General features: G+C 60.2%; 117 protein-coding genes and 2 tRNA genes. 60 read left to right on the forward strand and 59 right to left on the reverse strand.

The window, feature by feature from the left end; all coding sequences use genetic code 11:
• The first annotated feature begins 203 nt into the window (after positions 1-203).
• Positions 204-749: a GNAT family N-acetyltransferase gene (locus ACQZ6F_RS13210; RefSeq protein ID WP_449095830.1), complete on the forward strand. Its 546-nt coding sequence runs from the start codon at positions 204-206 to the stop codon at positions 747-749.
• A gap of 79 nt (positions 750-828) precedes the next feature.
• Here the strand turns inward: ACQZ6F_RS13210 and ACQZ6F_RS13215 are convergent, their stop codons facing one another.
• Positions 829-1,290, reverse strand: coding sequence for an Lrp/AsnC family transcriptional regulator (locus tag ACQZ6F_RS13215; protein WP_449095829.1), 462 nt, complete (start codon positions 1,288-1,290; stop codon positions 829-831).
• Between the two features lie 137 nt (positions 1,291-1,427).
• On the opposite strand from ACQZ6F_RS13215, the gene ACQZ6F_RS13220 reads away from it, so the two are divergent.
• Positions 1,428-2,672: an argininosuccinate synthase gene (locus tag ACQZ6F_RS13220; protein ID WP_449095828.1), complete on the forward strand. Its 1,245-nt coding sequence runs from the start codon at positions 1,428-1,430 to the stop codon at positions 2,670-2,672.
• Positions 2,673-2,848: 176 nt separating this feature from the next.
• Here the strand turns inward: ACQZ6F_RS13220 and ribB are convergent, their stop codons facing one another.
• Together ribB and aroC are read right to left on the reverse strand one after the other, a co-directional pair.
• On the reverse strand, positions 2,849-3,952 hold the full coding sequence (gene ribB, locus ACQZ6F_RS13225) for a 3,4-dihydroxy-2-butanone-4-phosphate synthase (RefSeq protein ID WP_449095827.1): 1,104 nt from the start codon (positions 3,950-3,952) through the stop codon (positions 2,849-2,851).
• Positions 3,953-3,962: 10 nt separating this feature from the next.
• Positions 3,963-5,060 carry a chorismate synthase gene (gene aroC, locus ACQZ6F_RS13230; protein WP_449095826.1) on the reverse strand — a complete coding sequence of 366 codons (1,098 nt, stop codon included), beginning with the start codon at positions 5,058-5,060 and terminating at the stop codon, positions 3,963-3,965.
• Between the two features lie 372 nt (positions 5,061-5,432).
• Between aroC and ACQZ6F_RS13235 the strand changes: the two genes are divergently transcribed.
• Positions 5,433-5,693, forward strand: coding sequence for a DUF1344 domain-containing protein (locus tag ACQZ6F_RS13235; protein ID WP_068384882.1), 261 nt, complete (start codon positions 5,433-5,435; stop codon positions 5,691-5,693).
• 111 nt (positions 5,694-5,804) lie between these two features.
• On the opposite strand, the gene ACQZ6F_RS13240 is transcribed toward ACQZ6F_RS13235, so the two are convergent.
• The 4 genes from ACQZ6F_RS13240 to ACQZ6F_RS13255 all read right to left on the reverse strand — a co-directional run bounded on the left by ACQZ6F_RS13240 (position 5,805) and on the right by ACQZ6F_RS13255 (position 9,285).
• The gene (locus ACQZ6F_RS13240) at positions 5,805-6,401 is read right to left on the reverse strand and encodes a histidine phosphatase family protein (protein WP_449095825.1); all 597 of its coding nucleotides are present in this window, start codon (positions 6,399-6,401) and stop codon (positions 5,805-5,807) included.
• Between the two features lie 18 nt (positions 6,402-6,419).
• Positions 6,420-7,238, reverse strand: coding sequence for an enoyl-ACP reductase FabI (fabI, locus tag ACQZ6F_RS13245; protein WP_068384885.1), 819 nt, complete (start codon positions 7,236-7,238; stop codon positions 6,420-6,422).
• A gap of 122 nt (positions 7,239-7,360) precedes the next feature.
• Positions 7,361-8,536, reverse strand: coding sequence for a DnaJ domain-containing protein (locus ACQZ6F_RS13250; protein ID WP_234906164.1), 1,176 nt, complete (start codon positions 8,534-8,536; stop codon positions 7,361-7,363).
• Between the two features lie 290 nt (positions 8,537-8,826).
• On the reverse strand, positions 8,827-9,285 hold the full coding sequence (locus tag ACQZ6F_RS13255; RefSeq protein WP_077471290.1) for an RT0821/Lpp0805 family surface protein: 459 nt from the start codon (positions 9,283-9,285) through the stop codon (positions 8,827-8,829).
• Positions 9,286-9,349: 64 nt separating this feature from the next.
• Between ACQZ6F_RS13255 and pdxH the strand changes: the two genes are divergently transcribed.
• A complete protein-coding gene (pdxH, locus tag ACQZ6F_RS13260; protein WP_068384890.1) occupies positions 9,350-9,970 on the forward strand; it encodes a pyridoxamine 5'-phosphate oxidase in 621 nt (206 codons plus the stop codon).
• A gap of 22 nt (positions 9,971-9,992) precedes the next feature.
• Here the strand turns inward: pdxH and ACQZ6F_RS13265 are convergent, their stop codons facing one another.
• Positions 9,993-11,051: a polysaccharide deacetylase family protein gene (locus ACQZ6F_RS13265; protein ID WP_449095824.1), complete on the reverse strand. Its 1,059-nt coding sequence runs from the start codon at positions 11,049-11,051 to the stop codon at positions 9,993-9,995.
• A 230-nt stretch (positions 11,052-11,281) separates the two neighbouring features.
• On the opposite strand from ACQZ6F_RS13265, the gene ACQZ6F_RS13270 reads away from it, so the two are divergent.
• Together ACQZ6F_RS13270 and ACQZ6F_RS13275 are read left to right on the forward strand one after the other, a co-directional pair.
• Positions 11,282-12,571 carry a D-alanyl-D-alanine carboxypeptidase family protein gene (locus ACQZ6F_RS13270; protein ID WP_077471287.1) on the forward strand — a complete coding sequence of 430 codons (1,290 nt, stop codon included), beginning with the start codon at positions 11,282-11,284 and terminating at the stop codon, positions 12,569-12,571.
• 108 nt (positions 12,572-12,679) lie between these two features.
• Positions 12,680-12,985, forward strand: a complete 306-nt coding sequence (locus tag ACQZ6F_RS13275) for a pyrophosphatase (protein ID WP_449095823.1) — start codon at positions 12,680-12,682, stop codon at positions 12,983-12,985.
• 13 nt (positions 12,986-12,998) lie between these two features.
• Here ACQZ6F_RS13275 and tldD read toward each other — a convergent pair whose 3' ends face one another.
• The gene (tldD, locus tag ACQZ6F_RS13280; protein ID WP_449095822.1) at positions 12,999-14,414 is read right to left on the reverse strand and encodes a metalloprotease TldD; all 1,416 of its coding nucleotides are present in this window, start codon (positions 14,412-14,414) and stop codon (positions 12,999-13,001) included.
• A 63-nt stretch (positions 14,415-14,477) separates the two neighbouring features.
• Positions 14,478-15,098, reverse strand: coding sequence for an invasion associated locus B family protein (locus ACQZ6F_RS13285; protein ID WP_068387607.1), 621 nt, complete (start codon positions 15,096-15,098; stop codon positions 14,478-14,480).
• Between the two features lie 340 nt (positions 15,099-15,438).
• Here ACQZ6F_RS13285 and coxB point away from each other — a divergent pair, with 340 nt between their 5' ends.
• The 6 genes from coxB to ACQZ6F_RS13315 all read left to right on the forward strand — a co-directional run bounded on the left by coxB (position 15,439) and on the right by ACQZ6F_RS13315 (position 20,754).
• A complete protein-coding gene (coxB, locus tag ACQZ6F_RS13290; protein WP_077471285.1) occupies positions 15,439-16,329 on the forward strand; it encodes a cytochrome c oxidase subunit II in 891 nt (296 codons plus the stop codon).
• Positions 16,330-16,341: 12 nt separating this feature from the next.
• Entirely contained in the window at positions 16,342-18,036 is a 1,695-nt protein-coding gene (gene ctaD / locus ACQZ6F_RS13295) for a cytochrome c oxidase subunit I (RefSeq protein ID WP_449095821.1), read from the forward strand.
• 58 nt (positions 18,037-18,094) lie between these two features.
• Positions 18,095-19,054 (forward strand): heme o synthase, encoded by a 960-nt coding sequence (locus ACQZ6F_RS13300; RefSeq protein WP_449095820.1) that lies wholly within the window; start codon positions 18,095-18,097, stop codon positions 19,052-19,054.
• Entirely contained in the window at positions 19,051-19,191 is a 141-nt protein-coding gene (locus ACQZ6F_RS13305) for a hypothetical protein (protein WP_169055456.1), read from the forward strand. Before ACQZ6F_RS13300 ends, ACQZ6F_RS13305 begins: the two co-directional genes overlap by 4 nt.
• Positions 19,192-19,200: 9 nt before the next feature.
• Positions 19,201-19,812, forward strand: coding sequence for a cytochrome c oxidase assembly protein (locus ACQZ6F_RS13310; RefSeq protein ID WP_077471282.1), 612 nt, complete (start codon positions 19,201-19,203; stop codon positions 19,810-19,812).
• Positions 19,813-19,875: 63 nt separating this feature from the next.
• On the forward strand, positions 19,876-20,754 hold the full coding sequence (locus tag ACQZ6F_RS13315) for a cytochrome c oxidase subunit 3 (protein WP_068384911.1): 879 nt from the start codon (positions 19,876-19,878) through the stop codon (positions 20,752-20,754).
• Positions 20,755-20,814: 60 nt separating this feature from the next.
• On the opposite strand, the gene ACQZ6F_RS13320 is transcribed toward ACQZ6F_RS13315, so the two are convergent.
• Positions 20,815-21,468, reverse strand: a complete 654-nt coding sequence (locus ACQZ6F_RS13320; protein WP_449095819.1) for a chloramphenicol phosphotransferase CPT family protein — start codon at positions 21,466-21,468, stop codon at positions 20,815-20,817.
• 146 nt (positions 21,469-21,614) lie between these two features.
• On the opposite strand from ACQZ6F_RS13320, the gene ACQZ6F_RS13325 reads away from it, so the two are divergent.
• From ACQZ6F_RS13325 to ACQZ6F_RS13365, 9 genes are all read left to right on the forward strand, one after another.
• Positions 21,615-22,034, forward strand: a complete 420-nt coding sequence (locus ACQZ6F_RS13325; RefSeq protein WP_077471279.1) for a DUF983 domain-containing protein — start codon at positions 21,615-21,617, stop codon at positions 22,032-22,034.
• Positions 22,027-22,788 (forward strand): SURF1 family protein, encoded by a 762-nt coding sequence (locus ACQZ6F_RS13330; protein WP_449095818.1) that lies wholly within the window; start codon positions 22,027-22,029, stop codon positions 22,786-22,788. Before ACQZ6F_RS13325 ends, ACQZ6F_RS13330 begins: the two co-directional genes overlap by 8 nt.
• Positions 22,789-22,949: 161 nt before the next feature.
• Positions 22,950-23,957: a 4-hydroxy-3-methylbut-2-enyl diphosphate reductase gene (gene ispH / locus ACQZ6F_RS13335; RefSeq protein WP_068384923.1), complete on the forward strand. Its 1,008-nt coding sequence runs from the start codon at positions 22,950-22,952 to the stop codon at positions 23,955-23,957.
• Positions 23,958-24,152: 195 nt separating this feature from the next.
• Positions 24,153-25,118, forward strand: coding sequence for a homoserine kinase (locus ACQZ6F_RS13340; RefSeq protein WP_449095817.1), 966 nt, complete (start codon positions 24,153-24,155; stop codon positions 25,116-25,118).
• On the forward strand, positions 25,115-25,555 hold the full coding sequence (rnhA, locus tag ACQZ6F_RS13345) for a ribonuclease HI (RefSeq protein ID WP_068384929.1): 441 nt from the start codon (positions 25,115-25,117) through the stop codon (positions 25,553-25,555). Before ACQZ6F_RS13340 ends, rnhA begins: the two co-directional genes overlap by 4 nt.
• Positions 25,556-25,696: 141 nt before the next feature.
• Entirely contained in the window at positions 25,697-26,134 is a 438-nt protein-coding gene (locus ACQZ6F_RS13350; protein ID WP_449095816.1) for a GNAT family N-acetyltransferase, read from the forward strand.
• Positions 26,131-26,757, forward strand: coding sequence for an FMN-dependent NADH-azoreductase (locus ACQZ6F_RS13355; protein WP_449095815.1), 627 nt, complete (start codon positions 26,131-26,133; stop codon positions 26,755-26,757). Before ACQZ6F_RS13350 ends, ACQZ6F_RS13355 begins: the two co-directional genes overlap by 4 nt.
• Before the next feature lie 38 nt (positions 26,758-26,795).
• Positions 26,796-28,241, forward strand: a complete 1,446-nt coding sequence (pdxR, locus tag ACQZ6F_RS13360; protein ID WP_449095814.1) for a MocR-like pyridoxine biosynthesis transcription factor PdxR — start codon at positions 26,796-26,798, stop codon at positions 28,239-28,241.
• Positions 28,242-28,349: 108 nt separating this feature from the next.
• Positions 28,350-29,051, forward strand: a complete 702-nt coding sequence (locus ACQZ6F_RS13365) for an NAD-dependent epimerase/dehydratase family protein (protein WP_449095813.1) — start codon at positions 28,350-28,352, stop codon at positions 29,049-29,051.
• A gap of 47 nt (positions 29,052-29,098) precedes the next feature.
• Here the strand turns inward: ACQZ6F_RS13365 and ACQZ6F_RS13370 are convergent, their stop codons facing one another.
• A complete protein-coding gene (locus tag ACQZ6F_RS13370) occupies positions 29,099-30,094 on the reverse strand; it encodes an aldo/keto reductase (protein ID WP_449095812.1) in 996 nt (331 codons plus the stop codon).
• 142 nt (positions 30,095-30,236) lie between these two features.
• Between ACQZ6F_RS13370 and ACQZ6F_RS13375 the strand changes: the two genes are divergently transcribed.
• Positions 30,237-30,818 carry a TetR/AcrR family transcriptional regulator gene (locus ACQZ6F_RS13375; RefSeq protein WP_449095811.1) on the forward strand — a complete coding sequence of 194 codons (582 nt, stop codon included), beginning with the start codon at positions 30,237-30,239 and terminating at the stop codon, positions 30,816-30,818.
• Positions 30,819-30,912: 94 nt separating this feature from the next.
• On the opposite strand, the gene ACQZ6F_RS13380 is transcribed toward ACQZ6F_RS13375, so the two are convergent.
• The 5 genes from ACQZ6F_RS13380 to ACQZ6F_RS13400 form a co-directional block, all read right to left on the reverse strand.
• The gene (locus ACQZ6F_RS13380) at positions 30,913-32,124 is read right to left on the reverse strand and encodes an MFS transporter (RefSeq protein ID WP_449095810.1); all 1,212 of its coding nucleotides are present in this window, start codon (positions 32,122-32,124) and stop codon (positions 30,913-30,915) included.
• Positions 32,121-32,450, reverse strand: coding sequence for a hypothetical protein (locus ACQZ6F_RS13385; RefSeq protein ID WP_449095809.1), 330 nt, complete (start codon positions 32,448-32,450; stop codon positions 32,121-32,123). Before ACQZ6F_RS13385 ends, ACQZ6F_RS13380 begins: the two co-directional genes overlap by 4 nt.
• A 1-nt stretch (position 32,451) precedes the next feature.
• The gene (locus ACQZ6F_RS13390; protein ID WP_449095808.1) at positions 32,452-33,018 is read right to left on the reverse strand and encodes an isochorismatase family protein; all 567 of its coding nucleotides are present in this window, start codon (positions 33,016-33,018) and stop codon (positions 32,452-32,454) included.
• Positions 33,019-33,076: 58 nt separating this feature from the next.
• Positions 33,077-33,529, reverse strand: coding sequence for a MarR family winged helix-turn-helix transcriptional regulator (locus tag ACQZ6F_RS13395; protein ID WP_077471268.1), 453 nt, complete (start codon positions 33,527-33,529; stop codon positions 33,077-33,079).
• A gap of 85 nt (positions 33,530-33,614) precedes the next feature.
• Positions 33,615-34,535, reverse strand: a complete 921-nt coding sequence (locus ACQZ6F_RS13400) for an AraC family transcriptional regulator (RefSeq protein WP_449095807.1) — start codon at positions 34,533-34,535, stop codon at positions 33,615-33,617.
• A 93-nt stretch (positions 34,536-34,628) separates the two neighbouring features.
• On the opposite strand from ACQZ6F_RS13400, the gene ACQZ6F_RS13405 reads away from it, so the two are divergent.
• Both ACQZ6F_RS13405 and ACQZ6F_RS13410 read left to right on the forward strand, forming a co-directional pair.
• Positions 34,629-35,474 (forward strand): SDR family oxidoreductase, encoded by an 846-nt coding sequence (locus ACQZ6F_RS13405; protein ID WP_449095806.1) that lies wholly within the window; start codon positions 34,629-34,631, stop codon positions 35,472-35,474.
• 194 nt (positions 35,475-35,668) lie between these two features.
• Positions 35,669-35,977 carry a Dabb family protein gene (locus tag ACQZ6F_RS13410; RefSeq protein WP_068384970.1) on the forward strand — a complete coding sequence of 103 codons (309 nt, stop codon included), beginning with the start codon at positions 35,669-35,671 and terminating at the stop codon, positions 35,975-35,977.
• Positions 35,978-36,055: 78 nt separating this feature from the next.
• Here ACQZ6F_RS13410 and ACQZ6F_RS13415 read toward each other — a convergent pair whose 3' ends face one another.
• The 6 genes from ACQZ6F_RS13415 to ACQZ6F_RS13440 form a co-directional block, all read right to left on the reverse strand.
• Positions 36,056-36,958, reverse strand: coding sequence for a metal ABC transporter solute-binding protein, Zn/Mn family (locus tag ACQZ6F_RS13415; RefSeq protein WP_449095805.1), 903 nt, complete (start codon positions 36,956-36,958; stop codon positions 36,056-36,058).
• A 19-nt stretch (positions 36,959-36,977) separates the two neighbouring features.
• Entirely contained in the window at positions 36,978-37,850 is an 873-nt protein-coding gene (locus ACQZ6F_RS13420; protein WP_449095804.1) for a metal ABC transporter permease, read from the reverse strand.
• Complete coding sequence (locus ACQZ6F_RS13425) at positions 37,847-38,629, reverse strand: metal ABC transporter ATP-binding protein (protein WP_449095803.1); 783 nt, start codon at positions 38,627-38,629, stop codon at positions 37,847-37,849. Before ACQZ6F_RS13425 ends, ACQZ6F_RS13420 begins: the two co-directional genes overlap by 4 nt.
• A complete protein-coding gene (locus ACQZ6F_RS13430) occupies positions 38,626-38,754 on the reverse strand; it encodes a hypothetical protein (RefSeq protein ID WP_281406655.1) in 129 nt (42 codons plus the stop codon). Before ACQZ6F_RS13430 ends, ACQZ6F_RS13425 begins: the two co-directional genes overlap by 4 nt.
• A 225-nt stretch (positions 38,755-38,979) precedes the next feature.
• Positions 38,980-39,465: a redoxin family protein gene (locus ACQZ6F_RS13435; RefSeq protein ID WP_449095802.1), complete on the reverse strand. Its 486-nt coding sequence runs from the start codon at positions 39,463-39,465 to the stop codon at positions 38,980-38,982.
• An 82-nt stretch (positions 39,466-39,547) separates the two neighbouring features.
• Positions 39,548-40,387, reverse strand: coding sequence for a protein-disulfide reductase DsbD domain-containing protein (locus tag ACQZ6F_RS13440; protein ID WP_449095801.1), 840 nt, complete (start codon positions 40,385-40,387; stop codon positions 39,548-39,550).
• Positions 40,388-40,528: 141 nt separating this feature from the next.
• On the opposite strand from ACQZ6F_RS13440, the gene ACQZ6F_RS13445 reads away from it, so the two are divergent.
• From ACQZ6F_RS13445 to ACQZ6F_RS13455, 3 genes are all read left to right on the forward strand, one after another.
• On the forward strand, positions 40,529-41,134 hold the full coding sequence (locus ACQZ6F_RS13445) for a YqgE/AlgH family protein (protein ID WP_077471262.1): 606 nt from the start codon (positions 40,529-40,531) through the stop codon (positions 41,132-41,134).
• Between the two features lie 94 nt (positions 41,135-41,228).
• Complete coding sequence (locus ACQZ6F_RS13450) at positions 41,229-41,420, forward strand: CsbD family protein (RefSeq protein ID WP_068384996.1); 192 nt, start codon at positions 41,229-41,231, stop codon at positions 41,418-41,420.
• 143 nt (positions 41,421-41,563) lie between these two features.
• On the forward strand, positions 41,564-42,619 hold the full coding sequence (locus ACQZ6F_RS13455; protein WP_449095800.1) for a zinc-binding metallopeptidase family protein: 1,056 nt from the start codon (positions 41,564-41,566) through the stop codon (positions 42,617-42,619).
• Positions 42,620-42,648: 29 nt separating this feature from the next.
• Here the strand turns inward: ACQZ6F_RS13455 and ACQZ6F_RS13460 are convergent, their stop codons facing one another.
• The 4 genes from ACQZ6F_RS13460 to thrC are packed head-to-tail and all read right to left on the reverse strand — an operon-like array spanning position 42,649 to position 48,939.
• Positions 42,649-45,561 (reverse strand): EAL domain-containing protein, encoded by a 2,913-nt coding sequence (locus ACQZ6F_RS13460; protein WP_449096333.1) that lies wholly within the window; start codon positions 45,559-45,561, stop codon positions 42,649-42,651.
• Complete coding sequence (locus ACQZ6F_RS13465; RefSeq protein WP_034489725.1) at positions 45,558-46,172, reverse strand: GNAT family N-acetyltransferase; 615 nt, start codon at positions 46,170-46,172, stop codon at positions 45,558-45,560. The genes ACQZ6F_RS13460 and ACQZ6F_RS13465 overlap by 4 nt, the downstream gene beginning before the upstream one ends.
• A gap of 50 nt (positions 46,173-46,222) precedes the next feature.
• Positions 46,223-47,521: a M16 family metallopeptidase gene (locus ACQZ6F_RS13470; RefSeq protein ID WP_077471259.1), complete on the reverse strand. Its 1,299-nt coding sequence runs from the start codon at positions 47,519-47,521 to the stop codon at positions 46,223-46,225.
• Between the two features lie 20 nt (positions 47,522-47,541).
• Positions 47,542-48,939, reverse strand: coding sequence for a threonine synthase (thrC, locus tag ACQZ6F_RS13475; RefSeq protein ID WP_449093684.1), 1,398 nt, complete (start codon positions 48,937-48,939; stop codon positions 47,542-47,544).
• Between the two features lie 313 nt (positions 48,940-49,252).
• Here thrC and ACQZ6F_RS13480 point away from each other — a divergent pair, with 313 nt between their 5' ends.
• Positions 49,253-49,873: a hypothetical protein gene (locus ACQZ6F_RS13480; protein ID WP_077471257.1), complete on the forward strand. Its 621-nt coding sequence runs from the start codon at positions 49,253-49,255 to the stop codon at positions 49,871-49,873.
• Between the two features lie 172 nt (positions 49,874-50,045).
• Here the strand turns inward: ACQZ6F_RS13480 and ACQZ6F_RS13485 are convergent, their stop codons facing one another.
• The gene (locus ACQZ6F_RS13485; RefSeq protein ID WP_077471256.1) at positions 50,046-50,738 is read right to left on the reverse strand and encodes an HAD family hydrolase; all 693 of its coding nucleotides are present in this window, start codon (positions 50,736-50,738) and stop codon (positions 50,046-50,048) included.
• Positions 50,739-50,970: 232 nt separating this feature from the next.
• Here ACQZ6F_RS13485 and ACQZ6F_RS13490 point away from each other — a divergent pair, with 232 nt between their 5' ends.
• The 3 genes from ACQZ6F_RS13490 (at position 50,971) to ACQZ6F_RS13500 (ending at position 52,936) form a co-directional block, all read left to right on the forward strand.
• A complete protein-coding gene (locus ACQZ6F_RS13490) occupies positions 50,971-51,639 on the forward strand; it encodes a GntR family transcriptional regulator (RefSeq protein WP_077471255.1) in 669 nt (222 codons plus the stop codon).
• Positions 51,640-51,923: 284 nt separating this feature from the next.
• Entirely contained in the window at positions 51,924-52,514 is a 591-nt protein-coding gene (locus ACQZ6F_RS13495) for a biotin transporter BioY (RefSeq protein ID WP_449093683.1), read from the forward strand.
• Entirely contained in the window at positions 52,511-52,936 is a 426-nt protein-coding gene (locus ACQZ6F_RS13500; RefSeq protein WP_449093682.1) for a DUF1284 domain-containing protein, read from the forward strand. The genes ACQZ6F_RS13495 and ACQZ6F_RS13500 overlap by 4 nt, the downstream gene beginning before the upstream one ends.
• Here ACQZ6F_RS13500 and ACQZ6F_RS13505 read toward each other — a convergent pair.
• Positions 52,933-53,631, reverse strand: a complete 699-nt coding sequence (locus tag ACQZ6F_RS13505; RefSeq protein WP_449093681.1) for an ArsR/SmtB family transcription factor — start codon at positions 53,629-53,631, stop codon at positions 52,933-52,935. The genes ACQZ6F_RS13500 and ACQZ6F_RS13505 overlap by 4 nt on opposite strands.
• Positions 53,632-53,702: 71 nt before the next feature.
• Here ACQZ6F_RS13505 and ACQZ6F_RS13510 point away from each other — a divergent pair, with 71 nt between their 5' ends.
• The 3 genes from ACQZ6F_RS13510 (at position 53,703) to ACQZ6F_RS13520 (ending at position 55,664) form a co-directional block, all read left to right on the forward strand.
• On the forward strand, positions 53,703-54,032 hold the full coding sequence (locus ACQZ6F_RS13510; RefSeq protein ID WP_449093680.1) for an NIPSNAP family protein: 330 nt from the start codon (positions 53,703-53,705) through the stop codon (positions 54,030-54,032).
• Positions 54,029-54,394 carry an antibiotic biosynthesis monooxygenase family protein gene (locus ACQZ6F_RS13515; protein ID WP_449093679.1) on the forward strand — a complete coding sequence of 122 codons (366 nt, stop codon included), beginning with the start codon at positions 54,029-54,031 and terminating at the stop codon, positions 54,392-54,394. The genes ACQZ6F_RS13510 and ACQZ6F_RS13515 overlap by 4 nt, the downstream gene beginning before the upstream one ends.
• Positions 54,395-54,533: 139 nt before the next feature.
• Positions 54,534-55,664, forward strand: coding sequence for a site-specific DNA-methyltransferase (locus ACQZ6F_RS13520; RefSeq protein WP_077471250.1), 1,131 nt, complete (start codon positions 54,534-54,536; stop codon positions 55,662-55,664).
• A 290-nt stretch (positions 55,665-55,954) separates the two neighbouring features.
• Here ACQZ6F_RS13520 and ACQZ6F_RS13525 read toward each other — a convergent pair whose 3' ends face one another.
• The 3 genes from ACQZ6F_RS13525 to mutY are packed head-to-tail and all read right to left on the reverse strand — an operon-like array spanning position 55,955 to position 58,062.
• A complete protein-coding gene (locus tag ACQZ6F_RS13525; RefSeq protein WP_449093678.1) occupies positions 55,955-56,320 on the reverse strand; it encodes a nuclear transport factor 2 family protein in 366 nt (121 codons plus the stop codon).
• Between the two features lie 3 nt (positions 56,321-56,323).
• Positions 56,324-56,938 carry an HAD family hydrolase gene (locus ACQZ6F_RS13530; RefSeq protein ID WP_449093677.1) on the reverse strand — a complete coding sequence of 205 codons (615 nt, stop codon included), beginning with the start codon at positions 56,936-56,938 and terminating at the stop codon, positions 56,324-56,326.
• 17 nt (positions 56,939-56,955) lie between these two features.
• The gene (gene mutY, locus ACQZ6F_RS13535; RefSeq protein ID WP_449093676.1) at positions 56,956-58,062 is read right to left on the reverse strand and encodes an A/G-specific adenine glycosylase; all 1,107 of its coding nucleotides are present in this window, start codon (positions 58,060-58,062) and stop codon (positions 56,956-56,958) included.
• A 98-nt stretch (positions 58,063-58,160) separates the two neighbouring features.
• Here mutY and ACQZ6F_RS13540 point away from each other — a divergent pair, with 98 nt between their 5' ends.
• From ACQZ6F_RS13540 to ppdK, 5 genes are all read left to right on the forward strand, one after another.
• Positions 58,161-58,655, forward strand: a complete 495-nt coding sequence (locus tag ACQZ6F_RS13540) for a DUF721 domain-containing protein (RefSeq protein ID WP_449093675.1) — start codon at positions 58,161-58,163, stop codon at positions 58,653-58,655.
• Between the two features lie 168 nt (positions 58,656-58,823).
• A complete protein-coding gene (locus tag ACQZ6F_RS13545; protein ID WP_068385055.1) occupies positions 58,824-59,552 on the forward strand; it encodes a DsbA family protein in 729 nt (242 codons plus the stop codon).
• A 186-nt stretch (positions 59,553-59,738) separates the two neighbouring features.
• Positions 59,739-63,200: a chromosome segregation SMC family protein gene (locus ACQZ6F_RS13550; protein WP_449093674.1), complete on the forward strand. Its 3,462-nt coding sequence runs from the start codon at positions 59,739-59,741 to the stop codon at positions 63,198-63,200.
• A gap of 138 nt (positions 63,201-63,338) precedes the next feature.
• Positions 63,339-64,664 carry a hemolysin family protein gene (locus ACQZ6F_RS13555; RefSeq protein ID WP_449093673.1) on the forward strand — a complete coding sequence of 442 codons (1,326 nt, stop codon included), beginning with the start codon at positions 63,339-63,341 and terminating at the stop codon, positions 64,662-64,664.
• Positions 64,665-64,858: 194 nt separating this feature from the next.
• Entirely contained in the window at positions 64,859-67,525 is a 2,667-nt protein-coding gene (gene ppdK, locus ACQZ6F_RS13560) for a pyruvate, phosphate dikinase (RefSeq protein WP_449093672.1), read from the forward strand.
• A gap of 27 nt (positions 67,526-67,552) precedes the next feature.
• Here the strand turns inward: ppdK and ACQZ6F_RS13565 are convergent, their stop codons facing one another.
• Both ACQZ6F_RS13565 and ACQZ6F_RS13570 read right to left on the reverse strand, forming a co-directional pair.
• A complete protein-coding gene (locus ACQZ6F_RS13565) occupies positions 67,553-67,834 on the reverse strand; it encodes a hypothetical protein (protein WP_449093671.1) in 282 nt (93 codons plus the stop codon).
• A 91-nt stretch (positions 67,835-67,925) separates the two neighbouring features.
• A complete protein-coding gene (locus ACQZ6F_RS13570; RefSeq protein WP_136687235.1) occupies positions 67,926-68,339 on the reverse strand; it encodes a hypothetical protein in 414 nt (137 codons plus the stop codon).
• A 241-nt stretch (positions 68,340-68,580) separates the two neighbouring features.
• On the opposite strand from ACQZ6F_RS13570, the gene ACQZ6F_RS13575 reads away from it, so the two are divergent.
• Positions 68,581-69,513: a DUF1499 domain-containing protein gene (locus ACQZ6F_RS13575; RefSeq protein WP_449093670.1), complete on the forward strand. Its 933-nt coding sequence runs from the start codon at positions 68,581-68,583 to the stop codon at positions 69,511-69,513.
• 67 nt (positions 69,514-69,580) lie between these two features.
• On the opposite strand, the gene ACQZ6F_RS13580 is transcribed toward ACQZ6F_RS13575, so the two are convergent.
• Both ACQZ6F_RS13580 and ACQZ6F_RS13585 read right to left on the reverse strand, forming a co-directional pair.
• Entirely contained in the window at positions 69,581-70,489 is a 909-nt protein-coding gene (locus ACQZ6F_RS13580) for an MBL fold metallo-hydrolase (RefSeq protein WP_077471239.1), read from the reverse strand.
• The gene (locus ACQZ6F_RS13585) at positions 70,486-70,788 is read right to left on the reverse strand and encodes a cupin domain-containing protein (protein ID WP_449093669.1); all 303 of its coding nucleotides are present in this window, start codon (positions 70,786-70,788) and stop codon (positions 70,486-70,488) included. Before ACQZ6F_RS13585 ends, ACQZ6F_RS13580 begins: the two co-directional genes overlap by 4 nt.
• Before the next feature lie 156 nt (positions 70,789-70,944).
• Between ACQZ6F_RS13585 and ACQZ6F_RS13590 the strand changes: the two genes are divergently transcribed.
• Positions 70,945-71,019 (forward strand) — tRNA-Gln (locus tag ACQZ6F_RS13590).
• 89 nt (positions 71,020-71,108) lie between these two features.
• Here ACQZ6F_RS13590 and ACQZ6F_RS13595 read toward each other — a convergent pair.
• The 4 genes from ACQZ6F_RS13595 to ACQZ6F_RS13610 all read right to left on the reverse strand — a co-directional run bounded on the left by ACQZ6F_RS13595 (position 71,109) and on the right by ACQZ6F_RS13610 (position 74,206).
• Positions 71,109-71,831: an amino acid ABC transporter ATP-binding protein gene (locus tag ACQZ6F_RS13595; protein ID WP_077471238.1), complete on the reverse strand. Its 723-nt coding sequence runs from the start codon at positions 71,829-71,831 to the stop codon at positions 71,109-71,111.
• On the reverse strand, positions 71,818-72,486 hold the full coding sequence (locus tag ACQZ6F_RS13600) for an amino acid ABC transporter permease (protein WP_077471237.1): 669 nt from the start codon (positions 72,484-72,486) through the stop codon (positions 71,818-71,820). The genes ACQZ6F_RS13595 and ACQZ6F_RS13600 overlap by 14 nt, the downstream gene beginning before the upstream one ends.
• Positions 72,487-72,622: 136 nt before the next feature.
• Positions 72,623-73,441, reverse strand: a complete 819-nt coding sequence (locus ACQZ6F_RS13605) for a transporter substrate-binding domain-containing protein (RefSeq protein ID WP_449093668.1) — start codon at positions 73,439-73,441, stop codon at positions 72,623-72,625.
• A gap of 354 nt (positions 73,442-73,795) precedes the next feature.
• Positions 73,796-74,206, reverse strand: coding sequence for a hypothetical protein (locus ACQZ6F_RS13610; RefSeq protein ID WP_077471236.1), 411 nt, complete (start codon positions 74,204-74,206; stop codon positions 73,796-73,798).
• Positions 74,207-74,508: 302 nt separating this feature from the next.
• Between ACQZ6F_RS13610 and ACQZ6F_RS13615 the strand changes: the two genes are divergently transcribed.
• The 6 genes from ACQZ6F_RS13615 (at position 74,509) to ACQZ6F_RS13640 (ending at position 77,852) form a co-directional block, all read left to right on the forward strand.
• Positions 74,509-74,585: transfer RNA gene (locus ACQZ6F_RS13615), tRNA-Pro, on the forward strand.
• Between the two features lie 509 nt (positions 74,586-75,094).
• Entirely contained in the window at positions 75,095-75,748 is a 654-nt protein-coding gene (locus ACQZ6F_RS13620; RefSeq protein ID WP_449093667.1) for a pentapeptide repeat-containing protein, read from the forward strand.
• A 42-nt stretch (positions 75,749-75,790) separates the two neighbouring features.
• Positions 75,791-76,288 (forward strand): GAF domain-containing protein, encoded by a 498-nt coding sequence (locus tag ACQZ6F_RS13625; protein ID WP_449093666.1) that lies wholly within the window; start codon positions 75,791-75,793, stop codon positions 76,286-76,288.
• A 179-nt stretch (positions 76,289-76,467) separates the two neighbouring features.
• Positions 76,468-76,917, forward strand: a complete 450-nt coding sequence (msrB, locus tag ACQZ6F_RS13630) for a peptide-methionine (R)-S-oxide reductase MsrB (RefSeq protein WP_068385086.1) — start codon at positions 76,468-76,470, stop codon at positions 76,915-76,917.
• Positions 76,914-77,441 (forward strand): peptide-methionine (S)-S-oxide reductase MsrA, encoded by a 528-nt coding sequence (msrA, locus tag ACQZ6F_RS13635; protein WP_449093665.1) that lies wholly within the window; start codon positions 76,914-76,916, stop codon positions 77,439-77,441. The genes msrB and msrA overlap by 4 nt, the downstream gene beginning before the upstream one ends.
• A gap of 51 nt (positions 77,442-77,492) precedes the next feature.
• Positions 77,493-77,852 carry a DUF6314 family protein gene (locus ACQZ6F_RS13640; protein ID WP_449093664.1) on the forward strand — a complete coding sequence of 120 codons (360 nt, stop codon included), beginning with the start codon at positions 77,493-77,495 and terminating at the stop codon, positions 77,850-77,852.
• A 66-nt stretch (positions 77,853-77,918) separates the two neighbouring features.
• Here ACQZ6F_RS13640 and ACQZ6F_RS13645 read toward each other — a convergent pair whose 3' ends face one another.
• The 5 genes from ACQZ6F_RS13645 to ACQZ6F_RS13665 form a co-directional block, all read right to left on the reverse strand.
• Positions 77,919-78,344 carry a lipocalin-like domain-containing protein gene (locus ACQZ6F_RS13645; protein ID WP_449093663.1) on the reverse strand — a complete coding sequence of 142 codons (426 nt, stop codon included), beginning with the start codon at positions 78,342-78,344 and terminating at the stop codon, positions 77,919-77,921.
• Between the two features lie 365 nt (positions 78,345-78,709).
• Positions 78,710-79,771 (reverse strand): 3-deoxy-7-phosphoheptulonate synthase, encoded by a 1,062-nt coding sequence (locus tag ACQZ6F_RS13650; protein ID WP_449093662.1) that lies wholly within the window; start codon positions 79,769-79,771, stop codon positions 78,710-78,712.
• Between the two features lie 445 nt (positions 79,772-80,216).
• The gene (locus tag ACQZ6F_RS13655) at positions 80,217-81,278 is read right to left on the reverse strand and encodes a porin (protein WP_449093661.1); all 1,062 of its coding nucleotides are present in this window, start codon (positions 81,276-81,278) and stop codon (positions 80,217-80,219) included.
• A gap of 435 nt (positions 81,279-81,713) precedes the next feature.
• Positions 81,714-82,079 (reverse strand): hypothetical protein, encoded by a 366-nt coding sequence (locus tag ACQZ6F_RS13660; RefSeq protein WP_449093660.1) that lies wholly within the window; start codon positions 82,077-82,079, stop codon positions 81,714-81,716.
• Positions 82,080-82,304: 225 nt separating this feature from the next.
• Positions 82,305-83,867 carry an MFS transporter gene (locus ACQZ6F_RS13665; RefSeq protein WP_449093659.1) on the reverse strand — a complete coding sequence of 521 codons (1,563 nt, stop codon included), beginning with the start codon at positions 83,865-83,867 and terminating at the stop codon, positions 82,305-82,307.
• 178 nt (positions 83,868-84,045) lie between these two features.
• On the opposite strand from ACQZ6F_RS13665, the gene ACQZ6F_RS13670 reads away from it, so the two are divergent.
• The 3 genes from ACQZ6F_RS13670 to hisC all read left to right on the forward strand — a co-directional run bounded on the left by ACQZ6F_RS13670 (position 84,046) and on the right by hisC (position 86,904).
• Complete coding sequence (locus ACQZ6F_RS13670; RefSeq protein ID WP_449093658.1) at positions 84,046-84,969, forward strand: LysR family transcriptional regulator; 924 nt, start codon at positions 84,046-84,048, stop codon at positions 84,967-84,969.
• A 212-nt stretch (positions 84,970-85,181) separates the two neighbouring features.
• On the forward strand, positions 85,182-85,715 hold the full coding sequence (locus ACQZ6F_RS13675) for a hypothetical protein (RefSeq protein WP_449093657.1): 534 nt from the start codon (positions 85,182-85,184) through the stop codon (positions 85,713-85,715).
• Positions 85,716-85,845: 130 nt separating this feature from the next.
• Entirely contained in the window at positions 85,846-86,904 is a 1,059-nt protein-coding gene (gene hisC / locus ACQZ6F_RS13680) for a histidinol-phosphate transaminase (RefSeq protein WP_449093656.1), read from the forward strand.
• An 89-nt stretch (positions 86,905-86,993) separates the two neighbouring features.
• On the opposite strand, the gene cysN is transcribed toward hisC, so the two are convergent.
• The 3 genes from cysN to ACQZ6F_RS13695 all read right to left on the reverse strand — a co-directional run bounded on the left by cysN (position 86,994) and on the right by ACQZ6F_RS13695 (position 90,316).
• Positions 86,994-88,496, reverse strand: coding sequence for a sulfate adenylyltransferase subunit CysN (gene cysN / locus ACQZ6F_RS13685; RefSeq protein WP_449093655.1), 1,503 nt, complete (start codon positions 88,494-88,496; stop codon positions 86,994-86,996).
• A gap of 1 nt (position 88,497) precedes the next feature.
• Positions 88,498-89,451: a sulfate adenylyltransferase subunit CysD gene (gene cysD, locus ACQZ6F_RS13690; RefSeq protein ID WP_449093654.1), complete on the reverse strand. Its 954-nt coding sequence runs from the start codon at positions 89,449-89,451 to the stop codon at positions 88,498-88,500.
• A 127-nt stretch (positions 89,452-89,578) separates the two neighbouring features.
• Positions 89,579-90,316 (reverse strand): phosphoadenylyl-sulfate reductase, encoded by a 738-nt coding sequence (locus ACQZ6F_RS13695; protein WP_449093653.1) that lies wholly within the window; start codon positions 90,314-90,316, stop codon positions 89,579-89,581.
• A 490-nt stretch (positions 90,317-90,806) separates the two neighbouring features.
• Here ACQZ6F_RS13695 and ACQZ6F_RS13700 point away from each other — a divergent pair, with 490 nt between their 5' ends.
• A complete protein-coding gene (locus ACQZ6F_RS13700) occupies positions 90,807-91,253 on the forward strand; it encodes an RrF2 family transcriptional regulator (RefSeq protein WP_174070698.1) in 447 nt (148 codons plus the stop codon).
• A gap of 3 nt (positions 91,254-91,256) precedes the next feature.
• Here the strand turns inward: ACQZ6F_RS13700 and ACQZ6F_RS13705 are convergent, their stop codons facing one another.
• The 5 genes from ACQZ6F_RS13705 to betI all read right to left on the reverse strand — a co-directional run bounded on the left by ACQZ6F_RS13705 (position 91,257) and on the right by betI (position 97,313).
• Positions 91,257-92,618, reverse strand: coding sequence for a chloride channel protein (locus ACQZ6F_RS13705; protein WP_449093652.1), 1,362 nt, complete (start codon positions 92,616-92,618; stop codon positions 91,257-91,259).
• 178 nt (positions 92,619-92,796) lie between these two features.
• A complete protein-coding gene (betA, locus tag ACQZ6F_RS13710) occupies positions 92,797-94,446 on the reverse strand; it encodes a choline dehydrogenase (RefSeq protein WP_449093651.1) in 1,650 nt (549 codons plus the stop codon).
• A 171-nt stretch (positions 94,447-94,617) separates the two neighbouring features.
• Positions 94,618-96,081 carry a betaine-aldehyde dehydrogenase gene (betB, locus tag ACQZ6F_RS13715; RefSeq protein ID WP_449093650.1) on the reverse strand — a complete coding sequence of 488 codons (1,464 nt, stop codon included), beginning with the start codon at positions 96,079-96,081 and terminating at the stop codon, positions 94,618-94,620.
• On the reverse strand, positions 96,081-96,722 hold the full coding sequence (locus ACQZ6F_RS13720) for a glutathione S-transferase family protein (RefSeq protein ID WP_449093649.1): 642 nt from the start codon (positions 96,720-96,722) through the stop codon (positions 96,081-96,083). The genes betB and ACQZ6F_RS13720 overlap by 1 nt, the downstream gene beginning before the upstream one ends.
• 3 nt (positions 96,723-96,725) lie before the next feature.
• Positions 96,726-97,313, reverse strand: a complete 588-nt coding sequence (gene betI / locus ACQZ6F_RS13725) for a transcriptional regulator BetI (RefSeq protein WP_077471216.1) — start codon at positions 97,311-97,313, stop codon at positions 96,726-96,728.
• Between the two features lie 152 nt (positions 97,314-97,465).
• Here betI and ACQZ6F_RS13730 point away from each other — a divergent pair, with 152 nt between their 5' ends.
• From ACQZ6F_RS13730 to ACQZ6F_RS13745, 4 genes are all read left to right on the forward strand, one after another.
• Positions 97,466-98,014, forward strand: a complete 549-nt coding sequence (locus tag ACQZ6F_RS13730) for an HdeD family acid-resistance protein (protein WP_077471215.1) — start codon at positions 97,466-97,468, stop codon at positions 98,012-98,014.
• 224 nt (positions 98,015-98,238) lie between these two features.
• A complete protein-coding gene (locus tag ACQZ6F_RS13735; protein WP_077471214.1) occupies positions 98,239-98,490 on the forward strand; it encodes a ribbon-helix-helix domain-containing protein in 252 nt (83 codons plus the stop codon).
• Between the two features lie 209 nt (positions 98,491-98,699).
• The gene (locus ACQZ6F_RS13740) at positions 98,700-100,505 is read left to right on the forward strand and encodes a GGDEF domain-containing protein (protein ID WP_449093648.1); all 1,806 of its coding nucleotides are present in this window, start codon (positions 98,700-98,702) and stop codon (positions 100,503-100,505) included.
• 79 nt (positions 100,506-100,584) lie between these two features.
• Positions 100,585-101,583: an NAD(P)H-quinone oxidoreductase gene (locus ACQZ6F_RS13745; RefSeq protein ID WP_449093647.1), complete on the forward strand. Its 999-nt coding sequence runs from the start codon at positions 100,585-100,587 to the stop codon at positions 101,581-101,583.
• On the opposite strand, the gene ACQZ6F_RS13750 is transcribed toward ACQZ6F_RS13745, so the two are convergent.
• Positions 101,564-102,988 (reverse strand): MFS transporter, encoded by a 1,425-nt coding sequence (locus ACQZ6F_RS13750; protein WP_449093646.1) that lies wholly within the window; start codon positions 102,986-102,988, stop codon positions 101,564-101,566. The genes ACQZ6F_RS13745 and ACQZ6F_RS13750 overlap by 20 nt on opposite strands.
• A 100-nt stretch (positions 102,989-103,088) precedes the next feature.
• Between ACQZ6F_RS13750 and ACQZ6F_RS13755 the strand changes: the two genes are divergently transcribed.
• Together ACQZ6F_RS13755 and ACQZ6F_RS13760 are read left to right on the forward strand one after the other, a co-directional pair.
• Complete coding sequence (locus ACQZ6F_RS13755; protein ID WP_449093645.1) at positions 103,089-103,715, forward strand: helix-turn-helix transcriptional regulator; 627 nt, start codon at positions 103,089-103,091, stop codon at positions 103,713-103,715.
• A gap of 102 nt (positions 103,716-103,817) precedes the next feature.
• Positions 103,818-104,825 (forward strand): asparaginase, encoded by a 1,008-nt coding sequence (locus ACQZ6F_RS13760; RefSeq protein WP_449093644.1) that lies wholly within the window; start codon positions 103,818-103,820, stop codon positions 104,823-104,825.
• Positions 104,826-104,834: 9 nt separating this feature from the next.
• Here the strand turns inward: ACQZ6F_RS13760 and ACQZ6F_RS13765 are convergent, their stop codons facing one another.
• Together ACQZ6F_RS13765 and ACQZ6F_RS13770 are read right to left on the reverse strand one after the other, a co-directional pair.
• Positions 104,835-105,314 (reverse strand): DUF2127 domain-containing protein, encoded by a 480-nt coding sequence (locus ACQZ6F_RS13765; protein WP_449093643.1) that lies wholly within the window; start codon positions 105,312-105,314, stop codon positions 104,835-104,837.
• Between the two features lie 168 nt (positions 105,315-105,482).
• The gene (locus ACQZ6F_RS13770) at positions 105,483-106,238 is read right to left on the reverse strand and encodes a DeoR/GlpR family DNA-binding transcription regulator (RefSeq protein ID WP_449093642.1); all 756 of its coding nucleotides are present in this window, start codon (positions 106,236-106,238) and stop codon (positions 105,483-105,485) included.
• A gap of 125 nt (positions 106,239-106,363) precedes the next feature.
• On the opposite strand from ACQZ6F_RS13770, the gene ACQZ6F_RS13775 reads away from it, so the two are divergent.
• Positions 106,364-106,720 (forward strand): DUF4406 domain-containing protein, encoded by a 357-nt coding sequence (locus ACQZ6F_RS13775; RefSeq protein ID WP_449093641.1) that lies wholly within the window; start codon positions 106,364-106,366, stop codon positions 106,718-106,720.
• Positions 106,721-106,871: 151 nt separating this feature from the next.
• Complete coding sequence (locus ACQZ6F_RS13780; protein WP_449093640.1) at positions 106,872-107,492, forward strand: glutathione S-transferase family protein; 621 nt, start codon at positions 106,872-106,874, stop codon at positions 107,490-107,492.
• On the opposite strand, the gene ACQZ6F_RS13785 is transcribed toward ACQZ6F_RS13780, so the two are convergent.
• Complete coding sequence (locus tag ACQZ6F_RS13785) at positions 107,493-107,855, reverse strand: MmcQ/YjbR family DNA-binding protein (protein WP_174070731.1); 363 nt, start codon at positions 107,853-107,855, stop codon at positions 107,493-107,495.
• 27 nt (positions 107,856-107,882) lie between these two features.
• A complete protein-coding gene (locus tag ACQZ6F_RS13790; RefSeq protein WP_077471205.1) occupies positions 107,883-108,068 on the reverse strand; it encodes a hypothetical protein in 186 nt (61 codons plus the stop codon).
• A 148-nt stretch (positions 108,069-108,216) separates the two neighbouring features.
• On the opposite strand from ACQZ6F_RS13790, the gene ACQZ6F_RS13795 reads away from it, so the two are divergent.
• A complete protein-coding gene (locus tag ACQZ6F_RS13795; RefSeq protein WP_449093639.1) occupies positions 108,217-109,113 on the forward strand; it encodes a LysR substrate-binding domain-containing protein in 897 nt (298 codons plus the stop codon).
• An 8-nt stretch (positions 109,114-109,121) separates the two neighbouring features.
• Here ACQZ6F_RS13795 and ACQZ6F_RS13800 read toward each other — a convergent pair whose 3' ends face one another.
• Entirely contained in the window at positions 109,122-109,781 is a 660-nt protein-coding gene (locus ACQZ6F_RS13800) for a glutathione S-transferase family protein (RefSeq protein WP_449093638.1), read from the reverse strand.
• Positions 109,782-110,044 lie beyond the last annotated feature (263 nt).

Genomic DNA, 110,044 nt, shown 5'->3' on the forward strand with positions numbered 1-110,044 from the left:
GGGTGGCGAGGGGGGTGTTGCGCGGGGGGGGGGGGGGTAAAACCCCCCCCCCTTGGGGGGGGGGGGCGCGCGCCCCGGGGGGGGGGGGGGCACAATTGTTTGGCTCTGCAGGTGGCGGCGATCACCCCACCCCGGAGCTTCGCTCCGACCCTCCCCCTCAAGGGGAGGGTTAAGAAGAGACGCCTGTAAAAAGGGAGGGTTCATTGCCATCGCCAATTCTCGAAGGCCGCAATGTCAGGCTGCGCCCGCCAAGCGCCGCCGATGCCGATGTGCGTGTCGCTCTCGGCAATCATGCCGAGATAGCGGAGATGTACGGCGTAAACAAAGAGGACGTGAAGCCGATCACCCGGGAAGGCGCGACTGCATGGGTGCAGTGGCTTACCAATCATCCCCATGCCTGGGTTATCGAGATCAATGGCGTCTTCGCCGGTGAGATCAGATTGGACAACGTCAATCGCCAGGACAGGCGCGCGACGATGGCGCTCGGTATCAATAACCCCGCTTTGCTTGGCAAAGGCTTCGGCACCGAAGCCATCACGCTGCTGCTGAACCATGCCTTCGGCGATATGGGACTGCATCGCATCGGAATACGCGTGCTCGCCTATAACAAGCGTGCCATCCGCGCCTATGAAAAATGCGGGTTTGTGGTCGAAGGGCGGGAACGGGAGACGGCCTATGTCAACGGCAGCTGGCACGACGACATCATGATGGGCCTGCTGGACCACGAATTTTCGGCGAAAGGGCTTTGAAGCCTCAGCAAAGGCAAGCTCCTACTGCGGCCGGCCCAGAAGGCCGGAATGGTACAAGAGTGAATAGGAGCGCCTCTCCTTACCTCACCGGTAATTCGAAGCTGTGCTTGAGCGTCTCCATCGGCACGTCAGTCTTGACGTTCAGCACGCTGGGGATGCGTGTCAGATAGTCGGCCTGGAAACGCCAATAGCTGTGCAGATCGGCGGTGACGATCCGCAGGATGGCATCGCATTCGCCCGTCGTCAGGTGGCATTCGATCACCTCCGGAAACCGCCGGATCGCCTCGCCGAACTGCACCGTTATCTCGGCATCCTGCGTCTTGAACCAGACACGCGCAAAAACCGTGAGGCCGGCGCCGACCTTCGTTGGATCAAGCACGGCAACATAGCGGTCGATGACCCTGGCTTCCTCCAGCAATCGTACCCTGCGCAGGCAGGGCGATGGCGATAAGCCGACTTCCTTGGCTAGCTCCACATTGGAGATGCGCCCATTTCGCTGGAGTACGCGCAAGATACGGCGGTCGATGTCGTCCAAATTCATTGGCGTTATCTGCCTCATGGATCATTAATTTTGGCATTTTATGCCAAATATTGATCTCTTTTTGCTTTCTTCGCAAGGTCGTTGCGCGCAGCTTGGCCTAACATTCCATCCGTTCAACACGAGATGGGAACTTACTCATGCCGAAAACGCTCAAGAAAATCGTGCTCTCCTATTCGGGCGGCCTGGACACATCGATCATCCTGAAATGGCTGCAGGAGACCTATCAGTGCGAAGTCGTCACCTTTACTGCCGATCTGGGGCAGGGAGAGGAGTTGGAACCCGCACGCAAGAAAGCCGAAATGCTGGGGATCAAAGACATCCGGATCGTGGATGTCCGCGAGGAATTCGTGCGGGACTTTGTTTTCCCGATGTTTCGCGCCAATACGCTTTATGAGGGCCAGTATCTCCTCGGCACATCGATCGCTCGTCCGCTGATCGCCAAGCATCTTGTCGGCATTGCCCGGGACGTCGGCGCGGACGCCATTGCGCACGGGGCAACCGGCAAGGGCAACGACCAGGTCCGCTTCGAATTGACCGCCAATGCCCTCGATCCCTCGATCAAGATCATCGCCCCCTGGCGCGAGTGGGATATTCAGTCCCGGACCCAGCTCATCAGCTATGCCGAAAAGCATCAGATTCCCGTTCCCAAGGACAAGCGCGGCGAAGCGCCCTTCTCAGTCGATGCCAACCTGCTGCATACGTCCACCGAAGGCAAAGTGCTCGAGGATCCCGCCGATATCGCGCCGGATTATGTCTACCAGCGAACCGTCGATCCCGTACATGCGCCCGACATGCCCGAGATCATCACGATCGGTTTCGAGAGGGGTGACGCGGTATCTGTGAATGGCGAAAAACTATCTCCGGCGGCGCTTCTGACCGCGCTCAACGAATTGGGTGGCAAGCATGGAATCGGGCGGCTCGATCTGGTTGAAAACCGCTTTGTCGGCATGAAGTCGCGCGGAGTCTATGAAACACCCGGCGGCACGATCCTGCTCGCGGCTCATCGCGGGATCGAGTCAATCACGCTCGACCGTGCAGCCGCTCATCTGAAAGACGAGATCATGCCGCGCTATTCGGAGCTGATCTATAACGGCTTCTGGTATTCACCCGAGCGGGAAATGCTGCAGGCCCTGATCGATACGAGCCAGACTTACGTGACCGGCGAGGTGACGGTTCGGCTCTACAAGGGCTCGGCCAGTGTCATCGCGCGCAGCTCGCCCCACTCGCTGTATTCGACGGAACTGGTGACCTTCGAGGAAGGCACGGGCGTCTACGATCACCACGATGCAGAGGGCTTTATCAAGCTCAATGGGCTGCGCCTCAAGACCTGGGCGGCACGCAACAGGCAATCGGATAAGTCCGGCTCGCTGCAAAGCTTTTAAGCATAGCGGAGGAGCTTGGCCCTGGTGGATGGCTGCACCAATCACCTCCCCCTTGAGGGGGGAGGTCGCGCGGAACGCGCGGGTGGGGGTGACAATTGTTTGGCTCCGGTGGTCGCCGTGATCACCCCGCCCCGGAGCTTCGCTCCGACCCTCCCCCTCAAGGGGAGGGTGAAGAATCAGCAAATCTCGGTCTTGGCGATCTTGATGCCGAAGCCTTCGAGGCCGACATAGTGGCGCTCGCGGCTGGTGAGCAGCTTGATGGAGCTGACGCCGAGATCCTTGAGGATCTGCGCGCCGAGACCGATTTCCAGCCACTCGCTGTCGCGCGCCTGCGCCTCGCTATGGCTCTCGCGTTCGGCCTGGCGTGCCTTTCGGCCATTGTCGAAATGGCCGACGCCGACGGAGCCTTCGCGCAGATAGACGATGATGCCGCGGCCTTCTTCGGCGATCTTCTTCATGTAGAAATCGACGGGCCGGCGCTTGCCGAAAATATCCTCGGCGACACTTTCGGGATGCAGGCGCACCGGAATGTCGATACCATCACGGATGTCGCCGAAAACGACGGCGAGATGCTGCATCGTGTCCCAGGGCAGAGAGTAGGTGTGCGCGCGAGCCTTGCCGAACGCCGTATCGATATCGAAGCTGGTGCCGAGTTCGATCAGCGTTTCCTTGCGCTGGCGATAGGCGATGAGATCGGCGACCGAGACCATCTTCAGCCCGTGCTGCTCGGCGAAACCGGCCACCTGCGGGCCGCGCATCACCGTGCCGTCGTCATTGACGAGTTCGCTGATGACGCCGATCGGCGGCAGGTCGGCAAGCTTGCAGAGATCGACTGCGGCTTCGGTATGGCCCGAGCGCATCAGCACGCCGCCTTCGCGGGAAACCAGCGGGAAGATATGGCCCGGGCGGACGAAGTCCGTGGGGCCGACATTCGGATTGGCGAGATTGCGCACGGTCAGCGTGCGGTCGTCGGCGGAAATGCCCGTTGTCGTGCCGTGCTTGAAATCGACGGAGACAGTGAAGGCCGTCGTATGGGCGGAATCATTTTCCGCCACCATGGCATTGAGGTTAAGCCGCTTGGCTTCCTCGCGCGGCATGGGCGTGCAGACGATACCGGAGGTGTGACGAACGATGAAGGCCATCTTCTCGGGCGTGCAGTGAACGGCGGCAACGATCAGGTCGCCTTCGTTTTCGCGGTCATTGTCATCCATGACGACGACGATCTCGCCGGCCTCGAAGGCCCTGATCGCATCGACAACACGCTTCTGATCGTAAGGCATCTCGGAATTCCTATCTCTGCTGGCCCGTCTGGCCGCGATCCCTCAGATAATGGTCGGCAATGGCGCAGGCAACCATTGCTTCGCCGATCGGTACGGCGCGAATGCCGACGCATGGATCATGCCGGCCCTTTGTGCGCAGGTCGACATTGTTGCCGTCGGCATCGATCGACTGGCGTTCCGTCAGGATCGACGAGGTCGGCTTGATGGCGAAGCGGGCAACGACAGGCTCGCCCGTGGAAATACCGCCCAGAATGCCGCCGGCATGGTTGGAGAGGAAAATGCGCTTGCCGTCATTGCCCATACGCATCTCGTCGGCATTTTCCTCGCCGGTCAGCTCGGCCGATGCAAAGCCTTCGCCGATCTCGACGCCCTTGACGGCGTTGATCGACATCAAAAGCGAGGCGATATCCTGATCGAGCTTGCCGTAGATCGGTGCGCCGAGACCCTCAGGCACGCCTTCGGCCACGACTTCGACCACGGCGCCGATCGAGGAACCGGCCTTGCGGATACCGTCGAGATATTCTTCCCACACTGGCACGATCTCAGGATCGGGGGCGAAGAAGGGGTTCTGGTCCACCTGCGCCCAATCCCAGTTGGCGCGGTTGATCTTGTGCTTGCCGATCTGCACCAGCGCCCCGCGGATGGTCACGCCGGGTACGACGAGGCGGGCGATGCCGCCGGCGGCGACGCGTGCCGCGGTTTCGCGGGCCGACGAGCGGCCGCCGCCGCGATAGTCGCGAATTCCGTATTTGACGTCATAGGTATAGTCGGCATGGCCGGGGCGGTAGCGGCGGGCGATCTCGCCGTAGTCCTTCGAGCGCTGGTCGGTATTCTCGATCAGCATCGAGATCGGCGTCCCCGTCGAGATCATCGTCTCGCCGTCCTCGTCCATCATCACGCCCGACAGTACCTTGACGAGATCATCCTCGCGCCGCTGCGTCACGAAGCGTGACTGTCCAGGCTTGCGTTTGTCGAGCCAGACCTGAAGCTCCTCAAGCTTGAAACGAAGACCGGGAGGGCAGCCGTCGACGACGCAGCCGAGCGCCGGCCCGTGGCTTTCGCCCCAGGTGGTGACGCGGAAAAGATGACCGAATGTATTATGCGACATGGAAAACGACCGGATTGATGCGGCCTGCCGGCAGACCGCGTTTAGTCTCTTGCGATTGCGGCACACTCATAGAGCATGATGCCGAAAAGTGTAAGCGGTTTTCGGGTGACATCATGCGCTGCCTATTTGATCCCACAGCCGGATGCCGGCAAGGCAAAATCTTTCTTTCGGTGGTCGCTGAAACGGCACTCAGGCATTTTTTCTTGCGCCCATCGGCATGGTAAACAAAGATTAATCCGAATTGTGGATTGTGACGGCGCATTCACCAATTGGGCGAGCAAGGTCACTATTGGGGGCAACTTCCGCCATATTCGACGTGTTTTCTGCACCGCATAAGAAATCACAATCAAATTGACCTGAAGGGTAACGACGATGCGCTTTTTTGTAGCGACGCTTTTGGCCACGGCCAGCCTGCTTGCTCCCGTCGCAGCTTTTGCCGAAAGTGCTGACGTCGAGTCCACGATCAAGAAGGTCGACACGAAGAATTTCAGCATCACGCTGGATGACGGCAAGAACTATCAGGTGCCCGAGGATTTCGACTTCAACGGCCTGAAGGCTGGCGTCAAGGTTGTCGTCTTCTACACGGAAGTCGATGGCAAGCGTGTCGTCAACGATCTCGACATCGTCCAGTAAGCATCAATAGAGCCGCCCGGCCGGGGCGGCTTGTAAATGCGTCAGTGCTGCGCTGATGCGTGCCTTATGCAGATCCGGACAGACGCTGCTGCCAGCTTTTTCGGAATTGCCCTACATCCAGCCGATGATCTTCATCTGCGGATCGACCTTCAGAATCTGATCCTGATGGATCGGAATTTCCGCCGCCTCTTCCTTTGCGACATCGCCGACCAGCCGGAACAATGTCCGGATAACGCCGCCATGCGTGACGCAGACGGTGGGCCGCTCGACCGAGGTCAGCCAGGAGCCGACGCGCCAGGAGAGGATTTCATAGCTTTCAGCATCGTCGCCGGGCGGGATGAAGTCCCATTTGCCGGCCTTGCGCTCGGCAAGCCGCTCGGGTTCGGTTGCCTTCAAATCCTTGAGCGTGAAGCCTTCCCAGGCGCCGAAGGAGACCTCTACCAGTCGTTCATCGGTAGCATAGTCCTTTGGCGGCAGACCCATGGCCGTACGCGCGATTTCCATGGTCTCGCGCGTTCGCCGCAAGGGGCTTGCGACGAAATCGAACGGGCGGTTTTCGAATGCGAGGATTTCGGCCAGATCGACGCCGTTCTGCCGTGCTTGCTCGCGGCCGATGGCGTTGAGATCGATATCCTTCTGCCCCTGCAGACGGCGCTCGGCATTCCAGTCTGTCTGACCGTGACGTATCACATAAAGGATTGGCGACACGGTCAGCTTTCCTGTTGATCAGTCCTTCTGGACGGAAATGTCGGGCGCATCCACGGACTTCATGCCGATGGTGTGGTAACCGGAATCGACATGGTGGATTTCGCCAGTGACGGCCGTCGACAGGTCGGACAGAAGATAGAGGGCGGAGTTGCCGACTTCGTCGATCGTGACAGTCCGCTTCAGCGGTGCGTTATATTCGTTCCACTTCAGGATATAGCGGAAATCGCCGATACCGGAAGCGGCGAGCGTCTTGATCGGGCCCGCCGAAATCGCGTTGACGCGAATGCCGCGGCTGCCGAGATCGACGGCGAGATAGCGAACGCTTGCTTCCAGAGCAGCCTTTGCAACGCCCATGACGTTGTAGTGCGGCATGACCTTTTCCGCACCGTAATAGGTGAGGGTGATCATCGAGCCGCCGTCATTCATGATTCGCTCGGCGCGCTGTGCAACCGCCGTGAAGGAATAGACGGAGATGTCCATCGTCTTCGTGAAGTTGTCGCGGCTGGTATCGAGGTAACGGCCGGTCAGCTCGTCCTTGTCGGAAAAGGCGATGGCGTGCACGACGAAATCGATCTTGCCCCATTTCGCTTCAAGTGCATCGATGACCGCGTCGATCGTTGCCGGCTCGGTCACGTCGCAATGGCCAGCCATGAACGCACCGAGTTCCTGGGCGAGTGGCTCGACGCGCTTCTTCAAAGCGTCGCCCTGCCAAGTCAATGCGATCTCGGCTCCGGCTTCCGAACAGGCCTTGGCAATACCCCACGCTATCGAACGGTTGTTTGCTACGCCGAGGATGACGCCGCGCTTGCCTGTCATGAGGCCAGTGGATTGAGCCATATTCTGCTCCCTTGAACTTTCGAATGATCCTGCCTATGGCATAGGCCGTTCCCCTGTTCAAGCATCGTAAAGATCATCAACTGTTAGGGATCGTAACAAAGGGTGCTGTTGTCACCAAAATTTCACAGGAAAAGCCCTTCGCGCATGCTGCGCATCAAATCCGTAATCTTGTCATCGGGTTTTTCCCACAGCATCAGCCGCAATTCGACAATGAGATCACCTTTCCCGCCATTTCCGTCGGGTAATCCCTCGCCGGGAATGCGGACGATCTGATCCGAACCGGACCAGGCCGGCACGGTAAGCCTGACCGGACCATTCAGTCCCTCGACGGTGGTTTCGCAGCCAAGCACCGCATTTTCGATGGTGACGGGCAATGTCGTGCGGACATCGTGGCCTTCTGGCATGAAGCGGGCATCGGTGGAGAGATGGACGGTGATGGCGACGTCGCCGCGCAACATTCCCGGCAGTTTCAGCCCCTGGCCTTTCAGATGCAGCACCTGGCCGTTGCTGATATCCGTCGTCGCCTGGAAGCGCGCCTCGCGGCCATCGGAGAGAAGAACGGTAATCCAGCGGGCCTTCAGCATGTCGTCAAGGGTCACCGTCGCTTCGGCCGCGACTTCGGGTGTCTTTTCCGGCGGCTTCTCCTGAATGGTGCTGCCGGTGATGCGGCGCACCAGTGAGCTCAGAATGCCGAAACGAGGGCGGGAGCCCGCCGAAGCCGTGCCCGTCGCCAAAAGCTCTTCTTCCGCCTGCGTTTCTTCTGCGGCCGCGGCATTGGGCTCTTGCGCCTTCTCGGCCTGCTGCGCAACCGTTTCGGCTGCAGGCCTGCCCTGTTGCGCGGCAGCGGCTTTCACGCCGAAGATGCGTTCGACCATATCCTCGGGCGACTCGTTCGCCCCGGCCTGTTGGCTTGATGCGGCGGAGGCTGCCGCTTTGCGGGCGTTCGCCCGCGCAAGTTCCGCCATGACTTTTTCAGCATTGGCTCGTGCGACCTTGGCGCGTTCGGCCGCTTCACGCATAGCTTGGCGCTGCTGTATGATCGTCTGTTCGTGGCTCTGGCCCTTTGCTCTCGCCATGCCGGCGATCTGGTCGTAGCGGCTGCGCTTTGTCGGGTCCTTCAGCGTCTCATAGGCGCGGCCGATTTCGGCAAAGCGCTCGGTTGCCGTCGGATCGCCCATATTGTGATCGGGATGAGCCGACTTGGCGAGATTGCGCCATGCCGCCTTGATTTCATCGGCTCCCGCATCCTTGCTTACGCCCAAAACCTTGTAAGGATCGCGCATCTTTCCAGCCACCATTCCGGGGGTATCCGGCTCCGCTCGGAGCACCCCAAACAAAAACTCATGAACCACACTTCGCCGCCTTGCAGCCCTGGGAGAGGCAAGGTCGAAATGCGCATGGGCTGATCCTGCCGGACGAGTTGCTAATCAGGCGTTACGTCTGTTGGGGAGAGGCCTGCTCCATTTTCGCGGATGGTTAGCCGATCGCTAACGATGGATGCGAGAAATAGGAATGGGAGGTGCAGCGGATCCTTCCGCGCGTCGCCTGGGATCGCGTCAGCGGTGGGAAAATGGCCGGAAACCGGTGCTTAGCCCGCCTGTTGAAAACTCAGCAATTGCCAGATGCCCTGGCCGACGAGGCAAGTCCTGCCGGAGAAGTTGGCAATGCCTTCATAGGAGTGCCGGGTGGTGCGGAACTGGCGGCAGACCACGCCGGAAGCATTGCTTTCGACGATCGTATCGATGACGCCGGCGCTGCCGGTAGAGGCGTTGGCCCAGGGAATGGTTTGTCCGTTCAGCTTCTGAAGATCGGCTGATGTCACGGCATTGCGCACCGTGGTTTCGTCGGAAATGCTGTCGGTGGTGACAGGGGCCGTCGGCACGGTGCCCGTCGATACGCTGCGATCCACTTTTGCCGAGCTTAGATAGTCCATGCCGCCGCCGACGCAGCCGCCAAGGGTGAAAAGGGAGACAAGGGCGACAGCCGTCGTCACGCCTTTTGCAAGCTTGCGCTTTGTATGAACGGTCGACTTTGCTATGACTTCCACCTGAAGATCTTGGCCAGCCTGAGAGGCCGGCTGTTTCTAGGAATTGCGGAGTATTTAAACTAATATGTCGGAAAACGAGTTAACAAGCGGTGACTTCACCGAACAGAACGAACCCTTCACTCTTTTTGCATCGTGGCTGCGCGAAGCGGAGACCACAGAGCCGAATGATCCGAATGCGGTTGCCTTGGCAACGGTGGATAAAGATGGATTGCCAAATGTCCGCATGGTCCTTCTGAAGGGTTTCGATAGCGACGGATTCGTATTCTATACGAATTTCGAAAGCCAGAAAGGTAAAGAAATTCTTTCCCAGAAGAAAGCGGCCATGTGCTTCCACTGGAAGTCGCTGCGCCGGCAGGTGCGCCTGCGCGGACTGGTTGAAGTGGTGAGCGACAAGGAAGCTGACGAATATTATAAGACCAGGGCTCGCGGCAGCCGTATCGGCGCCTGGGCCTCGAAGCAGTCCCGCCCTCTCGAGGGCCGATTTGCGCTGGAAAAGGCGGTTGCCGAATATACTGCGCGCTACGCCATCGGCGATATTCCGCGGCCTCCCCATTGGTCCGGCTTCCGTATTCGCCCGCTGTCGATCGAATTCTGGCACGATCGCCAGTTTCGCCTGCACGACCGAATCGAATTTCGCCGCGATGTGCCGGAAGGCGCCTGGCAGAAGGTGCGGATGTACCCGTAAGGCCCAGGCTGTCTCTGGGGCGCTAGGTGGTTTCCCGGCGTCCCATCAGTCGCGTCGGTATGCCGGAGGCGAGCGCTGAGGCATAGCGCGCCTTCTGATAATGACCGTTCAGAGATAGTCTCGGCAAGAGGGTTAGGGCATCGCTGCTCGCTGCCGTGATCGTTCCAGGTCGCGTGGTGACGCCGACCTGGAAGCCAAGTTCCGTGGCAAGCCTGCCCTCGCGCGTCGAGACCGCTTGGGGTGTGCCATAGGGATAGGCGAATGTGGTCGGCCGCTTGCCGGTGATGCCGGCGATGTAATCGGACGAAAGTGCCATTTCGGCCGCAGCTTCTGCTTCGGGGAGGCGCGCCAAGGCCCGATGGCTGACCGTATGTGCGCCGAGCGAGACGAGCGAATGGCCGGCCAGCGCCTGCAATTCGGCCCGATCCATGATCGATGCGCTGACAATGTCGAGCGGTTCGAGACCGTGCCGTCTGGCAAGCTCGTCGATCCGGCTGACGGCATCGCTTTCGTCATTGCCATGAACGAATGCGGCGAAACGCGAAAATGCCGCCTGCTTCTGGCTGGCCTTGCCGAGCGGCAGGAATTCCTCGCCGCCACCGAAATCGAATGTCAGCCGATCCAGCCGATCCAGCAGCTCGGCCAGCGTTTCCCACCATAGGCTATGCGTCCGCTCGGAAAGGCCCTGGGCTACGAAGATCGTGAAGGGCGCTTCGTGGCGGGCAAAGACCGGCAGGGCATGGTCCCGATTGTCGCGGTTGCCGTCATCAAGCGTGAAGGCGACGAACGGCGGTTTTCCCTTGGCGTTTGCGATGCGCACCGGCAGTGCATCGAGCGAGATGAATTCATAGCCATCCTTGCGCAAGCGCGCGATCGCCTGGTCGAGAAAATCGGGCGAAACCTCCAGATGCGCGTTGGGAGCAAAGCGGCGGGGGAGGGCGGGGCGGACATGGTGGAGCGTAAATATGGCGCCCACGCCGGCGACATCTCGCATCAGCCCGGCGTCGTTGAGAATTGCGGCGGCCTCCAGCCCGCTGGAGATCACGCTACGTTTCAGGCGGGCCTTTATGCCCTGTTCCATACGGATCGATCCGGTTGACGACTGCCAACGCTCTACCGCATGTTGCGTTAAACCTTACTGAATCTTTGTCATAATTTCCAATGCGTTAATAGTTATTTTACCAGGAAGGGCAAAATTAGAGAACTATCGAGGCTGTTGCCTCAATATCGCACCGGTATCAGGTTTTTTTGTCGCAAAGTCGCACAGGGATTGATGCGGTGTGTTGGCATATGTTTCGGTTGGGGACGATTATGAAAAGACTATTGATGGCCCTGTCTGCGGCCGTCTTGCTCGTGAGCACACCTGTGGCGAGCTTCGCCGGCAGCGCCTATTTCATCATGGATGCCAAGACCGGCAAGGTTCTGGCGTCAAGCAATGCGGATGATCTCAACCATCCGGCATCGCTGACCAAGATGATGACGCTCTACCTGACCTTCGAAGCGATCCATCGCGGCAAGCTGAGCTGGAACACCCGCATCCCCGTGTCGAGCGCCGCTGCTGCCAAGCCCCCGACGAAATTGGGTCTGAAGCCCGGCGGCACGGTCACCGTGCGCGAAGCTGTCGACGGCATGATCATCAAGTCCGCCAATGATGCGGCCGCTGCCATGGGCGAAGCTCTCGGCGGCAGCGAAAGCGGCGTAGCCCGGCTGATGACGCAGAAGGCACGCGAACTCGGCATGCGTCGCACCGTTTTCATGAATGCGTCCGGCCTTCCGAACATGCAGCAGGTCACCACCGCTCGCGATATGTCGACGCTTGCGGTCGCCCTGATCAATAACTATCCCCAGGAATACCGGCTCTTCTCGCAGGCAAGCTTCAATTATCGCGGCCGGCCTGTGCGCGGCCATAACAACCTCATGTACCGCTATCAGGGCATGGACGGCATCAAGACCGGCTACACCAATGCTTCCGGCTTCAACATTGTCAGCGCCGTGCGCGACGGCAACCGTCGTGTCATCGGTGTTGTGATGGGCGGCGCAACCGCGCGCGGCCGTGATGCCCTCATGGCGTCGCTGCTTGATCGCAATGTGCCGAAGGCGAGCTCGGTTTCGACGTCGCGGCTTGTTGCGAGCATCGGCAATATCAGGACGAAGCAGGTCGAAGTGGCATCGGCTTCCGACGATGTCGCCGTGGATATCGACTCACAGACGACGGCCACGACACGCAAGCGCCCAGACGTCGCTCCGGTCGCTCCGCTGGCATATGCCGCCACGTCAAACGTCACTGTGCCGATGGACCGTCCCGTTGCGATGGATGAAATCATGAATGCCGGCAAGCCGGCTGCATCAGGTGGCTGGCAGGTACAGATCGCTGCCACCCCGACCGCGCAGGCTGCCAAGGATCTGCTGTCCGCGGCGAAGTCCAAGGCCGGCAACGCGCTTGCCAATGCTTCGCCCTATACGGAGGCCTTCGGCAAGGGCGGCAACACGGTCTATCGCGCCCGCTTCGTCGGCTTTTCCACCCGTGACGATGCAAGCTCCGCCTGCGCTGCGTTGAAGCGCAAGGATTTCGATTGCATGATGCTGCCGAACAAGGGCTGAGCATATCGAGAATTTGAAAAGTCGAGCCGGCGGAGACACAACTCCGCCGGCTCGACTTTTTGCAGGGAATCGTTCACTAATGCCCGGAACGTAAAGGGAACGATTTTGATGTTATCCGATCTGATGCAGCAGTTCGAAACGGCCTCGGCCACCTACGCCGCCGAAAACGGCCTGGAGCGTGACGACGATTGGTTCGTCCTCAAGCTTCAGGAGGAAATGGGTGAACTCACGCAGATCTGGAACAGGACGACCGGCCGGGGCCGTCGCAAGGGCATGACTGAGGAGCAACTGGGGACGGCGCTGGCGGATGAGACGGCCGATGTGCTCGGCCATATCCTCCTGTTCGCACAGCGAAACCATCTCGATCTCGCCGCTGCGATAGAGCGCAAGTGGCGCTTTCGTCCTGCAGATTAAACGAAGAAGCGGTTTAGGCCTTCGTGCCGCCCACCGTTACCTGATCCATCCTCAGATGCGGCTGGCCGACGCCGACGGGAACCCATTGGCCGGCCTTGCCGCAATTGCCAATGCCGGTATCGAGCTTCATGTCGTTGCCGATCATCGACACCCGCTTCATGGCCTCAGGCCCGTTGCCGATCAGCATGGCGCCCTTGATCGGCGCGCCAATCTTGCCGTTCTCGATGAGATAGGCCTCGGTGCAGCCGAAGACGAACTTGCCTGACGTGATGTCCACCTGGCCTCCGCCGAAGGAAACGGCGTACACGCCCTTCTTCACCGAGGCGATGATCTCCTCCGGCGTCTTGTCGCCGCCGAGCATGTAGGTGTTGGTCATGCGCGGCATCGGCGTATGGGCATAGCCCTGACGGCGGCCGTTTCCGGTGGCTTTCATGCCCATCAGGCGGGCATTCTGCCGGTCCTGCATATAGCCGACCAACTTGCCGTTTTCGATCAGCACATTATAGGCCGAAGGCGTGCCTTCATCGTCTACCGTGATTGAGCCGCGGCGGCTTTCGATAGTACCGTCGTCGACAACGGTGACGCCCGGTGCTGCAACCATCTGGCCCAGCAGGCCCGCGAAGGCTGAAGTCTTCTTGCGGTTGAAATCGCCTTCCAGCCCGTGTCCGACGGCCTCGTGCAGCATGACGCCTGGCCAGCCGGAGCCAAGTACGACATCCATCGTGCCGGCAGGAGCATCGATCGCCTCGAGATTGATGAGCGCTTGGCGCAAGGCCTCGTCGGCGCCGCGCCGCCAGTCTTCCTGCGTGATGAAATCGCCAAAACCGATACGTCCACCGGTGCCGAAGGAGCCGGATTCCTGTCGGTCACCGTCACCGACGACCACGGAAAGGTTGATGCGCGTCATCGGCCGGATATCGCGGACGCGATGGCCATCGGCACGAAGAATGTCGACCACCTGCCAGCTTGCGCCGATCGTCGCCGTCACCTGGCGCACCTTGTCGTCCTTGTCGCGCAGATAACTGTCGATCTGCTGGAGCAGCGTCGCCTTTTCCTCGAATGTTGGTGCGCCGATCGGGTTCTCGTCGCTGTAGAGCACCTTGTTCGTGCGCTGCGGCGCAGCTGCATAGGAGCCCGTGTAGCCTGCGGTCACAGCACGCACGGCATCGGCCGCCCGCTTCAATGCCGCTTCCGACAGATCGCCCGCATGCGCATAGCCCACAGCTTCGCCGGCAACTGCACGAAGACCGAAACCTTGCTCTGTGTTGAAGCTTCCGCCCTTCATCCGGCCATTGTCGAAGGTCAGCGATTCCGCCTGGACATGCTCGACGAACAGTTCGCCGTCATCGGCACCCGAAAGCGCCTCGGCGACGATGCTGCGCAGCTTGGCTTCGTCCGTGTCGAAAAGAGTAAGGAGATCGGTATTCATGGGTCAGGTGCTCCGTTCAGAGCCGATGTAGGATTCGCACGGCGCAAGAGCAAGCCCATTCCGTCAGGGAAGGGCGTCGTAGCCCTCGGCAAAGCCCTTCAAGTCCACAGGAATGCCGATGCCTTCTTCCGGCGACTGGAAGACGATGAAGGTGGCGCTGGCGCCGCTGCGCAGCGTCTTCAGCAACTCGTCCTCAAGAACCACCTCGGCGTAGCAGCCATCGGCGAAGCAGCGCACGAAATATGCGCGGCCAATATCCTTGCCGTCGATGTTAAGGCCGAGGCCGTTTGGCAGCAGCACGCCGAGCGGGGCGAGCACGCGCAGGATCTTCGACTTGCGGTCGGCAGTCTTCAATACGACGACGGAAAGGCCGATTTCCGGACGGTCCTCGGCGATGACATTCTGCATCAGCGCGCATTGTTCGCTCGAAGCGCCGGCCGGCTTGTCGCAGACGACGGACCATGCGCCGTGGCTGGAGCGCACCGTACCCGGCGGTTGTGGAACCTGGCTGGTGGGAACCTGCTGCGTATGAGGTTGCGGCTGGCCTTGCTGCTGCGGCTGTAGCTGTTGGGTCTGCTGCGCGGGCTGAGTCTGTTGCGCTTGTTGCGCCCATGCGGGTGCTGCGACCGAAGCAGCGATGCTGCCGGTAACAAGCCAAAGCCGGGCGAGGGAACGAAAACCCATGGAAACCTCTAGATTCGAATCAGTGCCGATATTGTTGAAGCCCAGGCCGGCAAATGAAAAGCCCCGCGTGCTGGATTCCAATCGACTACGGCGGAAATACGACGTGTACTCCATTTTGTCCGGCTGGCGCCATGGACCACGATGCAATTTTTCGTATGATGATGAAATGCTTGCCATGTCCGGCTGGCAAAAGGGGGGAATATATCAGCGCAAAAATGCCGCACTAACAAATGGCGGGAGTTGTTGCGGAGTACCCCAAACTGTGGTTTGAAGCGCAATGGAATGTAGGGATACTGCGTTTGAGGTTGATCTGGGATCAAACGCTGGAGGGAGAGACATCGTGATTAAGAGAGCTTACGCGGCTCTGACGGCTCTGATCTGTCTGCTTTTTGCGACAGGCAGCTATGCCGATCAGCCGAGACCTTGGGAAACCGGTATGCAGGAGGCGGCAACCGGCAATATGCATCAAATCCGTTGGTTTGAGGCATACACGCTTTGGTTTGTCATTCCGATCACGCTGCTTGTTCTCGTCCTCCTCCTGGTTGTCATGGTGAAGTTCCGCGCTTCCAAGAACCCGGTGCCATCAAAGACGAGCCACAACACGCTGATCGAAGTCATCTGGACCATCGGTCCGGTTCTGATTCTTCTGTTCCTGGCAATCCCTTCCTTCAACCTCCTCACAGCCCAGCTGACATTCCCGGAGCAGACGGACGTCACCGTCAAGGCAACGGCGACGCAATGGCAGTGGAACTACGAATATGAGGGTAGCGGCGCGACGCCGCTCGCTTTTGATTCGTTCATGCTGAAGGAGCCGGATCGCGCAGCAGCCGGCAAGGAAGACAAGTCCAAATATCCGCGGCTTCTCGCTGTCGATAACGAGATGGTGGTGCCTGTCGGCAAGAATGTCCGCGTTCTCGTTACGGCTGCACCGACTGACGTCATCCATTCCTTCGCCATGCCGTCCTTCGGCGTCAGGATCGACGCCATTCCCGGCCGTCTGAACGAGACCTGGTTCAAGGCTGACCGCGAGGGCCTGTTCTACGGGCAATGTTCCGAGCTTTGCGGCAAGGACCACTCGTTCATGCCGATCGCCATCCGTGTCGTCTCAGAGGATCAGTACAAGCAATGGCTGGCGACGGCTGCGACTGATCTCAACAAGGCGAACAAGTCTCTGATGGCCGCCGTCGACCAACCGGCAGCCGTCAAGGTCGCCGAAAACACGGCGAAGTAAGGGGTAGGAACAATGGCTGGATCCAAGGCACACGACGACCATTCGCACGATCTTCAAGACGCTCACGCGCATGAAGATCATCACGCCCACACGCCGAGCTTTGCCAATCGCTGGCTGTTTTCGACGAATCACAAGGACATCGGAACGCTGTATCTGATCTTCGCGATTTTCGCGGGTGTGATCGGCTTCCTTCTGTCCGTTGCCATCCGCATGGAATTGCAGGAGCCCGGCATTCAGATCTTCAGCGGTCTGGCGTCGATGGTTTATGGCTATTCGGGTGATGCTGCCATCGATGGCGGCAAGCAGATGTATAACGTCTTCGTCACCGCCCACGCACTGATCATGATCTTCTTCATGGTCATGCCGGCGATGATCGGCGGTTTCGCCAACTGGATGGTGCCGATCATGATCGGTGCGCCTGATATGGCGTTCCCGCGTCTGAACAATATTTCCTTCTGGCTCATCGTTCCCGCCTTCCTGCTGCTGATCCTCTCGATGTTCGTCGAAGGCCCTGCAGGTGCCTATGGTGCGGGTGCAGGCTGGACGATGTATGCGCCTTTGTCGGGGATCGCCGGCCATCCAGGCCCTGCGATCGATCTGGTGATCTTCGCGCTGCACCTTGCAGGCGCCTCCTCGATCCTGGGTGCTATCAACTTCATCACGACCATTCTCAACATGCGCGCTCCGGGCATGACGCTGCACAAGATGCCGCTTTTTGCCTGGTCGGTGCTGATCACCGCGTTCCTGCTGTTGCTGTCGCTGCCCGTTCTTGCCGGCGCGATCACCATGTTGCTCACCGACCGCAACTTCGGCACGACCTTCTTCTCGCCGGAAGGCGGCGGCGATCCGCTGCTCTACCAGCACCTGTTCTGGTTCTTCGGTCACCCGGAAGTCTACATCCTGATCCTGCCCGGCTTCGGCATGATCAGCCACATCATCTCCACCTTCTCGCGCAAGCCGATTTTCGGCTACCTCGGCATGGCCTACGCCATGGTGGCGATCGGTGCGGTCGGCTTCGTCGTCTGGGCTCACCACATGTACGTGACGGGCCTCTCGCTCGACACGCAGCGCTACTTCGTGTTCGCCACGATGGTTATCGCGGTGCCGACGGGTGTTAAGATCTTCTCGTGGATCGCGACGATGTGGGGCGGTTCCATCGAGTTCCGCACGCCGATGATCTGGGCACTCGGCTTCATCTTCCTGTTCACGCTCGGCGGCGTCACCGGCGTCCAGCTCGCCAATGCCGGCCTCGACCGTGAACTGCATGCGACCTACTTCGTGGTGGCACACTTCCACTACGTTCTGTCGCTCGGCGCCGTCTTCGCTATCTTCGCGGCCTGGTACTACTGGTTCCCGAAGATGACCGGCTACATGTACAGCGAGCGCCTCGGCAACTGGCACTTCTGGATCACCTTCATCGGTGTGAACATGGTGTTCTTCCCGCAGCACTTCCTCGGTCGTGCCGGCATGCCGCGCCGCTACATCGACTATCCGGACGCCTATGCGGGATGGAACTTCGTCTCCTCCATCGGCTCCTATGTCGCAGCCGTAGGCCTTTGCTTCTTCTTCTGGGGCGTTATAGATGCTTTCGCCAAGAAGCGCGTTGCAGGCAACAACCCCTGGGGTGAAGGCGCAACCACGCTGGAGTGGCAGCTGACTTCGCCGCCGCCGCACCACCAGTGGGAAGAGCTGCCGCGCATCAAGTAATCTGTTTCCGGACGCCGTGCTGAGCGGCGTCCGGCTTAACTGGTAATTGGAAGAAAGAATGACGGTCATCGACAATCACGAAGTGCTCGCGGAGCAAGGCGATACCGGCCTGTCGGAAGCGAGTGCACGCGATTATTTCGAGCTTCTGAAGCCGCGCGTAATGTCGCTGGTCGTCTTCACCGCCTTTACCGGCCTGGTGGTGGCTCCCGGTCACATCAATCCGGTTCTCGGTTTCATCGCCATTCTCTGCATTGCGGTGGGTGCCGGCGCATCGGGTGCCCTGAACATGTGGTACGACGCCGATATCGACGCAGTAATGAGCCGTACGGCGCGCCGGCCGATACCGTCGGGCCGCATCAATCCATCCGAGGCTCTGGCGTTCGGCCTGGTTCTGTCGGGCTTCTCGGTGGTGATCCTCGGACTTGCCATCAACTGGCTTTCCGCCGGCATTCTCGCCTTCACGATCTTCTTCTACGCCGTCATCTATACGATGTGGCTGAAGCGCTCGACGCCGCAGAACATCGTCATCGGCGGTGCCGCCGGCGCTTTCCCGCCGGTTATCGGCTGGGCCTGCGTCACCGGAAGCGTGTCGATCGAGAGCATCGTGCTCTTCCTCATCATCTTTCTCTGGACGCCGGCGCATTTCTGGGCGCTGGCGCTCTTCAAGATGCGCGACTACGAGGCCGTCGGAGTTCCGATGCTGCCGAACGTGTCGGGCATCCCGACGACGAAGAACCAAATCGTCGTCTATGCTGTGCTGACCGCCATCGTCGGCGTGGTGCCTGCCTTCATGGGCTTTGCCAGCCTGGGTTATGGTGCGGCTGCCGCGGCGCTGGGTATCATCTTCGTACACTGTTCCATCGCCGTCTGGCGGATGGCCGATGGCGACGAAAAGATGGTGCCGGCAAAGAAGCTTTTCGCCTATTCCATCTTCTATCTCTTTGCGATCTTCTCCGCGCTGCTTATCGACAGGCTGGTTGCCGTGCTGATGTCGGCTGGCGTTGGAGGCTGGCTATGATCGAGCTTGTCAAATTGACGGAAGCGCAGAAGAAATCGCGGCGAGGGCGTAATATCGCGCTCGGATTGGTGTTGGCCGGCCTGGTGGTCCTGTTTTACGCGATCACCATCATCAAGGTCGGCACCGGACACGTTTGAGGAGGCGTGATGGAGGAGGGGGCAGTGAAAAGCACAAGAACGGGCGGCCGTAACAACGGGCTGGTCGTCGCCATGTGCCTGAGCTTCGTCATTGGCATGAGCGCCATGTGCGCCGCTGCCGTGCCGCTCTACCGCATGTTCTGCCAGGTTACTGGCTACAACGGCACGACGCAGCGCGTCGAACAGGTGTCCAACGTCATTCTCGACAAGCCGATCCAGGTTTCCTTCGACGCCAATGTCGCGCCGGGTCTGCCCTGGGATTTCAAGCCGCTGCAGAAATCGGTGAGCCCCAAGATCGGCGAGACGGTCGAGGTGAAGTTCGAGATCGAGAACAGGTCCGACAAGACGGAGCGTGGCCAGGCGATCTTCAACGTCACGCCGCTGGAAGCTGGTGTCTATTTCAACAAGGTCCAGTGCTTCTGCTTCAACGAAACGGATCTCGGGCCTGGGGAAAAGCGCGAGATGTCGGTGGTTTTCTATGTCGATCCTGAGATCACCAAGGCTGTAGAAACCAAGACGATCAATGCGCTGACACTATCCTACACATTCTACCCGCGGGAAGGCGCAAAGCCCGTGGCGTCGAATGAAGGCACGGTGCAGGCCGTTGAAAAGAAACTTTGATGGAGAGTGCTTTTCGGTTTGACCGGGAGCAATATGGGAAAAAGTTATTCGGGGATTGCTGACATGGCCGAAGCGCATCAGAAGAAACACGACTATCACATTATCGATCCCAGCCCCTGGCCGATCGTCGCGGCCATCGGGGCCTTCGTGCTCACCTTCGGTGGTGTCGGATTCATGCGCTACCTGAATGGCAGCGCACTACATCTGTTCGGCGTGGATTGGGCGCATCCGTGGCTGTTCTTCATCGGCCTGGCTGTGGTCCTCTACGTCATGTATGGCTGGTGGTCGGATACGATCAAGGAAGCGCATGAGGGCGCGCATACCCGCGTGGTGTCGCTGCACCTGCGCTACGGCATGATCATGTTCATCGCCTCCGAGGTGATGTTCTTCGTCGCCTGGTTCTGGGCCTATTTCGACGTCAGCCTATTCCCGAACGAAGCGATCCAGGCCTCGCGCACGGCCTTCCTTGGCGGCCAGTTCCCGCCGAAGGGCGTCGAGGTTCTCGATCCCTGGCACCTGCCGATCTACAACACCATCATCCTGCTGCTCTCCGGCACGACGGTCACCTGGGCGCACCATGCGCTGCTGCATGGCGACCGCAAGGGCCTGATCCAGGGTCTGACGCTCACTGTCGTGCTTGGCGCCCTGTTCTCCTGCGTGCAGGCTTATGAGTATGCGCACGCGCCCTTCGCGTTCAAGAATTCGATCTACGGCGCGACCTTCTTCATGGCGACCGGTTTCCACGGTTTCCACGTGTTGATCGGTACGATCTTCCTTCTGGTCTGCCTCATTCGCGCTATCAAGGGCGATTTCACCCCGAAGCAGCATTTCGGCTTCGAGGCGGCGGCCTGGTACTGGCATTTCGTCGACGTCGTCTGGCTGTTCCTGTTCTTCGCCATCTACATCTGGGGAAGCTGGGGCGCGCCGCTCGCGGCGGGCTAAGGCTGATCGTCAATCATCCTCTTGCAATGAAAGGCGGGCACTTGTTGCCCGCTTTTTTGTTTAAGCGGTGTGGACCGCCAGCCGTTCAAATGCCGATGGGCTGGGAATGCCACGATCGAGAGCCTGCCTGATCTCTTCCGCGCATGCCTGCGGGCTATTCGCCGAGGTATCGACTTCCAGATCGTAAATCCCCGGCCGGTGCACCTGTTCCTGCCAGGCAAGCACCGGTGCTGGAACCGCCATGTCCGGGCTGACCGGGATATAAGTTCCTTGCCTCTCCGGGCCTTCTGCCAGCCGGCGCTGCATCACCACATCGAGCGAGCAGTGCACGCCGACAAAGAGTGCCGGCAATCCCGCTAACTGTCTGGCGCAATTAGAGAGAATGTTTAGCGGGCGCGAATAGGCATCGTGATGCCCGAACTCGGCGACGACGTTAAGGCCGAGGCGGCTATGTGCGGCGATCGAGGCATAGAGTGCGGCATAAAAGCGCGGAATCAGCGGCTCGAGATCGGGCCGTTCGCCGCCGGGGCGCAGGCCGATGCCCGGACGATAGCGCAGCGGCGTGGCATGGCGCACATAGACGTCGACACCGAGATTGACCCATACGCCGTCAAATCCAGCCTGAATCGCCTCGACGATGCTGCTCTTTCCGGATCGTGGCGCGCCGTTCAGGATGATGATACGGCCGGCGCCTACGCCTTGGCTTTGTTGCATGAGGCAGTTCCCTTTCGGATGTATTCGGACCTGAATGCGGTGTACGAGCTTTTCGATTGGACGGATTGGCGCATCGCGGCTACTGATTGTGACAGGGACGAGACCATCATGCTCGCCCGCAATGGCAGGCTGATCGAGACCGAATTTTGACCTCAGAGCAAGACAAGAACCCCAGCGAAACGCCCCATGACGACAGCGCCCTCTTTGCGCCCGTCGATCCGTTCAAGGTGGGCTTCCAGGGCTGTTGCCCGCGTTGCGGCCATGGCAAGCTCTTCGACGGACTATTGTCGATAAAGCCGCGCTGTTCCGCTTGCGATCTCGATTATGCCTTTGCCGATGCGGGCGATGGCCCGGCGGTCTTTGTCATCCTGATCGTCGGTTTCATCGTCATCGGCCTGGTCCTGTGGATGCAGATCAACTACGCGCCACCGGTCTGGGTCTACATAGTGCTGTTTGCGCCGCTGACCATCATCCTCTCACTGCTGTCTCTGCGCTGGTGCAAGGGCATTCTGATCGCGTTGCAATACCGCAACAAGGCCAGCGAAGGGCGGATCAGTCATGACTGAGGCTGCCTTGCCGGTTCGCCGCTCCAATCCTTTGTGGCAGGTCCTCAAGGTGCTGATCCTGCTCGCCGTGCTCGTGATCCTTGTGGGGTTGGGCACCTGGCAGGTGCAGCGGTTGCACTGGAAGGAAGGCCTGCTGGCCGACATTGCCGCGCGCAAGGATGCGCCCGCCGTGCCGCTATCGGCAATCGAGGCGATGGCCGCGTCCGGCGGAGACATCGAATATCGCGTGGTGACCGTCACCGGCCATTACCTCAACAACAAGGAACGCGATTTCCTCTCCACCTATGGAGAGGAGCCGGGCTTTCACATCTATACGCCCTTGCAGCTTGCCGATGGCCGCTTTGTCTTCGTCAACAGGGGCTTCGTGCCCTCCGAGGCCAAAGAGCCGGAAATGCGCAAACAGGGGCAGTTGACAGGCGAGCAGACGGTGACCGGCCTTGCGCGCGCCAAGCTCACCGAGCAGCCCCCGGGCATGCCGGATAATGATCTCGGCAAGAACATATTCTTCTGGAGGGATCTGGATGCGATGGCGTCCAGCGTCGGACTGCCGAAAGACAAGGTCCTGCCTTTCTTCATCGATGCCGACAAGGCGCCGAATCCCGCCGGCCTGCCGATCGGCGGCGTCACCATCATCGACCTGCCGAACAGCCACCTGCAATATGCCGTGACCTGGTACGGCCTCGCGGTAGCGCTTGTCGCCATCGTGGCGATCTCCTGGTGGCGCAAACATCATCCGGACGCGCCTCAACAATAGAGGCATGCAATAGAATTGCTTCATTTCGATGGAATATTCGGCTAGAGCATGATCCCGAAAGTGCGCAGCGATTTTCGGATAAGATCATGCGGACTCAATGGAGCAGGCGGCAGGGCATACCTATCGATGGCTGAGCCCCCGCCGCGCATTTCGGAAGAGACATGAACATAGCCGTTTCCAAACCTGACCTGACCATCCGGCTTTGCGGGCCGCGCGGCTTTTGCGCCGGCGTCGATCGTGCCATCCAGATCGTCGTGCTGGCGCTGAAGGCCTATGGCGCGCCTGTCTATGTCCGCCACGAGATCGTGCACAATCGCTACGTGGTCGAGGGGCTGGAGGCCAAGGGCGCCATCTTCGTGGAAGAGCTGGACGAAATCCCGGCCGAGCATCGTGCCCAGCCGGTGGTCTTTTCCGCCCATGGCGTACCGAAAGCGGTGCCGGCCGATGCCGATGCGCGCAATCTCTTTTATCTCGACGCTACCTGCCCGCTGGTCTCCAAGGTGCACAAGCAGGCCATGCGCCACAACCGGCTCGGTCGTCATGTCGTCCTCATCGGCCATGCCGGCCACCCGGAAGTGATCGGCACCATGGGGCAGTTGCCGGAAGGCGCCGTTTCGCTGATCGAGACGGTGGAAGATGCCGATGTCTACGAACCGGTCGATCCCGACAATCTCGGCTTCGTCACGCAGACGACGCTCTCGGTCGATGATACCGCCGGCGTTATCGCGCGGTTGCAGGAGCGCTTTCCGAACCTGACGGCGCCCGCCGCCGACTCGATCTGTTACGCGACGACCAATCGCCAGGAAGTCGTGAAGCAGGCAGCTCCCGGCTGCGATCTCTTCATCGTCGTCGGCGCGCCGAATTCCTCGAACTCCAAGCGGCTCGTCGAAGTGGCGCTAAGGGCGGGGGCGACGAAATCCGTGCTCGTTCAGCGCGCTTCGGAAATCGATTGGGACAATATCGGCGACATCAAGACGGTCGGTCTCTCGGCTGGTGCATCTGCGCCAGAAGTCATCGTCAACGAGATCATCGAAGCGTTCCGCGCTCGCTACAATGCCGTCGTGGAGCTCGCCGAAACGGTCAAGGAAACCGAGAATTTCCTCGTCAATCGCGAGCTGCGCAGCATCGAGTTGACGACGGCGGACATGGCTTTCGTCAACGGGGATTGAGGAAGGGCCACCTCGTCCTTCGACGCCTAGCCGCTTGCGCTGACGCTTAATCGGCAAGGCACCTCGGGGTGAGGCGGAGAGAGTTTCGTCGCCGGGCGCCCAAAGGTCAGCCCTCATGGTGAGGAGGCCCTAAGGGCCGTCTCGAACCACGAGGGCGGGTGGTTACGGCGCCAGCGTGTATCAAGGGAATGTTTCGTGGCTGTTTATACCGATATTACCGAAGACGATTTGAAGTGGTTTCTGACGGAATACGACGTTGGCGAACTTCTCTCCTACAAGGGCATTGCCGAGGGCGTCGAGAATTCGAACTTCCTGCTGCACACCACGCGCGATCCGCTGATCCTGACGCTCTATGAAAAGCGCGTCGACAAGGGCGACCTGCCGTTTTTCCTGGGGCTAATGCAGCACCTGTCGAGCCGGGGTCTGTCCTGCCCGCTGCCGCTGCCGCGCAAGGATGGCGAATTGCTCGGCCATCTCTCCGGTCGGCCGGCCGCGCTGATTTCCTTTCTCGAAGGCATGTGGCTGCGCAAGCCCGATGCCAATCATTGCCGCGAAGTCGGCAAGGCGCTGGCTGCCATGCATGTCGCCGGCGAAGGTTTCGAAATCCGCCGCCCGAACGCCTTGTCGCTCAATGGCTGGCAGGCGCTCTGGGAAAAGTCCGAGGCGCGCGCCGATGAAGTCGAGGCTGGCCTGCAGGACGAGATCCGCGGTGAGCTCGATTTCCTTGGGCAGCATTGGCCGAAGGGTCTGCCCGAGGGCGTCATCCACGCCGATCTCTTCCCGGACAATGTCTTCTTTCTCGGCGACACGCTATCCGGTCTGATCGATTTCTATTTCGCCTGCAACGATCAGCTCGCCTACGATGTTTCCATCTGCCTCAATGCCTGGTGCTTCGAGAAGGATCACGCCTACAACATCACCAAGGGCATGGCGCTGCTGGAGGGCTATCAGAGCGTGCGGCCGTTGAATGCAGCCGAGATCGCGGCGCTGCCGACGCTGGCGCGCGGGTCGGCGCTGCGCTTCTTCCTGACCCGCCTTTATGACTGGCTGACGACGCCGGCCGGCGCCATGGTCACCAAGAAGGACCCGATCGAATATCTGCGCAAACTGCGCTTCCACCGCCAGATCGCCTCATCAGCCGAATACGGGCTGAAGGCATGAAGCACGTCGATATCTTTACCGATGGCGCCTGCTCCGGCAATCCCGGCCCAGGCGGCTGGGGCGCGGTGCTTCGCTATGGCGATGTGGAAAAGGAACTGTCCGGCGGCGAGGCTGACACCACCAACAATCGCATGGAGCTGCTGGCGGCGATCTCCTCGCTCTCCGCCCTGAAAAGCCCCTGCGAAGTCGATCTCTATACTGACAGCGTCTACGTCAAGGACGGCATTACCAAGTGGATCTTCGGCTGGAAGAAGAACGGCTGGAAGACCGCGGACAAGAAACCGGTGAAGAATGCCGAGCTGTGGCAGGCGCTGGACGAAGCCTATAATCGCCACAAGGTGACGCTCCACTGGGTCAAGGGCCATGCGGGCCACCCGGAAAATGAGCGGGCGGACGAGCTGGCGCGCAAGGGCATGGAGCCTTTCAAGAAGAAGTAGGTCTCGGTTCTGAACGAGAGGAGGCATTGGCCGCGCTTGTAGAGGCTGCCAATGGCCCAGTCCATTTGTCGATTTTTGGTCCTGTTGAGCGGGTCATGGGCGGCGTAGATTCTGCCGGTCCCCATTCAGCGAGAGCCAAACATGAATTTCAGGCATATCGAAAACGCAGAGGATATTGCGGAGAGCTTCGCGGTCATGCGCGAACTGCGCCCGCATATCGAAGACCCCGACATTTATCGCCAACGCGTCCAGCGCCAGCAGCAGGATGGCTATCGGCTGCTGGGCGTCTGGCAGGATGGCGCGCTGTCGGGGCTGACAGGTTACCGTCATCTCGAAAACCTGATCTATGGGCGGTTCACCTATGTCGACGATCTCGTCGTGCGCCAATCCTGCCAGAGGTCCAGATTCGGTGCAGAGCTGATCGATCATGTCCGCGAGCTGGCCAAGGCCGACGGAAGAGCCATGCTGGTGCTCGACACCGGACTTGGCAATTCGCTGGCCCAGCGCTTCTATTTCCGCAATGGGCTCCTGGCGCGCGGTCTGCATTTCAGCCAGATATTGAAGGAAGCAAGCGCATGAAGACCATCTTGCTTCTGAACGCCAGCCCGCTTGGATCTGCTTCGCGCAGCTATGAGCTGGGGAGAAGGGCAGCTGACAATCTGCTTGATGCCGGGCCGGATATCAGGCTGGTCGAACGCGATCTCTCGGTGATGTGCCCGTCGCCGATCACCGAGCACTATGCCGATGCCATCGTCCAACGTGCGGAGCATCATCTGCCTGCCTTCGCGGAATCGGAAACACTGATTCAAGAAATCGAGGCCTGTGATTATTTGATCGTCGCGACGCCCGTGCACAATTTTTCGGTGCCGGCATCGCTGAAGCTCTGGATCGATTATGTGCTGCGCGCCGGCCGGACATTCACCTATCGGGATGGCTACAAGGTCGGCCTTCTTGAGGATCGCCCGACACTTGTCGTGGTTGGTTCCGGTGGCGCTCATGATGGCCCGCGTGCCCGGCAACCCGATTACCTCTCGCCCTATTTTGCCCATGTGCTGGCGACGATCGGCATCACAAACGTGCAGTTCATTCGCCTGCAGGGATTGGCGATGCCAGATCTAGCAACCGAGGCTCTCGCGCTCGGCAACCGGCAGCTTGCCGCCAATCCTGTCTTCGGGCTAACCTCTGCCGTCACGGGATCGTAGGCGTGGGCGCGAGCCCGCATAGGCAGGACATAGCCTTCATGGCACAGCAGGGCGTTTCGGGTCGGGCGGAAGACATGGCGCTTTCGCGGGAGGGCGACCATCCGATCTATCTGCAGATTTGTGCCCGGTTCAAAACCGCGATTGCCGAGGGGCGCCTGGCGCCGGGAGACCGGCTGCCGTCAGTGCGGACGCTCGCCAGCGAGCTTGGCCTCTCGCGCGGAACCGTCAATCTGGCTTATCAGATCCTCGCGGAAGAAGGTTATCTCGAATTTCGCGGCGCAGGGGGCACCTTCGTCGATTTGCGGCTGAAGAAGACAAGCGCGGACAGGCCATCGAGCTCCGCGCCGAGGACTGCACCGGCGGAACAGTCACCCAATGTCAGGCCGTTTCAGCTTGGTCTCCCCGCCCTAGATGCCTTTCCGCGCAAGACCTGGAACCGGCTCGTCAGCCGCCGCTCGCGAGAGCTCGGCGCAGAGCAGCTTGGCTATCCAGAGTCTGCTGGCCTCCCGGCGTTGCGAGAGCGTATTGCCGCCTATCTCGCCTTTTCACGGGGCATCGTCTGCCGGCCGGAGCAGGTATTCGTGACCTCGGGCCATCGCGCCAGCCTGGAGCTGATCATGCGGTCGCTCTATCGGCCCGGTGACGGCATATGGTTTGAGGATCCGGGCTACCCCGTCGCCCGGGAATTTCTACTGTCGATAAATGCCAAACTTCATCCGGTGCCGGTCGATCAGGATGGCCTTGTCGTCGAAGAGGGCAGGGAGCGTGCGCCAGATGCCCGCTTTGCCATCGTTACGCCCGCCAACCAAAGCCCACTCTGCGTGATGATGTCCAAGGACAGACGCGGCGAATTGCTCAAATGGGCCGAGGAGGGGCAGCGCTGGATCATCGAGGACGATTACGACAGCGAATATCGCTACAATCGCCGCCCACCATTGTCGCTCAAGGCCATGGATCGCGGCGAGCGCGTCCTCTTCACCGGCTCGTTCAGCAAGGTTCTCTATCCGGCGTTGCGGCTTGCCTATCTGGTCGTACCGCCGTCGGAGGTGGAGGTATTCGAGCGTGCCTGCCGGGTCGGGGGCGGTGGCAGCCCGATATTTCATCAGACCGTCATCGCCGATTTCATCGAACAGGGCTATTTCGTCCGTCATCTCAAGAAGATGCGTTCCTTGTACGCCGAGCGTCGCCAGCTGCTGGTCGACACGATGCATGATGTCTTCGGAGACAGCGCCAGGGCGATTTCTCCCGCCGCCGGGCTGCACCTCGTTATGCATTTCAACGGGTATCGGGCGTCTTCAGCCAATATCGCCGCATTGGCGCAAGCGGACGGCTTCGGCCTGCAGCCTCTGTCGCTCTGGCATATGGGGCCGCAATCGGTCGATGGTATGCTGCTGAGCTTTACCAATCTTGCCAGCAGGCATATGGCCGAATCTTTTGTGGTGCGTTTGAAAGCCATCTGCGCGGCGGCTGATCGCGACAACTGAGACCTGCTTTGGCCTAGTTGAATCATCGATTCTTGCATCTGTTTTCCAGGCCAAGCTCGTGGGAAAAAATATGCATCAGCCACGATGCAAACATCTCAGGAGTTTCCAATGAGCGAGACCATTTTCCTTGCTGGCGCAACCGGTGCGATCGGGCGCAAGCTCGCGCCCCTGCTGGTCGAGGCAGGCTTCACCGTCTACGGTTCCACCCGCAAGCCGGAACGTGGGGAAAGCCTGCGCCAGGCAGGCGCCACGCCTGTCGTCGTCGATGTCTTCGATGGCGAGGCCCTGAAGGCGGCGTTGCGGCAGATAAAGCCTGGCATCGTCATTCACCAGCTGACCGATCTGCCCTTTGGGCTTGATCCCGCGCAGATGGAAGAGGGGCGTGCCCGCAATGCCCATATCCGCGAAGTGGGAACAAAGAACCTCGTCGATGCCGCTGTCGCGGCCGGGGCGCAGCGGATGCTTTCGCAAAGCATCGCCTGGTCTTATCAGGTGGGTAGAGGGGAGATCACCGAGGAGACCCCGCTGCAGGAAAGTGCAACAGCGATCCGCACCCTCGAACGGCTCACGCTCACGACTGCTGGCATTGCCGGCACGGTCTTGCGATATGGCCTACTCTATGGGCCGGGCACCGGCTGCGATGCACCGAACGGACCCATATGTCTGCATGTGGATGATGCTGCCCGCGCCGCCCTGCTGGCGGTGCAAAGCTCGGTGATCGGCGTCTTCAATGTGGTCGATGATGGTGGCCCGGTTTCGAACGCCAAGGCAAAATCCATACTCGGCTGGCAGCCGCGCAAGCACGACTAGGCGATGGCAGGTCCTCCGGGATTGACCGGAGGGCCTTTTCGGCATGCTTATCGCGTTGCATCGCCCCGGCGGTACTCGAGGGTGAGATCATCGAGACTTGCCTTCAGTTCGGGCGCAAGGGTGTAATCGGAGGCCGCGAGCGTGTCGGTTAGTTGCCCGGTCCGGCTGGCACCCAGAATCACCGAGGTGATCGCCGGATTTGCCATAACCCAGGCGACGGCGAGTTTTGCCAGCGGTTCTCCGGCTTCCTGGGCTATCGCCCGCAACTTTTCGATTGTTTCGAATTCGCGCTGGTGCCAATAGCGCGCCATATACATGGCACCGAACTGACCGACTTCTGCTGAAAACCGCCCCGTTTCAGGCTTCTCATCCTGTTGGTATCGTCCGCTCAGAAGCCCGCCGGCGAGCGGATTGAACGGGATGACGGCCAGGTTTTCCTCCTGGGCGAGAGGCAGCAATTCGCGCTCTATCTCGCGAAACAGCAGATTGTAGCGCGGCTGCGCGGAGACGAAGCGCGCCAGCCTCAACGTGTCCTGGCGACCGATGGCGCGCGCCAGTCGATAGGCCAGGAAATTCGAGACGCCGATGTAGCGCGCCTTGCCCGAGCGGACGATCGCATCAAGCGCTTCCACGGTTTCGTCGAGCGGCGTCTCCGCATCGTCCATATGCACCTGATAGAGGTCCACATAATCCGTATTCAGGCGGCGAAGGGATGCGTCGATCGCATCGAGCAGGTGCTTGCGCGACGAGCCGCGATCCCATGGGGATGTTCCCATCGGGCCGCCGCCCTTGGTCCCGACGATGAACCGGTCGCGCTTGCCTTTCAGCCATCGGCCCGTGATCTCCTCTGAGCTGCCGACTTCGGACATGGTGCCGCCTCCGGGATAGATGTCGGCGGTGTCGATGAAATTCACGCCGGCATCGGCAGCCTTGTCAAACACCTGAAGCGATTCGGCTTCGTCGGTCTGCTTGCCGAAGGTTCCGGTCCCGAGGCAGAGGCCGGATACCATGAGGCCGGTACGGCTGAACTTTTTGAATTGCATGAGAATTTCCTTCAGGAGAGCCGCTTTTCGGTGGCGGCATCTAAATATAACGATCGCTATATTTGACGATTTGCCTGACCTGTCAAGAAGGATTATATAGTGCTCGCTATAGAAGGCGGTAACGAAGACAGGCAGCGAGCAGATGGCGCGACCAAGGGTGCTGGATACTGAAAAGGCGATCGACGTGGCGACGACGCTCTTCTGGCGAAATGGCTATGAGAGGACCTCGGTCGCCGATTTGACCAAGGCCATGGGCATAACCCCGCCGAGCTTCTACTTCGCGTTCCACAGCAAGGACGGCCTGTTTCTCCGGGTGCTCGAACATTATCTCGAGACGCGGTTGAGCTATGCCGAGGAAGCGCTGAACGAGCCGACCGCGCGCGGGGTTGCCGAGCTGATGCTGTATCGCATGGCCGATCTCTACACGGATGCCGCCCATCCGCCCGGCTGCCTCGCGGTCAATTGTGCACTGGCTTGCGCCGATGACCCAGGCCCGATCCGTGGCGAACTTTCAAAGCTTCGCGAGGCGCGGCGAATGCGGCTGTGCAATCGGCTTCAGGAGGCGAAAGCAGGAGGAGACCTGCCGCCCGATGCTGTCCCCGAAGAACTCGCGCGTTTCTTAATGACTGTCGGCTGGGGAATGGCCCTCGACGCCCAATCCGGCGCGAAAAGAGAACAGCTCTATGGCACGGTTGAAAGAGCGCTCAAGGCATGGCCGAGTTGATCGTGATGCAGGCCGGACCGTGCGGCAGGCTCGCGAGCGTATGGGAGCGCGTTCCTCGTCAACGCCTGGCCATATCCTGTTGCGCCCGCTTGCCTCATCCCTTTCGATACATCGCATAAAGGCCGACCACAGTGGCCGCGAAGCCCGAGGCCGCGCCGACACCGAGCGCCCAGGAGGGTCCGCAGTGATCAGCCACCCAGCCGACAATCGGCGCCCCAATGGGCGTGCCCCCGAGCGCAATCGCGACCCGCAGCGCCATGATCCGCCCACGCATGGCGGGCTCGGTCGAAAGCTGCATGAGGCTGTTTGTCAGATTGGTGAAGATCAGGCCGGCAGCGCCGATCACGACGAGCGCGGCGGCGAACGGCCAATAGCCCGGGACAAGGGCTGCCAGCAGGCAGCCACCGCCGAAGACGCTTGCGGCTAAGGGAAGGCCCCCAAAGCGGGCCTCATCGCGGCTTCCGCTCAACAGGGCACCTGCCATTGTGCCGATGGCCATGATCGAGGATAGAAGCCCGTAGCCGCCGGCATCGACGTGAAAGACGTCGACTGCCATGGTCGAAATGAAGATCGGAAAATTCAGGCCGAAAGTTCCGATCAGGAACAGCATGATCAATATGGCGAGAAGGTCGGGTCGCTTACGGACGTAGCGCAACCCTTCGATAAAACTTCCCTTCGCGCGTTTGGCCCTCGCGCTCGTGCGAAGTTCGCCGAGGCGCAGAAAGCCAAGCGAGAGCAGCACCGCCGCGAAGGACATTCCGTCGATCAGAAAGGCCCAACCAGTCCCCAGTCCCGCAATCACCATTCCGGACGCGGCAGGCCCGACCATCCGCGCAGCGTTGAAGGATGTCGAGTTCAGCGCAACCGCATTCGGCAGGTCCTCGTCGCCGACGAGTTCGGCGACAAAGGTCTGGCGCACAGGGGCATCAAACGCAGCCGCACAGCCGAACAGAAAAGTCAGGATATAGACATGCCAGAGCTGCACAATGCCAAGCAGCGTCAGGCACGCGAGAGCCAGCGACAGCAGCCCCATCGTCGCCTGTGTCACCATCAGGAGCTTGCGCTGGTTGAACTGATCGGCGGCAGACCCCGTCCAGGGCAAGAGCAAAAGCTGTGGGGCGAATTGCAGTCCCATCACGATGCCGACGGTGGAGGCATCGTGATGGGTCAGCTCGGTGAATACCAGCCAGTCCTGTGCCGTTCGCTGCACCCAGGTGCCGATGTTGGACACCAGCGCTCCCGCCGCCCAGATGCGGTAGTTGCGATGCCGCAGGGAGCGGAACGGATTGGCAAGCGTGCCGGTCACGAGCGTTCGGGGTCGTTGCCGCCGTGAAAGCGGCCGAAATGCCGCGCGCCAAACAGCGCGATCAACAACGCGCCCAGACCGAGTGACAAAATATCGGATGCGTCGTTCAACGAGAAATCACCGACCTCGCAGACCAGAAGATAGGCGATGACGAGATTGGCGAAGCCCCAAAGCACGTTGACGGTGGAGGAGGACAGGCCCTCTCCACGCGGCGTCGCGAAAGGCGTCTGGAACGGACGGCCCATGACGCCGCTGACCAGATGCGGCACGGTGTTCATGAGAAAAAGGCCGCCGAAGAAATAGGATAGAAGATGGTGCCATTGCATATCAGGCGGTCCTCGATGCGAGCAGGTTGATGATATCTCGGGCTGGGGCGGTCTCGCCAAGGCGCGGGAAGATGTTTTTGATGCTGTAGTCATGTGCCTCCGCCCGGCCATCCGTCATCGCGTCGATGGCGAGGGTCACGTTGAAACCCTGCTCATAGGCCTGGCGGGCCGTCGCCTCGACGCCGGTCCCGGTGGCAACACCGATGATGACGACCTGCGTGACATCGAGCGCTCTCAAGCGCTTCTCCAGGTCGGTGGTCGCGAATGCACCCCATGATCGCTTCGTCACGACCATATCCTCGGGCTGCTGGCCAAGCTCGGGAATGAAGTCGGTGAAGTCGGCGGGGAAAGCGCCGACATGGCGCGGAGGCTGCTCGGTGCGGCCGGGCGCTCCGCCCGCGACATTGACCAGCACGACAGGAAGATGCCGCGCGCGAAAGGTTTCGATCAGCGCGACCGCATTCGCGACAACCGGTCCGATGGGATGGGCGAAAGGCGATCCAATGATGCCCTTCTGAAGATCGACGACGATAAGCGCCGTCTTTGGATCAAGGGTGGTGAGGGCCATGAAGATTGCCTTCGTTGTTTGTTGGGAGTGATAGGCTCAGAGAGTGGACGATAGAACGTCAGTCGTCGGCGAGCCGTTGCAGCAGTTTGATTGCGGAGAGCAGTCGGTCCTGTTCCTCACTCGAGAGTCGCGCCTCGATCGTGCGGGAAAGCCAGTCTTGCCGCGCCGCGCGGCCCTCTTCGATGCGCTTGCGGCAGGCATCGGTGATTGAGAGGATCGTTTGGCGACCGTCATTCGGATCCGCAAACCCCTTTACAAGGTCTGCCCCTTCCAAGGCCGCGATGACGGCTCCCATGGACTGCGGCCGCATGCCCTCGGCTCTCGCCAGGCTGGACGTCGTCATCGGTCCGTCTTTCTCAAGACGCACAAGCACCGATATCTGCGTCGTCGTCAGGTCTCCCACGTCAGCCTGATCGCGCAGGCGGCGCTTGAGTTTGCTGACGACGCCGCGGAGGTCCTGCGCGATGGCGGCGGCGGTGGAGTGGAGTGGTTGGTCAGATTGAGTGTTCATATGGAGGGCTTAGCATATAGGAAGATAAACTGCAAAGGTAAACTTCATATATATGTTCAGCCCGCCGACTCCGGCCCGTTCTGGCTTAAGTCTGGGCGATTGCCGCGTATTCGCTCGGCGGGCAGCCGACCCTGTGACTGAAAGCGGTACTGAACGCACTTGTCGACTTGTAGCCGATCTGGAACGCAATCTCCTCCAACGTGCCGCTTCCGCGGCGCAATGCGTCCTTCGCGAGCGCCATCCGCCAATTCAGCAGATACTCCACTGGCGCCGCACCCACGGCCTCGGAAAACCGCCGCGCAAATGCGGCCCGCGACATGCCGGCCTGTCGCGCCAGCTCTTCGACGGTCCATCCCCTGGCGACATCGGCATGGATGTTGGCGAGCGCCTTGGCGAGCCTCGTATCGGCCAGTCCGCCCAGTACGCCGCGATGTGGCAGGGAGGACGCGACTTCACGGCGCAAGGTTTCGATGAGCATAACCTCGATCAGGCGGGAGAGAACTGCGTTGCGACCCGGGCGCGTTTCATCGGCCTCTTCACGGACGATGGAGACGAGCGTGTGCAGTCTGGCTGCCGCCTCATCTTCGGCACGCAGATGGATGCAACGGGGTAACAATTCGACAAGCAGGTGCGCATTTGCCGGATCGCAGACGATCAATCCACCGACGATCCGAGTTGCCGGTTCGTCCAGCGGATTGCCGAGCCGCACTTCGCCGTCGACGGAGTGAATGGCCTTGAAGGCCTCATCCGACAGTACCGTTTTTGCCGTTGGCTCGCTGAGAAACACGTCCGCCATCGGCCTGGAAGACAGGACATAATCTCCCACCCGCAGTTCCAAGAGGTCACCTCCGGCCACTTGAAACCAGCAATTGCCCTCCATCGCAAAATAGAAGACCGGGCCCGGTTGAGGTGGCACCTGCACGCCCCAGAGGCCAGACGCAGCCATTCTGCCGAGCAGCACGGTCTGTGGGCGAAGCAACTGAATGATGTCGGTTAAAGCGTCCATTGAGACGATCCGTAATGAAATCGAGATTAATCATTATAGATTATCATCTTTTGCTCGCTTAGCAATTCTCCAACACGAAATGGAGAACAACACATGACCAAGACCGTCCTTATCACCGGCTGCTCGTCAGGAGTGGGCAAATCCGCCGCGAGGTTCTTTGCGGCTCAGGGCTGGAACGTTGTCGCGACGATGCGAAATCCGCAGCCGGAGCTTGCGGATGAGAATCCCGAGCGAATCCTCGTTGTGGCACTCGACGTATCCGATCCGGCTAGCGTCAGCGCGGCCATTGAGGCCGGCATTGCGCGTTTCGGCAAGATCGACGTGGTCATCAACAATGCTGGCATCACGATGGTCTCGATCTTCGAGGCGACACCGCAAGAGGCCGCGCGCCAGATTTTCGAAACCAACGTCTTCGGGGTGATGAATGTCATTCGAGAGGCTATACCTCATCTCCGCAAGCAGGCTGGTGGCACCATCGTCAATGTCACCTCGGGCGTCGGCTTCATGGCAGTGCCACTGCTCTCCCTTTATGTCGCCTCCAAGCATGCCGTTGAAGGTCTGTCGGAATCGCTCTCCTATGAGCTGGAATCGCAAAATATCCGGATCAAGATGGTCGAGCCCGGCGCAATCCGCAGCACCAATTTTGCCGCGAGCGGAATGGCCCTGTCGCAGCAGATACCCGTTCCGGAGAACTACAAGGCCTATTTCGATCACGCGCTTCAGTCGATGATCGATTATCCCTTCGATTCAACGGAGGAGCAGGCGGTGGTGGAAACGATTTTCCAGGCGGCAACGGATGCCTCCAGTCGTCTCCGCTATGTCGTCGGGCCTGATGTGGAAGAATATGCCCGTCTCCGCTGGAGCACTTCCGAGGATGAATATCGTGCCGAAATGAGCCGCCTGACAGGGCAAAACGCCTGGCGCGAAAGAAGCGTCTGAACGTATCGCGATGATTTGCGCGGGAGCCGGCAGACCGGTTTCCCCGCATCTTCTAGCTGCTCCTCGCAAGGCTCAAGGCGAGACTGCGGCTGTCCTTTCCAACGGCTGATAGAAATACCGGGATTGCTGTGTAGCATCTTGCCCCATCCCCCTTTCCCTCTATGCTGCCCCCAACATCAAGGGAGGCTTTATCCATGATCCTGCACTGCGTTTTCCTGCGGCTGAAATCCGCCATGACACAGGATGAGAAGAAGGCGCTTTTTGAAGCCGTGGCCGCTTTGCAGCAGGTCATTCCGGGCATTGTCGATGTGAAATATGGGCCGAATGTCTCGCCGGAAGGGCTGCATGGCGGCTTTGTTGATGGGTTTGCGGTGACGTTTGAAAGCCCGGAAGCGCGGGATGCCTATCTGGTGCATCCGCAGCATGTGGCGGTCGGCGAGCGGATCGTCTCTTCGACCGATGGCGGCCTTGCCGGGCTGCTGGTCTTCGATCTCAATCTTTAACTCAGTCTTTAAGCAGAACGGGGCGCAGGTGAAATCCACCTGCGCCCCATTTTGTTCGTTGTTTGCTCAATCGGTAGTTCAGCTGGCCTTCGCCATCGCAGCGGCAAGCTGGTCAACGTTATAACGGAACATTTTCTCGTAAGTCGAAGCCGGTCCATTGGTCTTGGAAAGAGATTCGACATAGAGCTCGCCGCCGGGCTGGGCACCGGTCGCCTTGGCGACCTGCTTGACGAGGCGCGGATCGTTCGAGTTTTCGAAGAAATAGGTCTTCACATGCTCGGTCTTGATCTGCTCGATCAGCTGGGCGACCTTGGCGGCAGAGGCTTCGGTTTCCGTCGAGAAGCCGAGCGGGGCAAGGAAGTTCACCTTATACTCGCGGCCGAAATAGCCGAAAGCGTCGTGGCTGGTCAGCACCTTGCGGCGATCGTCAGGGATCTTGTCGAACTTGCTGTGCGCGTAAGCGTCAAGCTCGGTCAGCACCTTGGTGTAGCGTTCGGCATTGGCCTTGAAATCGGCCGCGTCGGCCGGATCGGCAGCAGACAGCGCCTTCTCGATATTGGCGACCCAGATCTTCACGTTGACCGGGCTGTTCCATACATGCGGATCGGTAACCGTCTTGCCGTCATCGACCATCGTGCGGGTATTGATGCCTTCGGAGACGACGACCGGCGTGCCCTTGTAGCCCGACGCCGTGATCAGCCGGTCCATCCAGCCTTCCAGGCCTTCGCCGCTGACGAAGGTGACCTTGGCGGCATTGAGCCGCTTGGCATCGGCCGGCGACGGTTCGAATTCATGGGGGTCGCCGTTCGGGCCGACAAGGCTCGATACCTTCACATGGTCGCCGCCGACCTGCTTGACGACATCGGCAAGCACGGTGAAGGAAGCGACGACATCAAGCGTCTCGGCCGAAGCCGGGCGGGCGACGCCGAAGGCGACGAAGGCCACCGCAGCGGCTGAGATAAGCAGTCTCTGTTTGTTCATGCGAGTCTCCTTGTTCGGATTAGCCCCGGAGATGGGGACGGGGGAAGAACCGCCGGGCAAGGCCCGAAGGCGCGAAGAGAATGGAGAAGCCGTAGATCACGCTTGCGGTGATGATGATGGTCGGGCCCGAAGCGAATTCGAGATGGTAGGAGGCAATGAGGCCGATATAGCCGGAAGCCGCCGCCGTGCCGGTCGCGATCGCCATCATGGCGGGCAGGCTGCGCGACCAGAGCTGCGCAATGGCGGCCGGCAGCATCATCAGCCCCACGGCCATCAGCGTGCCGAGTGCCTGGAAGCTGGCGACGAGATTGAGCACCACCAGCAGCAGGAAGAGGAAATGATAGACCGGCCCGCGCCCGCCAACCGCGCGCAGGAAGCCCGGATCGAAGCATTCCATGACCAGCGGTCGGTAGATAACGGCGAGCGCCAGCAGCGTCACGGTGGTGATCGCTCCGATCTGGTAGAGGGCCGGGGCGTCGATCGCCAGGATCGTGCCGAAAAGTACATGCAGGAGGTCGATATTCGACCCGCGCAGCGAGACGATGAGCACGCCAAGCGCCAAGGAGGTGAGATAGAAGCTGGCAAAACTCGCATCTTCCTGCAGCACCGTCATGCGGCTGACGAGGCCCGAGAGCAGCGCCACGGAAAGGCCGGCCACCAGACCGCCGAGGCCCATGGCCGTCAGCGACAGCGAGCCGGCGATAAGGTAGCCGATGGCGGCACCCGGCAGAACGGCATGGCTCATGGCGTCGCCCATCAGGCTCATGCGCCGGAGCATCAGGAAGACGCCGATCGGGCCGGAACCGAGGCCCAGGCACAGGCAGGCTATGAGCGCGCGCCGCATGAAGCCGTAATCAGCAAACGGCGCGAGGAAGATATCGTAGATCGTCATTCGGCCGGCTCCCGCCGTGCAATCTCGCCGGTGTGGGGCGCATGTTCAGGCAGGCATGCTTCCGCAGCCTCGTCCCAGCGCTCTGCCATGGCCCGCGCCTTGAGGAGATTGCTGGAACTCATGACCTCCTGTGTCCGGCCCCAGTCGACCAATTCACGGGCGATCAGCAGCGTTTCAGGGAAATGGGCGCGCACCTGATCGAAATCATGCAGCACGGCGATGACGGTGCGTCCTTCCTTGTTCCATCTGAGGACAAGGTCGAGCAGGTCGCGCGTCGTACGTTGGTCGATGGCGGTGAAAGGCTCGTCCAGCAGGATGACGCTGGCGTCCTGCAGCAGCAGCCGGGCGAAGAGTACGCGCTGGAACTGCCCGGCCGAGAGTGCGCCGATATGCCTGTTTTCGAAGCCCGAAAGCCCGACGAGCGAAAGCGCATCGCGAGCCCGATCCGCATCCTGGCGCGAGAAGCGACCGAAGGCGCCGGAGGTCTTCCAGGCGCCGAGCATCACCGTATCGGCAACCGAGATCGGAAAGCGGCGGTTGATATCGGCCGCCTGCGGCAGATAGCCGAAATCGTTCCGCGTCAATCTTCCGCGATCGATCGATCCTTCGACCGGGCGGAGCTCGCCGATGATCGCCTTCAAGAGCGTCGACTTGCCGGCGCCATTCGGCCCGGCGATTGCCGTCAGGCTGCCGGTCCGGAAGGCGCCGGAAACGTGATGCACGGCGGGGTGGCGTTCATAGGTCACGGTGAGATTGGTGAGGCGGATCAGATCACTCATGCCAGGGCTACCGCCCAGCCGATAGCAGCCCAAAGCACCGCGATACCCACGGCAACATAGGCAAGTCGCGTCAGAGCGGAGCGCCCTATCAGGGAGGACGCGAGGGGGTCGCGTTCAAATCGCATGCGGGCACTCTCTTTATGTAATAACGTTACGTGTAATAGCGGGGAGAATGCGGCAAAAAAGAGGCAAGAACCAGAATAGCTGTGACTGGCTATAGCAGGCAGCGGATTCGCTTGGGCAAGCGACTTGCATGCGTCAGGATCAGCCCGATTGATTGAGCACTCAAGCGTATTAAACAACAAAGGGCGCCATTGAGGCGCCCTTTCATTCTGCGTTGAATTTTGAAATCAGAGCTGCTCAATCATCGCCGCAGCGCCCGAAACCGTCGCCTGGCCGGGGCTTTCCTCGATGTTCAGCGTCTTTACCACGCCGTCTTCCACCAGCATGGAATAGCGCTTGGAGCGAACGCCGAGGCCGCCGGCGGAGAGGTCGATATCGAGGCCGAGTGCCTTGGCGAAGGAGCCGTCCCAGTCGGCGAGGAAATGGATCTTGCCCATGCCGCCGGAGGATTGTGCCCAGGCACCCATCACATGCCAGTCGTTGACCGAGATGACGGCGATGTCATCGACGCCCTTGGCGAGGATGGCGTCACGGTTTTCGAGGTAGCCGGGCAGATGGTTGAGCGAGCAAGTCGGCGTGAAAGCGCCGGGAACGGCGAAAAGCACGACGCGCTTGCCGGCAAAAAGCTGCTCGGTGCTGATCTCGACCGGACCGTCCGCGGTCTTTTCCTTGAAGGTGGCGGCGGGCAGTTTATCGTCGATAGCGATGGTCATGGGGTCTCTCCTTGGGGCGATATCGGGGCGTTTGAACCGCCGCCGATTGGATGAGGACTGGTGGTGAAACTATAGGTCAGGGCTATTTCAGCGCAAGCGTGGTTTCCATGGCGCGGTCACCGTCGACCACGAGGATGCCCCACGTCTTGCCCTTGGTGTCATAATTCTTGGGCAACTTGCCGATCGTGATATCGGCTGAATAGGCGTTGCCTTCCCGTTTCGCATTTGCCTGCTCAAAGAATGCGTAACCTGCCGGCCCGGTGACGTAGATCGTCGGCGCGTCGCCGCTCGCCTCAGGCAGCGTCAGGTGCAGCGCAAGCGTCTTGGCGTCTGCCGAGAGGCTATGGCTCTGGAGGGCGAAATCGGAAGATGGTGCCTGCGGCAGCGAAGCCTTGGCCGCATCCAGCAGCGCCAGCTCATGCGTCGTCGGCTGCTCGCCTGCCGGCAGCTCAAGCGAATACTCCGCCTGGAAGGGAATGCAGATATCCTTGCAGAGGCCGATGAAGGCGGTCAGGTCCAGTTTGGCCGGCGCTTTGCTTGTGGTCCGGAAATCGAGCGGCAATGTCACCGGTGCATCATAGCCGATCTCTTGTATGTTTCCGACCATGATCTGCTTCGGTGTCGGGTAGCTGGCCTTTTCGAGAGTGACGCCGCTTCCGGGCGCGAGGGTCACTTGCGGAGGGATGCCGCTCTGGCCCGGTTCGCGCCAATAGGTGATCCAGCCGGGCTGCGGTTCGATCTGCAGGGCGGCGCGGATATGCCCCTCTGCGTCCGGCGCCAGTGCCACTAACCGCATGCGGCCACCCTGATTGTCCACCCAGTCGCTCATCGCGGCATGGGCGGCGGTGCCGGCGCAAAGTGTGGCGGCAAATGTTCCGGCAAGGAGCGTCGACAAGCGGGCAAGGGTGGTCAATCCGATCATGGGATGAGGATTTAACGGATCGGGCGGCGCGGGGCCAGCGCGGCGGAAAAAAGAAATGATCATTTTCAGTTGATTGATTTATGACATTGCCCCATCTTGCTTTTTTAGCGGTGCAGTTATGGACTGCGGTCAGGAGGCACGATGTCCCTATCGACGCTGAAGAATAGACGCGAAAGAGGTTTTCTCGACGGTCAGTTCGTGATCGCCATGCCCGGCATGGAGGATCGGAACTTCAACCGGACGGTTATTTATATTTGCGCGCATTCCGATGCCGGCGCCATGGGCTTCGTCATCAACCGGGCTCAGAAGCTGACCTTCACCGACGTGCTTTTGCATCTTGAAATGGTCAAGGACGACGATGCCATCGTTCTCCCGGCTGCCGCGCGGGATTTTCCGATCCAGACCGGGGGACCCGTCGAAAGCGGCCGCGGATTCGTATTGCACTCGGACGACTATATCAGCGACAGCAGCATTCCGGTCAGCGATGATATCAGCCTGACGGCGACGCTCGATATCGTGCGGGCGATTTCCAAGGGAAGCGGCCCGAAACGCGCCACCATGCTGCTGGGCTATGCCGGCTGGGGTGCCGGCCAATTGGAGGCCGAAATCGGCAATAATGGTTGGCTGAATTGCCCTGCCGAAGAGGCGCTGATCTTCGACCGCTGCCTCGACGACAAGTACGAACGCGCCTTGGCGCTGATGGGCATCAACCCTGCGATGCTGTCGCCGCATGCGGGTCATGGCTGAAGCAATCTGCATTATATTGGAACGATATAGCACTCGTGACGTTTCCCTCCCAGAACAACGGCAATACCGCCGTGCAACCAAGGAGGCGCTCGATATGGGCAGCATGAGTGACAAGGTATCCGGCAAGGTAAACGAAGTGGCCGGCAAGGCCAAGCAGATGGCCGGCAAGGCCACCGACGACAAGGAATTGCGCGCAAAAGGCGCGGCCCAGGAAGCCAAGGGCAAGGTTCAAAGCGCCGTCGGCAAGGCCAAGGATAAGGTCAAGGGCGCAGTCGACCGGATGTAGTCCGGTTGCTCGTTGAGAGCCGATTTCAGGCCGCCGGCAATCTGAGATAGCATTGCCGTCAGCGGCCTGCCGGGAAGAGCCTGTCGCGGAGACGCGACGGGCTCTTTGATATCAAGCGAAGCGTCATTTCGAAGAGGGCTTCCATGCGGCTTTTCACTTGCGACCATTGCGGCCAGCCGGTGCATTTCGACAATAGGCAATGTGTTCGCTGTGGCCATCAGCTTGGTTTCGTCCCGGATCGTCTGGCGATATATGCGCTGGAAGGTGATGGCGGCACCAACTGGCATCTGGTCTCGGAGCCGGAGAGGCATGTCCGCTTCTGCGCCAATGCCGAACTTGATATCTGCAATTGGCTCATCGATGCCGAAGATCCGCAGCCCTATTGCGTTGCTTGCCGTCACAATCGCCTTGTGCCCAATACCGACACACAGCAGGGCATAGACCGGTGGCGTCGCATCGGCCAGGCGCAAAGACATCTGTTCTATTCATTGCTGCGCTGGAATCTGCCGCATCCGGATCGGCACGACGACCCCGAGGGTGGGTTGGTGTTCGATTTCCTTGAGGACGAAGTGCAGGGTGGCAGTGTTGTGCCCGCCAAGACTGGCCATGAAGAGGGCTTGATCGCCATTCGTGCCGCCGAGGCCGATGACGTCACGCGCGAACAGGCGCGCACCTCCATGAACGAGCCGTACCGCACGCTGCTCGGCCATTTCCGGCACGAGACAGGACATTTCATCTGGAACAAGCTTGTCCGCGACCGTGGCCAGTTTGATGCCTTTCGCGCTGTCTTCGGCGACGAGAGGGTGGATTACGGCATGGCGCTTCAGCATCACTACGACAATGGGCCACCGCCCAATTGGCAGGAAAATTTCATCAGTGCCTATGCCAGCGCACACCCATGGGAAGATTTTGCGGAATGCTTCGCGCACTATCTACACATCGTCGATACGTTGGAAACCGCGCGCTCATTCGGCCTGGCGGTCGATCCGAGGGGCTATCACGAGATGGCGGCGGAAGTGGATTTCAATCCCTACAGAGCCGAAAGCGCCGATCAGCTCGTCAGCGCCTGGATTCCCCTGAGCGTGGCGATCAACGCCATCCAGCGCAGCATGGGACAGCCGGATTCCTATCCCTTCATCCTGTCGCCGCCGGTGATTGCCAAGCTGGATTATATGCGCGGCCTTATCGAGAGCGCCTGATCTGCCGCTCTCGATAGATTGGCGCCGGTCTAGGCCCGCTTCGTCAGCGGAAAGCGTTCTTTCAGCAGCCGGATCACCGACTCTGATCCCATCGGCGGCCCGAAGATGAAGCTCTGCCCATAGGTGCAGCCGATCTTGGCGAGTTCCAGCGCATCCTCTTCGGATTCGATACCCTCGGCGACAACACGCATATTCAGTTCGCGCGCCATGGAAATGACGGAACGCAGGAGAATGGCCTTCTTGTCGCTCTCGTCGCGGACCATCGCCTTGTCGAGCTTGATCGTATCGAAGGGGAAGCGGGTGAGGTAGGCGAGCGAGGAATAACCGGTGCCGAAATCGTCAAGCGCCAGGCCGATGCCGGCTTCGCGGAGCTTGTCGAGCACCAGCCGGGCCTGCTCGGGGTTTTCCATCACCTGCGATTCCGTCAGCTCCAGCTTGATCCGGCTCGGATCGCAATGGGTCTTGGCGAGCAGGGCGCGGATATCGTCATAGAGTTCATTGTTGAGCAACTGCACACTGGAAAGGTTGATGGAGACGAACAGCGGCAGGTCGCCGGTCTGTCGCTGCCAGGCCTTCAGGTCGTTGGTCGCCTGCTCCAGGGCAAACATGCCGAGCGGGCCGATAATGTCCGAAGCTTCGGCAATGGGAATGAATTCCGTGGGCGGAATGTTGCCGCGTTTCGGATGCTCCCAACGCATCAGCGCCTCGAAGCCAGCCACTTCGGCATCCTCCAGCCGCACGATCGGCTGATAGACCAGCGAAAGTTCCTTGCGTTCAACGGCACGGCGCAGGTCGGTTTCGAGCTGTAGACGATCGGTGCCGAAGCTGCGGAAGGCGGGCTGGAACGGCTCAACGCGGTTGCCGCCGGCGCGCTTGGCCCGATACATGGCAAGTTCGGCGTCGCTGAGCATGCCGGACGCATTTTCCTGCTGATCGACCCATGAGGTCAATCCGACGGAGGCCGTCAGGATGATCTCGCGGTTGGCGAAATTGATCGGCACCATGATCGCCTTGCTGATCGCATCGGCAAAGTCGGCGACTTTTGCCGGATCGCGTTCGGACACGAGAATGAGGCCGAACTGGTCGCCGGAGAGGCGAGCCAGCGTGTCCTGGGGCTTCAACAGGCGACGAAGGCGTCGGGTGAGTGCGATCAGGATATTGTCGCCCGCCGCCACGCCAAGCGTATCGTTGACGAGCTTGTAACGGTCGATGTCGATGACCATCACGGTCGGCCGCAATTGGTTGCTATCCGATGCCAGCGTCAGCACGGCCTGCAGGCGATCGAGGAAGACCTGGCGGTTCGGCAGCCCTGTCAGATTGTCGTGCACGGCGTCGTGCAGCAGTCGTTCGATCGAATTCTTCTGCTCTGTGATATCGACGATGGTGCCAACGCAGCGAATGATTTCGCCGTTCGAACCGAGCACCGGCCGCGCGCGAATGGAGAGCCAGTGGAAATGGCCATCTTCGGCACGAATGCGGAATTCGTGGTTCAGCCGGCCGCGTCGATGTTCGAGAAGAACGTCGAGAGTCGCGCGGAAACGGTCGCGGTCGTCGGGATGCAGTCGTGGCAACCAGTTGCGGGCCGCGCCGTGCATGCTGCCGGGCGAAAGGCCGAGCTTCATGGAGATGTCTGGTGTCGTGACGACGCGGTCGCGCGCTACGTCCCAATCCCAGACGGTATCGCCCGAGCCGGTGAGTGCCAGGGACTGTCGTTCCAGGTCCGAGAACAAGCCCTGCTGGAAGGCGCCGCCAGCAAAGGCATGCTGCATGACCGTAAATCCGATCAGCAGGACGATAAGCACCAGGCCGCCGCCGAGTGCCGGCTGGATGATGTCGTTGTCGAGCTTGCCCATGATCGTCATCCAGGCGCCAAACAACCAGACGAGGATCAGCGCCCAGGCAGGCACGAGCAGGATGGCGCGATCATAGCGGTTGAAGCCGAGATAGATGATGAGCAGCAGACCCGCGGTCGCCGTCAGCGCCAGCGACAGCCGGGCGATGCCGGCCGCGATCGACGGATCGTAGATCGCCACGCCGAAGAGCAGGGCAAGCCCGAGCACCCAGGCCAGCGTCACATAGCCGAGATGCGCGTGCCAGCGATTGAGATTGAGATAGGTGAACAGGAAGATCACCAGACTCGACGCGAGCGCCACCTCCGCGCAGGCGCGCCATATTCGCTGATCGCTTGACGTGATGCTGATGAGCTTGCCGAGGAAGCCGAAATCCACGCAGATATAGCCGAGCACCGCCCAGGCGAGCGCCGCCGTCGCTGGCAGCATCGACGTGCCTTTGACCACGAAGAGAATGGTCAGGAATACCGCCAGCAGGCCGGCAATACCAAGCACGATGCCGCGATAGAGCGTGAAGGCGTTGACCGTGTCCTTGTAGGCGTTCGGCTCCCAGAGATAGAGCTGCGGCAGGTTCGGAGAGGAAAGCTCTGCGACGAAGGTGACGACTGCGCCGGGGTTCAGCGTGATGCGGAAGACATCGGCCTCGTCGCTCGGCTGCCGATCGAGCGCAAAGCCTTCGCTCGGCGTGATGGCAACGATGCGCTGTGAGCCAAGATCCGGCCAGAAGACTTTCGAGTTCACCAGGCGGAAATGCGGGGCGACGATGACGCGCTCCAGCTGCTCTTCGGACACATTGGCGAGCGCGAAGACGGCCCAGTCGCCCTGATGGTTCGGCGAGGAGGATCGTACCTCAATCCGGCGCCGAATGCCGTCGGCGCCCGCGGCCGTTGAAACCTGAAAAGCTTCGCCCTGATTGGTGTAGATCTCCGTCGTCGCCGTCAGGTCGAGCGCGGTATCGTCGCGGGAAATCTTCACGGGCTCGGCTGCATGCGCCATGCCGGCAAAAAACAGCAGCAGGGCGGCGACAAGTGTCGCAAGCACTGCGCCGAGCCGTTTGGCCATCGGCATCGTCGGTATCGGTACGGTAGTCATCGCTGGTCGTATTTTCGGTTCGGGTCGGCATCCGCAGCCAACCTGGAAAACATCACGTGGTCGCGCCACTGACCGTTGATTTTTAGATAACCGCGCAAATGACCTTCCCGCTGGAAACCGGCTTTTTCCAAAAGCCGCATGCTACGCTCGTTATCCGGAATACAGGCTGCTTCAATTCGGTGCAACTCAAGTCCGGAAAAGATATAGGGTATAACCAATTGAAGTGCGGCGAACATATGTCCCTGACCGGAATAGCGTTCGCCCATCCAATATCCGATCATGCAGCTCTGCGCAGCACCGCGGCGAATGTATCCGATCGTGATGCCTCCGACCAATGTCGTGTTTTCCCTGAGGAAAACGAATAGCGGTATGGCCTGGCCGGAACTATATTCCTGCTTGCCTCTGATGATACGGGCCCGATAAGCAGCCTCCGTCAACTCGTCATGCCGCCAGGTGGGCTCCCAGGGCTCCAGAAAGCGGCGGCTTTCAGCCCTCAACCTGTGCCATTGGTTGAAGTCGGAATAGCGCGGCAGACGCAGCAAATATGTGTCGTTTTCGAGTTCAACCGCGTCCGGATGACGTGAGAGAAACCGAAAGACAGATTTTTGCATCCCGCCAAGCACTCCCCCGAGAACTGAACCCATCGACCCGCGGCGTGCCCTTAGCCGCTGGCGCTTCTGGACGCCGGCTTTGGCGACGACAGCGACATGACGATGTCTTCCATCGGCGCCAGCTGTTCCAGCGGCCCGATCGCCGAAAGCGTCGGTACTGTATCGAAGAACAGCCGGCCCGCAAGATCCGTCAGGCGGTCGATGGTAATGCCCTCCAGGCGCTCCAGCATCTCCTGGTTCGGGATGGGGCGGCCATAGAGCATCATCTGCCGGGCGACCTGGCCGGCGCGAGCAGCCGGGCTTTCCTGACCCATCAGCAGCTGTGCGCGGATCTGGGCGCGGGCGCGCTCGATTTCCTGCTGCTCGATCTTGTGGGAAGCCTTGTGCAGCTCATCGACGATGACAGGCACCAGCTCCGGCAGGTTCTCGCCGCCGGTCGCCGCATGGATGCCGAAAATGCCGGTGTCGGAAAAGCCCCAGTGGAAGGCATAGACCGAATAACAGAGGCCACGCAGTTCGCGGACTTCCTGAAACAGGCGCGAGGACATGCCGCCGCCGAGAACATTGGCAAGGATCTGCGAGCAATAGAAGTCGCGCGTGTGGTAGGCGCGGCCTTCGAAGCCGAGAAGGATCTGCGCGTCCATGAGGTCGCGCGTCTCGCGAACGTTGCCGCCAATATAGCGAGCCGGCTCGATGATGGGCGAAGTTGAGGGTTTGGTCGGCAGGCTGGAGAAACGCTCCTCGACCTGACGCACGAAGCTTTCGTGATCAACTGCGCCAGCCGCGACCACGAACATGCGGTCGGTCGTGTAGTTGCGGTCCAGATAATGACGGATCTGCTCCGGTGAAAAGGAGACGACGGTTTCCGGCGTGCCGAGGATGGCGCGGCCGAGCGTCTGGCCGCGATAGGCAACCTCGGAAAACTTGTCGAAGACCACGTCGTCAGGTGTGTCGTTCGCCGCGTTGATCTCCTGCAGGATAACCTGCTTTTCACGCGCCAATTCCTCCTCGTCGAAGGCGGACTCCGTCAGGATATCGGCAAGTATGTCGACAGCCAGCGGCACATGGTCCTTGAGCACGCGGGCGTAGTAGGAGGTCGTTTCGGTCGAGGTGGCGGCGTTCACCTCGCCGCCGACATTCTCGATCTCTTCGGCGATCTGCCGGGCCGAGCGACGCGCCGTACCCTTGAACGCCATGTGCTCGAGCAGATGCGCGATCCCGTGTTCTGCTTCGGTCTCGTTACGCGAACCGGACTTGATCCAAACGCCGAGCGCCACGCTTTCGAGGTGTGGCATCGATTGGGTTGCTACTGTCAGCCCGGACGCAAGCCGGGTGCATTCCACTGTCATCGCTTGTCTTTCCGCGTCTGTTATTCGCCGGCCCGGGCATGCTTGCCGATAAAGCTTTCAACGGCTTTAAGTTCCGGATCGAGAATATCGAAACGCTCCTCCCTGGTCATCAGACCAGCAAGCCACGTCGGAAGCGCCGGGTCAATACCGGAGGCGGATTTTACTGCGGCGGGGAATTTTGCCGGATGCGCCGTGGCAAGCGTCACCATCGGGCTTGTCGGACGCTCGTTCTTCTCGGCGACAAAGACGCCGATGGCCGTATGCGGATCGAGCAGATAGCCCGTTTCGGCAAGCGTTTTTTTGATGGTTTCGGCAACTTGCTTTTCGCTGGCGCGGCCGGCCTTGAAGTCTTTCTTGATGAACTTCAGGGCACCATCGCTGACCGAGAAACCATTCGATTGCTTCAGGCTTTCCATCGCGGCGCGGACCTTCGAGGCATCGCGGCCATGCGCCTCGAACAACAGTCGTTCGAAGTTGGAGGAGATCTGGATATCCATCGATGGCGCGCTGGTGGCCTTGACGGCACGCATTTCATAACGGCCGGTCTTCAGCATGCGAGCGAGGATGTCGTTCTCATTGGTGGCGATGACCAGGCGTTCGATCGGCAGGCCCATCCGCTTGGCGACGTAGCCGGCGAAAATATCGCCGAAATTGCCTGTGGGAACGGTGAAGGAAATCTTCCGGTCCGGGCCACCGAGCGCTACCGCTGTCGTGAAGTAATAGACCACCTGCGCCATGATTCGCGCCCAGTTGATCGAATTGACGCCGGAAAGTCTGACTTTGTCGCGGAAGCCGGCATCGTTGAACATGGCTTTGACGAGGTTCTGGCAGTCGTCGAAATTGCCGTTGATCGCCAGCGCATGCACATTCGCCTGCGTCGAGGTGGTCATCTGCCGCTGCTGCACCGGCGAGACCTTGCCATTCGGAAACAGGATGAAGATGTCGGTGCGCTCGCGGCCGGCAAAAGCGTCGATCGCCGCGCCACCTGTATCGCCCGATGTCGCGCCCACGATGGTCGCCCGCTGTCCGCGCTTCTCCAGCGCGTAGTCCATCAGCCGCGCCAGCAGCTGCATGGCGACATCCTTGAAGGCAAGCGTCGTGCCGTGGAACAGCTCCATGACGAAGCTGTTCGGCCCGGTCTGCACCAGCGGCGCCACCGCCGGATGGCGGAAGGTGGCGTAGGCATCGTCGATCATACCGCGGAAGACGTCTGCCGGGATTTCGCCGTTGATGAAGGGCGACAGGACGGCGAAGGCAACATCCTGATAGCTCTTGCCGCGAAAGGCTCGGATTTCTTTCTTCGTCAGGGTCGGCCATTCACGAGGAACATAGAGCCCGCCGTCACGAGCAAGGCCAGCCAGGAGGGCGTCGCAGAAGCCAAGGGCAGGGGCTTCTCCCCGCGTTGAAATATAGTCCACGGTCTAAGATTCCTTTGGTCGCAAAATTGCCTGAGTGATCGGTTGAGAGAGTAGAGGAATGAAGCGGCGACGACCTGTCTTTTTGCGCCGGATCAGCCGCGTGGTTTTCGCGTTTGCGCAAGGCGCGTGGGATCGGTGCCGGCTGGCCGCAGTTTGTGCCAATCTGTCGATCTCGAAAAGTGAGCCAAAACGGTGTCTACCCAATCGATTTTTCGCTGCGTCGCTGGTATAGACCATCGCCAAGTGTCATAAAAGGCCCGTCGGACAGGCTTCAGGCCGATAATGTGAAATATTTGGAGAGGGTGGAATTATAGTGTTTGGCAGGGTTTCGCGTCGTCTTTTCTCCGCTTCGCTTCTGGCATTGCTCACGGGTTGCAGTACTCTCGGTATCGGCGGCAATAGTGACAAGCAGCCGGCAACGGATGTTACCGTCGCTCCGCAGGCAAGTGCCGCAGGGGCCGCTCCGACCGGTGGTCAGACCTATGTTGCCGGCAAGTGCCCGCAGGTCACCATTCCCGATCAGTCATCTGTCTACCGGCTTTACGCCAAGGGTGCCAAGGACGATGCGAGCCAGTTGACCTATCAGGCGTCGCTGGCACAGGCCACTCGCCAGTGCACGAGCGATGGCACCAGCCTGGGCATCCATGTCGTCGCGCAGGGACGGCTTGTTGCCGGCCCGATGGGCAGCTCCGGCAAGGTGACATTGCCGATCCACGTCTCCGTCATGGATAATGACACCTCACTCTATAGCAAGACGATCAACTACACGGCGGAAATTCCGCCGGGAGAAACCACAGCGCAGTTCCTGTTCAGCGAAGACGATATCAAGGTCGCTGGCGGATCCGGTGGCTTCACTATCGTTGAGATCAGTTTCGATCAGGGACCGCAGAAGCCTGCGAAGGCCGAGAAGCCGGTACGCAAGAAGCGCCACTAGGCGCTTTGACCCCGCACAATCTTGCATCGTATGAGTGTTGTGCTCTCAAGGTAAAAACGAAAAAGCCCTGCTGTTCAGCAGGGCTTTTTCTTTATGGCAGAAGCCAAGCGGGTAAGGCATAGGAGGCCGCGAGCGGGGGCGCCGCTCGCCAGAGACTTCTTTGAAAAGCGCTTTAGAGGACGCCGTCCCATTCAGCCAATGCCATCACCACGCCGGGAAGGTCGCTCATGCGGGAGACGACGGTTTCCGCACCGGCATCGGTGAGCCGATCGGCATGCGAGGGATAGGTGTGCGATGCGCCGGTAAAGCCGATGACGCGCATGCCGGCGGCGCGTGCCGCCTGGACGCCATGGACCGAGTCTTCGACCACGATGGTGTTGGCGGGGCTGACATTCATCTGCTTGGCGCCATGCAGGAAGATGTCCGGCTTCGGCTTCACGCGGTCGGCGCCGAGATCCTTGGCGGAGTAGACGTGCGGCGCGAACAGCTTGAGGTAGCCGACCTTGGACAACATCATCTCGAGCCGCGCGGCGCTGGAATTCGAGCAGATGCAGCGCGGCATCGGCAGCCGCGACAGCGCAAGGGGAACGCCGGGAATGGCCTGGACGTCGGCGGCAAGCTTGAGATCGAGCAGCTTTTCCGACTTGTCGAGCAGAGATGCGGAAAGCGGGATGCTCGCCTCGCGCTCGACTTCGAACAGAATGTTGCGCCAGGTCATGCCGGCGAAGCGCTCGCCCATTTCCTCGGTGCTGATCGGATAGCCTGCATCCGTCAGCAGCTTGGACTCGACTTCCGCCGCTATGATTTCCGAATCGACCAGAACGCCGTCGCAGTCGAAGATGATAAGGTCGAAGCCATTGCTCATGAAAATTGCTGCCTTTGATCAGGGCTGGGTTCGGCATGCTCCCCGCAAACAGTTGCGTTTTGGGGCATGCTCAAAAAATGACCGTCGCGCTTTACACGATATGTCGACAAAGCTCAACCAATGGGCGGGCATGGCTGTGCTGCGCTGACGGAAAAGGTCAGGGCCGTTCAAAAGGCTTGAAGACTTGAGTGTACCGCTCGACATCAGGCAAGGCCGCCTTTAAGGATTGGCCATGGCCAACGAGCGCGACGACACCATTGCCAGCCGTATCAGCCGGGTGCTTGCCGATCGCATTATTCGCGGCGAGATCGCGCCCGATGCGCGCTTGCGGCAGGATCATATTGCTGAGGAATTTGGCACCAGCCACGTGCCGGTGCGCGAGGCATTCCGGCGGCTGGAGGCACAGGGGCTTGCCGTCAACTTGCCGCGTCGCGGCGTTCGGGTCGCTTCTTTCGATCTCAAGGAAGTCCGCGAAGTTGCAGAAATGCGAGCCGCGTTGGAAGGCCTCGCCCTGAGGCACGCGTCACAGCACTTGACCTCTGCCATTCTCGACGCCGCCGAAGAGGCGACCAGGGAAGGCGATGCCGCTGCCGACGTCCATGCATGGGAAGAAGCCAATCGTCGCTTCCACCGTCTCATCCTGGCGCCTTGTGGCATGACGCGCCTGCTGGCCGCTATCGACGATCTGCATGCGGCCAGCGCCCGCTTTCTGTTTTCGGCATGGCAATCCGGCTGGGAAAAGCGCACGGATCACGATCATCGTGCCATCCTCGCAGCGCTCCGCCAGGGGCGAACTGACGAGGCCGCCGCTATCCTTCAGAAGCACGTCCAATGGATCGGTCGTGCTCCCGTGCGCACGCCATCAGGCTCGACGCGCGAAGCTTTTGCGATTGTTGGATAATCCCGCAGAAAATTATAGATAATCTGAGTGCGCTTGATTTACGGTTCATTTTTTAATGGCCGGATTTGGGTGAGTTATGCTCGTATTGCATCCGAGAGCCGAGCTTTTTGTCTCCACATGTCGAGATGGGCTGGCTAAGCGCGCCTCTCTCAAATCTTTCGTCATGCAGCCGCTGCCATCGCCAGAAAATCAATTTTCCACATCTGCCGCTTGCCTCGTCATGTAAACTCGGCCATTAAATAGATGGGAATTGAAAATTATCTATAATTTGAAAAGGAGAGTTCATGTCCCTGTTGCATCATCATGAAGACGCTGCTTTTGATCCGCTGCGCCTTGGTCAACGATCCCTGATCGTCAAGGTCGTCTTCGTTCTCGCGGGGACGCTGGTGCTGGCACTCGCCTCGCAGATTTCGGTGCCGATGGTGCCGGTGCCGATCACCATGCAGACCTTTGCGATCACCATGATCGGTGCGCTCTATGGCTGGCGCCTCGGCGCGATCACCATTCTGGCCTGGCTGGGTGAGGCCATGGTCGGCTTCCCGGTTCTCGCCGGCGGAGCAGGCGGCATCGCGCCCTTCATGGGTCCGACGGCCGGTTATCTCGTCTCCTTCCCGATCATCGGCGCCCTCGTCGGCTGGTTTGCCGAGCGTGGCTGGGGCGGAGAGCGCGTCGTGCGCAGTTTCCTCGCCCACCTCTCGGCCAATATCCTGTGCCTTGCGATCGGCGGTGCATGGCTTGCTGCCTTGATCGGTGCTGAAAAGGGCTGGCTCCTCGGCGTCGCTCCCTTCATCCTCGGGGCCGTGCTGAAGTCTGCCCTTGCGGCGGCCGTGCTGAAGACCGTTCAGGTCTATGGCGGCAAGGCAAAGCTGAATTGACGGTTCGGCTTCGCGCCCATCATCTGCTCTGCATGCTGACCTTCGTCGGTGAGGGCTATACGCCTGCCTTCACCGACAATTATCGCCGCATCGCAAAGCGCCTGACGGAAGGGGAGGAGATCGAGCTGGTCTCCGGCCCCGACGATATCTGCGCGCCGCTTCTGGACGAGGCTGAGCCGCACTGTTTCAAGGCTTCCGTCATCGAGCGGGACGCGGCCGCCCTTGCGGACGTCGCCTCATTAATTGGCGAAGAGATCGAACCGGGCGCTGTATTGGTGCCGGATGCGAACCTGCTTGCGAAACTGCGACGCAATTTCGCCAGTGGCGAGATTCGCCGTGCCTGCAATGGCTGTGAATGGCGAGATCTGTGCAGCCGGATTGCCGCCGGCAATTTCACCGGCGTTCTAGTCGGACACCCTTAAGACCGGTCACCCAACTCGATCGGAAAGAGTGCCAGGAAACGACGCTCACCCTCGGGGGTGAAGAAGATCGAGCGGCTGTTTTCGGTCCGCCGCGCCCAGCCCTTGTCGAGAAAATTCGAAAGCAGCGCCTTGCCGAGGCTTCCGGCGAGATGCGCGCGCCTTTCGCTCCAGTCCAGGCAGGATCGGCAGAGCGGACGGCGGCTGGAGCGCAGATCGGAGACGTCGATGCCGATCGATCCGAGATGCTTTTCGCCGTCGGCCGTCAGGCTGAGCCCTTCGCCCATGGTCGAAATCGAACCACGTTCTATGAGGCTGTCGAGCATGCGCACGCCAAAGTCGCCGGCGAGATGGTCGTAGCAGATGCGGGCTTTGCGCAGCGCCGGTTCCTTCGGGCCGGGACGATGGCGCAGATGTCCGCGACTGGCGGCAAAACCCATGATCCCCTCGAGCAACTTGCCGACACCATCATCGGCCAGCGCAAAATAACGATGCCGACCCTGCTTGCGCTGCGCCAGCAATCCGCCTGCCTCGAGCTTGGCAAGATGCGCGCTCGCGGTCTGCAGCGTCACACCTGCCGCAGCGGCAAGCTCCGTCGCGGTCAGCGCCCGGCCGCCCATCAAGGCCGTCAGTATGTTCGCCCGCGCCGGATCGCCGATCAGCGCGCCGATCTGTGCTATGTCAGGACCTTCTTTCATACTTCGATCGTAGCCGAAGCATCACCGTTCTTCAATGTGCGAAAACAGGGTCATCAGCAAAGGAGAACACCATGATCACCTGTTTCATCCGCTATCAGATCGATCCCTTCAAACAGGAAGCCTTCGCCGAATATGGCAAGGCCTGGGGCCAGATCATCCCGCGCAACGGCGCCGATCTGGTCGGCTATTTCGCGCCGCATGAGGGCTCTTTGACGACGGCTTACGGCGTCTACAATATCGAGAGCCTGGCCGCCTATGAGGCCTATCGCAAAAGCCTTGCCGCCGATCCACAGGCTCGGGCCAATCTCGATTTCTCCCGCCGCGAGCGTTTCATCCTGCAGGAAGATCGCATATTCCTGAAAAACGTGTCGTTGCCGCATGCTCCGAGGATATCGCCATGATCGCAGTTATTTTCGAAGTCGTCCCCCATCCTGAAGAACGCCAGCACTATCTCGACATTGCCGCAAGGCTGCGCGGCGAACTCGAAACGATCGACGGCTTCGTCTCCATCGAGCGCTTCGAGAGCCTCAGTCAGCCGGGAAAGGTCCTGTCGCTTTCCTTCTGGCGCGACGAGGCTGCTGTTCGCGAATGGCGAAACCGCGAGGCGCATCGTGGCGCGCAGAAAACGGGTCGGCAGACGGTATTTGCCGACTATCGCCTGCGCGTGGCTGAGGTCCTGCGGGATTACGGCATGAACGAGCGGGACGAAGTGCCGGATGATAGCCGCGCCACGCACGACAGATCGGATCGCGCAGTGCGATAGTCTCCATCGATCAACGATAAATTCCCGGCCGCTGTCCGGGAATTTGAAAATTATGACGCCGCTTCAGTGTTTGGTAACCAAGTTAGGTAACCATAACACCCAGTTAAGAGCATCGAGTAAGTGTAACAGCGAGTATCAAATGGCGTCAGTTTTCCCGCTTGCCGACCTCAGGACCTCCGCAGTTCCAGGGTCCTGGATCGACACGATCATCAAGGGCGATTGCGTGGCCGCTCTTGAGGCACTACCCAATCAATCCGTCGACGTCATCTTCGCCGACCCGCCTTACAACCTCCAGCTCGGCGGCACGCTGCATCGTCCCGACCAGTCGCTTGTCGACGCGGTCGATGACGAGTGGGATCAGTTTGCCTCCTTCGAAGCCTATGATGCCTTCACCCGCGCCTGGCTGCTCGCCTGCCGCCGCGTGCTGAAGCCGACCGGCACGATCTGGGTCATCGGCTCCTATCACAACATCTTCCGCGTCGGCGCGACGATGCAGGACCTGAACTTCTGGATCCTCAACGACATCGTCTGGCGCAAGACCAATCCGATGCCGAATTTCAAGGGTCGCCGTTTCCAGAACGCCCATGAGACGATGATCTGGGCGAGCCCGAACGCCAAGGCCAAGGGCTACACCTTTAACTACGATGCCATGAAAGCCGCCAATGACGATGTGCAGATGCGCTCCGACTGGCTGTTTCCGATCTGCAATGGCGGCGAGCGCCTGAAGGGCGACGACGGCAAGAAGGTGCATCCGACGCAGAAGCCGGAAGCGCTGCTCGCCCGCGTCATCATGGCCTCTTCGAAGCCCGGCGACATTATTCTCGATCCGTTCTTCGGCTCGGGCACGACGGGTGCCGTTGCCAAGCGCCTCGGCCGCCACTTTGTCGGCATCGAGCGCGAGCAGGATTATATCGATGCGGCAAGCGCCCGCATCGCCGCCGTCGAGCCGCTCGGCAAGGCGGAACTCACAGTCATGACCGGCAAGAAGGCCGAGGTTCGCGTCGCCTTCAACGTGCTGATCGAAAGTGGCCTCATCAAGCCAGGGCAGGTGCTGACGGATGCGAGGCGTCGCTATAGCGCCATCGTCCGCGCCGACGGCACGGTTGCTTCCGGCGGAGAGGCCGGTTCCATTCATCGCCTTGGAGCGAAGGTCCAGGGCCTTGATGCATGCAACGGATGGATGTTCTGGCATGTCGACGACGGACGATCCCTGCGTCCGATCGACGAACTGCGGGCCATTATCCGCAGCGATATGGCAAAGGCGGAATAGCCTCGGTCGTTCGTTTAGGCGGATCCGGTTGCGAATCGCCCCACGATTTCGGGAATGCCGCCAACGACTGAATCTGAATACCCGCCTTCTTCCGCCGTGTACCTCCAGTTAGGGAAGAAGGCGAAACGCCCAGGGCCTTGCCGAACGTTCTGTACGGCAAGGCCCTGGGCGTCTCTTTAGCTTCGTGGCCTTGAGCATTTTCGCTTTTCTTCGAATCGCGAAAGCGCTCTATCTCCTTGTTTTTACGCATTCCGGACGGAAAACCGCTGCGCACTTTTCCTGGAAATGCTCTAGAAGTCCTGATAGTCCGTGACATCAACGCGCACGACGCGGCCATCCTCGTCGAAGGTGATGGTCTCCTCGCCTTCGCGAATAAGCGGCTTGCCCGTCTTGCTGTTGGTGGCCCGGACGGACCAGACCGCGCGGCCGGAAAGCGGCGTCAGCGTTTCGACCAATGAATTGGACGCTGTCTGATCAGGATAGGTGTCGAAGTAGCCGCGGAATGCTTCCATGATCGCCTTGCGGCCGGCGAGGTCGCCGACACCGTTGGAAACATAGGTGGCGTTCTCGGCGAAGAAATTCTCGATCTCTTCATAGTTGATACGATTGATCGCATCGTGAAACAGCTCGATACGTTCTGCGGGATCGAAAATCATGGTTCAAACCTTTATGCCATGGGCGGCGAGATCGCTGCGCAGCTTCTCGGCGCCGGTGAAATGAACTGCATGCCAGCCGGCGGCCCGTGCGCCCTCGACGTTCGGATAGGAATCGTCGATGAAAATGGTCGAGGCCGGATCGAGGCCGAAGCTTTTCGCATGGGTGTCGTAGATCGCGACGTCGGGCTTGATCAAGCCGATATCGCCCGACACCGTGACGCCGCGCGGCTTCTTGAGGAACGGAAAGCGCTCCTGCGCCACGCGAAACGTGTCGGAGGCGAAGTTGGTCAGCATGGTGACATCGCGTCCCTCAGCGATCAACTTTTCGAAGATCACGACGCTGTCATCATAGGCATGCGGCACCATCTCGTTCCAGTGCTTGCGGAATGCGCGGATCTGTTCTGCCCGTTCCGGATGCTCGGCAATCAGCAAGCCTTCGGCCTCTTCCCATGTGCGGCCGCGATCCTGCTCCAGATTCCATTCGTGGGTGCAGACGTTGGCGAAGAACCATTGGCGCTCGGCATCATCGGGAATGACGTGGCTGTAGGGAATGTTTGGATCGTAATGAAGGAGAACCTTGCCGATATCGAAAACGATGTGCCGTATTTCCGTGGTCATGAATGGATTCCTGATGTTTAGGCGCTGGCTTTGTTGACTGCCCCAACTTTTGTGAAGGCATTGGGAATAGCCTGAGTGATCGCTTTTTTCATGACTGTTGGCAGTGCCTGCGCTTCAAGATTTGTAACCGGCTCCCACCATCCGTCATTGTGCTCGGCGTTCGATGCCACTTGGGCGCGATAGATCGACAGCCGCAATTCGAAATGGGTGAACACATGCGTCACGGTCCCCGCAGCCTGCCAATCGGCTCGGAAAGGGGCTGCCTCGGTTCCTGTCGCGCCATCGATACGCGCGGTCCAGCCGGTTGTGGGCACTTCCGTCATGCCGCCGAGCAGGCCGCTTTCGATGCGCCGGCGCAGAAAGATTTCGCCATCGCCATTGACCGCGACGAAAGCCGCGCCTTGCCGTATCGGCTTATCCTTCTTGGCGGCCTTGACGGGAAAATGTTCGGGGTCATGCCCGGCCAGCGCCTGGCAGGCGCCGTTGAACGGACAGAGCGAACAGACGGGGCGCTTCGGCGTGCAGATCGTCGCGCCTAGATCCATCATCGCCTGGGCAAAATCGCCGGGTCGGTCGGCGGGTGTCAGCAGGGCGACTTTCTGCTTCATCTGAGGCTTGGCGCCGGGCAAGGGCGCAGAGATCGCGTAGAGCCTGGAAATGACGCGCTCCACATTGCCGTCCATCACGGCTGCCTGCCGGTTGAATGCGATTGCGGCGACGGCGGCGGATGTGTAATCGCCGATGCCGGGCAGGGCACGCAGGCCATCCTCGGTATCGGGAAAGCGACCCGCATGGTCTGCCGCAACTGCCTCGGCGCATTTCTTCAGGTTTCGCGCGCGCGCGTAATAGCCGAGCCCGGCCCAGGCGGCCATGACGTCGTCGTTCGGCGCCGCCGCGAGATCGTTCACCGTCGGCCACCGCTCCACGAATTTTGCGAAATAGGCTTTGACCGCAGGCACGGTCGTCTGCTGCAGCATCACCTCCGACAGCCAGATGCGATAGGGGTCGGGCTTCACGCCCTTTGCTGCCATGGACGGCGAGACGCGCCATGGCAGATCCCGGTGATGGCGATCGTACCAGGCAAGCAGGGATGCGGCCGAAGGGGATTGTAAAGTCGTGGTCATGATTTGCCGCGTTGAGGGGAATTGCTCTATACTTGGCCAAGCTGCGTCGGGCGATCAAGCTCTTGAACGTACAAAGCATGCGCCGGAAGCCGATTGAGATGAGTTATCCCCGAAAAGGCGAGAAGCAGATTTCCGAGCTGACCAACGGCATCGTCGATCCCGTGCTGGCGAAGCGTGCCGGCATCAATACGGCTCTGCTTGGTTCCTGGGACGAGATCGCTGGGGACGATTTTGCCGAATGCACGCGGCCGGAAAAGATCGCCTGGGCGAAGCGCGGCGGCGCCGGGGAGGACAATCGCTATCAGCCGGGTGTCCTGACCATTGCCTGCGAGGGCGCCCGCGCCCTTTTTCTCACCCATGCGCAGGGCGAGCTGATCCAGCGCATCAACGGCTTCTTTGGCTTCCATGCGGTCAGCCAGATCCGCATCGTGCAGAAGCCGGTCTCGGTTGCTTCGAAGCGCTCCCGCACGCCGCCGCCGCTGAAAGGCGAGGCGGCCCGCAAGCTCGAAGGCATGATGGACGGCATCGAGGACGAGAAGTTGCGCGCGGCAATCCAGAGGTTGGGCACTGCAATGGTCTGGAAGCGCCGGTAGCAGGCTGGGCGCAGTGATTATTCGTGAATTGTGGAAGAAATTTAAGGCGTTTGTCTTTGCCAGGTCACAATTCTTTGAAGAAAGTTGGTCAACCGTGCCTTGTTAGCGGCAACCAGCCGTTATATCGCATGAAACATTCGAAGACCTCTTTCAACGACGGGTGACTCTATGCCGATGTCCGACATGCTCTTGACCAAACGCCACCTGCTGGGCGGTTCTGCCGTTGCAGCTCTCTCCGTGGCGTTCGCTGCCTTTGCCGACACCGCATCCGCTGCAAATGCCTCGACGGCCGCAGGCGGCCAGGAGTCCACCGCTTCCGGAGACGACGCAGTCCCCCCGGCCGATGGCGACGTCAACATGACCGAAGTGCTGAAGCCCGGCCCGTTGCCGGAAATCGCACTCGGCAAGGAAGACGCTCCGGTCAAGATCGTCGAATACATGTCGCTGACCTGCCCGCACTGCGCGCATTTCGCTGTTACGACTTTCGAAACGATCAAGCAGAAGTATATCGACACCGGCAAGGTTCGCTTCATCATCCGCGAATTCCCGTTCGATCCGCGCGCCGCTGCAGCCTTCATGCTGGCCCGTTGCGCCCCGCAGGAGCAGTACATGCCGATGGTCGAAATGCTGTTCAAGCAGCAGATCGCCTGGGCCTCTCCGGATGTCGATGGCCGTGCCGCACTGCTGCAAATGTCGAAACTCGCTGGTTTTACTGAGGATAGCTTTACGAAGTGCTTGACGAACCAGAAGCTTCTGGATGATGTCAATTCCGTAAGGGAACGCGCTGCCAAGGATTTCGGCGTCAATGCGACACCGACCTTCCTGATCAATGGCAAACGCTATGCAGGGGACATGTCTGTTAATGCCATGTCGAAGCTCATCGACGGCCTTCTCTGATCCGCGCCTTTTCGATGCACAGGCGGGCGGCAGAGGCCGCGCGCCTGTTTTCTACTACCTTCCCCTCGAAGGGGGAGGTCGCGCGGAACGCGCGGGTGGGGGTGATTTCCGGGGTGAATGCATGATCACCCCACCCCGAACCTTTGGTCCGACCCTCCCCCTCAAGGGAAGGGTGGAGATCAGCCGATGAAATTCAACAAGCTTCGACTGGTCGGTTTCAAATCCTTCGTAGAGCCGGGGGAATTTGTTATCGAGCGCGGTTTGACCGGCGTTGTCGGCCCCAACGGTTGCGGCAAGTCCAACCTTGTCGAAGCCCTGCGCTGGGTCATGGGCGAGAATTCCTACAAGAACATGCGCGCCTCCGGCATGGATGATGTCATCTTCTCCGGATCGGGCAATCGTCCGGCGCGCAACACCGCCGAAGTCGGCCTCTATCTCGATAATAGCGACCGCACCGCGCCTGCCGCCTTTAACGACAGCGACGAGATCCAGGTGACGCGCCGCATCGAGCGCGAACAGGGATCGGTCTATCGCATCAACGGCAAGGAAGCGCGCGCCAAGGATGTGCAGCTTCTCTTTGCCGACGCCTCGACGGGCGCGCGTTCGCCGTCCATGGTCGGGCAGGGGCGCATCGGCGAGCTGATCCAGGCAAAGCCCCAGGCGCGGCGCCAGCTGTTGGAAGAAGCAGCGGGCATTTCCGGCCTGCATTCGCGCCGCCATGAGGCCGAGCTGCGCCTGCGCGCAGCCGAAGGCAATCTTGAGCGCCTGGATGATGTCACCTCGCAGCTCGAAAGCCAGATCGAAAGCCTGAAGCGTCAGGCACGCCAGGCCAATCGCTTCAAGATGCTGTCCGCCGACATCCGCGCTCGCGAGGCGATGTTGCTGCATATTCGCTGGGTGCAGGCGAAGGAAGCCGAAGCCGAAGCCGATAGCGCGCTTAACCAGGCAACGGTGCTGGTGGCCGAAAAGGCTCAGACCCAGATGGATGCGGCAAAGGCCCAGGGGATCGCCAGCTTCAAGCTGCCGGATCTACGCGAAGACGAGGCAAAGGCCGCCGCCGCCCTCCAGCGCCTGCAATTTGCCCGCAACCAGCTTGAAGAGGATGCCAATCGCATCCTGCGCCGCCGCGACGAGCTGACCCGCCGGCTCGCGCAGCTGGCCGAGGATATCAGCCGTGAGGAACGTCTTGTCGCCGACAATGCGACGATCCTTGCCAGGCTGGACGCGGAAGAGAGTGATCTTGCCGAGATTCTCGCCGATTCCGGCCGGCTTGCCGAGGAAACGCGCGGGGTGTTCGAGGAGGCAGCCGCAAAGCTTGCCGATAGCGAACGCATATTCACCGCATTGACGGCAGAACGCGCCGAGGCCGCCGCCGGCCGCAACCAGCTCGAACGTGCCATTCGCGACCTCGCCGACCGCAAGATGCGGCTCGAACGCCAGTTGGACGAGGCGAACCGCGAACTTGCCGCCATCGACGAAAAGATGGCCGACCTTCCCGATCCCGGCGAAAAGCGCGACATGGTCGAAGCGGCCGAAGGCGTCGTTGCGGATGCCGAGGCGGCGATCCAGCTTGTCGAGTCGGCTCTCTCCAGGGCACGCGAAACCGAAGCTTTGTCGCGCGGACCGGTCGAGCAGGCACGGGCTCGGTTGAACGCTATCGAGACGGAAGCGCGCACCATTTCGAAGATGCTGGCGGCAGGCGATACGTCGGGCGCGTTTTCGCCCGTCGCAGAGGAGTTGCGCGTCGACCGTGGCTTTGAGACCGCGCTCGGTGCCGCTCTTGGCGATGATCTGGAATCCTCGCTCGATCCCCAGGCGCCCTCTTATTGGTCCGACAATAGTGGTGGCACCGCCGACCCAGCCTTGCCGGAAGGTGCGATGCCGTTGATTTCGCATGTCGGCGCGCCGGCTGCGCTGACCCGTCGTCTCCGTCAGATCGGTATTGTCGCTGTAGCGGATGCCGAGCGGCTGATGGCGGCGTTGAAGCCCGGGCAGCGGCTTGTCACCAAGGACGGCGCGGTGTTTCGCTGGGACGGCCATGTGACCGGAGCCGATGCCCCGAGCGCCGCAGCGCTGCGGCTGGCTCAGAAGAATCGTCTCACCGAGCTGGAAGCCGAGGTCGAGCTTGCGCGCGACGTCCTGAGCGAAGCTGAAGAGCGCCTGTCGATAGCCGCGGAGGCGATCAGGGCGGAAGAGGGACGTTTGGGCGCTGCCCGTGATACCAGCCGCCTTGCCGCCCGCAATCTGGCCGAGGCCCGCGAAGCTCTGGTTGTGGCCGAGCGCGCGTCGGGCGATCTTATCCGCCGCCGCGATGTGGTCGCCGAAGCAATTAGCCGGTTGCGGGAGCAGCTGGAAGATGTGGCGATGCAGGATGAAAATGCCCGCATCGAGCTGGAAGACGCACCCGATCTTGCTGCCATCGATCTGAAATTGCAGGCGCAGCAGGCGGAAGTCGCGACGGATCGCGGCGCATTGGCCGAAGCCCGCGCCCGTCATGAGGGCCTGAACCGCGAAAACGAGGCGCGACAGCGCCGTATCCTGGCGATCCAGCAGGAACGCGACACCTGGCACCAGCGCGCTGCCAGCGCCGAAGAGCATATTCAAACGCTGCGTGACCGCGAAGAGGAAGCGCGTGACGAGGCCGCCGAGCTCGACCTTGCACCGGATGAATTCGACGACAAGCGCCGCGCCTTGATGAACGAGCTGCAGAAGGCCGAGGAAGCGCGCCGTGCGGCTGCCGACCGTCTCGCCGAAGCGGAAATCGTTCAACGCGAAGCTGATCGCCACGCTGCGACCGCACTGTCCGAACTTGCCGAAAGCCGCGAAAAACGCGGCCGCGTCGAGGAGCGCCTAGTATCCGCCCGCGAGCGCCGGCAGGAGAGCGAATTGCGTATCCGCCAGACGCTGAATGTCGAGCCGCATGAAGCCATGCGATTGACCGGCCTGTCGGTGTCACAAAACATGCCGGATCTGCGCGAAGTCGAGCGCGAACTGGAGCGGTTGAAGATCGAACGCGAACGCCTGGGCGCCGTCAACCTGCGCGCCGAGGAGGAAAGCCAGGAGCTGATCGAGCGGCTGCAGGCGCTGATCAAGGAGCGTGACGATGTCATCGACGCCATCCGCAAGCTGCGTGGCGCGATCCAGAGCCTCAATCGCGAGGGCCGCGAACGTCTGATCGTCGCCTTCGATATCGTCAATGCGCAGTTCCAGCGGCTGTTCACACACCTGTTCGGTGGTGGCACGGCCGAGCTTCAGCTGATCGAATCCGATGATCCGCTTGAGGCGGGCCTCGAAATTCTTGCCCGCCCGCCCGGCAAGAAGCCGCAGACCATGACACTGCTCTCCGGTGGCGAGCAGGCTCTGACGGCCATGGCGTTGATCTTCGCCGTGTTCCTCACCAATCCCGCGCCAATCTGCGTGCTGGACGAAGTGGACGCACCGCTCGACGACCACAATGTCGAGCGCTATTGCAACCTGATGGATGAGATGGCTGCCTCGACCGAGACGCGCTTTGTGGTCATCACCCACAATCCCATCACCATGGCCCGCATGGATCGCCTTTTCGGCGTGACCATGGCGGAGCAGGGCGTCTCACAGCTTGTCTCCGTCGACTTGCAGACCGCCGAGCGCCTGCGCGAGATCGCCTGAGCGTCTTCCCGTGGTTCGGGAAGAAAACTGTTCCGTTATCGACAAGAAATTGCCGCGTCGGCTGCCGCACAGCCGTAAAGCGTGATAGTTTTGTTTTTGATCAACAATATGTGGCGCTAATCCGCCCGGAAGGGAAGTATGTCTGGATCTGGAGGCGGTATTTTCGATTTCTTCGGAATACTCGCCGTGTTGCTGCTCGTTGCCGCCAATGGCTTTTTCGTTGCGGCGGAGTTTTCTCTGGTTTCCGTTCGCCGCAGCCGCGTGACGGAGCTGGTTGCCGAAGGGCGGATGAATGCCAAGTCGCTGCAGAAGGCGGTCGACAATCTCGACGCCAATCTGGCGGCCACGCAGCTCGGCATCACGATTTCGTCGCTCGCCCTCGGTTGGGTCGGTGAACCCGCGCTTGCCCATCTTCTCGAGCCGCTTCTCGCATTCCTTCCCGGCGCATGGGCCGCTGCCAGCTCGCACGCCATTGCCGTTGCCATTTCCTTCATCATCATCACCGCGCTGCACATTGTCCTCGGAGAACTCGCGCCGAAAAGCCTGGCGTTGCAGCGCAGCGAGGGCACAGCCCTTGGTGTTGTTCGTCCGCTCGGCCTTTTCCTCTTCCTGTTGCGCCCGGCAATCACCGTCCTCAACCGTCTCGGCAACCTCGTCCTGCGTCTTTTCGGGCTGCAGCCGGGTGCCGGCGAAGGGTCGTTGCATTCCCCAGCCGAGATCAAGCTTTTGATCGCTGAAAGCCAGGAAGCCGGCCTGCTGGAGCAAGCTCAACAGGATCTGGTCGAGCGCGTTTTCAATATCGGCAACCGCGATGTCTCCAACATCATGACGCCACGGCTGGAGGTCGACTGGATCGATGCCGACGACACGCCGGCTGAGATGCAAAAGACCATTCGCGAAAGCCGTTTCGAACAGCTTCTGGTGGCGCGTGGATCGATCGACGAGCCGATCGGCATGGTCCTGAAAAAGGATCTTCTCGATCAGTTGCTGAACGGAGAGCCCTTGAACCCATTGGCCGTCATCCGCCAGCCACTGGTCGTGCATGAGGCGACAGCGGTCTTCAAGGTGCTCGAGAGCTTCAAGCGCGCGCCGGTGCGCCTCGCCATGGTCATTGATGAATATGGCAGCCTGGAAGGCATCGTCACGCAGACCGACCTTCTGGAAGCGATCGCCGGCGATCTGCCCGATATGGAAAACGAGACGCCAGATGTCGTCGAGCGGGCCGACGGATCGCTGCTGATGGAAGGCATGATGCCGGTCTATGATGCCTTTGCGCGGCTTGGCCTGCGCGAGGGCGAGGAGGACGTCAGTTTCCATACGCTCGCGGGCTTTGCTCTCTACCAGTTCGGCCACCTGCCTGAAGTCGGCGAAAGCTTCACCTTCGGCGGCTGGCACTTCGAGATCGTCGATCTCGACGGCATGCGGATCGACAAGATCCTGGCGCGGAGGGAGGCCGAAGTGTGAGCTTCGGCTCAAGATCCGTGATCGCCGTTTATTTCTCACGTTTCTGACAGCCTCCAAGGCGCCGATTTCAATCAATCGATTGAAATCGGAAAGCCGCGGGGCATATTTATTGTGCAGCGCAACATTTTGCCGTATTTGTCGATTTTCATTTGCCTCTCAATGAATTAAGTTCAACGCGGGAGTTGGACGAGACAATGACAAAGTGGGTCTACACATTCGGTGCCGGCAAAGCCGAGGGGCGCGCCGGAGACTATGAGATGCTCGGCGGCAAGGGCGCAAATCTTGCTGAAATGTGCAGTCTCGGCTTGCCGGTTCCTCCCGGCCTGACGATTGTCAGCGAAGCCTGTACCTACTATTACAAGAATGGCCGCAATATTGCCGATGAGCTGAAGCCGCAGGTGATGCAGGGCCTGAGGCAGATGGAAGCCATCACCGGACGCAAGTTCGGCGATACCAAGCAGCCGCTGCTGGTTTCGGTGCGCTCCGGCGGACGTGCGTCCATGCCCGGCATGATGGATACGGTCCTCAATCTCGGTCTCAACGACGACACGGTGCAGGCGCTCGGCCACGATGCCGGCGACGCGCGCTTTGCCTGGGACAGCTATCGCCGCTTCATCCAGATGTATGCAGATGTCGTGATGGGCCTCGACAACGAGGTCTTTGAAGAGATCCTCTCGGATGAGAAGGCTCGCTTCGGCCATGAATTCGATACCGATCTCACCGCCGTCGAATGGCAGCATGTCGTTTCGATCTACAAGACCGTTATCGAGGAAGAGCTTGGCGTCGCCTTCCCGCAGGAGCCCGAGGTCCAGCTCTGGGGGGCGGTCGGTGCGGTGTTTTCCAGCTGGATGAACCCGCGCGCCGTCACCTATCGCCATTTGCACAATATCCCCGAGGCTTGGGGCACCGCCGTCAATATCCAGGCGATGGTTTTCGGCAATCTGGGTAATTCCTCGGCCACCGGTGTTGCCTTCACCCGCAACCCTTCCACCGGCGAGAAGGAGCTCTATGGAGAGTTTCTCGTCAATGCCCAGGGCGAGGATGTCGTCGCCGGCATCCGCACGCCGCAGAGCATCACGGAGGCCGCCCGCATCGCCTCCGGCTACGACCGGCCATCGATGGAGAAGGTGATGCCGGAAGCCTTCGCGGAATTCCGAAGCATCTGCGCGCAGTTGGAAGCGCATTATCGCGACGTCCAGGATCTGGAGTTCACCATCGAGCGCGGCACCCTCTGGATGCTGCAGACACGAGCTGGCAAGCGCACCACCAAGGCGGCGATGAAGATAGCCGTCGATATGGTGGCCGAGGGGCTGATCACCGAGGATGAAGCGGTTTCCCGCATCGACCCGATGACGCTCGACCAGCTGCTGCATCCGACCATCGACCCGCGTGTCCGTCGCGAAGTCATCGGCTCCGGCCTTCCGGCATCACCGGGTGCCGCCACCGGAGAGATCGTCTTTTCGGCCGAAGAGGCGATCACGGCCGAGGAAGAGGGCCGCAAGGCCATTCTCGTGCGGATCGAAACCAGCCCGGAAGATATTCACGGCATGCATGCCGCCGAGGCGATCCTCACCACACGCGGCGGCATGACCAGCCACGCGGCTGTGGTCGCTCGTGGCATGGGCATCCCTTGCGTCGTCGGCGCCGGCACCATGCGCATCGATATGCGCAACGAAAAGCTGATCGGCATCGGCGTCACCCTGAAGAAGGGCGATATCGTCACGATCGACGGCTCCACCGGCCAGGTGCTGAAGGGCGAAGTGCCGATGATCCAGCCGGAATTGTCCGGAGATTTCGGGCTCATCATGGCCTGGGCCGACCGCTCGCGGCGCATGACGGTGCGCACCAATGCCGATACGCCGGCTGATGCGCGCGCTGCGCGCTCCTTCGGTGCCGAAGGCATAGGTCTTTGCCGTACCGAGCATATGTTCTTCGAGGGCGACCGCATCCATGTGATGCGCGAGATGATCCTTGCCGAAGACGAGGCCGGCCGCCGTGTCGCCCTTGACAAGCTGATGCCGATGCAACGGCTCGATTTCACCGGCATGTTCACCATCATGCACGGTCTGCCCGTTACCATTCGTCTCCTCGATCCGCCGCTGCATGAATTCCTGCCGAAGACGGACGAGGAGATTGCCGAGGTTGCCGGCAGCATGGGCATGGAGCCGGCTATCCTGCGCCAGCGCGTCGATGCCCTGCACGAGTTCAACCCCATGCTCGGCCATCGCGGTTGCCGGCTGGCGATTTCCTATCCTGAGATCGTCGAGATGCAGGCGCGGGCGATCTTCGAGGCTGCGGTTCTGGCAGCGCGCGAAACCGGCGCTCCGGTCGTGCCCGAAATCATGGTGCCGCTCGTCGGCCTGCGCTCGGAGCTGGATTACGTCAAGGCGCGGATAGATGAGGTTGCTCGCGCCGTCATGACCGAAGCCAAGATGAAAATCGACTATCTCGTCGGTACGATGATCGAGCTGCCGCGCGCCGCGCTGCGTGCCCATATCATCGCCGAGGCTGCCGAATTCTTCTCCTTCGGCACCAACGACCTCACGCAGACCACTTTCGGCATGTCGCGCGACGATGCCGCCGCCTTCATCCCGACCTATCAGCGCAAGGGCATCATCGAGCACGATCCGTTCATATCGCTCGATTTCGATGGGGTAGGGGAGTTGATCCGTATTGCCGCAGAGCGCGGCCGCCGCACGCGCAACGACATGAAGCTCGGCATCTGCGGCGAGCATGGCGGCGATCCGGCCTCGATCCATTTCTGTGAGGATATCGGCCTGGATTATGTGTCCTGTTCGCCTTTCCGTGTGCCGATCGCGCGGCTGGCAGCGGCGCAAGCGGCGATCAGGGGACGAGCCTGATTCTCAAGTGATTGCGTGCGGCGTTGTTCAGCGACGCCAATAGCCGCGGTGATAGTAATATCCTGGGCCGCCGACAACGACTGTCGGACCCCAGAAGAAATCATCGTTGCTTTCCATGAAAGCCCGCTGATCTGCCTGTCGGCTAAGATCCTGATTCATCAGGCAATTGGCAAAATTCTCAGTGCCGCGACGGAAACCGTAGCCGCCACATCTGGCTTCGTCGGCCGCTCGTATTTCCTCGGCCGTCTGGCACGAAGAAAGCACGAATGCGATGGCGAGAAGGGAGAGGATGGAAGCAGCGATACGCATGACTTGATGTCCTGAATGCAGAGATGCAGTCACGAATTATAGCGCCGCGCCTGATGGCGCGAAAGGCCTATCATCGCCGCGGGCCGAATGCCTAGGCGGCTTCTCTCGGCTGTTCCGGCAGGCGCTGCAGCAGGTCGATGAAGGCATCGGCGAAACGCAGCAGATGCTCGGTTTCCTCATCGGGTTGCAACAGGCGGATCTCGGCGCCGTCCTCATCGAGTGCAGCAAACAGGGTGCGCATTGTATCTCCCTCGGGGATCCTGATAACCGCAAGTCTGCGGCAATCGGGGATCAGGCCGGTTGCGGGAAGATCGAAGAGGAAATCGCCGTTGACGGCTGAAGCGGCGCTTCGCACGGCTTCGCAAAAGCCCGGCTCGCCGCCGGAAAAGCCTTCGAGCGAAAGCTCCAGCTCCAGAAGCTCGAGCGGCAGGATCGGGTCACCCGCATCCGCCGAGGTCATCGGTGCTCCTGCTGCCGGCTTGGCGGTGACGTCTTGAGAAAGCATCGGTTCCATCTCATCAAGTCCTTTCACAGCCTCGATAAAACGCCAAAGAATGGCCTTTTTTAGGAATTTAAGCAAGTACTCACATTTTTGTGCTGGCCATAGCTGCATTCGACGCCGGCGGGAGATTGCTCAAAGACGGCATGGGATTTGATTTATTTTCACCATTTCCTGATCTAAGCATAAGTTGCTTTCCGGGAATCGGCGCATCCGGCTTCCGATCCGACGTGCCGACGAGCCATTGATGACCATTCGCTTCGACCGTCCCGTTTCACATGCTGCCCGCGCTGCGCGTCTGATCGCGTCCTTTGCGCTGGTGCTCTGCGGTGTCACGCTGATCGGTCATCGTTTCGGCCCCCTGGAAATGCCCTATTTCGTGCTGCTGCTGTTCATCTCGGCCGGCTGTGCCGCCGTGGCGGTTCTGCTGGCGGTGATCGGCCTTGCCCAGCTTTGGCAAAGCGCTGCCTTCGGCGGTGTGTCCGCGGTCAAGGCAATCGTCTATGCCGCCTTGCCCCTTGCGATTTTTGGCTTCGGTGCCGAGCGCTATTGGACCCGCCCGCCGATCTACGAGGTCTCGACCGACCTCAATGATCCCCCCGAATGGCTGTCGACGCCGGACGCCAGGCAGATCTGGCTGCCGTCGCGGCATCTGGTGACGCAAGAGGAACGCGACGCGCAATTCGATGCCTATCCCGCCCTGATCAGTCGTCGTTATGAGGGTGCCGCCGACCGCGTGCTGGAGGCGGTGCGCAAGGTTGCGAGAGACAATCACATCACCATCATCAAGGCCGATGGCGCCGATGTTGCCGATCCGAATGGCGCTGTGAAGCCGAAGCGGCGCACTCGTACGCTCACTCCCGGCCCAGCCCAGGATGACAATGCCGTCGGCGACGTGCCCGGTTTTGTTCCTGTGCCGACGCCGCGCCCCTTTCGCGATGGCGTCGCCGATCTGATCCGCCAGAACACCGATGTCATCCTGCAGGGTGAGACCCGCACCCGCATTTTCGGTCTACCTTGCGACGTGTTGATCCGTCTTCGTGAAGAGGCTGAAACGACGCTGGTCGATATCCGCGTCGCATCCCGCTATGGGCAGAGCGATCTCGGCGTCAGCGCCGACATGGCGGACAGTTTTCTAAAGGCGCTGGATGCGGAGCTGCTCGGCATTGCCGGAAGCTAGCAATTCCAGGAAAAGTGCGCAGCGGTTTTCCGTCCGGAATTGCGTTAAAATAAAGAGGTAGACTGGTTCAGGCCGGCCGATAGGTACCCATGAGTGCCGGCGGGCCATCGGTTTCCACGCGGCCCTTTTCGACGAGATCTTCCAGATGCGCCAGCACCGAAAGTGCTGCTGCGCCATGCAGGCGAGGGTCGGTATCGCGATAGATGGCTTTCACCATATCGGGTATCAGCCGATCGCCAGCCTTGATGCGCTCCAGCACGGCGCGTTCGCGCATGCGCCGATGGGTCCTGAGCCCACGCATGAATGCGGCCGGCTCCTTCACCGGACCGCCGTGGCCCGGCAGGAACAGGCGATCATCACGCGCAAGCAACCGTTCGAGCGATGCCATGTAATCGGCCATCGAACCATCAGGCGGCGCGACGATGGAGGTCGCCCAGGCCATGACATGATCGGCGGAGAAGACAATGCCGCTGCCATCCAACGCAAAGCAGGCATGGTTGGCCGTATGGCCCGGCGTCAGCAGCGCCGTCAATTGCCAGCCGTCTCCGGAGACGCTTTCGCCATCGGCAAGCACGATATCCGGCTGGAACTCCATGTCGGAGCTTTCGGCGAAAGGGTTGATCTCGCCTTGAAAGAGCGGCCGTGCGGAGCGATGCGGCCCTTCGCCGACCGTGCGTGCGCCCGTTGCCTCCTGCAGCCGTCTTGCGAGCGGCGAATGATCGCGATGGGTGTGGCTGACGAAGATATGCGTGACCTCGCGCCCCTTCAGCGCCGCCATCAGGCCGGCAAAATGCGCCTCATCCTCAGGGCCAGGATCGATAACCGCCACGGATGAGCCGCCAACGATATAGCTGTTGGTGCCATGGAAGGTGAAGGCGCTGGGATTGTTGACCGTCATCCGCTCGATGCCGGGCGCAACCGGGACGGCGCGGCCATAGGCTGGCTCGAAGGCAAGGTCGAAGTCTGGCGTGCTCATGATTGCTTGTATTCGATTTCGATGAATGACATCGGCTCGGAGCCGGCATTGACGACATTGTGCTCGACACCCGCCTCGCGCCGATAGGCCGCCCCCTTGGCGATGTCGACGCGCCTGCTGCCGCCTGGCTCCTCCAGAAGAAACTGACAATCCGTCATCGGCACCACGACATAGCCGAGGCCATGAACATGGTGTCCTGTATCGGCGCCCGGCTCGAAATCCCATCGCGTGATGCGCACGACGGCGTCATCGAGGAGCACGGTCGGGACAGCCGGCGGGCGGGCGCGAAACTGGCTCATCGGATCTCCTGGTTGGATTGCAGCGCAGCAAGACCTATCATAGCGATCCGGGAAGCGCACAGAAATATGCGCGCGAGCATAATTAGTGATTGTGGCGGGATGCGACCTTTGCTAATCAGACGCCGGTTTGGCCGCTATGGCAGCCATTTCCTCTGTTGGGGCGTCGCCAAGCGGTAAGGCACCGGTTTTTGGTACCGGCATTCCCAGGTTCGAATCCTGGCGCCCCAGCCACAGCTTTCGGTTTTGCCATACTCGCAGCTCGGGTACTTTGCCATTCCGTCCATCAAAACGGAAAAGGCCCGCCGAAGCGGGCCTCTTGTCTAGAGTATCTTCGCCAGAAAACTCTTTGTTCGATCCATCTTTGGATTTGAAAAGAGATCCTGGGGAGCACCTTCTTCGAGGATCTGGCCGTGATCCATGAAGATCACGCGGTGGCCCACCTCGCGGGCAAAGCCCATTTCGTGGGTGACGACGACCATCGTCATGCCCTCATGCGCCAGGTTGTTCATGACCTGAAGCACTTCGCCGACCATCTCGGGATCGAGCGCCGAGGTCGGCTCGTCGAAAAGCATGACATCGGGTTCCATCGCCAACGCGCGCGCTATGGCGACACGCTGCTGCTGGCCGCCGGAAAGTTCGTCTGGATAGTTTGCTTCCTTGCCCGTCAGGCCGACTTTCGCCAACAATTCGCGCGCGACGCGATTGGCCTCGTCGGGCGAGATCTTCTTGACCTTGCGCGGTCCGATGGTGATGTTTTCCAGGATCGTCAGATGTTTGAAAAGATTGAACTGCTGGAACACCATTCCGACATGCTGGCGCAGCTTGTGGATGTTCGTCTTTGAATCGGTCAGCATCATTCCGGCGATTTCGATATCGCCGCTGGTTGGCGTCTCCAGCCCGTTCAGGCAACGCAGGAAGGTGCTTTTCCCGCTTCCCGACGGTCCGATGACGACGACGACCTCATTGTTCTCCACATGCGTGGTGATGCCTTTGAGGATCTCGTGATGCCCGAAGGACTTGTGAAGCTCTTTAACGCTTATCAACTTGAAGCCTCCTCTCAATGTACGACGAGAACTTCGACAGGGAGAAAATCATCACGAAGTAAAGTGCCGCGACGAAGCCCCATATCGTGAAGGATGCGAAGGTTTCGGAGATGACGATCTCGCCCTTGTAAACCAGTTCGGCAATGCCGACCGGCGCCAGCAGCGAGGTGTCCTTGATCGTCTGCGCCGCCTGGTTGACCAAAGGCGGGATCATCCGCTTGAAGGCCTGCGGCAGGACGATATAGCGCATCGTCTGGAAGCCGGTCATCGCGATGCTTGCCGCCGCTTCCTTCTGCCCGCGGTCGACGCCGAGAATGCCGGCTCGGACGATCTCGGTGACATAAGCGCCTTCATTCAGGCTGAGGGTGAAGGCGGCTGCCAGAATGGGATAGGTGAGCTGTCCGAACCAGGCATTGACCGGCAGGATTGCCGGCAGGCCGAGCACGATGAAGAAGAGCTGGACCAGCAGCGGCGTCGAGCGGAAAATCTCGACATAGGCTGTGGCGATCCATCTGAGCGGTGCGACCTTCGAAAGACGCATGAGCGCCGCAACCAGCCCGATGATGACCATCAGGATGATAGCGACGATCGAGTATTCGATGGTCAGGAACAAACCGCTTAAGATGACAGGTAGGTTTTGCCAAATGGCGTCCATGAATCGCGCCTTGTTCTATTTATTTATCTAGGATGAGCGAGGCGCGCGGCACTCTTTTCATGCCGCGCAGCCCCTGGATCAGTCATAGAATTTTCGAGACGTCGAATTATCTTCGCTCGTATCTCGCCGGCGGATATTACTCCGAAAGCGCGACCTTTGCCGGGTCGAGGGCCTCATTGACCTCGCCGCTGGTATCACCGCCAAAGTACTTGACGAAAAGCTGGTGATACTCGCCGCTCTTTCGGATCTTGTCCAGGCCGTCATTGATCTTGGTGACGAGCTCGGGCTTCGTCTTGCTAAGCGCGATACCGTAATATTCGCCTGTCAGCAGCGGTCCGACGGTCTGCACGCTGTCGCTGTGCTTGGCCTTGAAGTCGATGTTGACGGGGTTGTCGAAGATGACCGCATCAGCACCGCCAGTCATAAGCGCCTGATAGGCAGCGTCGATATTCTGGAACTGCTTGATGTAATCGGCCGAGAAGCCGTGTCCTGTGAGATAGTCGACCGAGGACGTTGCCTTCTTGGTGGCGACGACATGACCCTTGAGATCATCGAAGCTGTTGATCTTGGAGTCCTTCTTCACCAGAACCGACAGGCCGGACTTATAATAAGCGTTGCTGAAATTGGCATTCTGCAGACGGCTGGCCTTGATCGTGATGCCCGCGACCGCGCCGTCGATCGAGCCGGCCTGCAAGCTCGGAATGAGGCCGTTGAACGGCAAGGTTCTCAACGTGACCGTCAAATTCTCGGCCTTGGCGATCGCATTGATCATGTCAATGTCGAAGCCGGTAACGACACCGTCCTTTTCGCTTTCAAAGGGTGGAAAGGTCGTATCGGCACCGACCACGATGCTGGTCGCTGCATCCTGAGCGACTGCAGCAGTGGTTGTGCAAATAGTGGTTGTGAGGCTGGCGGCCAAAGCGGCGACCAACGCGATGAATGACTTGTTTTTCAAGGGGGCTCTCCTTTTGACGGGAGACCAGGCGCCTGCGTCACCGCAAAGATTTCAACGGCCACCAAGCTCAGATTGCATGCATCTCCCAAGCCGATATATTCACCGACATCGTTGGTGGGTCAAGGGTCGGCCGATAACAATTTCGACAAGATTCAGGCGATTTTGGACGAAATTTGTCACCCAGCGAAGCGATTTCAGCTTCTTTTGTGCCATTTCGATCAAAAAATGAGGTCAATTATCGAAAAATCGCCTGATTTCGGTAAAATCCCAAAACCATCTTGGGGAGCATTGGAACAAAAGCAGCGGGCGGCCCCTGCGAACCGCCCGCTCATATCATTTCGGGAGGCCGTGGCCTCAGCTCGCCTGCGCCTTTTCCGGCGGAGCCAGAAGTTCGGCGCAATAGGAAGAGCCGCTCACGCCGGGCTGGTCGCCGAGGATGCGGACCGAGCGGATGACGTAGCTCTGGTTGGTGACGATGTCGGCCTTGCAGCTGAGGTAGCGCTTGCCGCCCTTCTTGCCGTCCTTGGTCGCGATGGTGATGGTCTTGTAGCCGCCACGCCACGTATAGACGCGGTTGCCGCTTTCGTCGCGATCGGTAAGCGGCGGGCCGTAGGCCGCAAAGAAACGTCCAGCAGACTGGCCTTCCCAGCGATCCTGAACGGGGTTGCTCGCGATCAGCGAGAGGCCTGGTGTCGTTGTTGTCGTGGTGCTGCAACCGGCTAGCGCCAGCAACAGTCCCGCCGCGGTGGTCATGCGGATATTCATCGTGTCGTCCTTGAGCTTCTGTCACGCATTCGGTCGCGGAAAGGTCGCTGTCCCACGACGTTTCCACCTGTCCCGCCTAGGGCTTTAGCGCCAAAGCCGGCAAAAGAAAATTCCCATCCGCGTGTACAAGCGGGATTTTAATCAATCTGTTGCGTCTTTTGCACGCCAACCCCTTTCGAGCGTCTCTCCTGCCGATTTTCTGGGCAATGGTGGCTGTAATCTTTTCGTCAAAAATCAAATGGTTTTTTGAGATTGGTGCTTGTGCATCAAAAATGGCTGGTCTATAGAAGCGCCGCTGGTCACGGAGTGTAGCGCAGTCTGGTAGCGCACCACGTTCGGGACGTGGGGGTCGAGTGTTCGAATCACTCCACTCCGACCAGCTTAAAACACTGATCTTTCTCCCGAAAACTCCACCATAGAATGATGCTACCGAGCCGAAACCGGCTCGGATGACTGCATTTACTTACGGCGTAGATCGCAATGTTCTCCTGTTTGCGAGACTGGTTTGACGAGCTGCATGCTGGCGATATACTCCGACATTGGTAAACAGCTCCGGGATCATGCGCGTCGTTACTCGCGCGCCTTTGAAACCCGTCTAGGTCTCATGGCGTGCTTTTGCAGCACCGGCTCTTTTTGTCGCAGCACGCACCATATAGAAGGAAGAGGCGCCTGCATCTGACTCGCGCATGGGGTGGGTTGCAAGCGCTAAAGCGGAGTGATGGGATGGGATTTGTGGAACGGGCGGCTGGGTTGGCTGCAGGGGGACTGGCATGGTGGCAGGAGCGCAGTCGTAGGCGTTCTCGCGGTACCATCCGCCAAAGACTGGGGTCTCCTGGTCGCCTGGACATCTGGGTTCTGAGCACGGTATTTCTGCTGGCCGGAGCCGGTATGTCCGCACAGGCGGGCGATTGCGGCAATGTTGCAGCCCCTGGCCTCGACTGGAGCAAGTGCAGCAAGACCAATATCATGCTGCAGAGCAGTGATCTCAATGGCGCAAATCTTGCCGGTGCTCACTTTGACAGCACGGATCTGAGCGATACCAACCTGACTTCCGCCAATCTTGAAAAAGCGACCTTGGTACGAACGTGGCTGAAGAATGTTCATGCCGATGGCGCGAACTTTAAAAGGATCGAGGCATATCGATCAGATTTCAGCAACGCCTCCGCCAATGGTGCTTCCTTTGCCAATGCCGAGCTGCAGCGCGCCGAATTCGGGGGCGCCAAGCTCAACAATGCCGATTTCCAGAAGGCCGAGCTCGGCCGTGCTGATTTCGACAAGGCGGTGCTCTCGAACGTAAATTTCTCCTTTGCCAATCTCTCCCGCGCGACGCTGGCCGGTGCTGTCATGCAGGGGCCGGTATCCTTCAGCGGCGCCTTCATGTACCTGACCCGCATCGAGGGCCTGGATCTGTCGAATTCGACGGGCCTCCAGCAGGCACAGATCAATCTGGCCTGTGGCGACACCACCACCAAATTGCCGTCCTGGTTGAGCGCGCCTTCCGTCTGGCCATGCCCGCCTGATGACCCTGACGATAAGGACTGATGCAGGTCCCAAAAGACGCGATTCTTGAGAAAGCGGTAAGTGATGTTTGCAGAGAAGACGATCGAACACGACAGCAAGCCAGAATTCTATCGCGAGCTCGCAGACCAGTTGCAGGCATTGCTTGCGGGTGAGCCGGATCCAATCGCCAATGCCGCCAATACGTCCGCGCTGATTTTTCAGATGTTGCCGGAGCTCAATTGGGCTGGCTTCTACTTTCTGCATGGAAATGACGAGCTTGTGCTTGGCCCATTCCAGGGCAAGCCGGCCTGCGTGCGCATCGCCGTCGGCCGCGGCGTCTGCGGGACGTCGGTCGAGAAGGCGCAGTCGATCCTGGTGGAAGATGTCCACGCTTTTCCCGGCCACATTGCCTGCGACGCTGCTTCGCGATCCGAACTTGTGGTGCCGTTGTTGCGTGATGGCCGGGTTTTCGGCGTGATCGATCTCGATAGCCCGGTTACCGGCCGTTTCGATCCGGACGACCAGGCCGGCATCGAGGCGCTGGCCGCAATTTACGCCAATGCCAGCCAAGCGGCCAGCTGAGCCGCGAGGCGGGCAACGCGTCACGCCCGCGTGATCGATATGGCAAAACACGCCGGTGATGCCTATATTGGCTCTGCAATCATTCCCTTAGCGCTGACCGAGCTCAATGACCGCCCCCGCATCCTCTTGCAGGCACTGGCCAAGCTCGAAACGCGTGCCGAGGGGCAAGGAGAACAAGAATGGCCAAATACAGCAAGACAGCAGAGGCAATAGCCAAGCTTACCCCCGAGCAATATCGCGTGACGCAGCAAAGCGGCACGGAACGTCCCGGCTCCGGCGAACTCCTCTACAACAAGGAACCGGGTATCTATGTCGATATCGTATCGGGGGAGCCACTTTTTGCCTCTTCTGATAAATTTGATTCCGGTTGCGGCTGGCCGAGCTTCACCAAGCCGATCGAGCCGGCCAATGTCAGCGAGCTGACCGATATTTCGCACGGTATGGTGCGCACCGAAGTACGCTCGGCCAATGGCGACAGTCATCTCGGCCATGTGTTTCCGGATGGGCCATATGATCGTGGCGGCCTGCGCTACTGCATCAATTCCGCCTCCCTTCGCTTCGTGTCGCGTGACCGGATGGAAGCCGAGGGTTATGGTGCCTATATCGACCAAGTGGAGGATGTAAGATGACTACGGAACGTGCAGTTCTCGCCGGCGGTTGCTTCTGGGGCATGCAGGATCTCATCCGCCGCTATAGTGGCGTCATCTCGACGCGCGTCGGTTACAGCGGCGGCGATGTCCGCAATGCCACCTATCGCAATCACGGTACGCATGCCGAAGCGATCGAGATCATCTTCGATCCGCAGAAGATCGGCTTCCGCGACCTTCTGGAATTCTTCTTCCAGATCCACGACCCGAGCACGCGCAATCGCCAGGGCAACGACATGGGCACCAGCTACCGCTCGGCGATCTTCTACACCAGCGACGAGCAGAAGCGGGTGGCACTGGATACGATCGCCGATGTCGATGCTTCCGGCCTGTGGCCCGGCAAGGTCGTGACGGAAGTTGTACCGGTCAGCGATTTCTGGGAAGCCGAGCCGGAGCACCAGGATTATCTGGAGCGCTATCCGAATGGCTACACCTGCCATTTCGTCCGGCCCGGCTGGAAGCTTCCGGTCCGGAATGCGGACGCAGCGCAGCGCGCGGCATCCTGATAGGGGAGCGGTCCCATCGACCGGTTGAAGCCCTATCTCGGTACGTGGAATGTGAAGCGTCGGATCATCGATCGCTTCAATCGCTCCGTGATTACCTTCGAAGGACAGGCGTTCGTAACGCCTGTCCAGTTCGAGGAGCATGGCGACACGCGCAGCGCGCACGCGACGCTGAGAAGCAGTCGCACCTATCGGCTCGACGATGCGGCCGAAGCCCTCACTATCCGCTTCCCTAGCCTTGCCGAATTCATTCGCATCGACGACGGCGCATCTCAGCATGTCATCCATCATTGCAGTCCCGATCTCTATCAGGGCCGCCTGTTCTTTCGCGGGCCGGATGCCTGGGCCGAGATGTGGCACGTGCGCGGACCGCGCAAGCACTACCTAAGCCTCGCGCACTATCGACGAGCCTGAGAGGTCGACTGAAGAACAAGCCGGCCGACTAAGGGTCGCCTGGTTGCGAATCCAGCATAGTGAAAATCACTCGCGTCTGAAGCTGAGAACAGCCCTTCCTATTGGATTACCCGTTACCAACGGATTTGGCATCCAGGCCGTAGACACCTCGAGCGTGTCGCCGTCGAGCTTGTAGAACCGCTCTTGCTCACTGCCGTTCCAGGCCTCATTCCAGGATGAGTCAATCTTTGTGATGAACCTGTTCCCGTCGATCCGGTAACGTCCGGTATAGGCCATCAACGTGCGAAAAAGTCCCAGCAGTCTCTCATCCGTATTGCCCGGTTCCCGCGCCTCTGCAGTAACCAGCACCATCATTCGTCCATCGGAGCCGAAGATAAGATGCCCGTTGGGCTTGGCGCCCCATGGTTGACTGCGCTCCTTTGAAACCTGCAGCTCAGTCTCCATGGAAACCAGCCGCCAGGAACCGTGAAGCCGGGTTTCGCGCTCAGACATATTCGCTCCTGTCGTCGTTTGCATCAATGTACCCGCCTGCCGAAGGCAGGGCATGTTGCCACGCAAATTGCAAAACACCATCAAATTCGCGGGATGCGCCACGGACCGCTGATGCCCGCCCACAGCCAGCCGGAACCGCCGAAGGTTGCTTAAATCCTCGTTGCTAAACCGAGTGAAAGAGAAATTGGGTGATTTCAATCCGTTGGGTTGCGAAGCAGTCGAATGATGCAGATGGCCCTTCAGGGATTTCCAGGCCACTGCGGAAAGCGCTGTGGCCTGGATATTCGCCGCTCATATCCGCCGCCTCTCAAGGAGGTTGATACGAATGTGAAATGCAGCATGCATTTCGAGCCTGGCTCTGAGACCTATCGAGCTAGGCGCCGTCTTGCCTGTGCCGCGCGCGCCAAATCCTCCAGGGTGCGCACGGATGTTGGCCAGTCGATGCAGCCGTCGGTGATGCTCTGGCCATAGACCAACGCCTTGCCGGGAACGAGGTCCTGGCGTCCGGCGACGAGATTGCTTTCCATCATCATGCCTTTGATGCGCCGGTCGCCGGCCGATACCTGCTCGGCGACGGAGGTAACCACCAGCGGCTGGTTTTCCGGATTCTTGCTGCTGTTGGCATGGCTGGCGTCAATGATGATGCGTGGCTCCAGCCCGACCTTCAGTGCCTGCTCTGCAGTCGCCTGCACGCTCGCCGCATCGTAATTTGGCTGCTTGCCGCCACGCAGGATGAGGTGACAATCCTCATTGCCGCGTGTCGAGGCGATGGCTGCAAGGCCTTCCTTGGTCACAGCCGGAAAATGATGCGGTTGCGAGGCGGCAATAATGGCATCGAGCGCAATCCGCACATCGCCATTGGTCCCGTTCTTAAAGCCGACGGGGCAGGAGAGGCCGGAGGCCAGTTGCCGATGCACCTGGCTCTCGGTCGTCCGGGCGCCGATCGCCCCCCAGCTCACGAGATCCGAGATATATTGCGGCGTAATCGTATCGAGATACTCGCAGCCAGCCGGCAGGCCGATTTCGTTGACGTCGACCAGAAGCTTGCGCGCGATCCGCAGCCCTTCTTCGATGCGATAGCTGCCGTCGAGATGGGGATCGTTGATCAGGCCCTTCCATCCCACGGTGGTGCGCGGCTTCTCGAAATAGACCCGCATGATGATTTCGAGATCGTCACCCAACCGGTCCCGCTGTTCCTTCAGCCGCGTTGCGTATTCGCGCGCTGCGGCGGGGTCGTGGATGGAGCAGGGGCCGATGACGACGATCAGCCGGTCGTCTTCATCGCGCAGGATGTTGTGGACGGCATTGCGGGCCTCGGTGACGGTTGTCGTCACCGCTTCGTCGCGGGGAATTTCATCTATGATGCCAGAGGGCGGCGTCAGCGCCGTGATCTCGACAATGCGCAGGTCGTCAGTGGAATTCAGCACGGTATCGGTTCCTTGTAGAGGTCATACCGTGGCGACAAAAAAAGCCGCCAGGTAGACTAGCGGCTGTTCGGGTCTTTGGTGTCGCGTCGAGTTTAACTACGCACAGGCCCGCCTCCGCTGAGAGCAGCGGTACGAATAAAATCGCGAGGCATATGCATAATTGAACGACATGCGATGTCTGTACGATAAAAAATGCGCGATGTCGATGAGATTGATACGGAAGAAATGAATGCTGTTCGCCCGCTGCAATGGTATTTCATCTTGCGGTCAAATCGGGTCTTCGGGCCTGTTAACGCGATCGCTGCCGCGCGATTGAGGGCCGCAAGAAGAGGGGTGCGGAAAAGCGTAACCCCTGTCTCGGAAGGGCCGGCCCGACTTCGCTGGAAGTAAGGCCGCCCCCCATCCGATCAGGGGTCAAGTCAGATCAGATCTCGTAAACGAGCTATTAGAAGCTGCGGTGGAAACGCAGCAGGCCGGACCACTGGTCCTGATTGATCGAATCCCAGTTGGTGTAGGAGATTTCTGGGGTGATCTGGAAGTTCTTGACCGGGGTGAACTTGAGGTTCGCCGTAGCGGCAAAGATCTTCGAGTCGGTGTAGGCAACCTGAGCGTTGGCCTGAACCTTGCTGTTGATCGGAACGGTCACGCCGCCCCAAGCAGCCCAGTCACCCCAGCCGATCGTCTTGGCAGGGCCGGAGCCGTTCGAGCTTGCGTACTTGTTCAGCTGATCGCCATCGGTGTTCCAGCCGGCCATCAAGAAGGCCTTGAAGACGCCGAAGTCGCCGTCGATGCGAGCCTTGATAGCGCCTTCTTCGACGATGGAGTCATAGCCACCGACGATCTTGAAGCCGAAGTTACCGGCCTTGTAGCCGAGACCGGCAACAACGTCAGGCGTGTAGTGGTTGGTGCTGTCGCGGCCGTTTACGCCCTTGGCGCCCGTACCCGAGTTGCTGTCTTCGAGCGAAACAACAGCCGTGAAGCCGTTGCCGGCATCGTAGTTGTAGGTCAACTGGTTGAGTTCGTACGGGCCGTCATAGACCACGTCGTCGTTCATGACGCCGCCGGCATAACCCGTGTACAGGTTGTACTGCGAATCGAGCTTACCGATCGTGAAGCCGCCGAGGCTGATGTTGGCGAACAGCAGCTTGGTGGTGGTTGCGCCGCCGTCGTTCCAGTCGAAACGCAGGACCGTGTTGGTCTTCAGAGCACCGTATTCCGTGTCGGATGCGGTGTCGACGGTCAGGTGAGCACGGCTACGCCAGTAGGTGCCGTTGTGCGAAGCCGGGTTGTAAGCGTCGTACCACTTGCCCTCGGTGCGAACATAACCACCGATCTTGAGGCAGGTATCGCTACCCGGGATGAAGAAGTAGCCAGCGCCGAATGCATCGCAGATGCGAACGTATTCGAGCGGCTCCGGCTCAGCGGCGACGATAGCGTCAGCTGCCTGAGCGCCAGAAACTACTGCGAGAGCAGCAGCGGAGCCAAGAAGAAGGCTCTTGATGTTCATAAAAAACTCCAATCCAATATAGATTGGGCATAGGCTGTCGCGCCGAAAAATCGACGTGCCCTGACCCTATCCCTGTTTAAAACCCCGACTCGGGAGAAACGGGCCCCACCCGCTTCTGGTCGTTATTAAAGACGAATTCCTGTAAAGTTATATGATATATTTTTCACAAAATGACTTTTCCGTGAATTTTGAATTCTAGTTGCATGAATGCCACATCTACAAACGCAGATAGTAAGTCCTGCATAATATTGGCTGCGCAATAGTCATTGCGGGATACGAAATGAGCGAATTCAAAACTCTGATACTCTTGAGATATACTTGAATGGGCGTGGGTAGACCGAGGAGATCGCTCATTTCCCGAGCGAGCAGCGGCGATCATGCCCGCGCGCTAGTCGAAGGCATTGTCGTTAAACGACTGCTTGCTCTTTTAGTATTTCAGTATGATGCCGTCCGCTTCGAGGCAGAGGCTACCAGCCTGCTCAAGACCGAACCGAGCATGATGCCCCATAGCCCGCTGGCCATGCCGACGATGATGTCGAGCGTCGAGCCATAATTGCCGTTCGCCAGAAAATGCGAAAGATAAAGCGCGAACACACTACCGATCATCAGCAGGCAGGTGAAAGATGGTGATTGGGGATAGGCGAGACGTGCCAGCATGCCGGCTATGCAAAGCGCACCGGCGCGAAATATGTCGAATGGATTGCCAAGCGCGGCTTGCCAATTGAGATGCGCAAGGGTCACGGCAACCAGCGCCGCGATGTAGGCCCATGCGATAATCTTCAAAAACCGGTCTGACGTCATGACGATACCGTATAGCATCGGCGGATTTAAACGCCAGTCTCGCGCCGTTCCAAAGACAGAGGTCCGCCGTGTTTTGATGCGCACATTTTATATGATGACGAAACATTCTGTTGCACTGCGAAAGCGCTTTCGGTGCATCTAGGCCCTCGATTTGCCGTCTTGCCGTGCCGCGAGCCGTCATGGCCGGCCGGAGCTGTTGCCCTCGGCCGGCCTGTAAAAATGTTCCTATGCCTTCGATATGCGAAGCGCATCGTCTCCTTCCGGCAGTTCGTCAGTGTCTTCGGCGATATTGTTTGACGATCCCCTGCCAAGGAAAGAGAAGACCACGATTGCGGTGATAGTGGTAATCGCCGTCAGCAGCCAGAGCAGTGCGCTGAAGGCGTCGCCGTAACCCTGTATCAACGCATCATGCCCGATTGCCGGCACATTCGATGTCGCGGCCGCAAGATCGCCGGTGACAAGTCGCTGTGCGGCGGCTGATGCGTGTTCGCCCGCCGAGGTCCCGAGACGGGACTGGATGAAGGCGGAAAGAATGGCACTGACGACGGCAAGGGCAACACCTTCGCCCGCGACACGTGTGGTGCTGAAGATGCCGGTCGCCATGCCAGCGCGCTCCTTGGGAACGACGCTGACGGCGAGCCCGTCCATCAAGCCCCATGGCAGGCTGATGCCGATGCCGATCGTCAGCAGCGGGCCGATTAGGGATGACGGCACGGAGCCGGCGGCGAAATGGCTGAGCCAGAAGAGGCCTGCCGCCGAGATCAGGAGACCGGTGCCGCAGATCGTCGCCGCACTGAACCAGCGGGTCAGAAGGCCGGCCACGATCGGCAGGATGAGCAACGGTGCCGACAGGGCGACCATCATCCGTCCGGCGGCAATCTCGCTCATACCTTCGATGCCGACAAAGCGCACGGGCAGCAGGATCAGCAGCACCACGAAGGCATAGGCGGGCGCCGCCGCCAGCAGCTGCACGCCGACGAAGCGCGGATAGCGAAACAGCGTGAGATCAAGCATCGGCCGTTTCACGCGGCGTTCGATGATCCCGAAGGCGAGGAACAGCAAGGCTGCGCCAGCCAAAAGGGCAATGACGAGCAGATCGCTCCAGCCGGTCTCCGGCGCGCGCAGCACGCCATAGGTGAAGAGCGTCAGGGCAAGCGTGAAGCTCAACGCTCCCGGCCAATCGAGCCCGGTTGCGGCGGGATCGCGGGATTCACGCAGGAAATAACCGCCGAGGCCGAGGGCTAGCAGTGCGAGGGCAACGACGAGCAGGAAGATCGATGGCCAGCCGAAGGCATCGATCATAAGCCCTGAGGTAATCGGCCCGAAGGCGAGGCCAACGCCGAAGCTTGAGCCGACGATGCTGAAGGCCCGCATGCGTGCGGCACCGTCGAATTCCTGCGCGAGCGACGCCATGCCGCCCGAAAAGGCCGCTGCCGCACCGAGACCCTGCAATGCTCGCAATATATCGAACCAGACGATATTGCTGGCAAAGGCCAGCCCGGCCGAAAACAGTGCGAAACAACCGACGCCGGTGAGGAAAATGCGGCGGCGGCCGAAGCTGTCGGCAAGTGCGCCGGCGGCCATCAGGCTGCTGCCGAAGGTCAGCATGAAGGCGTTGGTGACCCAGTTGAGCGCGATCGGGCTACCGCCGAGCGTTCGGCTGATGGCGGGCAAGGCAACGGCTGGGCCGGTAAATGTCAGGGGCATTGCCGCCGCCGCGCAGCAGACTGCGACGAGGACGAAGAATTTTTCGGTCGGACTTGCGACCTTTGACTTGGATGAGGTCATCGGATTTTCCGTTGGGTTTGAGCAAGGAGAACCGTGGGCGTTGCTGGGAGTGATGCGGGTGACGCGCCGCTGCCCACGGGGCTTCAAATGGCCAATGGAAGATAGTTTTGCTGTAATCGGATGATAATGAGGCTATAACTCCATATATATCGGAAGAAAACGCTCGAATGGAGTGGCTATGGATCGCTTGAGTGGCCTGAATGCTTTTGTCCGCACTGCGGATCTCGGCAGTTTTGCCGCCGCCGGCCGCGTGCTTGGTCTATCAGCCTCTGCCGTCGGCAAGGCGGTCAGCAATCTGGAGCGCCAGCTTGGCGTCCGGCTATTGCAGCGCTCCACCCGCAGCATCCGGCTGACCGAGGAGGGGCGCCTCTTTCACGAGCGCTGCCGGCGCGTGCTCGACGATCTCGATGATGCCCAGGCCTCACTGGCGCAGGCGGTAGCGGTGCCGCGCGGGCGGCTGCGCGTCAGCGTGCCGATCGTCAGCTATCATTTCCTGCTGCCGGTGGTGCCGGAATTCGTGGCGCGCTATCCCGATGTCGAACTCGACATCGATTTCAACGACCGTATTGTCGACATGATCGAGGAGGGCGTCGATGTCGCCATCCGCAGCGGCGACCTGCCGGATTCGCGCCTAATGTCGCGCACTCTGCGGCCGTTCCAGATGCTGATCTGTGCAGCCCCCGGCTATCTGGAGCGCCACGGCGTTCCCGAGAGCCCGCGCGCGCTCAACGAGCATCTGGCGGTGCGGTTCCGGTTTCCCAACAGCGGCAAGCTGCAGGATTGGCCGCTGACCTTGTCGGAGGAGGAGCCTGAGTTGCGCATGCGAACGGCCTTTTCCTGCAATAATATGGAAGCCGTGCGCGGCGCCACCGTCGCGGGCCTCGGCATCGGATGCATGCCGGATTTCCTGGTGCGCAGCTCACTTGCCGAAGGAAAGCTGCAAACCGTTCTCGATGATTTCATCGACGAGCCTGGCCATTTCCATGTCCTCTGGCCATCGAGCCGGCATCTGTCGCCGAAGGTTCGAGTATTTGTGGATTTTCTGAGCGAAAGGCTTTTTGCAAAGAGTTGCGATGTGCTGCCTGCTGCTCCCACACCTTGAATCAGAACCATGTTGATCAATCTTCAACGGCTATGAAAAATTGTGGATTGAGGTAACAACTGCCGCCACATTGGCCGGCGGAGATTATGTGCCAGAAGCAGTCATCGTGCACACCATGAACGTCCCATTGTTCAATTCACATGCTTCGCAGTTGATGGTCTGTCACATCGATGGCTATAAGCCTCGACGAGTTGTTTGAGGGGAGTCAAAGTGTGGCTGACATTGAGTTAGTTTTTTCCGAAAGCCGGATGCACACCTTCCTTCAAGAACGCCTATCTGAATGTGTCATCGCTAAAGATGACAAGGTGCCTTTTTCGGGGCCGCCTGATAGTCATCTTTTCGATTGCGTACGCCGCCAATTGCGACAACTGTTCATCAAGCACTCCTCTTTCGCAAACGATGAATTCCGCTTCAAACAGCACAGATACCCTGATGGCACAGAGATGTTCTTGGTCGATCAGTTCGCGGGGCTGGGCCACCTGAAAATGCTCACGCTTCCGCTGAGAGGCGCACTGGAACCGGCCTATCGACTGACCATCGGATATCAGAGTTTCTTCGTTTTAGGAGACGCGCACATTCCTCCCTCACCAGATCTCAGAAAGTTCTATACCTCGACGATAAACGCCGCCAAAAAGCGGACGCAGAGGCTAGAAATAGTCGAAGGTCGCAGCATGTGGTTTGAAAATGATCTTTTGAAATCCGCCCCCAATATTCTGGACATTGTTAGAGCCGCATATCGTCTTTGACGAGGCTTACGGCCGCTCGTCCATTTCGGGCCGAAACTTGTCATTCGATGATGGCATTTGCCGCGTCAGACCCTAAAATCGAACCACGCCATACCAACCCGCCTGCAACCGCCAAAACTTGGAAATTACCATGAGCCGTTTCTGGAGCCCGATTGTTCACTCCTTGATCCCCTATGTCGCCGGCGAGCAGCCCGCCATCAGCGATATCGTCAAGCTGAACACCAACGAAAACCCCTACGGCCCGTCTCCCCATGCCTTGGAGGCGATTTCGCGGGCCGTGAACGATACGCTTCGGCTCTATCCGGATCCGACGGCGCAGGGGCTGCGCGCCGCAATTGCCGCAAGCCATGGTCTCGACAATAACGAGGTCTTCATCGGCAATGGCTCGGACGAGGTTCTGGCGCATACGTTCCAGGCGCTCCTCAATCATGAAGAGCCGCTGCTTTTCCCCGACATCACCTACAGCTTCTATCCGACCTACTGCCGTCTCTATGGGATCAGCTTCCATGAAGTTCCGCTCGATGTGGAGATGCGCGTTCGGGTCGACGATTATCGCCAGCCCTGCGGCGCCATCATTCTGCCCAATCCCAACGCACCAACAGGCATCGGCCTGCCTCTATCGGAGATTGAGGCGCTTGTGCGGGAGCATCTGGACCAGGTTGTCGTCATCGATGAAGCTTATGTGGATTTCGGCGGTGAGAGCGCCATTCCGCTGGTCCGCAAATACCCCAATCTCCTGGTGGTCCAGACCTTCTCGAAGTCCCGAGGTCTTGCCGGGCTTCGCGTCGGCTTCGCCGTCGGACAAAGGCCGCTGATAGAGGCCCTGGAGCGCGTCAAGGACAGCTTCAATTCCTATCCCATCGACAGGCTGACTTTGGCTGGTGCGATTGCTGCCTGGGAAGACCGGGACTGGTTCGAGCGTCAACGCGCTCTGGTCATTGCCAGCCGGGAACGCCTCGCCGTCGGGCTGAAAGAATTGGGCTTCGACGTGCTTCCGTCATCCGCCAATTTTGTGTTTGCGAGGCACCCGGACAGGCCGGGCGCGGATCTGGCCGCCGAACTGAGGAACAGGCGCATTCTGGTGAGGCGCTTTGCGGCTGAGCGTATCGGCGACTTCCTGCGCATCACCATTGGCACCGATGCAGAATGTGATCGGCTGCTGGCGGTACTGGGCGAAATATTGGGCTGATTCAACGAAACCCCAGCTCAACGCGCGGGAGCGCTCGGTGCCGAGGCCGACACAAGTCGGCCTCGTTGCCATTAGGTATTATGAAGCGATCAGATATCGCTTGCCGCGTTCGTCCAGATTTCCGCTGCCTGCGCCGATGTCACGCGGCGGACTTCGGTTTCGTCGCGGCGGCTGACGAAGAGTTCGCTCGCCATGATCTGCTCGGCGAGATCTGCCGGCAGGGACAGGAGAACGCGCTGGCCTTCCTTGTGAATGCCGCCGACATCGGTGCGCTTGCCGGTGATCATGCCGCCGGCGACCGTGTTGTTGGTCTCCGGATCGATCAGGATGAAGGAGCCCGTCGAACGGTTCTGGTCGTAGGGGTCGAAGACGGCGGCTTCATCGAAGGAAAGACGAACCTTGCCGATGGCGTTCATCCACAGCGCCTGTGCCGGCGCCCAGGCGCCGGTCTTCAGCTCGAGCTGGGCAATCGGCTGCACCTGCACGCGCTGGCGGCGGCTGCCGCTCTTCAGCCAGTAGCGCTTGCCGGGCTCGATGGCCTCCGGCTGCAGCGCGACGATCTGTGCGTCGAAGGAAAGGCCCGATTGCGGCTGGCTGTCGATGGCGACGATCATGTCGCCGCGCGAGACGTCGACCTGGCGATCGAGAACAAGCGTGATGGCATCGCCGGCAACGGCAGCATTGCGCACCAGATCGAAGGTGACGATCTTCGAAACATTGGCGACCATGCCAGAAGGCAAAATCATGACGCTGTCACCCGGCTTCACCGAGCCACCGGCAACCGTGCCCTGATAACCGCGGAAGCTTTCGCCGGGGCGCGAGACGCGCTGCACGGAAAGGCGGAAACCGACCGCCTGCGCCGAGCGCACCGTGGCCAGTTCCAACGCTTCGACCAGCGTCGGGCCTGTGTACCAAGGCATGACGGCCTGGCCGGAATAGACAACATTCTCGCCCTTCAGCGCCGACATCGGGATGGCCGTGATCTGCTTGACGCCGAGCGACAGGGCGAATTCGCGGAAATCATGCGAGATCTTGTCGAAGCCGGCGCGGTCGTAGTTCGTCAAGTCGATCTTGTTGACGGCCAGTACGAACTGCTTGATGCCGAGCAGCGAAGCGATCGTCGCGTGGCGGCGCGTCTGCTCCAGAATGCCCATGCGCGCGTCAATCAGCAGCACGGCGAGATCGGCAGTGGAAGCGCCGGTCGCCATGTTGCGGGTATACTGCTCGTGGCCGGGCGTGTCGGCGACGATGAAGGAGCGGTTGTCGGTCGAGAAATAGCGATAGGCGACATCGATGGTGATGCCCTGTTCGCGTTCGGCCTGCAGGCCGTCGAGCAACAGTGCGAAATCGGGCAGGCCGAGATCGTTCTGCTTGCCGGTGGAATCACGCCGGAGCGTGGCGGCCTGGTCTTCCTTGACCGCCTTGGTATCCCAGAGCAGGCGGCCGATCAGCGTGGACTTGCCGTCATCGACGCTGCCGCAGGTGATGAGGCGAAGCGGGCGCGAGTCGCGGACGGCCTTGGCGGGCTCGGCGGCAGACCCAGCAGCGGGCCCAACAACAGGCATCGTGACGACGTTGGCGTTTGCGGTCATCTCAGAAATATCCTTCACGCTTCTTCTTTTCCATGGAGCCGGACTGGTCGCGGTCGATGGCGCGGCCCTGACGTTCGGAAACCGTGGCGATCTCCAGCTCTGCAATGATCTCTTCAAGGGTCGTGGCGGTGGAGCGGATGGCGCCGGTCAGCGGGAAGCAGCCGAGCGTGCGGAAACGGATCAGCTCTTCACGCTTGACTTCATTCGGCAGCAGTTCCAGCCGCGGATCAGCCGCCATGATCATCATGCCGTCACGCTCGACAAACGGGCGCTTCGCAGCGAAATAGAGCGGCACGATCGGAATGTCTTCGGCCTGGATGTAGCGCCAGATGTCGACCTCGGTCCAGTTGGACAGCGGGAAGACGCGCACGCTCTCACCCTTGCGGATCTGGCCGTTATAGACATTCCAGAGTTCCGGGCGTTGGTTGCGCGGATCCCAGCGATGATCCGGCGTGCGGAAGGAGTAAATGCGTTCCTTGGCACGTGAAGCCTCTTCGTCGCGGCGGGCGCCACCGAAAGCGGCATCGAACTGGCCGGCATCGAGCGCATGACGCAGCGCTTCCGTCTTCATGATGTCGGTATAGCCGGCCGAACCATGGGTGAAGGGCGTGATGTTCTCTGCCTTGCCGCGCGGATTGATATGCTCGATCAGGTCGAGCTCGTACTTCTTCACGATCTCGTCGCGGAAGGTGATCATCTCGGCGAATTTCCAGCCGGTGTTCACATGTAAGAGCGGGAAGGGAATGCGGCCGGGATAGAAGGCCTTGCGCGCCAGATGCAGCAGCACCGAGGAATCCTTGCCGATCGAATAGAGCATGACCGGACGCTCGAATTCGGCCGCGACTTCACGGAAGATGTGGATCGCTTCGTTTTCCAGCGCCTTCAGATGCGGATCGAGCGGCGGCTTGATGCTTTGCGGATTGGAGAGTTCCGTATCCGGACGGCTATCGGGCATGTATGACTCCAGAACTTCAATTGTCTCGACCGGAAATTTGGCCGGAAAGAATGGATGCGTTGGTTCCCTAGACATCGGCGGCGATGAAACGCGCTTCGGATCGGAGCCGGGAGCCGGCGGGGGTATGCTATTGAGCGGCGCTTGCCACCTCTTCGTGAACATGCAGGCCGCATTCGCGCTTCTCGTCGTTCTCCCACCACCAGCGGCCGGCGCGCTCTGGCTCGCCCGGCTTGATGGCGCGGGTGCAGGGCTCGCAGCCGATCGAGGGATAGCCGCGGGCATGCAGCGGATTCACCGGGACGCTGTTGTCGGCGACGTAGGCGCGGATGACATCGATATCCCAATCCGCCAACGGGTTGATCTTGATCAGGTTGCGCTCGGGGTCGAACTCGGCAAAAGGCGTATCGGCGCGATTGGCGGACTGGCCGCGGCGCAGGCCGGTGATCCAGATCGTGGCGCCGGAAAGTGCGCGCGCAAGCGGCTTCAGCTTGCGCACGCCACAACAGGCATGCCTGGCTTCGACACTTTCGTAGAAACCGTTGAGATCATACTTCTCGGCATAGGCATCGACATCGGCCTGTTCTGGCTCGTAGCGGACGATATGGATATCGTATTGGCTTTCCGTCTCGGCGATCAAAGCGAGCGTTTCAGGAAAGAGACGGCCGGTCTGCAGCGTTGCCACTTCGATCGGTAGGCGGTGGTTGCCGATCTCGGCCGTGATGACCTGATCCTCTATTCCGAGCGATGTGGTGAAGACGACACGCCCGCCGAGGCTGGCAACCAGAGACAGACGGCCTGCAAGATCCAGCGCTGCCAGCTGACTGTTGAGCGTGGCGGCATCTTCAATTGATGTAATGGCAGTCATGGGGGGATCCTGTCCTGATACTGAAGCGAGTATTGCAGTTCATGGTGGCATCGGACAGAAAAATAGATTTCGAAAGCAAGCGAATGGAGAGTAAATATCTCCATGAAGCTGCGCTGGTAAAGAAAAGCGAACGCCTCGGCTATTAACCAAGGCATTTGGCCGTCTGAAGCGGCTAGTCTGGAGCGCTTGATATGGCTAGCCATGTTTAAGCGCTTGCTTTAATGTCTATAGAAATAGTAGAGTTACACACAGCTTGTCAAATGGAAATCGGAAGTGATGGCTAAAATGATGCGTGACGGCGGATTTTGAGCTAAACTATGAGAATAGCAACAAAAGAATGAAAACAAGGCTGGGTTGCCATCGTTTTCCCGACGTTGCCCCATTGGTGTATTCCTCCCGAGGCTAGCCGGGTAGGAAGCCTGCGGAATTGCCAAATGCCCGGCTGAACAGATCGGCCAAACCTATCGCATGTGTGTGTAAGCGGTTCGAAATGATTACTCAGAAAGCAAAATATGCGCTGCGCGCGCTATCGGCACTGGCCCAGTCCGGGGCAGGCGAACCGATGATGATTTCAGACATCGCCGCGCAGCAAAGGATCCCGAAGAAGTTTCTGGAGCAAATCCTTCTCGACCTGAAGCACCAAGGCATCGTCATCAGCCGTCGTGGCAAGCAGGGTGGCTATCTCCTTCGCAAGCCGGCCGAAGAGATCACCTTCGGCGAGATCCTGCGCGTCATCGATGGGCCGCTGGCGCCGCTGCCCTGTCTTTCGCTCACCGCCTATCGTCGCTGCGACGATTGCGACGGTGAGCAGACCTGCGAAATTCGGCATGTCTTCGCGCGGGTTGCCGATGCGACCCGCAAGGTTCTCTTCTCGACCACCATCGCAGACGCGGTAGCGCAGCCTGACGGTCCGGAAGTCACCAGGCTGATGGCCTGACCCTTAGTGAGCGGCGGTCTCTTCGCCGGCTTCCTTCTCCATCGTACGTCGCGCACGGATTGCCGCTGCGATAAAGACGCGCGACAGACCGTGATAGAGCGGTTCGCGCGAGAGCAGCCGCGACGTCACATAACCGATCATCGAGACCGCCATGATCGGGATGACGGCCTGGTGGTCGCCGGTCATTTCCAGAATGATGACGAAGGCGGTCATCGGTGCCTGGACGACGCCGGCGAAATAGCCGGCCATGCCGAGGATCGCCGCAAGCGCTATGCTGCCACCAACCAATGTGCCGACCGTGCTGCCGAAACCGGCGCCGACGGCGAGCGACGGCGCGAATATGCCACCGGGAATACCGGAAATCATCGACAGGAAGCTTGCGAGCAGCTTTTCGACGAAGAAAAGCGCGGGCAGGGCGTGTCCCTCCACAGCACCGCGCGCCTGCTCATAGCCGGTGCCGAAGGTCTGTCCGCCGGAGAAGACGCCGATGGCGGCAACGACCAGGCCGCACAGGCCGGCAAGGATCAGCATGCGCTTGAGCGGCTGCGGCTGCGCCCAGCGGCGGATGCGGATGCCCGTATAGAGAGCCATCCCGCTGAAGGTGGCGCCGAGCGCGCCGCCGCCGACACCGCAGATCAGCATGACGATCCAGTCGCGAAACATCGTCGGCGCGGCATCGGCTGTGCCGAAATAATTGTAGCTGCCGGAAAGGCCGAGTGCGGCAAGGCCAGAAAGAATGACGGCGGTTAGGACGAGACCGTTGGCGCGCGACTCATAGGTGCGGCTCATTTCCTCGATAGCAAAGACGATCCCGGCAAGTGGCGTGTTGAAGGCGGCCGCGATGCCCGCTGCCGAGCCGGCAAGGATCAACCCTTTCGCCTGCGCCATACCGCCGAAGCGGGCGACGGCCAGCATGAAGGATGCGCCGACCTGCACGGTCGGTCCCTCGCGGCCGATCGAGGCGCCGCTCAACAGCCCGAGAATGGTCAGTACGATCTTGCCAAAGGCAAGCCGCAGCGACAGCAATTTCGTGCGATCTTCGGGGTGGTGAAGATGTCGCGCGGCGATCGCCTGCGGAATGCCGCTCCCTTGTGCGTTGGGAAACAGGGTCGTGGCCAGATAGGCTGAGAGCACGAAGCCAAGCGGCGTCAGCACTAGCGGCAACAGCCATGTCCATGCACCGGAATGAGTAACGCCCGTAAAAGCGCGCTGTGCCAGATCGGCAAGCTTGGCAAAGCCGACGCTGATCACCCCGATCGCCAGAGCGCCGGTCCAGAACACCAGTCGCGGCCGCCAGAGATTGAAGGAGCCCCAGATGACACGGGAACGGCGGAGCAGCTTGGACTTGCGGTAGATAGGGGGCATTGGACGTGTGACCGGCAGATTGATGGACGGGTCTTTGCGGACTCTGTTCGGGCAATCTGCTTAAAAACGACGTCTTAAGATAGTCACACTGTCTTACAGAGCTTCACTTTACTGACGGTGTCTTTGCGCCCCCTATGCATCGACGTCAATCTATTATGTGAAGCGGTCACGTCCGCTATCAGCGATCGCTCGTCTCCCAGCGCGGATTGACCCACGGCTCCTGATTGGAGCGCGCCAGCCGCTGCTTGCCGAGAATGTGGTCGGCGGCCTTTTCGCCGGTCATGATCGAAGGGCCGTTCAGGTTGCCGTAGGTCACGTGCGGGAAGATCGAGCTGTCGGCGACGCGCAGGCCGTCGACGCCGATGACGCGGGTGTCGGGATCGACCACGGCCATCGGATCGTCCTTCGAGCCCATCCGGCAGGTGCCACAGGGGTGATAGGCGCTTTCCAGATGTTCGCGCAGGAAGGCGTCGATCTGCTCGTCGGTCTGAACGTTCTCTCCAGGCTGAATCTCCGCACCACGATAGTCGTCAAAGGCTTTTTGGCCGAAGATCTCACGGGTGAGCCGCACGCAGTGGCGGAATTTTTCCCAGTCCTCCGGATGGCTCATATAGTTGAAGCGGATCACCGGATCGGCCTTCGGATCGGAGGAGCGAAGCGTCACGTTGCCGCGCGATTTCGACAGGTTATAGCCGACATGCACCTGGAAGCCATGGCTCTTGGCCGCTGCCTTGCCGTCATAGCTGATAGCGACAGGCAGGAAGTGATACTGGATGTCGGGCTGCTTGACGCCGGGTGCGGAACGCAGGAAAGCACAGGCTTCGAACTGGTTGGATGTGCCAAGGCCGGATTTGAAGAACATCCATTGCGCACCGACAATCCCCTGCATGTACCAGGGCAGCCAGGAATAGAGTGATACCGGCTTCAGGCTGGTCTGCTGGAAATAGAACTCCATATGGTCCTGCAGGTTGGCGCCGACGCCCGGCCGGTTGACCTTCACCTCGATGCCCATATCGCGCAGATGCTGAGCCGGGCCAATGCCGGAAAGCATCAGAAGCTTCGGCGAGTTGAATGAAGACGCCGAAATGATCACCTCGCGGTTCGCCTTGATGATTTCGATCTTGCCGCCGCGCTCCACTTCGACACCGATGGCGCGGCCGTTTTCGATGACGACCTTGCGGGCGAAGCAACGGATAAGCTCGACATTCGGCCGCTTCAGAGCAGGCTTGAGGTAGGCTGTCGCCGCAGACCAGCGCCGGCCCTTCCAGGTCGTCTGCTCCATCAGGCCGAAGCCTTCCTGCTTGCTGCCGTTATAGTCTTCGGTCGCCTCGAAGCCCGCCTGCTTGCCGGCCTCGATGAAGGCGTGGAAGAGCGGGTTGCGGGCATCGCCGCGACGCACATGCAACGGGCCGTCCGTGCCGCGCCAGCTCTCTTCGCCGCCATGCGAATGCTCCATCCGCTTGAAGTAGGGCAGCACGTCGGCATAGGCCCAGCCCTGGGCGCCGAGCTCTTCCCAGCGGTTGAAGTCCTCGGCATGCCCGCGCACATAGACCATGCCGTTGATCGAGGAGGAGCCGCCGATCACCTTGCCGCGCGGCGCGGTGATGCGGCGGTTGTTGAGCTGCGGTTCCGGCTCGGAGAGATAGCCCCAATTGTAGCGGTCCATGCTCATCGGCCAGGCAAGCGCTGCCGGCATCTGGATGAACGGACCGAAGTCGCTGCCGCCGAATTCCAGCACGATGACCGAATGCTTGCCGTCCTCCGACAGGCGGGAAGCCATGGCGGAACCGGCTGAACCCGAGCCGACGATAACGAAATCTGCTTGCATGACCGTGTGCTCCAGGTGGGTAGCGGCGAAAATCCAGACGGTTCTACACCCTCCCCTTGAGGGGGAGGGTCGGCCGAAGGCCGGGGAGGGGTGATCGTTGGTATGCGCATAGCGGCTGGTCACCCCCACCCGCCGCTATGCGGCGACCTCCCCCCTCAAGGGGGAGGTAGTTCAATAAGGCGCCTGCACCGGCCCCATGCCGACGTAAACGGTCTTCAATTCCGAATAATGCTCCAGTGCCGCCAGCGAATTCTCGCGGCCGAAGCCGGATTGCTTGGAGCCGCCGAAGGGAATTTCCACCGGCGCGAGATTGTAGGCGTTGATCCAGAGCGTTCCGGCCTCGAGCTGGTCGACGACACGGTGGGCGCGGGTGAGATCGGCGGTGAAGACGCCGCCGGAAAGACCGAATTCGGTGGCATTGGCGCGGGCGATCACCTCAGCCTCGTCATCGAAATCAAGGACGCACATGACCGGTCCGAAGATCTCCTCGCGGGCGATGGTCATGTCGTCGGTGACGTCAGCGAAGACGGTCGGCTGGATGTAATAGCCTTCGCCGGAGACGTTGTTCGGGATGCCGCCGCCGGCAACCAGCGTCGCGCCTTCCGCCTTGCCCTTCTCGATATAGGCAAGCACCTTCTCGCGCTGTGCCCAGGATACCATTGGGCCGATCTGCGTTGCCTCGTCCATCGGGTCGCCGATGAGCATCGCCTCGGTGCGGATCTTCAGCCGCTTTAGAAACTCGGACTTGATCTTGCTGTTGACGAAGACGCGGGTGCCGTTCGAGCAGACCTGACCGGTCGAATAGAAATTGCCGAGCATGGCGCCGCCGATGGCACTGTCGATATCGGCATCATCGAAGATGATCAGTGGCGACTTGCCGCCGAGTTCCATGGTGACGTGCTTGAGATTGCCGGCGGCCGAAGCCGCGACCTTGCGGCCTGTCGGCACCGAGCCAGTCAGCGAAACCTTGGCAACATCTGGATGGTTGATGAGCAGCGGCCCTGTTTCGCGGTCGCCCTGAATGACGTTGTAGAGGCCTTTCGGTAGGCCGGCCTCGATGAGAATTTCGGCGATCTTCAAAGCGCCAAGCGGCGTGTTTTCCGAAGGCTTGAACACCATGGCATTGCCGGCAACGAGAGCGGGTGCACCCTTCCAGCAGGCGATCTGCTGAGGGTAGTTCCATGCGCCGATGCCGACGCAGACGCCGAGCGGCACGCGCTTGGTGTAGGCGAAGTCGCCGCCGAGCGGGATATAGGAGCCGTTGAGGGCAGCCGCTGCGACGCCGCCGAAGAATTCGAAGGCGTCGGCGCCAGAGGTCGGATCGGCAACGATGGTTTCCTGGATCGGCTTGCCCGTATCCAGCGTCTCCAGCTCGGAAAGCTCGCGATTACGCTCGCGCATGATGTCGGCGGCCCGCTTCAGGATGCGGCCGCGTGCGGTCGGGCTCATGGCGGCCCATTCCGGCTGTGCCCGTTTGGCGGCGGCAATTGCCCTTTCGACAATGGCCGGCGTTGCCGCGTGCAGTCGGGCGATCACCTCGCCGGTGGCGGGATAGATGCTTTCGATAAGGGTGCCGTCGGTGTCCTCGACATATTCCCCGTCGATGAAATGCGAGGCTTTCGGTTGTGCGCGCATTATAGAACCCTCAATTCTTCGTAGGACACCATGACATGCTCTTGAAAAGCAGGCCGCTCGGTCAGGTTTTGGTAGTAGCGCTCCAGCCGCGGATGGGCGGGACGCTGGATGTCGATGTCGAAATAGCGATAGAGCAGATGGCCGAATTGCACGTCGGCAAGCGTCAGATTATCGCCGGCAAGGAAGCGATGCCGTCCGAACTGCGACTCGGCGATGTCTAGCTTCGCAGCAAGCGCGGCGACGGCCGCAATGATTGCCTTCTCATCCTTGAGAGCAGGGGCTGTGCGCACCACGCGCCAGAATATCGGGCCGGTGAAACTCTGGGCGATATTGATCTTGGCCCATTCCGCCCATTTGTCGATCTGGGCACGATGCCGGGCATCCTTCGGCCAGAAGACATCCTCGCCATATTGCGTGGCGAGATAGCGCAGGATGGCGCCCGTTTCCCACAATGGCTCGTCATCGCCGTCACGCAGCACCGGAACCGTGCCGTTCGGGTTCATCGCCAGGAATTCCGGGGTATCGTTGACGCCGTATGTGAAGCCGGCATCGATGCGCTTATAGGCAAGCCCAAGCTCGCCGATGCACCACATCAGTGCCTGCACGTTGGATGACGATTTGCGGCCCCAGACTGTCAGCATGCCCTAGCCCCTCAGCGCGTTGAGATGGGTTGTCAGATAGTCGTCGGTCAGCGCAATTGACGCCTCGATGCTGATCGGGGCGGATCGCAGGCTCTGGCGGATGTAAAGCCCGTCGATCATCGCCGCGGCACCTTCTGCGATGCGCTCGGCGTCTTCGGCCGGGCACAGCGTCTTGAGATTGGCCACCAGGTTAGACCGCAGCCGGCGGGCATAGATGACGAGAAAGCGACGCGTCTCTTCGGAGCGCTGCGCTTCGGCATAGAATGCAAGCCAGGCAGCGATCGTCTCCGGCGCAAACTGGTCGGCCTGGAAGCTGACGCGGATGACGGCCGAAAGCTTCTCGCGCGGCGTCGGTGCCGCGCGCAGTGCCGTCACGACGCTGTCGCGCAGGCGCTGTAGATGAACGCGGACGGTCTCGATCAGCAATTGTTCCTTGCTGCCGAAATAATGATGCGCAAGAGCAGGGGAAACGCCCGCTTGCTTGGCGATTTCGGACATGGTGACGGTCAGCGAGCCGTGATCGCCGATCACGCGCATCGCGGCATCCACCAGCGCCTTGCGGCGCACCGGCTCCATTCCGACTTTCGGCATGCATCAATCCCCAAGGTTGAGAAGACTGTATTTTTGATTGACTGATCAATCAATAAAAAAATCGCGCGAGCGCCGGGTAACCGCGAAAAATCCGCAACCTCTTTCCGAGTTGCATTTCTGTGCCATACTTCCCTTGAGGAGGAGGTACGGTCATGGTCGATATTCCTGATGAAGTTCCACCATCTGCAATGGGCGACAAATGGGGATGGTTTGTCGGTCTCGGCGTCCTGCTGCTGATCTGCGGCGGCATTGCTCTCGGCAATCTGTTTATCGCCACCGTCGCCTCGGTCTATTATGTCGGCATGCTGATGCTGATCGGCGGCATTGTGCATCTGGCGCACGCGTTTCAGGTGCGCGGATGGGAGCACATCGTATTCTGGGTGCTGAGTGGTCTGCTCTATACGCTTGCCGGTATCCTTGCCTTCGCCAACCCGCTGCTGGCCTCTGAGGCGCTGACCCTGTTCCTTGCTATTGCGCTCCTGATCGCCGGCACATTTCGCGTCTGGGTCGGCCGCAAGGTGATGCCGGAACGCGGATGGATCTGGATCGTCATCAGCGGGCTTGCGACCGCCGTTGCCGGCATTGCCATTGCGCTCGGTTGGCCGGTCAACAGCCTCTGGATTCTCGGTCTTTTCTTGGGCTTCGATCTGGTTTTCCAGGGCTGGACACTGATTGTCTTCGGCCTCATCCTCAGGCGATGAGCCGCCGTTCAAGGGGATAACAAAGTGCTGCTTTTTGACAAGGAGCGTGAGCGGCGTTACTCTTCGGGCGTCATGTTGTAGAGCGTGCGGTGCCGAATTGATGTTGTGACGGCGCCATGATCTGGAGTTTGCGTGTCCAAGACACGCCTCGAAAGCACTGCTCAAGGCTGCGGAATAAGTCTCCAGCGAATATTCCGCCTAACGACGGTCAAGGGAGGAATATCATGCCGATGGTAACGGTTTCCATCTCTCCGCTTCAGGCTGCCGGCATTCGCGCCGCGGTCGACACAGGTACCTATGCTTCAAGCAGTGAAGTCGTGCGGGAAGCACTTCGCATGTGGGATGCAGCACGCAAGCGCGGTGACGTCTGCGATGTGCCGCAAGCCGCCAACGATCAGGACGAGACGGTAAGAGGCAGTCGTTGCGTCGCCGACATGTTCGCCGACTACGAAGCCGAAAAGCACCCGCATAACTGAGCCGGAAAACCGGCTTTCGGGCCGCGGCCATGTCGCGGCGCCCGATTTTGCTCGGCCGAACGAATGGTTAATATTGCTTTACCATTCACGAAACTTTCACATGAGGGAAAGGTTTCGTTGACGCTTTATGGCGCATGTTCGGTCGAAAACGCGGTAAATCCAAAGTTTTACTTAAATAAATTAGATCAAGAATTCCAAGGGAGATGGGCATGTCTTTGACTGCCGCAGTCGAACCGGGCGTGCTACGCCGGTATGCCAGCGACCAGATTGTCACTCTCGCCAAACTCGTGATCGAAAATGCATTTCAGCCGATCGTGGAGGCCGGCACCGGCGCCGTTTTCGGCTATGAATCCCTGATGCGGGGCCAGCAGCGTATCGGTTTCGACAGCCCGATCGATATCCTCGACGAAGCCGAGCGCATGGGCCAGCTTCTTGGGCTGGAACAGATGGTCACCAGCCGCGCGCTGGCAAAATTCGCCACCCTTCCCAATGCAGCCTCGGCAACCCTGTTTCTCAATCTGGATGTCCGCCTGATCCCGCAGGGTGCCGCGCTGATAGATAGCCTGTTGCAGCACATGAAGAAGGCTGGGATCGCGCCTTCATCCATCTGCTTCGAATTTTCCGAGCGGTTCGACAATACAATCGTGCCCGAGTTCTGCGACCTAGTCGCCAAAATGCGCAATGCGGGCTTCAAGCTGGCCATCGACGATTTTGGCGTCGGTCATGGCGAGATGAAGCTCCTGTCGGACTATCCGGTCGATTACCTGAAGATCGATCGTCACTTCATCGTCGATATCGATCGCAGTGCCCGCAAGCGCCATATTCTGAGGAATCTCGTCAATATCGCCCACGTCCTCGGCACGCGGGTCATCGCCGAGGGTATCGAGACCGAGGCGGAGTTCCTGACCTGCCGTGAATTCGGCGTCGATCTGGTCCAGGGTTGGTTCATCGCTCGTCCGACGGTGCTGGTTAATGAACTCAAGCCGAGCTTTCCGCACTTGCAGGATCTTGGCAAGACCGTGCGCAACAGCCAGTCTCTGGACGAAATCCTCATCCGCAAGCAGATCGAAGTACTGCCGACCATCCGCGAAAACGACAGCATCGACAGCGTCTTCGAACTCTTTCGCCGCAATCCGCGCCGGGCTTATTTCCCGGTCGTGAACGCCAATCAAGAGCCGCGGGGCATCATCCATGAGTACCAGCTCAAGGAATATATCTATCAGCCATTCGGCCGCGATCTCCTGAAGAACAAGGTCTATGAGCGGTCGATCTCGCATTTCGTCGAGATGGCGCCGATCGTCGGGCTTGATTCCGATGCGGATACGCTGATGGCGATCTTCGCCAATATGGAGAGCAGCGATTGCCTGATCGTCACTGAGGGCACGCATTATGCCGGCATCGTTTCGGCCGCGTCGCTGATCAAGGTCATCAACGAAAAGCAGCTCAAGATCGCTCAGGATCAGAACCCGCTGACCGGTCTGCCCGGCAACAGGGCGATCCACGATTTCATGCAGAGCACTGGCCGCGATGGTGATGAGATCAGGCATTTCTGCTATTGCGACTTCGATAATTTCAAGCCGTTCAACGACGCCTACGGTTTCCATCTCGGCGACCACGCCATTTCGCTGTTTGCCGCGCTGATGCGCCGCTATTTCTTCGCCGAGCGCAATTTCCTCGGTCATGTCGGCGGCGATGATTTCTTCATCGGCGTCACGGATTGGAGCATGGAGCAGCTCCGCGAGGTCCTGGATCGACTGCTCGCCGATTTTCACGCGGATGTCCTCGATTTCTATTCGGCCGAAGACCGTGCTGCCGGCCGCATTCGCGGCCACGACCGCAGCGGCGCGGAGGCAGACTTCCCATTGATGCGCTGCTCGATCGGTATCCTGCAGCTGCCCGAGGGATTGGTGATCGACAATATCAATCGCGTCAGCACATCGATTGCGGGCATCAAGGCCAAGGCGAAGGAAAGCAAAGCCGGCGTCGCATTCCTCGGTCTGACCGAGACGAATTGACGCCCTTCGACAGTCCCTCCTTTTCAAGCGGCTCGCGCTAAACTATCTCCATTGCTTCGTTGGGAGAGGAGATTGGCCCATGCCCTTGCCGTCTGAAATGCGTTTCGTGGACTTGCCGTCCTTTGGTGGCCCCGAGGTCATGACCATCGCCCGCAAGCCTCTGCCCGTTCTGAAGCCCGGCGAAATCCTCGTTCGGGTCGAGGCCGCCGGCGTCAATCGACCTGATGTGGCACAGCGGCAGGGTATCTATCCGCCCCCTAAGGAAGCAAGCCCCATCCTGGGTCTCGAAATCGCCGGCGAGGTTGTCGACGTCGCTCCCGGCGTCAGGGAATTCGCCATCGGCAACAAGGTCTGCGGCCTTGCCAATGGCGGTGGCTATGCTGAGTATTGCGTGCTGCCCGCCGGTCAGGCGCTTCGTTTTCCGAACGGCTATGATGCCGTGCGCGCTGCGGCAGTTCCCGAAACCTTCTTCACCGTCTGGGCCAATCTCTTTCAGATGGCCGGCCTGACCGAAGGCGAAAGCGTGCTGATCCATGGCGGTTCCAGCGGCATCGGCACGACGGCGATCCAGCTTGCCCATGCTTTCGGTGCGACCGTCTATACGACCGCCGGCTCGAAGGAGAAGTGCGAGGCTTGCGAAAAGCTCGGAGCCAAGCGGGCCATTAATTACAGGCAAGAGGATTTCGCCGAGGTCATCAAGGCCGAGACGGATCACGGCGTCGATATTATCCTCGACATGATCGGTGCAGCCTATCTGGAGAAGAATCTCGCTTCGCTTGCCCGCGACGGATGCCTCTCGATCATCGCCTTCCTTGGCGGTGCGGTGGCGGAAAAAGCCAATCTGCAGCCGATCATGGTAAAACGCCTGACGGTGACCGGCTCGACCATGCGGCCGCGTACGGCGGAAGAAAAGCGCGCCATTCGCGACGATCTTCTGTCGCAGGTCTGGCCGCTGCTTGACGAGGGCACGGTTGCCCCCGTCATTCACAAGGTATTTTCCTTTGACGATGTGGTCGAGGCGCACCGGTTGATGGAAACCAGCGACCACATCGGCAAGATCATGCTGAAGCTGGCCTGATCGTGAAGGACAGGATGATAGCGACGCCGCCGGGCACGGCCATCAGGGCATAGAGCCAGGTGGCGGCCGAGATGCCGCCGGCAATACCGCCGGGATGGGTCAGGCCTGCGCTGTTGACGATGACGCCGGTAAGTGCTGCGCCGAATGCGCCGCCCAGCGACTGAACCATCGAGATGGCGGCCGATGCCTTGTCCTGCTCTGTCTTTCTGGCGATGCTGATGATCCTGGTTATCAGATGCGCCCATCCCAAGCCGACACCGAAGCCCATCAGGAACATGGCGATAACGGCCGGTGCAAAGTGCAGGAGATCGGCTGAGGAAGCAGTTGTCGCAAGGAGCGGGACCAGCGATGCCGTGGCGGCAGTTTCCAGGATACAGCCGGTTATGATGGCAATGGCCGCCTGCCGCCCTGAAAACGAGGCGCTGAAGAAAGCCCCGATCGTCCAGCCCAGCGCCACCAGCGCGACGAGATAGCCCGAGACGAGAGGCGTGACGCCGTGAAGCGTCTGCAGGAAGTACGGGATGTAGATGTCGCTCGTCAGCACCAGCATCAGCGTGAACATCGTCAGATAGAGCCGCGAGAGCGGGTTGGCGAGCATGACAGTGCCATAGGGGAACAGCCTGATGCCGTCCTTCCGCTCGACGACCACCATCGCTGCGACGAGTGCGATGGAAATTGCGATCAGCGCGATCTTGTAGGATCCGTGCTCGATCGTGCCGGCGATGCTGACGAACAGGACCGCCGTCAGCAAAAGCACGATCTGGACGAGGGGCGTTCTGGTATCGATCCGATCGTCGGCGACATTAGGTAGCAACCAGCGTGCTGAAAGCGCCATCAGCACGGCGAGCGGCACCAGGACGATGAAGGCCTCGCGCCAGGCGCCTCCGGCAGCGAAGAGGCCACCGAGCGTCGGCCCGAGCACCGTCGCCACACCCCAGATGGCGGCATAAAGGGTGGAGGCTCTGCGCCACAAGGGTTCGGGATAGGCGAAGCGGATGAAGGCATAGGCAAGGCCTGACAGCATGCCGGCGCCATAGCCCTGAACAGCTCGGCCGACCAGCAACACGGGCATGGTCGGGGCGATGGCGCAGGCAAGGCTGCCACCGCCAAAGACGAGTGCCGCTGTAATATAGACGGTGCGCAGACCCATGCCCTTCGGCCGGGTTGCGACCGTGATCGAGCCGAGCACGCCGGCGGCGACGAACAGCGTCGTCATCCATGAGAACAGTTCAAGGCCGCCAATGTCCCGGACGATCGAGGGGGCGATCGTGGCGGTGATGTAGGATTCGACGGCATAAAGCGTGACGCCGCCGCCGAGCATCAGCGTTGCAGGCAGAAGCTTCGGCGAAAACAGCGTGAAGAGACTGGCGGATTTAAGAGGGGCGGTATTTTCGATGCTTGACATCGGATGATCCTCGGCATTTTCCCTAGCGGTTGATTATTTTCCAAGTTATAGGTTGGAAAATTGCACGGCTGTAGGATTAAAACAAGAGACAACTTGGAAAATGCGTCAATCACCGATCAATCGAATTCTGATCCTGTTGAAAACCGAGGGGCCGCAGCTGGCATCGGCCCTCGGCGATGCGCTCGGCATATCCTCGGAGGCGGCTCGCCAGCGGCTGGCGAAGATGGCGGAGGAAGGGCTGGTCGAGCCCGTGACAGCAGCGGCGTCGGGCAGGGGCAGGCCGAAGCAGCTCTGGCATTTGACCGCCGCCGGCAACGGGCAGTTTCCGGATGGTCATGCGGACCTGACCGCAACGCTGCTGTCGACCATGGTCAGCCAATTGGGGCAGGGCGCTGTCGATGCCGTCATCTCTGCTCGCGAAACGGACATGCTGCGGCGCTACCGCAGCGAGATCGATGTTGCGGCCGATCTGCCGTCGCGCGTCGCAGGCCTCGCAGCCATCCGCACGCAGGAAGGCTATATGGCCGATCACTGGCAGGAGGAGGATGGCTCGCTCATGCTGGTGGAAAACCATTGCCCCATTTGCTCCGCTGCCTGCGCTTGCTCCGGTTTCTGCCGGTCGGAACTCGAGACGTTTCGCGTGATCCTCGGTGCGCAGGTCGAGCGCGAAGAACACATCCTGCTTGGGGCAAGACGCTGCGCCTACAGGATCCGCACAGTCGCCTGAATGGTCGTACTTTTACGGCTGCAGGGAGATGATCGGAGATTGGCAATGCCGGGGGTAGCCGCTATCACTGGCCATCCAGCAAATCAAAGGCCGCATCCCATCATGTCCAATCCCGTCTGCGTCGAAGTCACCCGTGGTGCCCTGGTCGAAAGCCGCCATCGCGGTTCCGTCGTTGCGGTAGACGGCGATGGAAAGCTGGTCTTTTCCGTCGGCGATATCGAACGGGCCGTGTTCCCGCGTTCTGCCTGCAAGGCGATGCAGGCCCTGCCGTTGGTCGAAAGCGGCGCTGCGGACGCTTATGGCTTCGGCAAGAGGGAGTTGGCGCTCGCCTGTTCGTCCCATAATGGCGAGGATGAGCACGTTGCGCTCGCCGCCTCGATGCTGGCGCGCGCCGACCGTGATGTCGGCACGCTCGAATGCGGCGCGCACTGGTCGTCGGATCTGAAAACCGTCATTCATCAGGCGCGCACCATCGATAAGCCCACGGCGCTGCACAATAATTGCTCGGGCAAGCATGCGGGCTTCGTCTGCGCCTGCAGCCATCAGGGCATCGATCCCAAGGGCTATGTCGGCTACGACCATCCGCTGCAGCAGCAGATCCGTGACACCATGCAGAGCCTGACCGGTGCCGCTCTCGGCCACGATAATTGCGGCACGGACGGCTGTTCGATCCCGACCTATGCCGTGCCGCTCAAGGGGTTGGCGCATGGCTTTGCCAGGATGGCGACCGGTGTCGGTCTTGAGCCTTCGCGCGCCAAAGCGTCACGCCGCTTGTTCGAGGCCTGCATGGCCGAGCCGTTCTATGTCGCCGGCACTGATCGCGCCTGCACCAAGCTGATGCAGATCTCCCCCGGCCGCATCTTCGCCAAGACAGGTGCCGAAGGCGTATTTTGCGCCACGATCCCTGAGCAGGGCATCGCCATCGCGGTCAAATGCGATGACGGCAATAGCCGCGCCGCCGAAGTCATGGTGGCGACGGCGCTGGCCCGTTTCTTTGAAAAGAACGGCGAGGTTCATGCGGGTCTGATGGCCATGGCCAACCGAGCGTTCAAGAACTGGAACGGCATCCACGTTGGTGATATCAGGCCGACGGCTGCGTTGACGGCTTAGAGCTTCGCTTCAACGTTTGGCCGGCATATGTTGTCGAACGATCCTGTATTCGTGCCAGATCAGCAGCATGACCACGGCGTCGAAGACAGTGAGGATGATCAATCCAATGCCGTGCGTGTCGGTGAAGCGGTAAAGCTGGTAGGCGATGAAAAGCGCCAAGGCCACCAGCGATGCCGGATAGGCCCACATCTTGCCTCTGAGCAGGCCGATGACCAGCAGCACCTTCACCAGCCCGTGGCTCAACAGGTAGTAGGCATAGAAGTTCTTCGTGCCGACAGAGAAATCCTGCGCCCAGGCAAGCAGGTGCGTGGCAATGAAATCATTGGGATCGTTGAGGAGTTCAGGCTGCGTGATCCTGTTTGCCAGCTGGAGGATCGATTCGGTACTGACAAGGGCGAGAATGATGCCGCCGATGCATTCGATCAGGGCATGGGCCCCTTTCAACAGGACGCTGATTTCGAAGAACTGGTGAATTCGACGCTCGTTCATATGTGATCGTAACCTTGCATAACGCCTCAAGCCGGCTTGATCGGCGATCACCATCGAACAGACCGATATCAGCCCGTCATAAGACCCGTCTTCGACCGGATCATGGTCGCCGCGCAATGTAAATCCCAATGCGGCATCTTGTTCCAGCTGTGAACGACGGGTCTGATGTCAGGCGAGGAGGATTGGCACCTCGATTGCCTGATAGGGCGCAAGGCTATCCTCGGAGATATCGGCGGGCACGATCAGGCCGGAAATGCCAGCCATCGGCAGGATTTGGCAGGGAGAGGCCGCATCCAGCTTTTCACCCGTCGCCAGCACATAGGTTTCCGCCGAGCATTGCGCGATATGCCGCTTGATGGCCGCTTCCTCGAAATCGCCCGTTGAACCGCCGCGGGCAGGATGGATGGCGGTAACGCCGAGAAAGAACATATCCGGCCTTATGGATGAGATCGCCGCCATGGCCGCAGCACCCGTTGCCACCATCGAATGCTTATAGAGCTTGCCGCCGATCAGGATCACTTCGGCAGTCGAATGATGTTCCAGTTCGCCAGCGATCGTCGGGCTGTGGGTGACGATGGTGACGGGCAGATCCTTGGGCAGATGCCGGATAATCTCGGCATTGGTGGTGCCGCCGTCGAGAAAGACGGTCTGGCCAGGGCGAACCATCTTGGCCGCATAGGCGCCGAGCCGGCGCTTCTCGTCGGAGGAAACGCCCTGCCGTGTCGAAAAATCCGGCAATTCCGGCGAGAGCGGCAGGGCGCCACCATGCACCCTCTTTAGCAGCTTTTCCCCGGCCATTTCCCGCAAATCTCGGCGGATCGTGTCCTCGGAGAGCGCGAGCTCGTCGGCCAATGCTTTGGCAATCACCTGGCCGTCCCGGCGCAACCTGTCGAGGATGAGGGCTTTTCGTTGGCTGGTGAGCATGCCGATCTCTGCACGTTATTTCGTGAATAATCATGAATCTATCAGAATCGATTCGACAATCAAGAAAATATGCGCATATTCGTGCAAATTCCTGCAACAAGCAGGAGGATAAATGGAGACATGACATGTTGATCTTGATCGCCGGGCCCTATCGCTCCGGCACCGGGGATGATCCCGTAAAAATGGCCGAGAACCTCAAGCGGCTGGAGGCGCCGTCCCATGCCTTGTTCAAGGCCGGGCATCTGCCGATGATCGGCGAATGGGTTGCCTTGCCGGTCTGGCATGCCGCCGGCGGCAAGAGCATCGGCGATGATCTCTACGAGGAGATTTTTCATCCAACCGCTGGCCGACTTCTGCAGCTTTGCGAGGGCGTGTTGAGATTGCCGGGCGATTCCAAGGGGGCGGACAATGATGTCCGCATCGCCCGCGAGCGCGGCATTCCCGTCTGGCACAGATTGGAAGACGTGCCCGGCTGCGCATAAGCACCGCGCCCATCCTCGTGATCGGATATCATGGGGATGGGCATTGCAGCCTGATCGATCAAAACCTTTTGTAGCGGCCATCAACGCCAGCCACTTCCGTATTTACCTCGTTGCCTTTAGCTTTCCGCGGAGTCGAACCGAGGAAATGAACATGCTGAAGCTCTACTTCGCGCCCGGAAGCTGCGCGCTCGCCAGTTTGATCGCCCTGGAAGAGTCGGGTCTTGCCTACGAGCCCGGACGCCTGAACCTTGCCAACGGAGATCAGCGCCAGCCGGATTATCTCGCCATCAACCCCAAGGGGCGAGTGCCGGCACTGGTAACCGACAAGGGCGTCATCACCGAGAATATCGCGATCATGACCTATATCGCCCAGATCGCGCCGGCTGCCAAACTGGCGCCGCTCGACGATCCCTTCGAATTCGCGCAGTTGCAGTCCTTCAACAGCTACATCGCCTCGACGGTTCATATCAACCATTCCCACAAGGGGCGTGGCTATCGCTGGACCGACGATGCGGCGGCCATCGAGACGATGAAGGCCAAGGTGCCGCAGACCATGGCCGAAAGCTTTGCCTTGATCGAAGAAAGGATGCTGAAGGGGCCGTGGGTGATGGGCGAGCAATATACCATTGCCGACGGCTATCTCTTCACCATGGAAAGCTGGCTGCCGGGAGACGGCGTCGATCGCGACCGTTTCGCCAAGGTCAGCGCCCACTATGCCCGTATGCTTGAACGCCCGGCCGTTCAGAAGGCGCTTGCTGTCGAGAAGGGTTGATCACATCTGCCGGAATGCCGCCTGCAGCTTCTTTGGGGCACGGTATCGCCACGCCTCGACCAGGCGCTGCTGCAGTTCCTCGTCGCCGATCGCGGTGATGCGCAAGGGCAGGGACGGCCAGCCGATATAGTGATCGGTCTGGAAGTAGATCTCCGGCGCCATCTCCATCAACTGCTCCTTGCGGTCGATGGGGATGGCCAGCACGATGGTCTCGTTGTTCTTGACCGTGACGAACGCCTTGCCGCCGACTTTCAGCGCCGGCAGGCCATAATGCGTACCATGCTCGACGCCGGGTAGCTTAGCCTGCGTGACAAGCTGCTGTAGACGGGCAGCGATGCCATTCATGTCGATGGTTGCGGTCATGCTCGTGCCGGGGATATGGGGTCTCTCTTATGCGCATTCTTCCGGCTGAGCGGTGCGCTTGTCCATAGGGCGCCCCAGATTTTCCGGCATCAGCGGCAGATCGGCCAGTTCTTCGAGCGACATGGCGGCAAGCGCCGGGTGCCGCAGCGGGTCGCTGTCGGACTCGCGCTCGTCTTCCATTAGGTGGCTAAAGAAAAGCTTCAGTATCGACATGGCATGCCTCCTTGTATCTCCGCATCGATGCAACCGTGAGGGCATCAGTCGGCTGGCGGTGGCAGGTTTTAATTCCACGCTGCAATAATCGCGCGAATTATCGCGCGATGCAATTGAGAATGATGGGATGCTGATATAGATATTCTATATGAAGAATCTCAACAGCGTTCATCTCAATGGCCTTCGCGCCGTCGAGGCGGTCGGCAGGCTCGGCTCCTTGCAGGCCGCTGCCGATGAGCTTGGCGTCACGATCGGGGCCGTCAGCCAGCAGGTCATCAAGGCGGAGGCACAGCTTGGCCGACCGCTGTTCGAGCGTACGCCCAAGGGCATGATTGTCACGGAGGCGGGCATTGCCGTACTGGCGCGTCTCGGCGAAGCCTTCCAGGCCATGTCGGCCGCCGTCGCGCTCGCACAGCATCGGGACGACAATATTCTCACCATTTCGGTGGCGCCCGTATTGGCAGCTCGCTGGCTCGTCCACCGGCTCGATCGTTTCGCCAGCCGACATCCGGATATTCGCCTTCGCATCGACGCGACGACGCAGCTGGTCAATCCTGCAACATCGGATGTCGATATCGGTATCCGTGTGGGCACCGGGCGCTGGCCGGGCGTCAAATCCGAGCTGCTGCTGGCGCAGGAGATTTTTCCCGTGGTCACGCCGCAGATCGCGGCAACGCTTCGCGAGCCGGCCGATCTATTGAAGGTGCCCGCCGTCATCGACGGGCATGCGATGTTCACCTGGGATGTCTGGCTCCGCGCGGCCGGCCTGCCCGGACGCTGCATGGAGGAGCGGCATGTTTTCAATGACGCGTCGCTCTGTCTCGACGCTGCCATGTCCGGTCAGGGCGTGATGCTCGCCTGGCAGACGCTGGCGGCTTACGCGCTGCAGCAGAAATGCCTCGTCGATCCCTTCGGCATTCGCGCCAAGACGGGCTTCGGCCATTATTTCATCACGGCCGAAGGTGCGCGCGAGGCCAAGAAGGTGACGGCCTTCAAGGCCTGGATTCGCGAGGAGATGGAAGAGAGCATGCGTATCTTCCAATAGCAGAGCGCTCAGATCGGTTCTTTGCCGCGCGTTGCCTGCATGGCCTTGTAGGCGTCGCGCGCCTGGCAGCGTTCGATCCAGGCTTTCACCTGCGGATGGCTGTCGAAAATGTCCTGTTCCGTCTGTGCGTAGCGCAGCACTTCCGCGAGGTTGAGATCAGCAGCGGTGAAGCGGCCGCCGATGAGATAATCCTGCCCTTGCAGGTGCTTTTCCAGCACATCCAGCGGCCTCTTCAACGAACGGCAGGCAACCGCGATCCCTGCCTTTCCAGGCTCGCTATTCTCCTTGGCATTGTCATAGATGCGGACGATTGCGACGCTGTGCGGCTCGACCTCGGTCGCGGCCCACATGGTCCACATCGCCATCAGCCCTTCTTCCTCGACCGTCTGGCCGGCGAGCGGCCCGCCATTTTTGCGGGCAAGATAGAGATTGATGGCAAGCGATTCATGCATGATGAGATCGCCGTCCTTGATGCATGGGATCATGCCCATCGGGTTGATGGCCAGAAACTCCGGCGACAGCGTGTTGATCGGCGCATCGGCGGCCAGCGGATTGGCGAGCCGGCTTCCCTGCATGACCGGCACGGACTTGAATTCGATCCCGAGCTCCTCTGCCATCCAGTAGTTGCGTGAGGCGCGCGAGCGATAGACGCCATAGATCGTCAGCATGTCAGTCTCCGAAGTTTGTGAGTCGCCAGGACGTTATGCGTGGGTCCGGTCAAACGGAAGAGACTTCCGTTGATATCTGCGATCAAAGCTTTTGATGCGCGGTGAGCTGCGGGGACCGCCCCGTCCTTCGAGACATTTCTCCGCTGCGCTCCGAAATGCGCCTCAGGATGAGGCGGGGCTGGCTTGTCGGTCTGCGGTGAGATGCACCGGGACATGACGGTAAGCCGCAAGAGATCAGCCCTCACCCTGAGGAGGCCCGCAGG

Source organism: Rhizobium sp. A22-96 (assembly GCF_053521805.1).

Coding starts and splice junctions, on each gene's coding strand:
- ACQZ6F_RS13285 (WP_068387607.1), bottom strand. CDS start 15,098: ATGGGTTTTCGTTCCCTCGCCCGGCTTTGGCTTGTTACCGGCAGCATC.
- ACQZ6F_RS13775 (WP_449093641.1), top strand. CDS start 106,364: ATGTTGATCTTGATCGCCGGGCCCTATCGCTCCGGCACCGGGGATGAT.
- ACQZ6F_RS13665 (WP_449093659.1), bottom strand. CDS start 83,867: ATGACCTCATCCAAGTCAAAGGTCGCAAGTCCGACCGAAAAATTCTTC.
- ACQZ6F_RS13735 (WP_077471214.1), top strand. CDS start 98,239: ATGCCGATGGTAACGGTTTCCATCTCTCCGCTTCAGGCTGCCGGCATT.
- ACQZ6F_RS13540 (WP_449093675.1), top strand. CDS start 58,161: ATGAGTTATCCCCGAAAAGGCGAGAAGCAGATTTCCGAGCTGACCAAC.
- ACQZ6F_RS13265 (WP_449095824.1), bottom strand. CDS start 11,051: ATGGAACAGGGCATAAAGGCCCGCCTGAAACGTAGCGTGATCTCCAGC.
- ACQZ6F_RS13720 (WP_449093649.1), bottom strand. CDS start 96,722: ATGCTGACAGTCTGGGGCCGCAAATCGTCATCCAACGTGCAGGCACTG.
- rnhA (WP_068384929.1), top strand. CDS start 25,115: ATGAAGCACGTCGATATCTTTACCGATGGCGCCTGCTCCGGCAATCCC.
- ACQZ6F_RS13670 (WP_449093658.1), top strand. CDS start 84,046: ATGGATCGCTTGAGTGGCCTGAATGCTTTTGTCCGCACTGCGGATCTC.
- cysD (WP_449093654.1), bottom strand. CDS start 89,451: ATGCCCGATAGCCGTCCGGATACGGAACTCTCCAATCCGCAAAGCATC.
- ACQZ6F_RS13485 (WP_077471256.1), bottom strand. CDS start 50,738: ATGAGCAATGGCTTCGACCTTATCATCTTCGACTGCGACGGCGTTCTG.
- ACQZ6F_RS13415 (WP_449095805.1), bottom strand. CDS start 36,958: ATGAACAAACAGAGACTGCTTATCTCAGCCGCTGCGGTGGCCTTCGTC.
- ACQZ6F_RS13510 (WP_449093680.1), top strand. CDS start 53,703: ATGATCACCTGTTTCATCCGCTATCAGATCGATCCCTTCAAACAGGAA.
- ACQZ6F_RS13350 (WP_449095816.1), top strand. CDS start 25,697: ATGAATTTCAGGCATATCGAAAACGCAGAGGATATTGCGGAGAGCTTC.
- ACQZ6F_RS13330 (WP_449095818.1), top strand. CDS start 22,027: ATGACTGAGGCTGCCTTGCCGGTTCGCCGCTCCAATCCTTTGTGGCAG.
- ACQZ6F_RS13755 (WP_449093645.1), top strand. CDS start 103,089: ATGCGTCAATCACCGATCAATCGAATTCTGATCCTGTTGAAAACCGAG.
- ACQZ6F_RS13220 (WP_449095828.1), top strand. CDS start 1,428: ATGCCGAAAACGCTCAAGAAAATCGTGCTCTCCTATTCGGGCGGCCTG.
- betA (WP_449093651.1), bottom strand. CDS start 94,446: ATGCAAGCAGATTTCGTTATCGTCGGCTCGGGTTCAGCCGGTTCCGCC.
- ACQZ6F_RS13645 (WP_449093663.1), bottom strand. CDS start 78,344: ATGTCTGAGCGCGAAACCCGGCTTCACGGTTCCTGGCGGCTGGTTTCC.
- ACQZ6F_RS13555 (WP_449093673.1), top strand. CDS start 63,339: ATGTCTGGATCTGGAGGCGGTATTTTCGATTTCTTCGGAATACTCGCC.
- ACQZ6F_RS13300 (WP_449095820.1), top strand. CDS start 18,095: ATGACGGTCATCGACAATCACGAAGTGCTCGCGGAGCAAGGCGATACC.
- ACQZ6F_RS13770 (WP_449093642.1), bottom strand. CDS start 106,238: ATGCTCACCAGCCAACGAAAAGCCCTCATCCTCGACAGGTTGCGCCGG.
- ACQZ6F_RS13395 (WP_077471268.1), bottom strand. CDS start 33,529: ATGAACACTCAATCTGACCAACCACTCCACTCCACCGCCGCCGCCATC.
- ACQZ6F_RS13585 (WP_449093669.1), bottom strand. CDS start 70,788: ATGAGCCAGTTTCGCGCCCGCCCGCCGGCTGTCCCGACCGTGCTCCTC.
- ACQZ6F_RS13780 (WP_449093640.1), top strand. CDS start 106,872: ATGCTGAAGCTCTACTTCGCGCCCGGAAGCTGCGCGCTCGCCAGTTTG.
- hisC (WP_449093656.1), top strand. CDS start 85,846: ATGAGCCGTTTCTGGAGCCCGATTGTTCACTCCTTGATCCCCTATGTC.
- ACQZ6F_RS13580 (WP_077471239.1), bottom strand. CDS start 70,489: ATGAGCACGCCAGACTTCGACCTTGCCTTCGAGCCAGCCTATGGCCGC.
- tldD (WP_449095822.1), bottom strand. CDS start 14,414: ATGAATACCGATCTCCTTACTCTTTTCGACACGGACGAAGCCAAGCTG.
- ppdK (WP_449093672.1), top strand. CDS start 64,859: ATGACAAAGTGGGTCTACACATTCGGTGCCGGCAAAGCCGAGGGGCGC.
- ACQZ6F_RS13790 (WP_077471205.1), bottom strand. CDS start 108,068: ATGTCGATACTGAAGCTTTTCTTTAGCCACCTAATGGAAGACGAGCGC.
- ACQZ6F_RS13800 (WP_449093638.1), bottom strand. CDS start 109,781: ATGCTGACGATCTATGGCGTCTATCGCTCGCGCGCCTCACGCAACTAC.
- ACQZ6F_RS13405 (WP_449095806.1), top strand. CDS start 34,629: ATGACCAAGACCGTCCTTATCACCGGCTGCTCGTCAGGAGTGGGCAAA.
- ACQZ6F_RS13435 (WP_449095802.1), bottom strand. CDS start 39,465: ATGACCATCGCTATCGACGATAAACTGCCCGCCGCCACCTTCAAGGAA.
- ACQZ6F_RS13370 (WP_449095812.1), bottom strand. CDS start 30,094: ATGCAATTCAAAAAGTTCAGCCGTACCGGCCTCATGGTATCCGGCCTC.
- ACQZ6F_RS13705 (WP_449093652.1), bottom strand. CDS start 92,618: ATGCCCCCTATCTACCGCAAGTCCAAGCTGCTCCGCCGTTCCCGTGTC.
- ribB (WP_449095827.1), bottom strand. CDS start 3,952: ATGCCTTACGATCAGAAGCGTGTTGTCGATGCGATCAGGGCCTTCGAG.
- ACQZ6F_RS13490 (WP_077471255.1), top strand. CDS start 50,971: ATGGCCAACGAGCGCGACGACACCATTGCCAGCCGTATCAGCCGGGTG.
- aroC (WP_449095826.1), bottom strand. CDS start 5,060: ATGTCGCATAATACATTCGGTCATCTTTTCCGCGTCACCACCTGGGGC.
- ACQZ6F_RS13545 (WP_068385055.1), top strand. CDS start 58,824: ATGCCGATGTCCGACATGCTCTTGACCAAACGCCACCTGCTGGGCGGT.
- cysN (WP_449093655.1), bottom strand. CDS start 88,496: ATGACCGCAAACGCCAACGTCGTCACGATGCCTGTTGTTGGGCCCGCT.
- ACQZ6F_RS13315 (WP_068384911.1), top strand. CDS start 19,876: ATGGCCGAAGCGCATCAGAAGAAACACGACTATCACATTATCGATCCC.
- ispH (WP_068384923.1), top strand. CDS start 22,950: ATGAACATAGCCGTTTCCAAACCTGACCTGACCATCCGGCTTTGCGGG.
- ACQZ6F_RS13250 (WP_234906164.1), bottom strand. CDS start 8,536: ATGGTGGCTGGAAAGATGCGCGATCCTTACAAGGTTTTGGGCGTAAGC.
- ACQZ6F_RS13270 (WP_077471287.1), top strand. CDS start 11,282: ATGAAAAGACTATTGATGGCCCTGTCTGCGGCCGTCTTGCTCGTGAGC.
- ACQZ6F_RS13305 (WP_169055456.1), top strand. CDS start 19,051: ATGATCGAGCTTGTCAAATTGACGGAAGCGCAGAAGAAATCGCGGCGA.
- ACQZ6F_RS13520 (WP_077471250.1), top strand. CDS start 54,534: ATGGCGTCAGTTTTCCCGCTTGCCGACCTCAGGACCTCCGCAGTTCCA.
- ACQZ6F_RS13600 (WP_077471237.1), bottom strand. CDS start 72,486: ATGGACGCCATTTGGCAAAACCTACCTGTCATCTTAAGCGGTTTGTTC.
- pdxH (WP_068384890.1), top strand. CDS start 9,350: ATGTCGGAAAACGAGTTAACAAGCGGTGACTTCACCGAACAGAACGAA.
- ACQZ6F_RS13465 (WP_034489725.1), bottom strand. CDS start 46,172: ATGCAAAAATCTGTCTTTCGGTTTCTCTCACGTCATCCGGACGCGGTT.
- ACQZ6F_RS13570 (WP_136687235.1), bottom strand. CDS start 68,339: ATGCTTTCTCAAGACGTCACCGCCAAGCCGGCAGCAGGAGCACCGATG.
- ACQZ6F_RS13385 (WP_449095809.1), bottom strand. CDS start 32,450: ATGCAATGGCACCATCTTCTATCCTATTTCTTCGGCGGCCTTTTTCTC.
- ACQZ6F_RS13575 (WP_449093670.1), top strand. CDS start 68,581: ATGACCATTCGCTTCGACCGTCCCGTTTCACATGCTGCCCGCGCTGCG.
- mutY (WP_449093676.1), bottom strand. CDS start 58,062: ATGACCACGACTTTACAATCCCCTTCGGCCGCATCCCTGCTTGCCTGG.
- ACQZ6F_RS13740 (WP_449093648.1), top strand. CDS start 98,700: ATGTCTTTGACTGCCGCAGTCGAACCGGGCGTGCTACGCCGGTATGCC.
- ACQZ6F_RS13760 (WP_449093644.1), top strand. CDS start 103,818: ATGTCCAATCCCGTCTGCGTCGAAGTCACCCGTGGTGCCCTGGTCGAA.
- ACQZ6F_RS13505 (WP_449093681.1), bottom strand. CDS start 53,631: ATGAAAGAAGGTCCTGACATAGCACAGATCGGCGCGCTGATCGGCGAT.
- ACQZ6F_RS13785 (WP_174070731.1), bottom strand. CDS start 107,855: ATGACCGCAACCATCGACATGAATGGCATCGCTGCCCGTCTACAGCAG.
- ACQZ6F_RS13440 (WP_449095801.1), bottom strand. CDS start 40,387: ATGATCGGATTGACCACCCTTGCCCGCTTGTCGACGCTCCTTGCCGGA.
- ACQZ6F_RS13730 (WP_077471215.1), top strand. CDS start 97,466: ATGGTCGATATTCCTGATGAAGTTCCACCATCTGCAATGGGCGACAAA.
- ACQZ6F_RS13400 (WP_449095807.1), bottom strand. CDS start 34,535: ATGGACGCTTTAACCGACATCATTCAGTTGCTTCGCCCACAGACCGTG.
- ACQZ6F_RS13795 (WP_449093639.1), top strand. CDS start 108,217: ATGAAGAATCTCAACAGCGTTCATCTCAATGGCCTTCGCGCCGTCGAG.
- ACQZ6F_RS13450 (WP_068384996.1), top strand. CDS start 41,229: ATGGGCAGCATGAGTGACAAGGTATCCGGCAAGGTAAACGAAGTGGCC.
- msrB (WP_068385086.1), top strand. CDS start 76,468: ATGGCCAAATACAGCAAGACAGCAGAGGCAATAGCCAAGCTTACCCCC.
- ACQZ6F_RS13530 (WP_449093677.1), bottom strand. CDS start 56,938: ATGACCACGGAAATACGGCACATCGTTTTCGATATCGGCAAGGTTCTC.
- ACQZ6F_RS13430 (WP_281406655.1), bottom strand. CDS start 38,754: ATGCGATTTGAACGCGACCCCCTCGCGTCCTCCCTGATAGGGCGCTCC.
- ACQZ6F_RS13625 (WP_449093666.1), top strand. CDS start 75,791: ATGTTTGCAGAGAAGACGATCGAACACGACAGCAAGCCAGAATTCTAT.
- fabI (WP_068384885.1), bottom strand. CDS start 7,238: ATGGCTCAATCCACTGGCCTCATGACAGGCAAGCGCGGCGTCATCCTC.
- ACQZ6F_RS13470 (WP_077471259.1), bottom strand. CDS start 47,521: ATGACAGTGGAATGCACCCGGCTTGCGTCCGGGCTGACAGTAGCAACC.
- ACQZ6F_RS13495 (WP_449093683.1), top strand. CDS start 51,924: ATGTCCCTGTTGCATCATCATGAAGACGCTGCTTTTGATCCGCTGCGC.
- ACQZ6F_RS13310 (WP_077471282.1), top strand. CDS start 19,201: ATGGAGGAGGGGGCAGTGAAAAGCACAAGAACGGGCGGCCGTAACAAC.
- ACQZ6F_RS13765 (WP_449093643.1), bottom strand. CDS start 105,314: ATGAACGAGCGTCGAATTCACCAGTTCTTCGAAATCAGCGTCCTGTTG.
- ctaD (WP_449095821.1), top strand. CDS start 16,342: ATGGCTGGATCCAAGGCACACGACGACCATTCGCACGATCTTCAAGAC.
- ACQZ6F_RS13365 (WP_449095813.1), top strand. CDS start 28,350: ATGAGCGAGACCATTTTCCTTGCTGGCGCAACCGGTGCGATCGGGCGC.
- ACQZ6F_RS13610 (WP_077471236.1), bottom strand. CDS start 74,206: ATGAATATCCGCATGACCACCGCGGCGGGACTGTTGCTGGCGCTAGCC.
- ACQZ6F_RS13275 (WP_449095823.1), top strand. CDS start 12,680: ATGTTATCCGATCTGATGCAGCAGTTCGAAACGGCCTCGGCCACCTAC.
- betB (WP_449093650.1), bottom strand. CDS start 96,081: ATGCGCGCACAACCGAAAGCCTCGCATTTCATCGACGGGGAATATGTC.
- ACQZ6F_RS13425 (WP_449095803.1), bottom strand. CDS start 38,629: ATGAGTGATCTGATCCGCCTCACCAATCTCACCGTGACCTATGAACGC.
- msrA (WP_449093665.1), top strand. CDS start 76,914: ATGACTACGGAACGTGCAGTTCTCGCCGGCGGTTGCTTCTGGGGCATG.
- ACQZ6F_RS13695 (WP_449093653.1), bottom strand. CDS start 90,316: ATGACTGCCATTACATCAATTGAAGATGCCGCCACGCTCAACAGTCAG.
- ACQZ6F_RS13420 (WP_449095804.1), bottom strand. CDS start 37,850: ATGACGATCTACGATATCTTCCTCGCGCCGTTTGCTGATTACGGCTTC.
- ACQZ6F_RS13460 (WP_449096333.1), bottom strand. CDS start 45,561: ATGACTACCGTACCGATACCGACGATGCCGATGGCCAAACGGCTCGGC.
- ACQZ6F_RS13550 (WP_449093674.1), top strand. CDS start 59,739: ATGAAATTCAACAAGCTTCGACTGGTCGGTTTCAAATCCTTCGTAGAG.
- ACQZ6F_RS13390 (WP_449095808.1), bottom strand. CDS start 33,018: ATGGCCCTCACCACCCTTGATCCAAAGACGGCGCTTATCGTCGTCGAT.
- ACQZ6F_RS13700 (WP_174070698.1), top strand. CDS start 90,807: ATGATTACTCAGAAAGCAAAATATGCGCTGCGCGCGCTATCGGCACTG.
- ACQZ6F_RS13410 (WP_068384970.1), top strand. CDS start 35,669: ATGATCCTGCACTGCGTTTTCCTGCGGCTGAAATCCGCCATGACACAG.
- pdxR (WP_449095814.1), top strand. CDS start 26,796: ATGGCACAGCAGGGCGTTTCGGGTCGGGCGGAAGACATGGCGCTTTCG.
- ACQZ6F_RS13375 (WP_449095811.1), top strand. CDS start 30,237: ATGGCGCGACCAAGGGTGCTGGATACTGAAAAGGCGATCGACGTGGCG.
- ACQZ6F_RS13215 (WP_449095829.1), bottom strand. CDS start 1,290: ATGAATTTGGACGACATCGACCGCCGTATCTTGCGCGTACTCCAGCGA.
- ACQZ6F_RS13660 (WP_449093660.1), bottom strand. CDS start 82,079: ATGACGTCAGACCGGTTTTTGAAGATTATCGCATGGGCCTACATCGCG.
- ACQZ6F_RS13320 (WP_449095819.1), bottom strand. CDS start 21,468: ATGCAACAAAGCCAAGGCGTAGGCGCCGGCCGTATCATCATCCTGAAC.
- ACQZ6F_RS13455 (WP_449095800.1), top strand. CDS start 41,564: ATGCGGCTTTTCACTTGCGACCATTGCGGCCAGCCGGTGCATTTCGAC.
- ACQZ6F_RS13620 (WP_449093667.1), top strand. CDS start 75,095: ATGTCCGCACAGGCGGGCGATTGCGGCAATGTTGCAGCCCCTGGCCTC.
- ACQZ6F_RS13655 (WP_449093661.1), bottom strand. CDS start 81,278: ATGAACATCAAGAGCCTTCTTCTTGGCTCCGCTGCTGCTCTCGCAGTA.
- ACQZ6F_RS13235 (WP_068384882.1), top strand. CDS start 5,433: ATGCGCTTTTTTGTAGCGACGCTTTTGGCCACGGCCAGCCTGCTTGCT.
- ACQZ6F_RS13355 (WP_449095815.1), top strand. CDS start 26,131: ATGAAGACCATCTTGCTTCTGAACGCCAGCCCGCTTGGATCTGCTTCG.
- ACQZ6F_RS13745 (WP_449093647.1), top strand. CDS start 100,585: ATGCCCTTGCCGTCTGAAATGCGTTTCGTGGACTTGCCGTCCTTTGGT.
- ACQZ6F_RS13445 (WP_077471262.1), top strand. CDS start 40,529: ATGTCCCTATCGACGCTGAAGAATAGACGCGAAAGAGGTTTTCTCGAC.
- ACQZ6F_RS13525 (WP_449093678.1), bottom strand. CDS start 56,320: ATGATTTTCGATCCCGCAGAACGTATCGAGCTGTTTCACGATGCGATC.
- ACQZ6F_RS13515 (WP_449093679.1), top strand. CDS start 54,029: ATGATCGCAGTTATTTTCGAAGTCGTCCCCCATCCTGAAGAACGCCAG.
- ACQZ6F_RS13750 (WP_449093646.1), bottom strand. CDS start 102,988: ATGTCAAGCATCGAAAATACCGCCCCTCTTAAATCCGCCAGTCTCTTC.
- ACQZ6F_RS13565 (WP_449093671.1), bottom strand. CDS start 67,834: ATGCGTATCGCTGCTTCCATCCTCTCCCTTCTCGCCATCGCATTCGTG.
- betI (WP_077471216.1), bottom strand. CDS start 97,313: ATGCCGAAAGTCGGAATGGAGCCGGTGCGCCGCAAGGCGCTGGTGGAT.